Source organism: Duganella violaceipulchra (assembly GCF_019166075.1).
Taxonomy (GTDB): domain Bacteria; phylum Pseudomonadota; class Gammaproteobacteria; order Burkholderiales; family Burkholderiaceae_D; genus Rugamonas; species Rugamonas violaceipulchra.
The window spans coordinates 1-114,068 of the sequence record NZ_JAHTGR010000010.1 but is presented as its reverse complement, the minus strand read 5'-3'; the positions used below and the strand labels follow the sequence as shown (position 1 = coordinate 114,068).

102 protein-coding genes are annotated in these 114,068 nt (G+C 64.0%); 59 read left to right on the top strand and 43 right to left on the bottom strand.

The genetic code is table 11. The annotated features are described in order from the left end of the window. Positions 1-107: 107 nt before the first annotated feature. The gene (locus KVP70_RS19305; RefSeq protein WP_217943789.1) at positions 108-1,043 is read left to right on the top strand and encodes a cupin-like domain-containing protein; all 936 of its coding nucleotides are present in this window, start codon (positions 108-110) and stop codon (positions 1,041-1,043) included. An 8-nt stretch (positions 1,044-1,051) separates the two neighbouring features. Here KVP70_RS19305 and KVP70_RS19300 read toward each other — a convergent pair whose 3' ends face one another. After that, on the bottom strand, positions 1,052-1,942 hold the full coding sequence (locus KVP70_RS19300; RefSeq protein ID WP_217943788.1) for a LysR family transcriptional regulator ArgP: 891 nt from the start codon (positions 1,940-1,942) through the stop codon (positions 1,052-1,054). Between the two features lie 85 nt (positions 1,943-2,027). Between KVP70_RS19300 and KVP70_RS19295 the strand changes: the two genes are divergently transcribed. Then, complete coding sequence (locus KVP70_RS19295) at positions 2,028-2,846, top strand: arginase family protein (RefSeq protein WP_217943787.1); 819 nt, start codon at positions 2,028-2,030, stop codon at positions 2,844-2,846. A 59-nt stretch (positions 2,847-2,905) separates the two neighbouring features. Here KVP70_RS19295 and KVP70_RS19290 read toward each other — a convergent pair whose 3' ends face one another. After that, positions 2,906-3,781: a LysR family transcriptional regulator gene (locus KVP70_RS19290; RefSeq protein WP_217943953.1), complete on the bottom strand. Its 876-nt coding sequence runs from the start codon at positions 3,779-3,781 to the stop codon at positions 2,906-2,908. Between the two features lie 78 nt (positions 3,782-3,859). Here KVP70_RS19290 and KVP70_RS19285 point away from each other — a divergent pair, with 78 nt between their 5' ends. Then, entirely contained in the window at positions 3,860-4,273 is a 414-nt protein-coding gene (locus KVP70_RS19285; RefSeq protein WP_217943786.1) for a DoxX family protein, read from the top strand. Next, the gene (locus tag KVP70_RS19280; protein WP_217943785.1) at positions 4,270-4,929 is read left to right on the top strand and encodes a glutathione S-transferase family protein; all 660 of its coding nucleotides are present in this window, start codon (positions 4,270-4,272) and stop codon (positions 4,927-4,929) included. The genes KVP70_RS19285 and KVP70_RS19280 overlap by 4 nt, the downstream gene beginning before the upstream one ends. Here the strand turns inward: KVP70_RS19280 and selD are convergent, their stop codons facing one another. Both selD and senB read right to left on the bottom strand, forming a co-directional pair. After that, on the bottom strand, positions 4,930-5,991 hold the full coding sequence (gene selD / locus KVP70_RS19275; RefSeq protein WP_217943784.1) for a selenide, water dikinase SelD: 1,062 nt from the start codon (positions 5,989-5,991) through the stop codon (positions 4,930-4,932). Next, positions 5,988-6,980, bottom strand: coding sequence for a selenoneine biosynthesis selenosugar synthase SenB (gene senB / locus KVP70_RS19270; protein ID WP_217943783.1), 993 nt, complete (start codon positions 6,978-6,980; stop codon positions 5,988-5,990). Before senB ends, selD begins: the two co-directional genes overlap by 4 nt. A gap of 34 nt (positions 6,981-7,014) precedes the next feature. On the opposite strand from senB, the gene senA reads away from it, so the two are divergent. From senA to KVP70_RS19245, 5 genes are all read left to right on the top strand, one after another. Beyond that, the gene (senA, locus tag KVP70_RS19265) at positions 7,015-8,217 is read left to right on the top strand and encodes a selenoneine synthase SenA (RefSeq protein WP_304515524.1); all 1,203 of its coding nucleotides are present in this window, start codon (positions 7,015-7,017) and stop codon (positions 8,215-8,217) included. Positions 8,218-8,288: 71 nt separating this feature from the next. Further along, positions 8,289-9,578, top strand: coding sequence for a Xaa-Pro dipeptidase (locus KVP70_RS19260; RefSeq protein WP_217943782.1), 1,290 nt, complete (start codon positions 8,289-8,291; stop codon positions 9,576-9,578). Positions 9,579-9,696: 118 nt separating this feature from the next. Then, positions 9,697-11,019, top strand: coding sequence for a hypothetical protein (locus KVP70_RS19255; protein WP_217943781.1), 1,323 nt, complete (start codon positions 9,697-9,699; stop codon positions 11,017-11,019). A 210-nt stretch (positions 11,020-11,229) separates the two neighbouring features. Beyond that, on the top strand, positions 11,230-11,730 hold the full coding sequence (locus KVP70_RS19250) for a P-loop nucleotide/nucleoside kinase family protein (protein ID WP_217943780.1): 501 nt from the start codon (positions 11,230-11,232) through the stop codon (positions 11,728-11,730). A gap of 185 nt (positions 11,731-11,915) precedes the next feature. Beyond that, positions 11,916-13,124 (top strand): hypothetical protein, encoded by a 1,209-nt coding sequence (locus tag KVP70_RS19245; protein ID WP_229224932.1) that lies wholly within the window; start codon positions 11,916-11,918, stop codon positions 13,122-13,124. A 51-nt stretch (positions 13,125-13,175) separates the two neighbouring features. On the opposite strand, the gene KVP70_RS19240 is transcribed toward KVP70_RS19245, so the two are convergent. The 5 genes from KVP70_RS19240 to KVP70_RS19220 form a co-directional block, all read right to left on the bottom strand. Further along, positions 13,176-14,408: a malic enzyme-like NAD(P)-binding protein gene (locus KVP70_RS19240; protein ID WP_217943779.1), complete on the bottom strand. Its 1,233-nt coding sequence runs from the start codon at positions 14,406-14,408 to the stop codon at positions 13,176-13,178. A gap of 90 nt (positions 14,409-14,498) precedes the next feature. Beyond that, positions 14,499-15,791, bottom strand: a complete 1,293-nt coding sequence (locus KVP70_RS19235; protein WP_217943778.1) for a Glu/Leu/Phe/Val family dehydrogenase — start codon at positions 15,789-15,791, stop codon at positions 14,499-14,501. A 177-nt stretch (positions 15,792-15,968) separates the two neighbouring features. Continuing rightward, positions 15,969-16,931 carry a LysR substrate-binding domain-containing protein gene (locus KVP70_RS19230; RefSeq protein ID WP_217943777.1) on the bottom strand — a complete coding sequence of 321 codons (963 nt, stop codon included), beginning with the start codon at positions 16,929-16,931 and terminating at the stop codon, positions 15,969-15,971. Between the two features lie 12 nt (positions 16,932-16,943). Continuing rightward, complete coding sequence (locus KVP70_RS19225) at positions 16,944-18,299, bottom strand: MFS transporter (RefSeq protein ID WP_217943776.1); 1,356 nt, start codon at positions 18,297-18,299, stop codon at positions 16,944-16,946. 9 nt (positions 18,300-18,308) lie between these two features. After that, positions 18,309-18,779 (bottom strand): MarR family winged helix-turn-helix transcriptional regulator, encoded by a 471-nt coding sequence (locus KVP70_RS19220; RefSeq protein WP_217943775.1) that lies wholly within the window; start codon positions 18,777-18,779, stop codon positions 18,309-18,311. Positions 18,780-18,896: 117 nt separating this feature from the next. On the opposite strand from KVP70_RS19220, the gene KVP70_RS19215 reads away from it, so the two are divergent. Next, entirely contained in the window at positions 18,897-19,145 is a 249-nt protein-coding gene (locus KVP70_RS19215; protein ID WP_026335271.1) for a DUF3297 family protein, read from the top strand. Positions 19,146-19,215: 70 nt separating this feature from the next. On the opposite strand, the gene KVP70_RS19210 is transcribed toward KVP70_RS19215, so the two are convergent. From KVP70_RS19210 to KVP70_RS19170, 9 genes are all read right to left on the bottom strand, one after another. Further along, the gene (locus KVP70_RS19210) at positions 19,216-22,230 is read right to left on the bottom strand and encodes a TonB-dependent receptor (RefSeq protein WP_229224931.1); all 3,015 of its coding nucleotides are present in this window, start codon (positions 22,228-22,230) and stop codon (positions 19,216-19,218) included. Between the two features lie 124 nt (positions 22,231-22,354). Continuing rightward, positions 22,355-24,376, bottom strand: coding sequence for a glucosidase family protein (locus KVP70_RS19205; protein WP_217943774.1), 2,022 nt, complete (start codon positions 24,374-24,376; stop codon positions 22,355-22,357). A 13-nt stretch (positions 24,377-24,389) separates the two neighbouring features. Continuing rightward, positions 24,390-26,354, bottom strand: coding sequence for a glycoside hydrolase family 97 protein (locus KVP70_RS19200; RefSeq protein ID WP_217943773.1), 1,965 nt, complete (start codon positions 26,352-26,354; stop codon positions 24,390-24,392). A gap of 65 nt (positions 26,355-26,419) precedes the next feature. After that, positions 26,420-27,385: a LysR family transcriptional regulator gene (locus KVP70_RS19195; RefSeq protein ID WP_217943772.1), complete on the bottom strand. Its 966-nt coding sequence runs from the start codon at positions 27,383-27,385 to the stop codon at positions 26,420-26,422. 165 nt (positions 27,386-27,550) lie between these two features. After that, entirely contained in the window at positions 27,551-27,742 is a 192-nt protein-coding gene (locus KVP70_RS19190) for a hypothetical protein (protein WP_217943972.1), read from the bottom strand. Positions 27,743-27,855: 113 nt separating this feature from the next. Then, on the bottom strand, positions 27,856-29,103 hold the full coding sequence (locus KVP70_RS19185; protein WP_217943771.1) for an MFS transporter: 1,248 nt from the start codon (positions 29,101-29,103) through the stop codon (positions 27,856-27,858). A gap of 5 nt (positions 29,104-29,108) precedes the next feature. Beyond that, complete coding sequence (locus KVP70_RS19180) at positions 29,109-29,411, bottom strand: hypothetical protein (RefSeq protein ID WP_217943770.1); 303 nt, start codon at positions 29,409-29,411, stop codon at positions 29,109-29,111. A 23-nt stretch (positions 29,412-29,434) separates the two neighbouring features. Further along, a complete protein-coding gene (locus KVP70_RS19175) occupies positions 29,435-29,986 on the bottom strand; it encodes an RNA polymerase sigma factor (RefSeq protein ID WP_217943769.1) in 552 nt (183 codons plus the stop codon). A 56-nt stretch (positions 29,987-30,042) separates the two neighbouring features. Beyond that, positions 30,043-31,623 (bottom strand): pepsin/retropepsin-like aspartic protease family protein, encoded by a 1,581-nt coding sequence (locus tag KVP70_RS19170; protein ID WP_217943768.1) that lies wholly within the window; start codon positions 31,621-31,623, stop codon positions 30,043-30,045. Between the two features lie 200 nt (positions 31,624-31,823). Here KVP70_RS19170 and KVP70_RS19165 point away from each other — a divergent pair, with 200 nt between their 5' ends. Further along, positions 31,824-32,477, top strand: a complete 654-nt coding sequence (locus tag KVP70_RS19165; protein WP_217943767.1) for an FxDxF family PEP-CTERM protein — start codon at positions 31,824-31,826, stop codon at positions 32,475-32,477. On the opposite strand, the gene KVP70_RS19160 is transcribed toward KVP70_RS19165, so the two are convergent. Further along, on the bottom strand, positions 32,472-33,290 hold the full coding sequence (locus KVP70_RS19160; protein WP_217943766.1) for a class I SAM-dependent methyltransferase: 819 nt from the start codon (positions 33,288-33,290) through the stop codon (positions 32,472-32,474). The genes KVP70_RS19165 and KVP70_RS19160 overlap by 6 nt on opposite strands. A gap of 73 nt (positions 33,291-33,363) precedes the next feature. On the opposite strand from KVP70_RS19160, the gene KVP70_RS19155 reads away from it, so the two are divergent. Both KVP70_RS19155 and KVP70_RS19150 read left to right on the top strand, forming a co-directional pair. Then, entirely contained in the window at positions 33,364-33,756 is a 393-nt protein-coding gene (locus KVP70_RS19155) for a helix-turn-helix domain-containing protein (RefSeq protein ID WP_217943765.1), read from the top strand. A gap of 79 nt (positions 33,757-33,835) precedes the next feature. Continuing rightward, entirely contained in the window at positions 33,836-34,087 is a 252-nt protein-coding gene (locus KVP70_RS19150; protein ID WP_217943764.1) for a DUF2442 domain-containing protein, read from the top strand. A 13-nt stretch (positions 34,088-34,100) separates the two neighbouring features. Here the strand turns inward: KVP70_RS19150 and KVP70_RS19145 are convergent, their stop codons facing one another. Then, a complete protein-coding gene (locus KVP70_RS19145; RefSeq protein WP_217943763.1) occupies positions 34,101-35,072 on the bottom strand; it encodes a LysR family transcriptional regulator in 972 nt (323 codons plus the stop codon). A 29-nt stretch (positions 35,073-35,101) separates the two neighbouring features. Between KVP70_RS19145 and KVP70_RS19140 the strand changes: the two genes are divergently transcribed. Next, entirely contained in the window at positions 35,102-36,001 is a 900-nt protein-coding gene (locus tag KVP70_RS19140) for an NmrA family NAD(P)-binding protein (RefSeq protein WP_217943762.1), read from the top strand. Between the two features lie 77 nt (positions 36,002-36,078). Here the strand turns inward: KVP70_RS19140 and KVP70_RS19135 are convergent, their stop codons facing one another. The 3 genes from KVP70_RS19135 to KVP70_RS19125 form a co-directional block, all read right to left on the bottom strand. After that, positions 36,079-37,485, bottom strand: coding sequence for a DEAD/DEAH box helicase (locus tag KVP70_RS19135; protein WP_217943761.1), 1,407 nt, complete (start codon positions 37,483-37,485; stop codon positions 36,079-36,081). 548 nt (positions 37,486-38,033) lie between these two features. Further along, positions 38,034-38,825 (bottom strand): enoyl-ACP reductase FabI, encoded by a 792-nt coding sequence (gene fabI, locus KVP70_RS19130; protein ID WP_020706032.1) that lies wholly within the window; start codon positions 38,823-38,825, stop codon positions 38,034-38,036. 231 nt (positions 38,826-39,056) lie between these two features. After that, positions 39,057-40,442: a transglycosylase SLT domain-containing protein gene (locus KVP70_RS19125; protein WP_217943760.1), complete on the bottom strand. Its 1,386-nt coding sequence runs from the start codon at positions 40,440-40,442 to the stop codon at positions 39,057-39,059. A 226-nt stretch (positions 40,443-40,668) separates the two neighbouring features. Here KVP70_RS19125 and KVP70_RS19120 point away from each other — a divergent pair, with 226 nt between their 5' ends. Continuing rightward, the gene (locus KVP70_RS19120; protein WP_217943759.1) at positions 40,669-41,226 is read left to right on the top strand and encodes a DUF1415 domain-containing protein; all 558 of its coding nucleotides are present in this window, start codon (positions 40,669-40,671) and stop codon (positions 41,224-41,226) included. After that, positions 41,226-41,414, top strand: a complete 189-nt coding sequence (locus KVP70_RS19115) for a DUF1289 domain-containing protein (protein ID WP_217943949.1) — start codon at positions 41,226-41,228, stop codon at positions 41,412-41,414. The genes KVP70_RS19120 and KVP70_RS19115 overlap by 1 nt, the downstream gene beginning before the upstream one ends. A gap of 57 nt (positions 41,415-41,471) precedes the next feature. On the opposite strand, the gene KVP70_RS19110 is transcribed toward KVP70_RS19115, so the two are convergent. Next, positions 41,472-41,981, bottom strand: coding sequence for a DUF1993 domain-containing protein (locus KVP70_RS19110; RefSeq protein WP_020706036.1), 510 nt, complete (start codon positions 41,979-41,981; stop codon positions 41,472-41,474). A 174-nt stretch (positions 41,982-42,155) separates the two neighbouring features. On the opposite strand from KVP70_RS19110, the gene KVP70_RS19105 reads away from it, so the two are divergent. From KVP70_RS19105 to KVP70_RS19075, 7 genes are all read left to right on the top strand, one after another. After that, a complete protein-coding gene (locus tag KVP70_RS19105; RefSeq protein ID WP_217943758.1) occupies positions 42,156-45,278 on the top strand; it encodes an EAL domain-containing protein in 3,123 nt (1,040 codons plus the stop codon). A 61-nt stretch (positions 45,279-45,339) separates the two neighbouring features. Then, entirely contained in the window at positions 45,340-47,565 is a 2,226-nt protein-coding gene (locus tag KVP70_RS19100) for a xanthine dehydrogenase family protein molybdopterin-binding subunit (protein ID WP_217943948.1), read from the top strand. After that, positions 47,562-47,780 (top strand): DUF7661 family protein, encoded by a 219-nt coding sequence (locus tag KVP70_RS19095; RefSeq protein WP_217943757.1) that lies wholly within the window; start codon positions 47,562-47,564, stop codon positions 47,778-47,780. Before KVP70_RS19100 ends, KVP70_RS19095 begins: the two co-directional genes overlap by 4 nt. A 160-nt stretch (positions 47,781-47,940) precedes the next feature. Further along, complete coding sequence (locus tag KVP70_RS19090; RefSeq protein WP_217943756.1) at positions 47,941-48,273, top strand: hypothetical protein; 333 nt, start codon at positions 47,941-47,943, stop codon at positions 48,271-48,273. A gap of 53 nt (positions 48,274-48,326) precedes the next feature. Beyond that, positions 48,327-48,722, top strand: a complete 396-nt coding sequence (locus KVP70_RS19085; RefSeq protein ID WP_217943755.1) for a hypothetical protein — start codon at positions 48,327-48,329, stop codon at positions 48,720-48,722. A gap of 67 nt (positions 48,723-48,789) precedes the next feature. Continuing rightward, positions 48,790-49,065 (top strand): DUF6881 domain-containing protein, encoded by a 276-nt coding sequence (locus KVP70_RS19080; RefSeq protein ID WP_217943754.1) that lies wholly within the window; start codon positions 48,790-48,792, stop codon positions 49,063-49,065. 1,517 nt (positions 49,066-50,582) lie between these two features. Beyond that, a complete protein-coding gene (locus KVP70_RS19075; RefSeq protein ID WP_229224929.1) occupies positions 50,583-51,416 on the top strand; it encodes a TIR domain-containing protein in 834 nt (277 codons plus the stop codon). A gap of 274 nt (positions 51,417-51,690) precedes the next feature. Here KVP70_RS19075 and KVP70_RS19070 read toward each other — a convergent pair whose 3' ends face one another. Next, entirely contained in the window at positions 51,691-52,455 is a 765-nt protein-coding gene (locus KVP70_RS19070) for an SDR family oxidoreductase (RefSeq protein WP_217943753.1), read from the bottom strand. 133 nt (positions 52,456-52,588) lie between these two features. On the opposite strand from KVP70_RS19070, the gene KVP70_RS19065 reads away from it, so the two are divergent. Further along, entirely contained in the window at positions 52,589-53,014 is a 426-nt protein-coding gene (locus KVP70_RS19065; RefSeq protein ID WP_217943752.1) for an energy transducer TonB, read from the top strand. Positions 53,015-53,087: 73 nt separating this feature from the next. Next, the gene (locus KVP70_RS19060; RefSeq protein WP_217943751.1) at positions 53,088-54,152 is read left to right on the top strand and encodes an MBL fold metallo-hydrolase; all 1,065 of its coding nucleotides are present in this window, start codon (positions 53,088-53,090) and stop codon (positions 54,150-54,152) included. Between the two features lie 12 nt (positions 54,153-54,164). On the opposite strand, the gene KVP70_RS19055 is transcribed toward KVP70_RS19060, so the two are convergent. Beyond that, positions 54,165-54,593: a thioredoxin family protein gene (locus KVP70_RS19055; protein WP_217943750.1), complete on the bottom strand. Its 429-nt coding sequence runs from the start codon at positions 54,591-54,593 to the stop codon at positions 54,165-54,167. Positions 54,594-54,690: 97 nt separating this feature from the next. Between KVP70_RS19055 and tsaB the strand changes: the two genes are divergently transcribed. The 4 genes from tsaB to KVP70_RS19035 are packed head-to-tail and all read left to right on the top strand — an operon-like array spanning position 54,691 to position 57,773. Continuing rightward, entirely contained in the window at positions 54,691-55,392 is a 702-nt protein-coding gene (gene tsaB / locus KVP70_RS19050; protein ID WP_217943749.1) for a tRNA (adenosine(37)-N6)-threonylcarbamoyltransferase complex dimerization subunit type 1 TsaB, read from the top strand. Further along, entirely contained in the window at positions 55,389-55,859 is a 471-nt protein-coding gene (rimI, locus tag KVP70_RS19045) for a ribosomal protein S18-alanine N-acetyltransferase (protein ID WP_217943748.1), read from the top strand. Before tsaB ends, rimI begins: the two co-directional genes overlap by 4 nt. Continuing rightward, positions 55,856-56,785, top strand: coding sequence for a uracil-DNA glycosylase (locus tag KVP70_RS19040; RefSeq protein ID WP_217943747.1), 930 nt, complete (start codon positions 55,856-55,858; stop codon positions 56,783-56,785). The genes rimI and KVP70_RS19040 overlap by 4 nt, the downstream gene beginning before the upstream one ends. Beyond that, positions 56,778-57,773 carry a DUF1853 family protein gene (locus KVP70_RS19035; RefSeq protein ID WP_217943746.1) on the top strand — a complete coding sequence of 332 codons (996 nt, stop codon included), beginning with the start codon at positions 56,778-56,780 and terminating at the stop codon, positions 57,771-57,773. The genes KVP70_RS19040 and KVP70_RS19035 overlap by 8 nt, the downstream gene beginning before the upstream one ends. 7 nt (positions 57,774-57,780) lie before the next feature. Here the strand turns inward: KVP70_RS19035 and lplT are convergent, their stop codons facing one another. Next, the gene (gene lplT / locus KVP70_RS19030; RefSeq protein ID WP_217943745.1) at positions 57,781-59,043 is read right to left on the bottom strand and encodes a lysophospholipid transporter LplT; all 1,263 of its coding nucleotides are present in this window, start codon (positions 59,041-59,043) and stop codon (positions 57,781-57,783) included. A gap of 129 nt (positions 59,044-59,172) precedes the next feature. Here lplT and alr point away from each other — a divergent pair, with 129 nt between their 5' ends. From alr to KVP70_RS19015, 3 genes are all read left to right on the top strand, one after another. Then, positions 59,173-60,267 carry an alanine racemase gene (gene alr / locus KVP70_RS19025; RefSeq protein WP_217943744.1) on the top strand — a complete coding sequence of 365 codons (1,095 nt, stop codon included), beginning with the start codon at positions 59,173-59,175 and terminating at the stop codon, positions 60,265-60,267. 4 nt (positions 60,268-60,271) lie between these two features. Next, positions 60,272-61,648, top strand: coding sequence for a DNA repair protein RadA (gene radA, locus KVP70_RS19020; protein ID WP_217943743.1), 1,377 nt, complete (start codon positions 60,272-60,274; stop codon positions 61,646-61,648). A 71-nt stretch (positions 61,649-61,719) separates the two neighbouring features. Beyond that, positions 61,720-62,040, top strand: a complete 321-nt coding sequence (locus KVP70_RS19015; RefSeq protein WP_217943742.1) for a PilZ domain-containing protein — start codon at positions 61,720-61,722, stop codon at positions 62,038-62,040. Here the strand turns inward: KVP70_RS19015 and KVP70_RS19010 are convergent. Beyond that, the gene (locus KVP70_RS19010) at positions 62,021-63,199 is read right to left on the bottom strand and encodes a citrate synthase family protein (protein ID WP_217943741.1); all 1,179 of its coding nucleotides are present in this window, start codon (positions 63,197-63,199) and stop codon (positions 62,021-62,023) included. The two genes, KVP70_RS19015 and KVP70_RS19010, sit on opposite strands and share 20 nt — an antisense overlap. Positions 63,200-63,299: 100 nt before the next feature. Here KVP70_RS19010 and KVP70_RS19005 point away from each other — a divergent pair, with 100 nt between their 5' ends. The 3 genes from KVP70_RS19005 to KVP70_RS18995 all read left to right on the top strand — a co-directional run bounded on the left by KVP70_RS19005 (position 63,300) and on the right by KVP70_RS18995 (position 67,431). After that, positions 63,300-64,652, top strand: coding sequence for a CoA transferase (locus tag KVP70_RS19005; protein WP_217943946.1), 1,353 nt, complete (start codon positions 63,300-63,302; stop codon positions 64,650-64,652). Between the two features lie 194 nt (positions 64,653-64,846). Further along, positions 64,847-66,226: a flagellar filament capping protein FliD gene (gene fliD / locus KVP70_RS19000; RefSeq protein ID WP_217943740.1), complete on the top strand. Its 1,380-nt coding sequence runs from the start codon at positions 64,847-64,849 to the stop codon at positions 66,224-66,226. Positions 66,227-66,318: 92 nt separating this feature from the next. Then, positions 66,319-67,431, top strand: a complete 1,113-nt coding sequence (locus KVP70_RS18995; RefSeq protein WP_217943739.1) for a polyamine ABC transporter substrate-binding protein — start codon at positions 66,319-66,321, stop codon at positions 67,429-67,431. Positions 67,432-67,672: 241 nt separating this feature from the next. On the opposite strand, the gene sixA is transcribed toward KVP70_RS18995, so the two are convergent. Both sixA and ppk1 read right to left on the bottom strand, forming a co-directional pair. After that, the gene (gene sixA, locus KVP70_RS18990; RefSeq protein ID WP_217943738.1) at positions 67,673-68,140 is read right to left on the bottom strand and encodes a phosphohistidine phosphatase SixA; all 468 of its coding nucleotides are present in this window, start codon (positions 68,138-68,140) and stop codon (positions 67,673-67,675) included. Between the two features lie 42 nt (positions 68,141-68,182). Continuing rightward, complete coding sequence (ppk1, locus tag KVP70_RS18985) at positions 68,183-70,279, bottom strand: polyphosphate kinase 1 (RefSeq protein ID WP_217943737.1); 2,097 nt, start codon at positions 70,277-70,279, stop codon at positions 68,183-68,185. Positions 70,280-70,583: 304 nt separating this feature from the next. Here ppk1 and pstS point away from each other — a divergent pair, with 304 nt between their 5' ends. The 7 genes from pstS to phoR all read left to right on the top strand — a co-directional run bounded on the left by pstS (position 70,584) and on the right by phoR (position 77,260). Beyond that, positions 70,584-71,630: a phosphate ABC transporter substrate-binding protein PstS gene (gene pstS / locus KVP70_RS18980; RefSeq protein ID WP_217943736.1), complete on the top strand. Its 1,047-nt coding sequence runs from the start codon at positions 70,584-70,586 to the stop codon at positions 71,628-71,630. 97 nt (positions 71,631-71,727) lie between these two features. Then, complete coding sequence (gene pstC, locus KVP70_RS18975) at positions 71,728-72,783, top strand: phosphate ABC transporter permease subunit PstC (RefSeq protein WP_416053862.1); 1,056 nt, start codon at positions 71,728-71,730, stop codon at positions 72,781-72,783. Next, positions 72,783-73,652 (top strand): phosphate ABC transporter permease PstA, encoded by an 870-nt coding sequence (gene pstA, locus KVP70_RS18970; RefSeq protein ID WP_217943735.1) that lies wholly within the window; start codon positions 72,783-72,785, stop codon positions 73,650-73,652. The genes pstC and pstA overlap by 1 nt, the downstream gene beginning before the upstream one ends. Positions 73,653-73,687: 35 nt before the next feature. Further along, positions 73,688-74,488: a phosphate ABC transporter ATP-binding protein PstB gene (gene pstB, locus KVP70_RS18965; protein ID WP_020706065.1), complete on the top strand. Its 801-nt coding sequence runs from the start codon at positions 73,688-73,690 to the stop codon at positions 74,486-74,488. Positions 74,489-74,525: 37 nt separating this feature from the next. Continuing rightward, positions 74,526-75,239, top strand: coding sequence for a phosphate signaling complex protein PhoU (gene phoU, locus KVP70_RS18960; RefSeq protein WP_020706066.1), 714 nt, complete (start codon positions 74,526-74,528; stop codon positions 75,237-75,239). 18 nt (positions 75,240-75,257) lie between these two features. Beyond that, entirely contained in the window at positions 75,258-75,947 is a 690-nt protein-coding gene (locus KVP70_RS18955; RefSeq protein ID WP_020706067.1) for a response regulator, read from the top strand. Further along, positions 75,947-77,260 carry a phosphate regulon sensor histidine kinase PhoR gene (gene phoR, locus KVP70_RS18950; RefSeq protein ID WP_217943734.1) on the top strand — a complete coding sequence of 438 codons (1,314 nt, stop codon included), beginning with the start codon at positions 75,947-75,949 and terminating at the stop codon, positions 77,258-77,260. Before KVP70_RS18955 ends, phoR begins: the two co-directional genes overlap by 1 nt. Here phoR and KVP70_RS18945 read toward each other — a convergent pair. The 4 genes from KVP70_RS18945 to KVP70_RS18930 form a co-directional block, all read right to left on the bottom strand. Continuing rightward, complete coding sequence (locus KVP70_RS18945; RefSeq protein WP_229224928.1) at positions 77,257-77,865, bottom strand: hypothetical protein; 609 nt, start codon at positions 77,863-77,865, stop codon at positions 77,257-77,259. The genes phoR and KVP70_RS18945 overlap by 4 nt on opposite strands. Positions 77,866-78,034: 169 nt before the next feature. Further along, positions 78,035-78,628 (bottom strand): gamma subclass chorismate mutase AroQ, encoded by a 594-nt coding sequence (gene aroQ / locus KVP70_RS18940; protein ID WP_217943733.1) that lies wholly within the window; start codon positions 78,626-78,628, stop codon positions 78,035-78,037. A 14-nt stretch (positions 78,629-78,642) separates the two neighbouring features. Continuing rightward, positions 78,643-79,389, bottom strand: coding sequence for a CPBP family intramembrane glutamic endopeptidase (locus tag KVP70_RS18935; protein ID WP_229224927.1), 747 nt, complete (start codon positions 79,387-79,389; stop codon positions 78,643-78,645). Positions 79,390-79,555: 166 nt separating this feature from the next. Continuing rightward, positions 79,556-80,368, bottom strand: coding sequence for a MipA/OmpV family protein (locus tag KVP70_RS18930; RefSeq protein WP_217943731.1), 813 nt, complete (start codon positions 80,366-80,368; stop codon positions 79,556-79,558). 177 nt (positions 80,369-80,545) lie between these two features. On the opposite strand from KVP70_RS18930, the gene KVP70_RS18925 reads away from it, so the two are divergent. After that, entirely contained in the window at positions 80,546-81,208 is a 663-nt protein-coding gene (locus KVP70_RS18925) for a glutathione S-transferase family protein (RefSeq protein ID WP_217943730.1), read from the top strand. A 6-nt stretch (positions 81,209-81,214) separates the two neighbouring features. On the opposite strand, the gene KVP70_RS18920 is transcribed toward KVP70_RS18925, so the two are convergent. Continuing rightward, positions 81,215-81,748 carry a phasin family protein gene (locus tag KVP70_RS18920; RefSeq protein ID WP_217943729.1) on the bottom strand — a complete coding sequence of 178 codons (534 nt, stop codon included), beginning with the start codon at positions 81,746-81,748 and terminating at the stop codon, positions 81,215-81,217. A 252-nt stretch (positions 81,749-82,000) separates the two neighbouring features. Here KVP70_RS18920 and KVP70_RS18915 point away from each other — a divergent pair, with 252 nt between their 5' ends. Further along, positions 82,001-83,815: an FAD-dependent oxidoreductase gene (locus tag KVP70_RS18915; RefSeq protein WP_217943728.1), complete on the top strand. Its 1,815-nt coding sequence runs from the start codon at positions 82,001-82,003 to the stop codon at positions 83,813-83,815. Between the two features lie 12 nt (positions 83,816-83,827). Here the strand turns inward: KVP70_RS18915 and KVP70_RS18910 are convergent, their stop codons facing one another. Further along, on the bottom strand, positions 83,828-85,138 hold the full coding sequence (locus KVP70_RS18910) for a M24 family metallopeptidase (RefSeq protein ID WP_229224926.1): 1,311 nt from the start codon (positions 85,136-85,138) through the stop codon (positions 83,828-83,830). Positions 85,139-85,245: 107 nt separating this feature from the next. On the opposite strand from KVP70_RS18910, the gene KVP70_RS18905 reads away from it, so the two are divergent. Beyond that, entirely contained in the window at positions 85,246-86,019 is a 774-nt protein-coding gene (locus KVP70_RS18905; RefSeq protein ID WP_217943727.1) for an alpha/beta fold hydrolase, read from the top strand. Here the strand turns inward: KVP70_RS18905 and KVP70_RS18900 are convergent. Genes KVP70_RS18900 through KVP70_RS18875 form a run of 6 tightly spaced genes read right to left on the bottom strand, consistent with a single transcriptional unit; the run spans position 86,016 to position 93,208 of the window. Beyond that, positions 86,016-87,821 (bottom strand): MFS transporter, encoded by a 1,806-nt coding sequence (locus KVP70_RS18900; RefSeq protein WP_217943726.1) that lies wholly within the window; start codon positions 87,819-87,821, stop codon positions 86,016-86,018. The genes KVP70_RS18905 and KVP70_RS18900 overlap by 4 nt on opposite strands. Positions 87,822-87,832: 11 nt before the next feature. Beyond that, positions 87,833-88,936 (bottom strand): N-acetylglucosamine-6-phosphate deacetylase, encoded by a 1,104-nt coding sequence (nagA, locus tag KVP70_RS18895; RefSeq protein ID WP_217943725.1) that lies wholly within the window; start codon positions 88,934-88,936, stop codon positions 87,833-87,835. 3 nt (positions 88,937-88,939) lie between these two features. Further along, a complete protein-coding gene (locus KVP70_RS18890; RefSeq protein ID WP_026335293.1) occupies positions 88,940-89,707 on the bottom strand; it encodes a DeoR family transcriptional regulator in 768 nt (255 codons plus the stop codon). 33 nt (positions 89,708-89,740) lie between these two features. Continuing rightward, positions 89,741-91,114, bottom strand: a complete 1,374-nt coding sequence (locus KVP70_RS18885; protein WP_217943724.1) for a D-tagatose-bisphosphate aldolase, class II, non-catalytic subunit — start codon at positions 91,112-91,114, stop codon at positions 89,741-89,743. Then, the gene (locus KVP70_RS18880) at positions 91,111-92,073 is read right to left on the bottom strand and encodes an ROK family protein (protein ID WP_217943723.1); all 963 of its coding nucleotides are present in this window, start codon (positions 92,071-92,073) and stop codon (positions 91,111-91,113) included. Before KVP70_RS18880 ends, KVP70_RS18885 begins: the two co-directional genes overlap by 4 nt. Continuing rightward, positions 92,060-93,208, bottom strand: a complete 1,149-nt coding sequence (locus KVP70_RS18875) for an AgaS family sugar isomerase (protein ID WP_217943722.1) — start codon at positions 93,206-93,208, stop codon at positions 92,060-92,062. The genes KVP70_RS18880 and KVP70_RS18875 overlap by 14 nt, the downstream gene beginning before the upstream one ends. Positions 93,209-93,478: 270 nt before the next feature. Between KVP70_RS18875 and KVP70_RS18870 the strand changes: the two genes are divergently transcribed. The 12 genes from KVP70_RS18870 to KVP70_RS18815 all read left to right on the top strand — a co-directional run bounded on the left by KVP70_RS18870 (position 93,479) and on the right by KVP70_RS18815 (position 110,510). Next, positions 93,479-96,772, top strand: a complete 3,294-nt coding sequence (locus KVP70_RS18870; protein WP_217943721.1) for a TIM-barrel domain-containing protein — start codon at positions 93,479-93,481, stop codon at positions 96,770-96,772. A 94-nt stretch (positions 96,773-96,866) separates the two neighbouring features. Continuing rightward, positions 96,867-99,845 carry a TonB-dependent receptor plug domain-containing protein gene (locus KVP70_RS18865; RefSeq protein WP_217943720.1) on the top strand — a complete coding sequence of 993 codons (2,979 nt, stop codon included), beginning with the start codon at positions 96,867-96,869 and terminating at the stop codon, positions 99,843-99,845. A gap of 20 nt (positions 99,846-99,865) precedes the next feature. Beyond that, positions 99,866-101,179, top strand: coding sequence for a DUF3472 domain-containing protein (locus KVP70_RS18860; protein WP_217943719.1), 1,314 nt, complete (start codon positions 99,866-99,868; stop codon positions 101,177-101,179). Positions 101,180-101,193: 14 nt separating this feature from the next. Beyond that, a complete protein-coding gene (locus tag KVP70_RS18855; RefSeq protein WP_217943718.1) occupies positions 101,194-102,543 on the top strand; it encodes a Gfo/Idh/MocA family protein in 1,350 nt (449 codons plus the stop codon). A 49-nt stretch (positions 102,544-102,592) separates the two neighbouring features. Beyond that, positions 102,593-103,516: a patatin-like phospholipase family protein gene (locus KVP70_RS18850; protein ID WP_217943717.1), complete on the top strand. Its 924-nt coding sequence runs from the start codon at positions 102,593-102,595 to the stop codon at positions 103,514-103,516. A gap of 36 nt (positions 103,517-103,552) precedes the next feature. After that, complete coding sequence (locus KVP70_RS18845; protein ID WP_020706088.1) at positions 103,553-103,963, top strand: heme-binding protein; 411 nt, start codon at positions 103,553-103,555, stop codon at positions 103,961-103,963. A gap of 136 nt (positions 103,964-104,099) precedes the next feature. Continuing rightward, positions 104,100-104,396, top strand: a complete 297-nt coding sequence (locus KVP70_RS18840) for a hypothetical protein (RefSeq protein WP_217943716.1) — start codon at positions 104,100-104,102, stop codon at positions 104,394-104,396. Next, positions 104,389-104,817, top strand: coding sequence for a toxin-antitoxin system HicB family antitoxin (locus KVP70_RS18835; RefSeq protein WP_217943715.1), 429 nt, complete (start codon positions 104,389-104,391; stop codon positions 104,815-104,817). The genes KVP70_RS18840 and KVP70_RS18835 overlap by 8 nt, the downstream gene beginning before the upstream one ends. 225 nt (positions 104,818-105,042) lie before the next feature. After that, entirely contained in the window at positions 105,043-106,206 is a 1,164-nt protein-coding gene (carA, locus tag KVP70_RS18830) for a glutamine-hydrolyzing carbamoyl-phosphate synthase small subunit (RefSeq protein ID WP_217943714.1), read from the top strand. A gap of 1 nt (position 106,207) precedes the next feature. Continuing rightward, positions 106,208-109,438, top strand: coding sequence for a carbamoyl-phosphate synthase large subunit (gene carB / locus KVP70_RS18825; RefSeq protein WP_217943713.1), 3,231 nt, complete (start codon positions 106,208-106,210; stop codon positions 109,436-109,438). A gap of 113 nt (positions 109,439-109,551) precedes the next feature. Next, entirely contained in the window at positions 109,552-110,028 is a 477-nt protein-coding gene (gene greA, locus KVP70_RS18820; RefSeq protein WP_026335301.1) for a transcription elongation factor GreA, read from the top strand. Continuing rightward, positions 110,028-110,510 (top strand): DUF4149 domain-containing protein, encoded by a 483-nt coding sequence (locus KVP70_RS18815; protein WP_217943712.1) that lies wholly within the window; start codon positions 110,028-110,030, stop codon positions 110,508-110,510. Before greA ends, KVP70_RS18815 begins: the two co-directional genes overlap by 1 nt. 82 nt (positions 110,511-110,592) lie before the next feature. Here KVP70_RS18815 and KVP70_RS18810 read toward each other — a convergent pair whose 3' ends face one another. After that, on the bottom strand, positions 110,593-111,063 hold the full coding sequence (locus KVP70_RS18810) for a YhbY family RNA-binding protein (protein ID WP_217943711.1): 471 nt from the start codon (positions 111,061-111,063) through the stop codon (positions 110,593-110,595). 43 nt (positions 111,064-111,106) lie between these two features. On the opposite strand from KVP70_RS18810, the gene KVP70_RS18805 reads away from it, so the two are divergent. Then, positions 111,107-111,808, top strand: a complete 702-nt coding sequence (locus tag KVP70_RS18805) for an RlmE family RNA methyltransferase (RefSeq protein ID WP_217943710.1) — start codon at positions 111,107-111,109, stop codon at positions 111,806-111,808. A 202-nt stretch (positions 111,809-112,010) separates the two neighbouring features. Then, positions 112,011-113,894, top strand: a complete 1,884-nt coding sequence (ftsH, locus tag KVP70_RS18800) for an ATP-dependent zinc metalloprotease FtsH (protein WP_217943709.1) — start codon at positions 112,011-112,013, stop codon at positions 113,892-113,894. The last annotated feature ends 174 nt before the right edge of the window (positions 113,895-114,068 follow it).

Here is a 114,068-nt window from a genome sequence, read left to right as displayed (position 1 = left end):
TTTGGCCTTATGGCGATGATTGCATGGCATCGTGTCATTTTTGACATCTGAACCGCCTTGTGGCGAGCAGTTATACTGTCGCCCTGCGAAAAATTTAAGTTCGGTATATGTCAACAGAGAAGAAATCGGCGGAGGCGCTGCGGGTTCCACGCTTGCCGCCCACCAGGCAGGAATCGGAGTCCGCGTGGGCCGCAGACCCTGCGGCTCAAAAACAGGCGCGCGAACGCAAGGACGCGCAGGTTCGCGGCGTCACCTCGATCCAGGCGATGCGCGAGGCGATCAAGCGCGTCGCCCGCACGCTGCCGGCGATATCCGAGGTGCCGCGCCTGCGGGCGCTCGATGCCGCCGCCTTCCGCAAGCGCGCCGCGCAAGGCTTGCCGTTCCTGATGACCGGCATGGTCGACCGTTGGCCGCTCTCCGCGCTGACGCCGCAGACGCTGCGCGATCACTACAGCCACCTGCCGGTGCGCGCGCGCGTGGGCGACTATATCAACACCGCTTTCGCGCCCGACCGGGCGATGCAGGACATGTCGATGCTGGAGTACCTGGAGCTGTCCGCCTCCGGCGCGCACGACCTGCCGCCTTACCTGGGCAACCTCGAGCTGCGCGAGTTGAATCGCCTGTGCCACTGGCCCACGTACTTCGACAAAATGGGGCCGCCGCGCTTCTGGCTCGGCCCCGCCGGCACGGTGACGCCGCTGCACTGCGACTACGACGACAATGTCTTCGCGCAGATCTGGGGCACCAAGCGTATCTTCCTGGCGCCGCCGCATCACGACGAATTCCTGTATCCGAACGAGGCCAACGCCATCCTGTTTGGATCACCTTTCGATCCCGAGGCGCCGGATTTTGAGAAATTCCCGCTGGCGCGCCAGGCCGCGACGGTCGAAGTCATCGTCAATCCGGGCGATATGCTGTACGTGCCGGCCGGCTGGTATCACCAGGTGCGGGCGTTGACGTTTTCGCTGTCTTCCAACCGCTGGTCGCGGTCTATGCCGTTTGCGCTGAATGGCGATCCGTCCTTGCGGCGGCCGGCGGACTAGCTGCGGGCTTATTGGGGAAGCCGGGTACGCGCCTGCGCAATCATATGGTCGATAAAGCGGCCGATGCGCGGGCTTTGCAGCTCCCAGGCGTGCCAGTGCAGCTGGACTGCCGGCCGGTCCGCCGGCATCAGGTCGACCAGCGCGCCGGCCGCCAGCATTTCTTCCCATTGCAGTTCGGGGCAGATGCCGTAGCCCAGGCCTCCCTGTATGCAGTGCAGCAGGCTATGCACCGAGGGCACGGTCATCGACGGGAACTCGCCGGCCGCCACCGCGAACCGGCTGGCGAGGAAGTTGGTGTGCAGCGTATCTGAACTGCCGAAGGTGATGGCCGGCGCGCGCAGCAGCGCCTCGCGGTCCAAGCCGCGCGGGAAGTAGCGCGCAGCGAAGGCCGGCGTGGCGATGCAGCGGTAGCGCATCTCGCCCAGGCGCGTGCTGGTGCAGCCGCTGGCGGGATGTTCGACGCTGGTCACGCAACCCAGCACATCGCCGTTCTTCAGCATGCCCAGCGTGTGCGCCTCGTCCTCCACCTTTAGCTGCAGCAGCAGGCGTTCCGTTATCAGGATCTCGGTCACCGCCGGGATGAACCAGGTGTGGAGCGAGTCGTTGTTGATGGCGATCGGTAGTTCGACCAGCCGTTCGCGGTCGTCGCCCTGCAAATCGTCCTGCAATTCCTGTTCGAGCAGCGCGACCTGGCGCGCGTGGCGCAGCAGGCGCATGCCGGTCGTGGTGGCGATGGCCGGCGTGCTGCGCACCACCAGTGTCTGGCCCATGCGCTCTTCCAGCTGGCGTATCCGCTGGGAGACGGCCGACGGCGTGATGAACAGCTTTCCCGCAGCGCGTTCAAAGCTGCCCGTGTCGATCACGGCGGTGAGGGCGGCGAACAGTTTGTAGTCTTGCATAAGAAATTCTTATCATTCCTGAAATTGATTAATTTTACTGCATGCGTCGGGGCGGCTACAGTCTCTATTTTCAAGGAGACAGTCAATGAGCGAAGTGGCGATTACCCTGTTCCAGGGCCGCGTGGCGGACCACAACAACCTGGCGATACCGGGCGCGAAGTCGGTGGCGCGCATGCTGGCCGAGCAGCTGGGCGTTGGCATCGCAGTTGTCGGTGTGCCGGCGCCGGCGCTCAGCGCGGGATGGCAACTCGAATTGAACCAGGCCATGCCGGGGCTGCATGCGCTGGCCGCGCGGTTGGTCGAGGTGTTCGCCCGCAGCGCCAAGCCCCTGAGCGCCACCAGCCGCTGCGCCGCCTCGCTGGCGACCTTGCCGGTGGTGGCGCGCTATCGCCCGGATGCTTGCGTGGTCTGGTTCGATGCGCATGCCGACCTGAATACGCCATCCACCACCGGCAGCGGTTATCTGGGCGGCATGGCGCTGTCCGGGCCTGCCGGCTTGTGGGATTCCGGCTTGGGCGCGGGCCTGGCGCTGTCGAATGTGGTGCTGGTGGGACAGCGCTCGCTCGATCCATCGGAGGTAAGTCTGATCGCTTCGGGCGCGGTGACGCATGTGGCGCCCGGACCGGCGCTGGCCGACCGGTTGCGCGCGGCGGTCGGCGGGCGCGCCGTCTACATGCACCTTGATTGCGATGTGCTCAACCCAGGCATTGTACCCACCGATTATGTGCATGAAGACGGACTGTCACTGGAGGACCTGCGCACCGCCTGCGCGGTGCTGGCGGAATCCGAGGTGATCGGCCTGGAAATCGCGGAATTCCAGGATGCGTGGGAGGAGGGCGGCGAACCGGTGTCGCCGGCCCAACTGATCGCCGCCCTGGCGCCTGCATTGAAGGCGCTGCGTTGAAGATCGTGCGCAGCCCTGCCATCAGCTTACCCGCCAGGCCGCGGCTGCGCACGACGCCCTCAGTCCAATATCAGACTACGGGACAGATGGCCGAACACTGTCGACACGCGTCGCAGGTGGCGCGATTCGGCGTGGGTGAGCAGCCAAAGTTCGGTTTGCGCTTCGTCCAGCACGCCGCCCAGTTGCGCCAGGTCGTTGCGCTGGCGCGCCAGGAACTGCGGCAGTATGCCGACGCCCAATCCCAGCGCCACCATCTCGGCCACGCTAAGGATGCTGTCGACGCGGAATTGCGGGGTGACCTTGGGATGATTTTTTTTGCGCCAGATGACTGATGGATGCTCGGGGAGCGCGTCATCCGGAGCGATCCACGGCGCCTTTCCGGCATTGGCTTTCTTCCATTTTCCGCCGCGCGCGGCGAACAGCGCCACACGAATCGGTCCGACGTGTTTTCCGACCAGATGAGCCGGCGGCCGGTTGGTGGCGCGCACCGCGATGTCGGCCTCGTGGCGGCTCAGGTTCGCCAGCTCGTTGCCGGTATCCAGCTCGTAGGACAGCAGCGGATGACTGGCTTGCAGATCGCGCAGCGCCGGCGCGACCAGTGCATGCAGTACCGTATCGGTGCTGGTGATGCGCACCGTGCCCGCCACCTGTTCGGGGCTGAGCAGCGCCGCCGAACGCGCCGCGTCCAGTTGCGCCTCCACCAGTTCACCATGCCGCGCCAGCGATTGCGCCAGTTCCGATGGCTGATAACCCATGCGCGAACGCTCGAACAGGCGAGTGCCCAGACCTTTTTCCATCCGCTGCACCGAACGGAAGACGGTGGAAGGGTCTATCGCCAGCCGCTCGCCGGCACCGGCCAGGGTGCCGCCGCGCACCAGCGCGAGGATGATCTCCAGGTCCTGGGAACTTAGTCTGTATTGCGTTTTTGCATGAATCATCTGCCTGATCGCCTATTTTAATTGCGTGTTTGAAATCATATATTAACTCCATCGACTTTCTTGGAGGAGTAAAAAATGGATAGCAATCTGAATGGGGCCGACTATGGCGCAACGCTGCTGCGGGCTAGCCTGGGCGTGATGTGGATCGCGCATGCGATGCTCAAATGGCTGGTCTTTACATTGCCCGGCACGGCGCAGTTCTTTGCCAGCGTGGGTTTTCCAGGTGTGCTCGCGTACCCGGTGTTTGCGTTCGAATTGCTGGGCGGGGTCGCGCTGGTGCTGGGCATCTATGCCCGCCAGGTGTCGCTGATGTTGACGCCAGTGATGGCTGGTGCGGCCTGGGTCCACTTTTCGAACGGCTGGGTACACACCAGCGCCGGCGGCGGCTGGGAGTACCCGGTGTTCCTGGTGGCGGCCTCGCTGGTGTTGTGGTTGACGGGCGACGGCGCGTTCGCCTTGCGTCGTAGCCGTTTCCTGGTGCCGGCATGACGCCGGTGCTGGTCAGCCATCCGCTGTGCCCTTATGTGCAGCGGGCGGCGATAGTATTGGCCGAGAAGGGCGTGCCGTACGAGCGGCGTGATATCGATCTGGCGGCCAAGCCGGATTGGTTCCTGGCGGTTTCGCCACTCGGGAAGACGCCGGTGCTGCTGGCCGGCGGCGCGGCGTTGTTTGAATCGGCCGTGATCTGCGAGTATCTGGACGAGACCCACGCGCCGCGCCTGCACCCGTCGGATGCCTTGCTGCGCGCGCAGCAGCGTTCGTGGATGGAGTTCGGTTCGGCGCTGTTGAATTTGATCGGCGGGTTTTATAACGCTGCCGATGAGCGTGCGTTGGCCGCCAAAGCCGCCGAAATCCATGCCCGCTTTGGGCAGGTGGAAGCCGCGCTGGGCGAGGGGCCTTACTTCATGGGCGAGCAATTTGGCATGGTCGACGCGGTCTTTGGGCCGGTGTTCCGCTATTTCGACGTGTTCGATACGATAGCGGAATTCGGCATGCTGGCCGGGCTGCCGCGATCGGCCGCATGGCGCGCCGCGCTTGCCGCGCGGCCGTCGGTGCGGCAGGCCGCACCGGCCAACTATCCGGACCTGCTGCGCGCCTTTCTGCTGAAGCGCGGCGCGGCGTTGTCGGTCCGGATGGTGAGGTGATCAGGCCACCGTTACGCGCGCCGCACCTTCGGCCATGCGGCCGATGACGGCGGCGTCGCCGAAGCCTTCGCGGCGGAACAGCTCCAGCACTTGGTCGACGCTGGCGGCGTCGCACGACACCAGCAGACCGCCCGAGGTTTGCGGATCGGTCAGCAGCATGTGCTGCGCCTGCGATACCGACGGCGACAGGTCGACATCCTTGCCGTAGGCGTCCCAGTTACGGCCCGACGCGCCGGTGAAGTAGCCGTCGTGCGCCAGCTGCTCCACGCCAGGCAGCAGCGGGATCTTGGCCATTTCCAGGTGCGCGGTCAGCTTGGCGCCGCGCGCCAGTTCCAGCAGGTGGCCCAGCAGGCCGAAGCCGGTGACGTCGGTCAGCGCATGCACGCCGGCCATGTCCGACAGCGCCCTGCCAGGCTTATTGAGCTTGGTGGTGTTGGCGATCATGGCCTGGTAGCCGGCGGCGTCCAGCTTGTCCTTCTTGAGCGCGGCCGACAGTACGCCCACGCCCAGCGGTTTGCCCAGCACCAGCACGTCGCCGGCCTTGGCGTCGGCGTTGCGCTTGACTTTGGACGGATGGATCAGGCCCAGTACCACCAGGCCGTAGATCGGTTCGACCGAGTCGATGGTGTGGCCACCGGCGATCGGGATGCCGGCTTCGGCGCAGATCGATTCGCCGCCCTTGATGATCTGGCCGATGGTCTCGAGTGGCAGTTTGTTGATCGGCATGCCGACCAGGGCCAGCGCCATGATCGGCGTGCCACCCATGGCGTAGACGTCGGAGATGGCGTTGGTGGCGGCGATGCGGCCGAAGTCGAACGCGTCGTCGACGATGGGCATGAAGAAGTCGGTGGTGGCGATCAGCGCCTGCTCGTCATTGAGCTTGTAGACGGCGGCGTCGTCGGCGGTCTCGATGCCGACCATCAGCTCCTTCGGCACCGGGAAGCCGGTCGAATTCTTCAGGATCTCGGACAGCACACCGGGCGCGATCTTGCAGCCGCAGCCGCCGCCGTGGGAGAAGGAGGTCAGTTTGATGGTTTCAGGGGTGCTAGCTTCGTTGTTCATTTTGTCATTCCTTGTTGGGCCTTGTGCAGCAGATTATCCACCAACTCCAGCAAAGTTGCCTGCTCGGCCGCCGGTGAGAATAAGGGAAGCCGCGCGTCGCACTGGGCGCGCAACCGTTCGTAGAAGTCCGGTTCGGCCAGCGCGCGGTCGATCAGCCGCGCCAGCGCGGCGGCGTCGCCGGCCGGGAAGTAGCCGGCGTAGTCGTCGCCCAGCATGCCGCGATTGCCGCTGATGTCGCTGGCCAGCACCGGCACGCCGCTGCACACCGCTTCGATGATGACGTTGGCGCCGCCCTCCATGTGCGAGGCGATCGCCATCAGGTGGCTGCGCTTGAGGCGCTGCCGCGTGGCCGCGTGGGGCAGGGCGCCCAGCCAGCGGTAGCGCGCATGGGCCGCCGCCGTCGCCAGCGCCGCCTGTTCCAGCGCCGGCTCCAGCGCGCCGCCGATGTGGATCAGGCGCGCCCTGGGCGCGGTGACCAGCGCGGCCGCGCGCATGAAGGTCAGCGGATCTTTTTCGGAGCGCAGGTGGCCGACCATGACGATGTCCAGATGGCGCCTGTTGGCGCGCGCCGCCGGCTTGAGCGTGGCGGCCGACTGGAAGATCACGCTGGCCTTGGCGCGCAGCGGCGCGGGCAGGACGTCCATACCGGCCGGCTGCAGCAACACCAGCGCGCTGGCCTGGCGCAGCGCCTGCTGGGCGCTGGCATCGGTCTGGATGTCGCGATACAGGTCGGTCCCGGTCAGCAGCAAAATCGACGGCCGCTGCGGACAGGCCTGCGCGTAGGCGTCAAGCGAGGGCGCGGAGCGGCGCGCGTGCAGCGCGATCAGCAGGTCGGGCGGGGACTGTTCGCCAGATTCCGGCCACTGTTGTGAAATCGATACCCGGTAGCGCGTGCGCAGGAAACGCGCCCAGCGGCTTGCGCTCTGCCAGTTGCCATTGTTGGCGCGTGCGGAGGCGGGGCTGACGATCCAGATATGGGGTGCGCTCACTGGTATTTTGGCTAAAATTCGTTACAATCGGCTCATGATATCAAGCCCAACTTCGTTCAGGAACGCCACGCCACAGCAGATGGCGCTGGCGCTGCGGCATGCGCGGGATTATACGCTGTCGCTGTTCGATTGCTTCGCCGCCGCCGGCATGGACATGTCGACACGCGTGCCGCAACTGCGCATCGTCAATCCGCCCTTGTGGGAGCTGGGCCACATCGCCTGGTTCGCCGAATGGTTCATCCTGCGCGAGGCCGTCTCCAGCCATCCGGCCGACGCCCACGGCAACTGCCTGCTGAGCAAAGGCGACGACTGGTTCGATTCGGCGACGGTGCCGCACCGCGCCCGCTGGACGCTGGACCTGCCCAGCACCGGCGCGCTGAAGACCTACTGCCGCGAAGTGCTGGACCGTGTGCTCGACAAACTGTCGCGCGAACCGAACGACGATGCGGCGCTGTATCCCTACCGCCTGGCGCTGGCGCACGAGGACATGCACGGCGAAGCGCTGCTCTACACCTTGCAGACCCTGGGCCTGGCCGCGCCGGCGCAGGCTGTGCACAATGAGCAGCCGCTGTTCGCGCCGTCGGAGATCGGCTTCCCCGGCGGGACCATCCAGCTGGGCGTCGCCGAGGGCCATGGCTTTGTGTTCGACAACGAGCGCGAGGCGCACAGCTTCCGGGTGGCGGCGTTCACCATCGACAGCACCCTGGTGACCAATGCCCAGTATGCCGATTTCGTCGCCGACGGCGGTTACGACAACCGCCAGTTCTGGAGCAGCGCCGGCGCCGACTGGCTGATGCGCCAGGAGCGCTCGGCGCCGCGCTATTGGCAGCGCGACGGCGCCCAATGGCGCACCGTGCGCTTCGGGCAGCCGACCACGCTGGCCGGCGCCGAGCCGGTGCGCCATGTGAACCTGTATGAAGCGCAGGCTTACTGCGCCTGGGCTGGTCGCCGCCTGCCGACCGAGGCGGAATGGGAATATGCCGCCTTGTCCGGCCATCCGGCGTTCCGCTGGGGGCAGCTGTGGGAATGGACGGCGTCGCCGTTCGAGCCTTACCCCGGTTTCAAGGCCGACCGTTATCGTGAATATTCCGAGCCGTGGTTCAACACCCACCAGACCTTGCGCGGCGCCTCGTTCGCGACGCCGCTGCGTTTCGATTCGGCCAAATTCCGTAATTTCTTCCTGCCCGAGCGCGACGACTTCTATGCAGGATTCCGCACCTGCGCCTGGCCGGGATAGTTCAACAATAAGAACGCTTTTTTGCGTGCGCTCTGCTATTCTTTTCCTTTCAAAGAAAAAGGCGCACCCAAATGAAACTCAAGCATCTCCTGATTTCCGCCGCCGTTCTTGGCGCCCTGGGCGCGGCCGCGCCGTCGTTCGCCGACGGCGCCAAAGTGGTGGCGATACGCGCAGGTAAGCTGGTCGACGTGGTCGGCGGCACGGTGCTCAAGGACCAGACCATCGTCATCACCGGCGAGCGTATCACCTCGGTCGGCCCGAGCGCCTCGGCCAAGGTGCCGGCCGGCGCGCAGCTGATCGACCTGTCGTCGCAGACGGTGCTGCCAGGCCTGATCGACATGCACACCCATTTGACGGGCGACCCTTACCTGGGCGGCTACAACGCGCTGGGCGTGTCCGACACCCGCGCCGCGCTGTACGGCGTGCGCGCCGCGCGCAAGACGCTGGAGGCGGGCTTCACCACGGTGCGCAACGTCGGCGCCAGCGGCTTCGGCGACGTGGCGCTGCGCGACGCCATCAACGATGGCGATTTCATCGGCCCGCGCATGCGCACCGCCGGCTACGCCATCGGCATCCAGGGCGGCCATTGCGACGAGAACCTGCTGCCGGCCGAGATGAAGTTCACCAGCCGCGGCGTGGCCGACGGCCCGTGGGAGGCGCGCGCCAAGGTGCGCGAGATGGCCAAGTACGGCGCCGACGTGATCAAGATCTGCGCATCGGGCGGCGTGCTGTCCAAGGGCGACGAGCCGGGCGCGCAGCAGTACACGCTGGAGGAAATGCAGGCCATTGTCGGCGAGGCGCATAAGCTGGGCCGCAAGGTGGCGGCGCACGCGCACGGCACCAGCAGCATCCGCGATGCGATCCTGGCCGGCGTCGATTCGATCGAGCACGCGAGCCTGATCGACGACGAAGGCATCAAGCTGGCGCGCGAAAAGGGCACCTACCTGGTGATGGACATCTACAACGACGACTTCATCCTGCAGGAGGGCGAGAAGGCGGGCATGCTGCCGGAATCGATCGCCAAGGAAAAGGTGATCGGCCAGCTCCAGCGCGACAACTTCCGCAAGGCCTTCAACGGCGGCGCCAAGATGGCCTTCGGTTCCGACTCCGGCGTTTATCCGCACGGCGACAACGCCAGGCAGTTCGCCTACATGATCAAGTACGGCATGACGTCGATGCAGGCGATCCAGGCGGCCACCATCAACGCGGCCGACCTGCTGGGCTGGAAGGACCGCGTAGGCTCGCTCACGGCCGGCAAGTTCGCCGACATCATCGCCGTCAAGGGCGATCCGGCGGAAAACGCGACGGAACTGACCAAGGTGACCTTTGTCATGAAGGGTGGAGAAGTCATCCGAAAATAAAGGCCTGCCGGGTCATCCCGCTGGCTCGCGGGGCCATGTCGTTGTGGTGCGGATGGTATAGGGGGAGGATTGTTTTTCTATATACTTTTCGCTTTCAAACCGTGCACTGCGAGCCAGTATGAGTTTTCAAGCCTTCCCCCGCCATCTGGCCTTGCTGGCGCTGGCCGCCGCGTTGAACGCTTGCGGCGGCGGCAGTTCCGCTTCTTCCGTTCCCACCACCGGCACCACCGCCGCCACCACTATCACCGGCACCGAGCCGGACACCACCGGCGTCATCGTCATTGGCGCGACGGCGCAGGCGATCAAATTGCCAGGTGGCGCTGCGCTGGCCGGCATGGGCGATGCGATGGTCGTCGGGGATCACATCGTGGTGCGTTCCTTCTCCGATTCCAGCATTACCGTCAGTGGCAACAAGGTACATCCGCGCACGCGATTGAGTGTGCTGGACCAGGACGGCACGCTGGTTTCCAGCACCGACTATGGCTTTACTTTGGCCGCCGGCTACACCGGCGAGTGGCAGATGCTGCCGTCGCCGGACGGCTTCGTGATGGTGCAATCGGGGCCCGGCGCCAGGCTGCTGCATTTTGACGCGCAGGCGAAGCTGGTCGGCGAGCCGCTGGAACTGTATCCGGCCGTCGCCGCCACCTCCACCACCGAGCTGGCGGCGGCGGAAAGCAGCGCGGCAGTGGACGGCAACGGCTTTTGGCTGGTCACCACCTTCTCGCTGCTGCCGGTCACCGAAAAGACGCAGTACCTGCTCAAGCTATGCAAGTTCGATTTCAACGGCCGGCAGTTGACGCCTCCGTTCCAGATTTCGACATCGGCCCTGCATCCGCACATCGCGGCGTCGGGCGGCGCGGTGCTGGCGGCGTGGCTGGAGGGCGGCGGCGCGATGCTGGCCATGTGGCCGAAAGGACTGGGCGCGCCTATTCTGCATTCGCTGGGCACCGGCGGCGCGCAGCCTTATCCGATCGTACTTGATACCAACGGCAAACTGGGCATGCTTTGGAATGGCAAGGCTACGCTGACTAGTCCGGGCGGCGTGATGGGCGTGGCGATCGACAAGAATGGCGTCGCAGTGCTGCCAGCCGATCGCACCGACCTTACGAAAGAGACGCTATCTGGCCACTGGCCGGGCACCGGGCGGATGGCCGAAGTGGATGCGCGCGTGTACAAGGGCAGCCTGCTGCTGGCCGATGTGGCGGTCGGCGCCTACGCCCCCGGCGATCCGGTGGGCGACGTGATGGTGCTGGCCGATTACGGCGTCGGCACAGCGGCCCTGTCGTCGCAGAAGGAGCTGATCTTCCGCATCAAGATGACCGGCACGGGCTCGGTATTGGGCAGCTATCCGGTCATGCGGCAAATGCTGTTTGCGGATCACGCCACGCTGCTGTTCGGCGACGAGAACCACCTGGAGGCGGTGCGCGTCACCCGCAATTGAGGAGCGCGCCGTTTGTTGACACAATCGTCAGGCTATGTAATGCTCAACGCATGATGCTGACCACACGCCAATTCTCGAAGCTTGCGATTATTGCCGCCATTATTCCGATGGCGGGTTAGCTCTTTTTATTGTCGAAGAAGCCCGCCCTGGAGGCGGGTTTCTTTTCTTGGGAACGTCGCTTTTGGGGTTTTTTGAACCAAGGAGAGTTCCATGAAAACAGAAGTTCCAGTTCCTGCTGTCGCGACCTTGCATCTCGTATGCGGGAAAATCGCGGCTGGAAAATCCACGTTGACGAGCGAGCTGGCGAGAGCGCCGAACACGGTACTGATCAGCGAGGACAAGCTGCTGGCGATGCTCTATCCCGGAGAAATCGTATCGCTGGCCGATTACGTTCGCTGCACGTCAAAATTGCGAAACGCCATGCAAGGCTTGATCAGGGACGTCCTGGCAGCAGGAAGTTCGGCGGTGTTGGACTTCCCGGCGAATACGATCGCGACGCGGAGCTGGATGAAGACGCTGATCGCGGATACATCGGCCGCCCACTGCCTGCATTACCTGGACGTCAGCGACGAGGAGTGCAAGCGGCGGCTGAAGCGCCGCAACGACGAAGCCGTTCACCAGTTCAGTACCAGCGAGGCGGAATTCGATCTGATTACACAATTCTTCGTGCCGCCGATGGATGCGGAAGGCTTCAACGTCAAAATTCCTTGAAGGGTTGGCATATGAAAGTCGATGCGGCGGTGTTCGGAACCTGTTGTGCCTCTTGGTTGAAAAGGGCAAGCGCCGATGGTCTTGTTGCAACCATTTGACACACGTTGGACAACAGGGCCTTCGTGCTTGCTAAAGCCGTCGCTGCAAAGTACCTTGAACTGACGGCACCAATCCAAGGGGAAATCATGTATCTGAATTTGATCAGGGGTACTTGGGGCGGTGCGCTGTGCGCGGCGGCGCTGGTTTGCAGCGCCGCGCGTGCGGGGGAAACGGCCCCGTCGCCCTTCAGCATCGGCGGCGCGATACGATTTAACTACGTCTACAAGAATTGGCAGCCCGACCATCCACACGGCTTCTTCGGGCTGGACACTGCGCGCCTGGACGTCAACTACGATGATGGCAAGTGGATCGGTTCCGGCCAATATCGCTACAACGACTTCCCGCTGGGGCAGGGCGACTACACCGAGCATTTCCTGCATCATGGCTGGATAGGCATGCGCTTTGCCGACAAGAGCAGCGTGCATGTCGGGCTGGATAAAATCCCGTTTGGCCTGCAGCCGTTTGCCTCCAATAATTTCTACGAGTCGATCGCGTTTTACACCGGCTTGGAAGACGTGCATGACCTGGGCGTGACCTACGCCAGCAAGCCCGGTCCGCTGGAATGGCAGCTCGGTTTCTATCCGCGCGATGGCGGATCGTATGGCGGCAGTTCCAATACGGCCGGGGCGTCGAATCGCTATTCGTTCAATATCGTCCCGGACGACAACGCGCATGGTTACGGCTCTGGCCAAAAGGATAGCGAACGCAATACGCTGGTGGCGCGCGCCGCATGGCACTTTGGCCCCGGCGAAAAACAGGAGCTTGGCCTGTCCGGCCTGACCGGCGAGATACGCAACGGCGCCGGCGACAACTCCCGCCGCAATGCGGTCGCCGTCCACTACCAGGGTGCTTTCGGTCCGGTGGGCGTGATGCTGGAAGCGCTGCGCTACAGCTTCCATACCCGGCACGCGCCGACCCAGACCTACGGTGGCCTGGACCCGAACAGCTTTGTGATGCTGGGCGCATTCGGTTATCCGTATCCGGTGGCGGCCAAGGGCGATATCCTGGTCGCCAACATCAGCTATGACCTGCCATGGACGATCGGTCCGTTCACCGGATTTAAGATATACAATGACTTCAGCATGCTGACCAAGCGCGTCGGCAATTACAAGGACGCGCAACAGAACGTGACGGGGCTGAGCTTCGCCGCCGGAAAATGGTACTTCTACGCCGACTTCATGGCGGGCAGGCACCAGCCGTTTATGGGGCCGGATTTTGGCGGCCTCGGGTCGACCTCGACCAAGTATGATGGCGTCACCCATCGTGTCAATCTGCAGGCCGGGTACTATTTCTAGTGAGCGCGGTTGAGCGCGTCGCCGCAGGCGGCACGCTCAACCGCGCTGTGCCTAGATCAGCGATTCCGCCAGGTCGCGCAGGTCGTCCGCGTATTCCAGTTCATTGAGTTCCTTGCGGGCGACGCCGCTGCGCCAGGCCGCGGTGGCGATCTTCGGCGTGACGCCGCTCAGCAAACGCGGGTCCAGCAGGCCAGGCACCACATAGTCCTTGCCGAAGCGGGCGTCGCTGCGCGCCATGTCGGCCAGCGCCACCACGCAGGCGCGCTTCATTTCCTGGTTGATGGTCGAGGCGCCGCAGTCGAGCGCCGCGCGGAACAGGTAAGGGAAGCACAGCGCGTTGTTGATCTGGTTCGGATAGTCCGAACGGCCGGTGGCGATGATGGCGTCCGGCGCCACTTCGCGCACCAGTTCCGGACGCAGCTCCGGCTCCGGATTGGCCAGCGTGAAGACGATGGGCTGCGGCTTCATGCGCTCGATGTCCAGCGGCGACAGCACGCCGGGACCGGACACGCCGAGGAACACATCCGCGCCGTCCATCACGTCGGACAGCTTGCTGGCGCTGGTGTCCTGCGCCCAGGCGGCTTTTTCGCCATCGAGCTTGCGCGCGGTGGTCAGCACGCCCTTGCTGTCGCAGACGAAGATATTGCGACGTTCCGCGCCCAGGTCCACCAGCAGTTCCAGGCAGGCGATGGCGGCGGCGCCGGCGCCGGAGCAGACGATCTTCACGGTGGCGATATCGCGGCCGGTCATTTCGATCGCGTTCAGCATGCCGGCGCCGACCACGATGGCGGTGCCGTGCTGGTCGTCATGGAACACCGGGATCGACAGGCGCTCGCGCAGCTTGCGCTCGATGTAGAAGCACTCCGGCGCCTTGATGTCCTCCAGGTTGATGCCGCCGAAGGTCGGGTGCAGCGCGGTGACGATCTCGATCAGTTTATCGGGATCGGTTTCGTCGATCTCGATGTCGAAGGCGTCGATGCCGGCGAATTTTTTGAACAGCACCACTTTGCCTTCCATTACAGGCTTGCCGGCCAGCGCGCCGATGTTGCCGAGGCCGAGCACCGCCGTGCCGTTGGTGATCACGCCGACCAGGTTGCCCTTGGCCGTGTACTCGTAGGCCTTGGCCGGATCGCGCTGGATTTCCACGCACGGCGCGGCCACGCCAGGCGAATACGCCAGCGCCAGGTCTTCCTGGGTGGCGACGCTCTTGGTCACTTCGATGGCGATCTTGCCGGCGCTGCCGGCACGGTGGTAGGCCAGCGCTTTTTGTTCGATGGTGCTCATGGTGTCCTCGTTATTTTATTGGCTCTGAATGCGAAAAACGCCCGCACGGGCCGAAGCCGGTGCAGGCGCAAACTGCTGGGGATTAATGGATCATGGATACAGGCCGCGTACTTCGCGGGCTTGCAGCACGCGGGTGCACGCCAGGATGAAGGTGGCGGTGCGCAGCGTGACCTTCTTGTCCTGCGACACCGACCATACGGCGTTGAAGGCGTCCTGCATGATGCGGGTCAGGCGGGCGTTGATCTCGTCCTCGCTCCAGAAGAAGCTGGAGAAATCCTGCACCCACTCAAAGTACGACACGGTCACGCCGCCGGCGTTGGCAAGCACGTCCGGCACGATCAGCACGTCCTTGTCGGTCAGGATGTCGTCCGCTTCCGGCGTGGTCGGGCCATTGGCGCCTTCCAGGATGATCTTGGTGCGGATGGTCGGCGCGTTGGCGGCGGTGATCTGCTGTTCCAGCGCGGCCGGAATCAGGATGTCCGACTCGATGCCCCAGAACGCGTCGCGGTCCAGGAAGGCTTCGGCGCCGGGGAAACCGGTGACGCTGCCGCATTCGGCGACGTGCAGGTGCAGACGTGCCACATCCAGGCCGCCCTGGTTGACGACGGTGCCGGTGTGATCCTGCACGGCGATGATCTTGGAGCCGGCTTCCGCAAACATGGTCGCTGCCACGCCGCCGACGTTACCGAAACCCTGGATCGCCACACGGGCGCCTTCGATCGCCACACCGCGCTTGGCGGCGGCTTCGCGGCCCACCACGAACACGCCACGGCCGGTCGCTTCGCGGCGGCCCAGCGAGCCGCCCAGCGAGATAGGCTTGCCGGTGACGACGCCGGTCGACAGGTTACCTTCGATCATGGCGTAGGAGTCCATCATCCATGCCATCACCTGTTCGTTGGTGTTGACGTCCGGCGCCGGGATGTCCTTGTTTGGTCCGATGATCAGCGAGATTTCGCTGGTGTAGCGGCGGGTCAGGCGCTGCAGTTCGTTGCGGGACAGGGTCTTGGGATCGACACGGATGCCGCCTTTGGCGCCGCCGTATGGCACGTTCACCGCCGCGTTTTTCACGGTCATCCATGCCGACAGGGCCATTACTTCGGACAGCGTCACGTCCTGGTGGAAGCGCACGCCGCCCTTACCTGGGCCACGCGACATATTGTGCTGGACGCGATAGCCTTCGTAGTGGGCGATGGAGCCGTCATCGCGCTCGATCGGCACGTCGACGGTCAGGATGCGCTTCGGGCGCTTCAGGGTTTCGACCCAGCGCGACAGGCTGCCCAGGTGCGGGGTGACGCGGTCGATCTGCTGCAGGTAGACGCCCCAAGGGCCCAGGTCTTCTGGGTTGAGGTAGGAAGGCAGTGCGTGTGCTTGTACAGTGGTCATGCTCAAGTCTCCGTTTGAATTCGTGGCTGAAGGCCGCTCGTGGCGCTCTTCAAGTGGAGCGAATCATAGGACGGGAGACTGAAAACGGGCCAATGCTGTATGCGCATTCGGCTATGCAAAAAATGCATAGTTATGCAAGTGGCGTTAATCGGGGCGCTAATTCGCCGCTAACTGGCCTTATCTTTCCGAGACCGAGACGCGGCGTTTGCGGCCACTATCTTTTTGCTGCTGTTCGAGGAACTCCCACAGCCGTTCGACGATGGCCTTGCCGCGCCGGTGCGCCGACGGGCGCTCGCGGTACAGGCGGATTTCCATTTCGATTTCCCACTCGGAGGCGCCGCCGTCGGCGCGCGCCAGCTGCTTTTGCTTGAGCTCCCGCGTGACCGCCGATTCGGGCAGGAAGGCCACGCCGCGGCCTTCCAGCGCCATCATCTTCAGGCCTTCGGCCATGTCGGTTTCGTAGTGCGGGTCCAGGTGCAGCGGGGTCTTGGCGTCGGCCAGGATCAGCTCCACCATGCGGCCCAGGTAGGCGTTGTTGGTGTACGATAAAAACGGCAGCGGCTCTTTTTTGGTGCCGGGCAGCGTGAATTCCGGCGCTTTGTTCTTGTCGCAGCGGGCGTAGGCGCACAGCGATTCGCGGCCCATCACCAGCATGTCGTAGCGGCCCGGATCGAGCTGCACCGGCTGGCGCGGATGGTGGTAGCACAGCAGCAGGTCGCAGCCGCCTTCGACCAGCTGCATCACGGCGTCGTGCACGTTGAGCGCCATCAGGCGGCTGCTGATCGGCGCGAAGTCCTGCTCCAAGGCGGTCAGCCATTTCGGCACGAAGGTCAGCGACAGCGTGTGCGGCACCGCCAGGTCGATGCTGGTCTGCGCGGCGGCCCGCTTGGAACGCAGCATGTCGCGCGCGCCGTTGATCTGCGCCAGCATCTCCAGCGCCTGCTCGTAGAACACGATGCCGGCCGGCGTCAGGCGCGTGGGATACGAGGTGCGGTCGATCAGGTCCGTGCCCAGCCAGTTTTCCAGCGACTGGATGCGGCGGGAGAAGGCGGGCTGCGTCACGTGCCGCAGCGCCGCCGAGCGGCTGAAATTATTGGTCTCGACCAGCGAGATGAAGTCTTCCAGCCATTTGGTTTCCATGCGCGTTTCCTTTTACTGCGGTTGCGGGGTGTTCGAGCTGATGCTGCGGATAGGCGTGAGCAGATATGCCAGTGTCGCGAACACCACCAGTATGATGCCACCGCCGAGGAACAATTGCGACAGCGAGATCATCGTCAGCACCCAGCCGGTGACGGCGGCCGACAACGGCGCCAGTCCCATGAAGATGAACATGAAGATGCTCATGGCGCGGCCCATCATGTGCGGCGGCACGCGGCGCTGAATCCAGGTGAAGACGTTGATCTGCATGTAGCCGGACAGCAGTCCAAGCGTCAGCATCAGCGCGCACGCCTGCCACGGGGCTTGCACGGCGCCCAGCGGCATCACCAGGAAGCCGGCGATGGCGTCCGCCACCAGCAGCACGGTGCCGAAGCTGGCCAAGCGCAGGCGCGCGCCCAGCATCGCGGCGCCGGCCATCCCGAACAGCATGCCGGCGCCGTTGGCTCCCATCAGGATGCCGAGGGCGGAGGCGCCGTGCAGCTTCTCGCTGGCCAGCACCGGAATCGCCACCTGCATCGAACCGCCGATGAACAGCGATACCGTGCCCCAGTAGATGAAGCACAGGCGCAGCGGCACGTCGTTCCAGACCATCATCAGGCCGGCGCCGACGGAGCGAAGCACCGATTGCGGCGCTTCCGCCTGCGCCGGTGCGGTCAATGGGCCGACTTTGGACAGGGTCCATGCCGAGACCAGGAAGCTGAAGCAGTCGAAGCCAAACGCAAACGCCAGGCCGCGCGCATCGGCCACCACGCCGCCGCTATCGCCGCTGTTGCCGGATATGGCGAGCAGGCCGGCCGCCATCAGTGGGCCGATCAGCATCGACACCTGGCGCAATCCCATCAACACCCCATTGGCCGCTTGCAGATGCTCGGCGGCGATCGCCTGCGGCATGATCGAGGTGCCGGAGGGGATGCCGAACGCCTGCGCCAGGCCGATGCCGAAGGCCAGCACGTAGATGATCATCAGCGTCAGGTGCGCGTTGAGGTCGATGGTCAGCGACAGCGATTCGCTCAGCGAGAACGTCAGCGTCGGCTGGTTGTGCAGCACCAGCAAGGTTAGTAGGCCAAGCAGCACGGCGTTGGCGTACTTGCTCAGCATGAGGACGCGCTTGGGCGAGTAGCGGTCCACCACGGCGCCGCCGATCAGGATGAAGACCGCGCGCGGAATGCTCATCAGCGCGATGACGAAGCCCAATGCCAAGGTGTCGCCGGTGAGCTTGAGCACCAGCCAGGGCAGGGCGATCATGGTCAGCTGGTCGCCCAGCATGGAGATCACGCCGCCGCGCAGCAGCCATTTGAAGTTCGGGTCGCGCTTCAATGCCGCGCGTTGCAGTTTTTTTGGATCGTCCATGGTGGGCTCTCAGGAATTGGTGGCGTTCATGCCGGCGATCAGGCCGAGCGCGGTGCTCAGTTCATCGAAATGCGCGGTGGGACAGTTGCGCAGCAGGTCCTTGCTGATCTGCTCCGCCACCACCACGGCGTTGTTCAGCAGTTCGCGGCCGGTGTCGGTGATGGCGGCGTAGGCCACGCGGGCGTCGCGCGGGTCCTGCTGGCGTTCGACCAGGCCGATTTTTTCCAGCGGCAGCAGGGTGCGGGTGACGCCGGACGCGGTCAGGCCCTGGCGCTCGGCCAGGTCGACCCGGCGCAGGCGGCCGCCGGGGGCGCGGTTCAGGTAGTGCAGCAACATGAAGTCGCCGAAGCTGATGCCGTGGTAGCCGCCCAGCACCTGGTCGAGCCGGCGCACCAGAGTGGCCTGGGCGCGCGCCAGCCGCAGCGCAAATTCCAGGCTGGGACTGATGGCGGCGGGGGTGTCGTCAATAATCTCGTTCATGCTGTGCTCCGTTGTCAATTAATTCTTGATTAATGCTTGAGTAAACAAGTATATATCAACTAATCGCGGAAGCAAGCCTTTTTTTGGGTCCTGAAAATCAACTGATATAATTGCGGGATGAACGATACTACCCAACTCCCTCCATTGCCGGATCGTCTGTCGATCGACCCGCGCAGCAAATTCCACGTTGCCGCCGTGTTTGAACACGACGTGGGCATCCGTTTTAACGATAAAGAACGCCTGGACGTTGATGAGTACTGCATCAGCGAAGGCTGGATCAAGGTCCCGGCCGGTAAGAGCCTGGATCGCTTCGGTAACCCGATGCTGATCAAGCTGAAGGGCAAAGTCGAAGCCTTCTATCGTTAATCCTTCCGATGCAATAAAAGAACCACCTGCCTGAACGCGTTCAGTACAGGTGGTTTTTTTTATGGGCCGATCAGAACCGGTGGTTGTATTCCGCCGTGAAGCGCACCTGGCGTTCCGGCGCGCGGCCCAGCACCTGGTTGTAGTACGCGCTGACCGTACCAGGACCCGAGTTGTAGCCCGGCTGCGTGGCCAGGTCGGTCTGCTGGTTCAACAGGTTGAACACGTCCGCCTTCAAGCTCAGGCCCTTGAGCCAGCGCGGCATGTAGGTCGCGTTCAGCGCCAGCCGCACGTCGGTCGGCAGCGTGCCGGCGGAGCCGCGCGGCGCCAGCTTCTCGTCGCAATAGAAGGTGGCGGAGCCGTACCAGCCGGCCGGGTTGTTGTTGACGTCGAGCGCCTTGGGCAGGTTGCCGATGCAGGACTTCGGCGCGCCGGTGGCGATATTGAGGTTGCCGCCCACGCGCCATTCCGGCGTCAGCTCGTAGTAGCCATACGCCTTCAGCACCTGCGTGTGGTTGTTGGGCAGCAGGCCGTTGGCGCCGGTCATCAACTCCGGATAGTCGTAGGCGGTGGTGGCGGCCAGGTCGGCCTGGCCGATGTCGGACGCCACCTGGCCTTCCATATTGCCCCGGCTGCGCGACAGCGTGTAATTGACCTTGCCGTACCAGCCGTCGCGCAGCGGATGCTCAAGGAAGAAGTCCAGCGCCGTGTAGATGCGCTGCACTTTCGGCAGGCCCATGTCGTCGGCCGTCAGCGGCACGGTCACCAGCTTGCCGTCGCGGCGCAGGTCCAGCACCAGCGTGTTGTCGCGGCCTGGATTGATCAGCAGGCAGGGCATGTTGTACTTGCTGGCGTCGACGTTGTTGCGCTTGGCCCAGGCGTCCACCGGACGCTGGTCGCACCAGTCCTCGATGGTGTTGCGCAGCGTGCGGTAGGTGAACTTGGCGCCGGCGGTGTAGGCCGGCGTCAGCGCCGCCTCGATGCCCAGCGCCAGTTCATCCTGGTAGGTGGCGCCCAGGCTGCTGGCCGCCACCTGGTGCGGGTCCTTGGCCTGGCCCCACTCGTTGCCGCCCGAGACAGGCGGGCTGATTTCATTCAGGCCGGTCGGCACGCCGGTCTTGGGATCGACGCCGGTGTAGGTGAAGTAGTGGTCGATGTGGATCGGATTGCCGGCCAGGCGCAGCGCCACGCTGGTCGGAATCTGCAGGTGGTAGCGGCCGGCGTTGGCGAACAGCTTCATGCTGCTGTCGCCGCGCGCGTCCCACGATGCGCCCAGGCGCGGCGCCAGCATGTGGCGCTGCTCGGCGTACGGCACGCCGAAGCTGTTCTTGTTGGTGAACTGCTCGTTGCGCAGGCCCAGGTCCAGCAGCAGCGTGTTGGTGATCTGCCAGCGGTCCTGCACATACTGCGCGCTCTGGTCGGTGTGCGGCGAGGCCGAATCGCTCTGGTGGTATTCGTTCACATAGTAGCCCTGGGCGCCGTAGCCGCCGCCGGAGGCCGGCGAACGGCCGCCCGGCACCGTCGAATTCGGATTGGACGCGCGGGAGTAAATCCAGCTGCCGCCACCGGCCAGCGAGGAACCGTTGATCGACGAAACGTTGTTGTGGTCGACGCCGGCGCGCAGCGCGTGATCACCCAGCTTGTATTCGACGTCCAGGCGCAGTGTCGATTGCTTGTCTTCCGCGTTGGCCACCTGGATGGTGCCGCCTATCGTCTGCGGGTTGTTGTAGCTCAGTCCCGGCACCTGCGCGTTCACCGGGGCGCTGACCTGATACACGCCCGGCACGTAGCCTTCGGTGCTCTGCGGATAGGTTGATTTGAAGCGGCCGGCCAGCGCGGTCACGGTCAGGCGGTCACCCAGGTAGCCGGTGTATTTCAGGATCGAGTCGTTGGTGATGGCGGCGTCGCCCGTCACGCCGCCGGCGCGGGTGTTGTTGCGCTGGAGCGTGGCGTAGCTGAAGCCGTAGTTCTGCTGGGCTTTCTTGTACTCGTCGTGGATCTGGGTGAATTCAAGACGGTGGTCGTCGCTGATGTTGTAGTCCAGCTTGAGCAGGTAGCGCGGCGTGCGGGTTTCGCGCTCGGTCCAGCCGTTGGTCTTGTTGGTCGCATCGGAATCCTTGCTGATGTAACCCGTGGTGAAGCGGTCCTGTTCCAGGTTGGCGAACATGAACAGCTTGTCCTTGATTAGCGGCCCGCCGACATACACGCTGCCGAAGACGTCGGTGGCGTTGTTGGCGCCGCGGTAGGTCAGCAGCTTGCCGTCGGTGGCGGGGTTGGCGCCGGTCTGCGGATAGTAGGTGTCTTCCGGCTTGGCGCGCAGCCAGTTGGGCGTGTACTGCAACACCGCGCCGGCGTCCCAGTGGTTGGTGCCGCTCTTGGTGGTGATGTTGACCACGCCGCCGGTGGAGCGGCCGAATTCTGCGCTGTAGCCGCCTTGCAGGATCTGCGCCTGCGCGATGGCGAAGAAGGGCAGCGTGGTCGAGCCGATCTGCTTGTACACATTGGTGACCGGGAAGCCGTTGATGTAGTACGAGTTCTCCGACACGCCGGCGCCACCGAAGCTGTCGCCGCCGATGCGCGGATTGCCGCGCGAGGTGCCGGGCGCCAGCTGGATGATGCCCGACAGGCTTTGCGCCACCGGCAGCGCCGCCAGTTCGCGCGCGGTGAACACGGCGCCGTTGTTGGTGTTGCTGACGTCGATGCTGCGGCGACGGCTCGACACGGTGACCGCCTGGATGGCGTCGAACGAGGCTTCGACGCCCTGGCCGATCAAGGCTTCCACTTCCAGCGTACGTTCAACTTGATCGCCGCGCATCAGCATGACCTTGTAAATGCCGGGCTGCATGGAGGTGGCCTGATAGCGCCCGCTGGCGTCAGGATGGACGATGCGGCGCGCGCCGGTGGCCGTGTTCTCCAGCACCACGCTGGCTCCCTTTGGATTGGCTATCTGGCCGAAGATGGTGCCGGTGGCGTTTGATTGGGCGTAGGCTGGTGCGACCAAGCCGCCTGACAAAAGGGCGCCGCCGAATGCCAGTGCGAGGGCGTGGGCGACGAGTGTCATCCGGGCGCGGTGGGTGGATTTCTTCATGATGTCTCCTGATCGTTATTATGATGATCGGCCGCCGCAGGCGGCCGATGGAGACATACTAGGCAAGGCGGGGATTGCAATCTAATGAATGTTTAGCCACCACCATTGCTGAAAACGATATACATCAATTGGGCAGAGTGACCTGCAACGGCGCCTTGCCGTTCCAGGCCTGATCCAGCACGGTCTTGCCGTTCAGGCGCACCAGCACGCGTTGCTCCGGCCGGCCTGGCCGCAGGCGCGTGGTGACCAGGTCGAGACCTTCGCCCTGGTCGCCAGCGCCGAACGCGCGTATGCGCCGCAAGGCCATGCGCGGCCAGCCCTTGGGCAGGCGCGGCGCGAAACTGAAACTGCGCAAACCGGTCGGCTCGATGCCGAACAGGCCTTCCGTCATCACCCGCGCATACAGGCCGCTTTCCGCCGACAGGTGGCGCTGCTGGCCTTCCGGCCACGCCTCCACCGCATACGGCACGTGCTCGCCCAGCAGGCGGCGGCCGGAGTAGTAGCGCAGGTAGGGCATGGTGCGTTCCAGCTCGCCCGCCTTCAACAGGCCGCGCAGCGTGTACAGCGTGGCGCGGTCCCAGAAGGTCTTGTCGCCGGCTTCGGTCAGCACGCCGTTCTCGGACCACAGCTGCGGCGACAGCAGCGCGTCGATGGTGCCGTGCTGGCGTTCCGTGATGCCGAACGCCAGCGGCAGCGCGATCCACGCGCGCAGCTTGTCGTTGCCGGCGTAGTAGCGGTAGGTGTCGTAGCCGCTCATGCTGGCGCCGAAGTAGCGTTCGAGGGCGGCACGCTGGTCCTGCGCCTCCTGTTGCAGCGCGGCGGCGCGCGGCTGGTCGCCCAGCGCCGCGTTCAGGCGCGCGGCGCCGGTCAGGCCGCCGTAGGCCAGCACGTTGGTCGACAGGTTGGCTTTACCGGCCGGGAAGCGGCCTTCCAGTTCATCGCTGTCGGAATGGACGATGCCTTCGCCGTCGCGTTGGCGGCGGGTGAATTCCAGGCACCAGTCGATCAAGGGAAGCAGCTGGCGCGCGGTGCCGGCGTCGCCCTGCGCCAGCGCGAACTGGCTGGCGCCGTAGGAAATCATGGCGCAGTCGCCACGGTCGCCGGCGCCGTTCCAGTAGCCGCGTCCCTCGGCGATGATGGAGGAGGGCAGCGCCTTGTATTCCGGATTCATGTAGCGCGCGAACAGGCCGAAACTGGTGACCGCGCTTTGCACGGCGGCGCGGTCGCCCAGGTAGGGGAAGAAGGGATTGACGTATTCCGCCTGGTCGTTGGCCCAGACGGCGGCGTAGTAGCGGGTGCCGCCCGGTGCGTGCAGCAGGCCGCCGCGCGTGGCGAACACGCTTTCGGCGGCGCGCACTTTGGAGAAGGCGAACATGGTGTCGAGCACCGGGTCCGGCGTTTCGAGCACCAGGTCGCCGCGCCACTGCGCCACCTTGCGGGCGCGCGCCTGCAAGGCTTCTTCGCCGTCCACGTACACCATTTCGTTTTGCAGGCGGCCGCTGACGATCACGTCCACGTGCACGCGCGCGCCCGGCACCAGCGTGCCTACACGCGCCGCCGACTGCACGGCGATCACGTAGGCGCCATGCGTGCCGCGGTCGGCGGGCGTGGTTTCGCTGTTGTCCAGCGCGGCGAAGCTGTAGCGGCGCGCGGTATTGCCGTGGTTGACCAGCTCCAGCCGCTCCACCAGCGCCGGCTCGTCCGGCGATGGCGTCAGTGTGCGGGTCAGCAGCAGGCCAGGCGCCAGCTGGGATTGCAGGCTGAGACGGCCGTCGAAGCGCACCTGTTGCAGATGCTCGGGGGCGGCGGGGGCGCCGTCGATGGTGATGGCGGGTGTGGCCTCGGGGCCGAACTTGCGTATCAGGCTGGCATGCGTGTCGTCCGGGATGGTGCGCAGCATCGGCCAGACCACGGTGCGTGTCAGCAGCAGTGTGCCGTCGGGCTGGCTGCCGTAGTCGATCACCGCCGATACCTGGCGGCCGCTCATCTCCAGCTGGTCGCGGTGGGTGTCGCCGACCTGCCAGCGGATCGCGTTGCCGTCGATCTGCCAGCGCGGCGTGAAGGCGGGAGGCGCGGCTTGCGCCAGGCTGGCCGCCAACAGTGCTGCGGCCAAGGCGGTGCGGCGCGTGCGTAAAAATTTTTGCATGCTGGGGTTCTCCTTATTTCGCAGGCGTGCCTGGGCGGATGATGGCGGCCCAGCCGCCGCCTGGCGCCAGGCGCATGGTGAGGCGGCTGGCGCGGCTCACGCTGGCGCTGCCGGCCTGCACGTCGGTGGCGAAGATCGCCGCGTTCGGGCCGTCCTCCATGCTGCTCATCTGGTAGCTGCCTTCGCCCAGGAAGGACAGGTCGAGCGCCAGTTCGCGGCCGTCGGCCCCGGTCATGGCGCCCACGTACCAGGTATCGCCGTGGCGACGCGCCATGGCCACGTAGCGGCCCAGTTCCGCGTGCAGCACGCGGCTCTCGTCCCACTCCACCGGCACCTGGCGGATGAAGGCCAGCGACGAGGGATAGGCGCGGTATTGCGACGGGCTGTCGGCCAGCATCTGCAAGGGGCTTTCATAGATCACGTACATCGCCAACTGGTGCGCGCGCGTGCCCTGGCTCATGGGGCGGTCGAAGCTGGCCACGAAGTCCTTGCGGTGCGCGTTGCTCATGGCGCCGGGGGTGTAGTCCATCGGCCCGGCGAACATGCGGATGAAGGGCACGGTGACGTCGTGCTCCGGGGTCTGCTTGTCGGTCCACTTGTCGTTTTCCAGACCCTTCACGCCTTCGAAGGTGAGCACGTTCGGCCAGGTGCGTTGCAGGCCGCTGGGCTTGAAGCTGCCGTGGAAGTCCACCAGCAGCTTGCGCGACGCCGCTTCACGCGCCACGCGCTCGTAGTAGTTGACCATCCACTGGTCGGCGCGCTGCATGAAGTCGACCTTGATGCCGGCCGCGCCCCAGCGCGCGAACTGGTCCAGCGCCGCCGTCATCTGGGTGTCCAGCGTTTTCCACGACACCCACAGGATGATGCCGACGCCGCGCTCCTTGGCATGCGCCATCAGCGCCGGCATGTCGATGGCCGGCTTGACCGCCAGCAGGTCGCCCAGCTCATACCAGCCTTCGTCCATGATGATGTATTCGAGGCCGTTCTCCGCCGCGAAGTCGATGTAGTGGCGATAGGTGCGGGTGTCGACGCCGGACTTGAACGGCACGTTGTACAGGTGGTTGCCGTTGTACCAGTCCCACGCCACCTTGCCCGGCTTGATCCAGTCGGTTTGCTTGAGCTCCTGGGCGTCGGCCAGCAGGTAGGGCATCTGGTTCAGCAGCAGGCCGCCGGCGTCGGCGGCGATGCCCATGATGCGCCATGGGTAGGCGCGGGTGCCGGCGGTGCGCGCGATGTAGGGCGCTTCCTGCGTCACCGGCACGTTGCGGTCGTCGCGCGCGGTGTCGGCCAGCGCCACTTTCGGGAACACGGCGCGCAGGCCGTCCGCCTCGCCGTGCAGGTACATGCCGGGATAGTCGCGCAGGCCGGATTCGGTCAACACCAGGTGCGAGCCGCCGCTGCGCACCAGCGCCGGCACGCCCACCAGTTTGCCCACCGCTTCGCTGACGGCCAGCGGCTGATAATAGTGCTCGTTGTGCGACTGCATGGACTTCTCCTGCGGCCAGTACAGCGTGTCCTGCGGCCGCACGTGGACGCCGGCCAGTTCGTCCTCCACCGTCACCTGGCCGGGCAGCTCGGTGCGGAAGCGGTAGGCGATGCCTTCGTCGTAGGCGCGCACTTCCAGCGTGTAGCCGCCGGCGAAGTCCAGCTGCAGGGCGTTGTAGTGGTCGCGTACCTGGCGCGATTTCTGCGCCACCACGGGGCGCACCGTGGTGTCGATGCTGGTGCGCTGCTGCTTGGTCAGGCGCGGATGGTCGCCCAGCGTGCCGATGCCGCTCAGTTTCAGGCCGATGGCGGAGGGCAGCACCAGCTGGGCGTCGCGATGGCTGACCGCCAGCGTCAGCTGCTCGCCGGTGTCGATGGTGACGCGCAGCTGGCGGTCGGGCGAATTCAGTTCCAGCAGGTTGGCGGCCTGGCTGGCCAGCGGCGCGATCAGGAACAGCGCGCCGAGGCGGCGCGCAAAGGACAGGTGTTTCAAGGCGGTCTCCCTATAGGTGTTTTTGGCATGCTATGCGCGCGGGGGCATAGCAGTCCATTCACCTTTTATGCGTCTGCCATATCGAATACGGCAAGGCTGGTCGAGGCCTGGCGGCGTATCGCTTGCAGCAGCAGCTCGGCGCCCGGCGACAGCAGGCGGTCGCGCCGGCGGATGATGCCGTAGGGGTCCATCTGGCAGGCCAGTTCGATCGGCAGCACCGCCAGCAGGCCCAGTTCCTGATAGTGCAGCGCGATGTCGGCCGACATCACGTTCAGCGCGTCGCTCATTTGCAGCATGCTGGTGATAAGCACGATTTCGCTGGTATCGACCACGTCGCCCGGCGGCTCCAGGCCGGCGTTGTGGAACTGCTGGTCGAAGCGCTGGCGCAGGATGCTGCCGGGCGGCGGCATGATCCACGGTGCGCCCGCCAGTTCGTGCAGCGAGAGCCGCGCGCGTCCGGCCAGCGGGTGGCCGACGCGCGCCACCACCACCACCGGTTCGGCCGCCAGTTCCTCGTATTGCAGGTCGGCGTTGTCGGATAGGCCGGTCATGCGCGCCAGCAGAAAATCGAAGTTGCCGCGTTGTAGACGTTCGAGCAGCACCATGCTCGATTCGACCTGCACGCCGATGCGCAGCAGCGGCGCCAGCTTTTTGACGCGGGTGATGGCGCAGGGTAGCAGCCGCATGGCCGGCGTCATGATGCTGCCGACGTCGACCTGGCCGGCCAGGCCGGCCCTGAGCGCGACGATGTCCTCGTGCGCGCGCGCCAGGCTGGTGAGCGCCATGCGGGCGTGGCGTATCATGCTTTCGCCGTAGATGGTCGGTTCCATGCCGCGCGGCAGGCGCTCGAACAGGGCGATGCCGAGCATGTCCTCGAGCTCCTTGAGCTGCTTGGAGGCGGCCGGCTGGGTCATGCACAGGACTTCGGCCGCGCGCATCAGTGTACCTTCATCGTCCAGCGCGATCAGCAACAGCAGCTGGCGGGTTTTCAGGCGCGCGCGCAGGAACCAGTTTGGATTTGGCGCGTTCATGGCGTCTCCCTTGTAATTATGAAAAAATTATACGGGGCGGAGCCATAGCCGTTCAATGATGTTATCGAGGCCGTTGATATCGAAATCGGCATAGTGCCGGCTTGCTGAATGCGAAACGGCCCGGCCGAAATTCGACCGGGCCGTCCGTGACCGGGTTGTTGCTCGTTACTGCGCCGGCGGTTCGCCGCGCAATTTGTCCAGCATCTGCAAGGTCGTCGGCAGCAGGTTCATGATGCCGTGATAGGCACAGTATTCACAAAATGCTTCTTCCGGACTCATGGCGGTGATGCTGGCGTCCGAGTGTCCGCGACGGCGCAGTGCGCGTAAGCAGGCTGCGTCCATATTCCTTGCGTTCATGCGCTGATTCCCTTTCGAATGGTTCCAGGTTGGTTGGGATGGTGTCTCAGCGCAATTATATGCTCAAAATAATGCTGTGTGGCAACTATATTGAGTTAATTTAAGATTTGGGGCTATTTTGTCATGGCGGCGGCCGGCGGCATGGCCGCCGCCGTGTTGCGGTTCAAGCGCCACAGCAAGGCCAGGCCGACCAGCGAGGTGCCGACCACGACGAAGCCCACCCGGTCGAAATGCTGCAGCTGGCCGGACACGCCCTGGGTGACGATATGGCCGGCCAGCACCGAGGCCACGCCGCCCGACAGCTGCTGGATCGAGGCGCTGATGGCGTTGAACGAGCCGCGCTGGGTCTGCGCCGGCACGCCCGCCATCATGGCCTGGAACGGGATCATGCGTGAGAAGATGCCGATGAACAGCACGGTGTTGATGACGATGAACACCGGCAGCGCGGTCACGCCCAGATGGGTGTAGACCAGCACCATGGTGATGGTCAGCGTGGTGCCGAAGGTGAACACGCGGAACTTGCCGACCGCGTCCGCCAGCTTGCCGATCAGCGGGCCGATGAAGATGGTGCACAGACCGGTGACCAGGTAGACCGTCGGCAGGTGGAACAGGTCGATGCCGAGGTTGTTGACGATGTAGGCGCTGCTGAACGGCATCAGCATGAAGCCGCCCGTGGTCAGCAAGGCGGTGGTGGCGAAGGCCAGCAGGTAGCGCCGCTCGGTGACGGTGTGGAACAGGTGCATCCAGGCGCTGTGCTCCTGCGGCTTGCCGAGGTGGGCGTTGACCGGCTGCAGCTTCCACGCCACCAGCAGGCCGCCGCTCAGGCCGAAGGCGGCCATGGCGACGAAGGGGATGTGCCAGTTCCAGTGGCTCGACAAATAGATGCCGGCCGGGATGCCCAGCACCTGGCTGGCGGCGAACGCGGTCTGGATGAAGCCCATGACACGGCCGCGCTGTTGCGGCAGGAACAGGTCGCTGGCGATGGCCAGCACGATGGAGCCGATCACGCCGCCGAACAGGCCGGTGACGATGCGCGCGGCCAGCAGCGATTCATAGCTTTGCGCCATGCCGCACCACAGCGTGCCGAGGATGAAGCCGGTGTAAAAGAACAGCAGCAGCCGCTTGCGGTCGAAGCGGTCGGCGAAGCCGGCCGTCAGCAGGCCGGACGCGCCGGCGCTGAAGGCATAGGCCGACACCACCAGGCCGAACTGCTTGGGGCTGATGCTCAGCGCCGGCATGATGACCGCGCCGAGCGGCGACATCAGCATGAAATCGAGGATGACGGCGAACTGCAGGAAGGCCAGCATCGCCACCACGGTTTTTTGATAGCCGGTGAACGGCGTCGGTACAGGTTTGATCATGTGTCTTATTCTTTGTTGGGGCGGCAGTAGGCGCCCCGGTCTTTGTGGAATTGGGCGCGCTCTTCGGGCGTCATCGCCTGCCAGCGCTGCCAGCGTTCGCGGCCGTAGTGGCCGCCGCCGTGGCGACCGCGGAAGCCGCCGAACAGAATCCGGCATAGTACCAGCAAGCCGAGCGCGCGCCAGTAGTCGATTTGCATGCTGCCGGCGAACACGCCGGGCATGACCCAGTTCCATAACATCATCACCACCCAGGCCAGCGCGGCCACCCCCACGAGGATCAGCGGCAGGAACAGCAGTTTCCTTTTCATTTCAGTCACTCCTTTCTTTCATTTCATTCGTTGTCGTACAGGGTTTGCAAGCGCGTGCGCAGGTACAGGACGGCGTAGCGCTTGCGGGCCAACAGGGTGTTGATGGACAAGCCGCTTTGCGCGGCCATTTCTTTGAAGCTGGCGCCGTCCAGTTCGTGCGCGATGAACACCTCGCGCTGGTTGGCCGGCAATTCCTCCAGCGCCGTTTGCAGTTCGGCCAGCAGCGTCGACCGTGCGTAGGCGTCTTCCGGGCTGCCGTCGGGCGAGGGCAGCAGCAGGTCGAGGCGGCAGTCCTCGCCGTCGTCGCCGGCCATGTCGTCGAGCCGCACTTCCTTCTTCTTGCGGAAGCGGTCGATGATGCGGTTGCGCGCCACCCGGAACAGCCAGGCGCTGACTTGCTCGATCGGCTCCGGCAGCCGATAGGCCTGGACGAATTCGTAGAACACATCCTGCAGGATGTCGTCCGCATCGGTGGGATCGCTGACGCGGCGCCGGATAAAATTCCCGAGACGAGACCGCTCCCGCAGTACGGTGGCAGCGATGTCCTGTTCGGTGGTCGAATTCGGTGGTGTCATGGCTATGTAGACGGCTCACGACCGGGCATATTGTGGCAATTTGCAACTTTTTATGATTAATCGACCAGTTGATTCGGCGTCATGTAGACCGTGCCGCGCTGGTAGTCGAACAGCACGCTGAATTGTTGCAGGATGCCGTTGCTGATGTTGCCGGCCAGGTCGGCGCCCAGCGCGCCCTGCGGCTGGCGCGACAGCTCCAGCGCCGGGTTGGCGATGCGCACGCCGCCGATCTCGAACAGCGTGCCGCGCGTGGCCAGCGTGCGCGCGAGGCCGCCGACGCCGCGGCTGACGCGCAATGCGCCGCCGGCCTGGTATTTCTCGACCAGGCCGTTGCGGTCGACGAAGGCTTGGGCCAGGGTGAGGGTGTCGTCGCTGCCGGTGTCGATGGTGAAGCGGCCGGGCAGGCCGTCGAGCACGCCTTCGATCTGCGGCGTCTTGTCGCGGAAGGAGAAGGGAATGGCGCTGCCGGCGCCCTGGTAGACGAAGGTGGCCGGGTCGTAAAAGGTCAGCTGCCGGTGGGCGTAGTCGATCAGGGTGGGCGTGCTCCACAGCCATTCGTAGCCGATGGCGCCGTCGATCGGCAGCTCGTCCAGCGTGGGGCTGGTGAAGAAGGGCTGCTGCGCCAGCGTCAGGCCGCCCAGGGCGATTTGCCGCACCGTGGTCAGTGCGCCGCGCTCGGCATGCTCGCCCACGCCGGACAGGGTGCCGCGGCCTTCGGCCGGCAGTTGCAACAGTTTGTAGAGCTTGTCGCTCATGACGTTGCGGGCGCCGGTGTCGAGCACGAAGCGGAACGGGCCTTGTCCGTTCAGGCTGAGCATGATGCAGATGTGGCCGTGGCAGTGCTCGAACGGCACCGTCACCGCCGGCCTGGCGGCGGAAAAGCCCTGCATGGCGGCCGGCGGCGGCAGCGAGAAATCCATCTGCGCGGCGGGGCGGTTGAGTTCGATGGCGGCGATGCGCAGCACTTCCAGGTCCTTGCTGTCGTCGGCGTCGCGCTCGCGTTCTTCGTAGGGCAGGGTGACGCCGCCGACGCGGCGGAAGTCGCGGTAGTCGACGGTGCGCGACTTGCCGTCGACCAGCTCCTGGCGGCGCTCGACGCGATGCGTGGCCGGATTGATCCAGTAGTCGAAGGCGCTGCCGTCCGCCAGCATGACGTGGACCACGTCGTAGTCGACGCCGTTGTGGCGGCGCGGCGTCAGCAGCTGCAACCGCTGCTCCTTGCCGCGCGCGAACCAGTAAGCGTAGGACTGGCGGCCCAGGTGCTGGGCCGGATCGGCGGCGGCGCCTTCCAGCTTTTCCAGCCGGCCCAGGCGCTGGCGCCAGAAATTGCTGCCGTCGGAGCGCGACATCAGGCGGGCGATGGCGGAGGACGGGATGCGCTGCGCGTAGCGGCCGCTGGCGTAGTCGATGTCGCTGCTGCCGGCTTCGTCGTGGTCGGCGTAGCTGCGCACGAAGTCCATGTGCTGGGTGCGTACCTGCCGCCAGGCGTCGCCGCCGACGGCGTCGCGGGCCTGGGCGAGCAGGGAGGCGGCCGACTCCGACGCCGCGCAGCAGCAGGCCAGCAGGGGCAGGCCGAGACCTGCGGCGAGCCGGCGCAGCCAGGGACGTAGCAGGACGGCCGTTCCCGGTGCAGCCATGAGGTGTAGGCGATCAGTATTCCGCACGACGTTTTCCCTGGATGGGTTCAAATGACAGAGCTTAGCATTATGCCCGGCGGCCCAAGTCACGCTGCTGGAAATACAAATAGCTTTTCTTTATTGTTCTTATTATAATTAAAAATCTAACAATGGTTTCATTCCGGGCTGTCCAAGCCTTCACACAACTAAGCGGATAAACAATGAAAACAATGAAAAGTAGTCGCTACGCCAAATGCATGGTTGCCGGTCTCCTGGTTTGCGGATTGTTTGCGGGCAGTGCTATCGCCGCCTCGCTGCCGCCTAGCCAAGTGGCAAACATTGCTGTCAACAACGATAGCGCCGGCGATTTCCTGACACTGAACTGGAGTACTGGCGAGCAGAATATCGGATTGCTGCAGTTTGATTTGTCGGCTTATGCCGGCAAGACGGTTGGCAATGCGACATTAAATTTGTACCACCAGTATAACGGCACACCGGGCGCTGAATTCGACCTGTTCCAGAACACCTCCGGTTGGAGTTCCACGATCAGCGCCTGGAGCAGCGCGCCGAACTACAATTCGAGCTCCGCTGTGGCGCTGAACATTGCAGACAGCCAGGCCGGTATATGGCGTTCCGTCGATGTGACCTCAGCAATCAATGCATGGACCAGCGGTAGCCAGGCAAATTATGGATGGACATTTAAACGCGTCGATCAAAGCAGTCCGATCGCCTACTTTTCGGCGACCACCAATATTTATGGCGGATTTGCTCCGACACTTTCCATTACAGCCGTACCTGAGCCGGAGACCTACGCCATGCTGCTGGCCGGTTTGGGCCTGTTGGGCTGCGTGGCCCGTCGCCGCAAGACGTCATAAATTTGCCGGCCCGGTTGCCTTGATGTCCCAGCAGGCCGCCGTGAAGCGGACTTCGTCGCCGTGCACGTAGGGCTCGAAGCCGGAGCGCACCGCTTGCGCCACTTGCTGGCGGATGTGCTCGTCCGCCGTTTGCAGCGCGCGGCCTACCGGGCCGAGTTGGGTCAGGTATTGGTATAAACGGTTTTCCGGGAAGCTGCAGGCCACGTCCAGCGGCGCGATGTCGATGTCGCGCCAGCCGCTTTGTTCGAGGATGGCTTGCAGGCGCTGGCGGTTGGCCAGGCCGAACTGGCCGGGCTCGTCGGGACGGCGGACCGGCAGGCCGGGCAGCAAATCGGCCGCGCTGCGCTCGGCTGCGGTCATGAAGGGATTTTCCTCGGGGCTGCGCCAGACGACGGCGTGCAAGGTCGCGCGCTCGCGCGCCGCCTGCCGCAGGTTGCCAAAGGCGGCCACCGGATCGTCGAAGAACATCAGGCCGAAGCGGGAGACGATGGCGTCGAAGCTGGCGGCTTCGAAGACGTGCTGTTGCGCGTCGTCGAGTATGTAGCTGATGTTGGACGGCTGGCCCCGGGCTGCGGCGGCGGCCAGCATCGGCGCGGAGACGTCGATGCCGGTGCAGTGGCCGTCCGGGCCGAGCCGGCGCGCGATGGCGTGCGCGATGCTGCCGGTGCCGCAGCCGACGTCCAGTACCCGGCGCGCCTCTGCCGGGATGGTCTGGACGATCAAGTCTTCGATGGGCTGGTACATCCGGTCGAGCATGTCTTGCGCGGCGACCCAGGTGTTACCGGCTGCGCCGTTCCACAGTGATGCGTCCATGATCTGTCCTCTTGCTTGTCTTCAGAAAGTGAAAGTGCTACTGTGCCACTTCAAGTCAACTTGAGGTCAAGCGATGGCGAGTCTGGATATAGCCGAAGTGGCGCGGATATCGGGCATGCCGCCATCCACGCTGCGATTTTACGAGGAAAAGGGCTTGATCGCCCCGATCGGCAGGCGCGGTTTGCGCCGGCTGTACGATGCGGGCGTGGTCGAGCGCCTGGCATTGATCGCGCTGGGTCGCGCTTCCGGGTTTACTCTCGACGAGATCGCCGGCATGTTCGGCGCCGACGGCGACCTGCGCATCGACCGCCACCTGCTGAGCGCCAAGGCGGACGACCTGGACCGCGCCATCAAGAAACTCACCACCATGCGCGATGGGCTGCGGCACGCGGCCGTGTGCAAGGCAGCCAGCCACATGGAATGCCCCACCTTTCGGCGGATCTTGCGGATCGCGGCCAGAAAGTAAGCGAGCTTTTACTATACTGATTTTGAGTTCATACGTCGGAGCGGTGAGCTATGCCAATTTCACCATTGGAGTAGCAGGTATGGAATGGGATGTCGTCGATTTGAAACTACAGGATGAGCATACTCTCTGGGTGCGGTTTCAGGACGGCGTTGAGGGTGTCGTCAAATTTAACCCATCGGCGTTTCGAGGAGTTTTTGCTCATCTGCGTGACCAGTCGCTTTTTGGTCAAGTGGCCGTAGTAAATGGTGTGGTTACATGGCCTGGGGAGCTTGACTTGGCGCCGGCAATGCATGACGAAATCCAGCGAAAAGGCTGCTGGATTTTATCCTGACGGTATCTTGCATTTAAGCGACTGTGTTGAGCGCAGCGACAACATCGACCAGCTGTTGCCTTACCCAAGCATGGGCAGGGTCGCGATGAAAGCGCTCGTGCCAGATCATGGCTGGCGACAAGGGCGCGACCTGTAGAGGCAGATCCAACAGCGCCAGCGGCAGCCTTTGCGCCAGCAGGCGCGCCAAGCGGCCAGGCAGCGTCAGTATCATGTCGCTGTCCGCCACCAGCATCGCAGCAGCGAGAAAATGGGGAACCCGCAGCGCGACCTGGCGCGTGAGCCCCAGCGCCGAGAGGGCCACGTCGACCGCGCTTTCTCCCACGCCGGAAATGGTCACGGCAATGTGACGCAAGCCCATATATCGTTCCAGACTGAGGCCATCCGCCAGGCAGGGGTGACCGGACCGAGTCACGCACACCAGGCTGTCGGCGTACAGCCCGCGCCTATGGAAGCTGCCGGGCAGCGCCTTGAAAATCCCCAGCGCCAGATCCGCGCCCCCTTGCTCGATCAGCCGCACGTTGTCGCCAACAGGTTGCGCGATGTGGAGACTGAGCGCAGGCGCATGGCGCTCGAAGCGGGCCATCAAACCAGCCAGGACCATCAGGCTCAGGTGGTCGTGCGCGGCGATCGAGATGCGGCCCGTTGCCGAGGCGGGATCGAAGATGGCGGGCGAGATGATGCCACGGGCATCGTCCAGCAGCTTGGCCACCGGACCCGCCAGCGCTTCGCCGCGCGGCGTCAGTTCCAGGCCGAGCTTGCCGCGCACCACCAGGCGGTCGCCCAGCATCGTGCGCAGTCGCGCCAGCGCGCGACTGGCGGCCGGCTGGCTCAGGCCCAGCCGTAGGCCAGCCTGGGTGACGCTACGCTCCCGAACGAGGGCTTCGAACAGTTTTAACAGGTTGAGGTCGAGCGTCGATAAATCCACTTGGTGCATATTGGCTATGACTTCTATGTCATTGGTGAATGTCGTGCCATCATGCACCATTCGGATTCAACTGAACAGGAGATTTCCGTATGACTGCTTGCTTCCCCCATCCTTACGTAGTGTTCGGCGTAACCGGCCGCACCGGCGCCGCCGCCGCCGATGCGCTGTTGCGCTCCGGCCTGCCGGTGCGTGTCGTCGTGCGCGACCTCGCCCAAGGCCGACCGTGGGCCGAACGCGGCGCAGAAGTCGCCGTGGCCGACCTGACTGACCTGGCCTCGATGGTCGCGGCGCTCAGTCAGGCCCAGGGCGCTTATGTCGTTTGCCCGCAGCATTATCAACGTGAAGACCTGTTCGTGCGTGCGGACTTGATTGCCACCATCACGGCGCGCGCTGCGGTTGCGGCAGAGGTGCCCAGGCTGGTGGCGCTTTCCTCGGTGGGCGCCGACCGTGAAAACGGAACGGGATGGATAGGGATGAACCGCATGTTCGAGCAGCGTTTGGGCGCAACCGGCGTGCCCACCACGTTCCTGCGCGCGGCGTATTTCATGGAGAACTGGATGCCGATGGTCGGGCATGCGATACATAGCGGCGTACTGCCGACGTTTCTGACGCCAGCGGAGCGGACTATTCCCATGGTGGCGACCGTCGATGTCGGCAGCGCCGCAGCTGCTTTGCTGCAGGAGGCAAGGAAGGGGAGCGGCGTCGTCACGCTCTCGGGACCCAGGGACTACGCCCCGAATGACGTCGCCGCTCTTATGTCAGCCGCGCTCGGGACGCTTGTCGAGGTGGCGGAGCTGCCGGAAGCGGCGTGGCCCAACGCGCTGGCGGATGCCGGGTTCTCGCCAGCCGCCCTGGCTGGGTTCACCGAAATGAGCCGTGGCCTCATTGGCTCGCATATCGACATCAAGAGCGACCATGCTGCGATCGAATGGGCGGGAACGACGATGCTTGAACATGTCATTATCGAACTGGTGCGGCGCCAACGTTAAGCCCCATGCAAAAAAGCCCCCGTTGGCACTGATCGCGATCAGGCCAACGGGGGCTTTTTAATTCAGCGGACTACCGATTAACGGTCGCCGTAGCTGCGGCGTGCACCGTCGGTGCTGCGTGGGTTGCTGCCCTTGTAGCCGCCGCCGGTGGTGCTGCCTTCTTTGCGCGGTGCGCCTGGCTTGCTGAACGTGCGCTGGCCGGATGGCTTGGCGCCGCCACGGTTGTCGCCTGGTTTCCAGCCGCCTGGACGTGGGGACGAACGCGATGCCGACGCGGTCTTCTTAGGCTCGTAGCCTTCGATGACGTTGACCGGAATCAGCTGCTTGGTGAAGCGTTCGATGCGCTTGACGTTCATGCCTTCAGCGTGGTTCACCAGCGAGATCGCCAGGCCATTGCGGCCGGCACGGCCGGTACGGCCGATGCGGTGCACGTAGTCTTCCGGGAACTTCGGCAGGTCGTAGTTGAACACGTGGGTGATGGTCGGCACGTCGATACCGCGGGCGGCAACGTCGGTGGCGATCAGGATCTTCACTTGGCCGCGGCGCAGGCTGTCCAGCGTGCGGTTACGGGCGCCCTGGTGCATGTCGCCATGCAGTGCGGCGGCCGAGAAACCGGCGATGTTCAGACGGTCGGCGATGGTGTCGGCGTCACGCTTGGTGGCGGTGAAGACCACGGCCTGGTCCAGCGAGTCGTCGCGCAGCAGGTGGTCCAGCAGGCGATTCTTGTGCGACAGGTCGTCGACGAAGTGAACGCGCTGGGTGATGTTCTCGTGCTTGTTGGCGGCGCTCATGATCTGGATCACTTGCGGATCTTTGGTGATGCGGCGCGCCATGTTGCCGACGACGCCGTCGAGCGTGGCCGAGAACAGCATGGTCTGGCGGGTCGATGGGGTAGCGTCGACGATTTTTTCGATGTCGTCGATGAAGCCCATGTCCAGCATGCGGTCGGCTTCGTCCAGCACCAGGATTTCCAGTTGCGAGAAGTCGATCTTGCCCGATTCCATGTGGTCGATCAGACGGCCTGGGGTTGCCACCAGAATCTCAGGATTCTTGGCCAGCAGTTGCATCTGTTTTGGGTAAGGCATACCGCCCAGGATCGACACTGCCTTCAGACGACGCAGGTTGACGCTGTACTTGTCGGTATTGGAGGTTACTTGCAGAGCCAGTTCGCGGGTTGGGGTCAACACCAGCATTTTTGGCTGTGCAGCTTTAAAACGTGGGCGCTCGCCACGGGCACGGGCGGCTTGCATTTCTTGATTCGGAGTCTTGCCGGCAGCTGCCGGGTCGATCTCGGACAAACGGTGCAGCGACGGCAGCATGAACGCTGCAGTCTTGCCGGAACCGGTTTGCGAGGAAACCAACAAGTCCTTGCCTGCGATAGCGGCAGGGATGGCCTGCTGCTGTACCGGGGTCGGCGCGGTGTAGCCGGCGTCGGTCAGGGCTTTAATGAGGGACGTGTTGAGACCAAGTGCTTCAAATGTCATGCTGTTCTTTCGTAAAAAACCGGCGTTCGTGCAAAAGCCGAACGCGAAATAGCTACGCCTACCAAAACGAAATGACTCAATCAAAATCGAAAGAAATTTCGGCACAAAAGCTTTGCGCCGGGACGGTGTCAGGTGCGACACCAAAGGCGGGAGGGCTTTAATAGCGACATCAGGGGGATGCGCTAAGGCTTGCGAAGCTGCTAGTAATACCTGGCTGATCAATCGGCGCTGCGTTTGTTGCAGCGCGCTCATTGCAGCGCACAGGCGACACTATACAGCAGTTAGGCAGGTCTGTATAGGTCCATCCCCCTCTATTGTGCAGTGCCGCAGTTACTTGGGTATCAACTTTGTGTATTTTGCTGTGTTGCGTGATGCAATTTCAACGGGCTGGGAGGTTGATGGATGGTGGGGGTCAAGTCTGACATTCGGACACGAGCTCTGCCGTAGCGGCCGCTACGGCAGAGCTCGTGTCCGAATGTCAGACTTGACCCCCGCATGAAAAACGCCCTGCATGCAGGGCGTTTTGCTTGGGCGAGGCGGCGGCCTGCTTAGGTGTAGTCTTCCGCGTTCAGACCCATGACGTGCGAGAAGCCGCCGTCGACGTAGGTGATCTCGCCGGTGATGCCGGAGGCCAGGTCGGACAGCATGAAGGCGGCGGTGTTGCCCACTTCTTCAATCGTCACGTTGCGGCGCAGCGGCGCGTGCGACGAGGCAAAGCCCAGCAGCTTGCCGAAGTCCTTGATGCCGGACGCGGCCAGGGTCTTGATCGGACCGGCCGAGATGCCGTTGGCGCGGATGCCCAGCTTGCCCAGGTTTTCCGCCAGGTAGCGTACCGACGCTTCCAGCGATGCCTTGGCCAGGCCCATGGTGTTGTAGTAAGGGATGGCGCGCACCGCACCCAGGTACGACAGGGTCAGCAGCGACGAGCCATCTTTGAGCAGCGGCAGCGCGGCCTTGGCCATCGCCGGGAAGCTGTAGGCCGAGATGTCGTGGGCGATGCGGAAGTTCTCGCGGGTCAGGCCGTCCAGGAACTCGCCGGCGATCGCTTCGCGCGGCGCGAAGCCGATCGCGTGCACCAGGCCGTCCAGCTGCGACCAGCTCTGGCCCAGGTCGGCGAACAGCGCGGCGATCTGCTCGTCGCTGCCGACGTCGCAGTCATAGACCAGCTTGCTGTCGAATTCGGCGGCGAATTCGGTGATGCGGTCCTTGAAGCGTTCGCCGACGTAGGTGAATGCCAGTTCGGCGCCTTCGCGATGGCAGGCCTTGGCGATACCGTACGCGATGGAACGGTTCGACAGCAAACCAGTGATGAGGATTTTTTTGCCTTGCAAGAACGCCATAGTGACTCCGATTGCAACTGCGCGCCGTGGCTTGCCCTGGTGGGCTGGCTGGCGACGTCAGTGGGGTTGTGTGTGTGTGAGAGGCGCGTTGCCGGCCGCTGCAAGACCAAGATTGTAGGGCGAGTGGGCCGCGACTGCAACCTTTGATCGCCTGAAACCCGCACTGCGGCGTAGGGGGCTGACCCCGGACGGGGTCAGACCCCAGGCTGGCGGGGTGGCTGCCGGGCTCAATTAGTCGTGGTTTTTGCGGTGTTTGCCCTTGACGGCGTCGCGCGAGACGCGCGCCTTGACCAGCGCCACCGGGCTGGACTTGGCGGCCTTGCCGCCCTTGGCCAGTTTGTAGCCGGCCTTGCTGGTGGTGCGCTCGCGCTCGGCCTCGAAGGCGACGGTGGCGTTGCGTTCCACTTCAGGCGAGATGTCGATGCTGGCCGAGGTCGAAATCTTCGGCACCAGGATGGTGGAGCCGGCTTTCAACATGGTCTTCTGCGGGATGTTGTTGGCTTGGCGTATCACTTCCGGCGTGGTGTGGAAGCGCGAGGCCAGCGTGCCGATGCTTTCGCGGGCGGTGGTGATCTTGTGCGTGGTCCAGGTCGACAGGTCCTTGCCCCATTGCGCCAGGTTCAGGTGGAACTTGGCGGCGTTTTCCTTGGGCAGCAGGATCTTGGTCTGCTCGTCGCCGGTGATGACCGGGCGCTTGAACTGCGGGTTCAGCGCCTTGAACTCGTCGACCGACAGTTCGGCCAGGTGGGCGGCGATGGTCAGGTCGATGTCGCTGGTCTTGTCGACGGCGGTGAAGTAGGGCGTGTTGTCGATGGCCGGCAGGTTCAGGCCGTACTGGGCCGGATTGGCGATGATGTTCTTCACCGCCTGCAGCTTGGGCACGTAGTTGCGGGTTTCGGCCGGCATCAGCTCGGCCAGGCTTTCGAAGTCGGTCGGCTTGCCGGCGGCCTGGTTGCGCTTGATGGCCTTCTGCACCGAGCCTTCGCCCCAGTTGTAGGCGGCCAGCGCCAGTTGCCAGTCGCCGAACATGTCGTACAGGCGCTGCAGGTAGCTCAGCGCGGCGTCGGTCGAGGCCAGCACGCCGCGGCGCTCGTCCTTGAAGGCGTCCTGCTTGAGGTTGTAGTCGCGGCCGGTGCCCGGCACGAACTGCCACATGCCGGCGGCGTTGGCGCTCGACAGCGCTTGCGGGTTGAACGCGGATTCGATGAAGGGCAGCAGCGCCAGTTCGGTCGGCATGCCGCGCTTTTCCAGCTCGGTGACGACGTGGAACAGGTAGCGCGAGGCGCGCGCGGTGGTGCGGCTGATGTACTCGGGACGGGCGGCGTACCAGTTGACGTGCTTGGCCACCAGCTCGTTGCTGATGTCCGGAATGGCGTAGCCGCTGCGAATGCGGCCCCACACGTCTTTTTCGCGGAAAGCATCATCCTCGGCTGTTTTGGCCGGTTTGTTGACTTTCAGGGAGGAGACATCGAGGGCGGGGGATTTAGGCAGGGCGGACAGCGGCAGGGACGCCGCCGGCGGCAGGCCCGGTGCTTCATCGTAGGCCTGGCTGATCGCTGGCGCCATCAGGGCCAGCAGGGTCGCCAAGGCGGCGGATTTAGAAATACGTGCTTGCATAGTTTTCCATTGTTATCGACGAGCAACATCGAGCGGACTATGAATAAACGTGGAGTGTACGAAGGTCGGGTTAGCGAGTCAAGAAATATGTCAGGTGGATGACTAATTCTTTTACGCAATAATTCTATGTAAATAAGGCGGAGATCGCTGCAAAATGGCTGAAGTATGAGTTCGCGCAAAGAGTGCGTACAATTCTGCTTTTGAGCAGTCACCAAGGAATTGAACTATGAGTAAGCCCGTCATCGATCACGACGCCGTCATCGCCGAGACCGTCAACTGGGTGGAGAAGGCCGTCATCGGCCTGAACCTGTGTCCGTTTGCCAAGGCCGTGCATGTGAAGAAGCAGATCCGCTACGTGGTCTGCGAGGCCGCCACGCCCGAGGAATTGCTGGAAAAGCTGATCGAAGAGCTGGAATACCTGGCCGAGACCTCGCCGGAAAAGGTCGACACGACGATGATCATCCATCCGAACGTGCTGGCCGACTTCGAGGACTACAACGAGTTCCTCGACGTGGCCGACGCCGCGCTGGAAGACCTGGAGCTGGACGGCATTTTGCAGGTGGCCAGCTTCCATCCGGACTACCAGTTCGCCGACACCCACAAGAACGATATCGAAAACTACACCAACCGCGCGCCTTACCCGACGCTGCACCTGCTGCGCGAGGAGAGCGTGGAGCGTGCGGTGGAAGCTTTCCCGGAAGCGGGCGACATCTTTGAAAAGAACATCGAGACGCTGCGCGCCCTGGGCCATGACGGCTGGGACAAGCTGATGCAGGTGAAATGATGGCCGATGCGCCGGTGCGGCCGGATACGCCCTGCGTGGCGGTGTGCTCCACCACCTTCGACGAGATCTGCCGCGGTTGCGGCAGGTCGGTGGTCGAGGTGGCGCACTGGGTGTCGATGAACGACGAGCAGAAGGAGCTGGTGTGGCAGCGCATCCTGGCGCAGGGCTACCCGCGCCGGAATACCTGAACCCCGCAAGCTTGGGGTCAGACCCCGAACGGGGTCTGACCCCGGTGTGGCTGGGGGTTAATACGTGCCGATGAAGTTCTTCTTGCCGATGTCCAGGCCGTTGTGGCGCAGGATGTCGTAAGCGGTGGTGGCGTGGAAGAAGAAGTGCGGCAGCGCGTAGTGGAACAGATAGCTCTGGCCGGTGAAGTGCTTGGTCTTCTCGCCGCTGCCGGTGGTGATCTCGCGGGTTTCGCTGCCTTCGATGGCGCTGGCCGGCACGCTGTCGATGTAGGCCAGGGTCTTGACGATGCGCTCTTTCAGCTCGGCGAAGCTGGTTTCGGTGTCTTCGTACGACGGCACTTCCAGGCCGCCCAGGCGGGCTGCGGCGCCTTTCGAGAAGTCGCAGGCGATCTGGATCTGGCGGGTGAAGGGCAGCATGTCCGGGAACAGGCGGAACTGCAGCAGCGCGTTAGGCTCGATCTTTTTCTCGGCGGCGTGGGTTTCAGCCTTGTCGAGGATGACCAGCAGGCTGTTCAGAATTTGCTTGAACACGGGAATGGAGGCGGAATACATGGAGAAAGTGGTCATGGCAAGGCCCTCTGTTGAATTGAGCCGCGATGATAGCCTGCCTGTGGGTTTTTTGCTTGCACGATGACTTTTCGATGTATTTCCGTGCATAATTCCAGTTAGTAATCTTCAAGTTTGCGCGACTAACCAATTTTAAACAGATGATGCAAACTTATCACTACCACGTACCGGTGCATGATTAGCGCCTTCTACCAGCGGATGCGTACCCGGCTCAGCGCCCTGTACGGCCTATCGATCTATGGTGCGCTGTTATTGGTGGTGTTTGGCGGCCTGGTGATCCCGGCCATCATCGGCAGCTACCTGTTGATCGGCGTGCACGAGCAGCAGTCGGCGCGCGCCACGCTGAAGGAGTCGCTGCAGCGCAATGCCGACATCCTGGCGCTGGGCATGCAGGAATCCCTGTGGAATATGAATGCCGAGTCGGCCCATTCGCTGGTCGAATCGGTGATGCGCGACCAGTCGGTGCTGCAGGTGGAGGTGGTCGGCCAGGCCGACACCCAGTTCATGAGCGTGCATTCGCCGCGCCAGGCGGCTGGCAATGTGTTCCGCGCCGAGCGCGAGATCCTGGTGCGCGGCGAGCGCATCGGCCGCATCACGGTCGAGATGGACGACGCGCGCAGCCAGCAGGAGCTGCGCGAGAAGCAGCTGTCCTATGTGTTCGTGCTGGCCGGGCAGCTGATGGTGTCGCTGCTGCTGATCGTATTGTTCCTCAATTCCCGCCTGATCAAACCATTGCGCAAGCTGATGCGCTTCTCCGACCGCCTGTCGCACGGCGATTTCGAGACCCGGCTGGACCTGGTCGGCAACGACGAGTTGGGCCGCCTGGCCAGCCAGCTGGAGCAGATGCGGGTGGCGATCAAGCGCCTGTTCGAAGACATCGGCCAGCGCGAAGAGCGCTTCCGCACCATCGTCACGCAGGTGCCGGGCGCGGTGTTCCGCTTCCGTCCCGACGGCCCGATCGATTTCGTCTCCGACGCCATCGAGGAGATCTCCGGCTACTCGGCCGCGCAGTTCATGCGCAGCACCACCCATTCGTGGACCAACCTGATCGCGCCGGAAGACCGCAAGAAGCAGCGCCGCGCGGTGTCGGACGCGATCCGCGGCGCCCAGCCCTACGAGGTCGAATACCGCATCCTGGACGCCGCCGGCACCGAGCGTTGGGTGGCCGAGAACGGCCAGCCGCAGCCGCACGACGGCGCCGGCAACGCGCCGTGGGTGGACGGCATCATCTCCGACATCAGCCAGCGCAAGCACAACGAGATGCGCATCGAGGCGCTGCTGGCCGAGCAGAGCGCGATCCTGGACAACGTGATGTTCGGCGTGATGTTCGTGCGTAACCGCCAGATCGTCTCGGTCAACCGCCGCTGCGAGGAACTGTTCGGCTACGAGCCGGGCGCCATGACCGGCGCCTCGACCGCCATCGTGTTCCCCAACTCCTTCGATTTCGAATCGGCCGGCGCGCGCCAGTATCCGTCGCTGTCGGAAGGCGACTACTTCAACGAAGAGCGCCACTACCGCCGCAAGGACGGCAGCCTGTTCTGGTGCATGGTCAGCGGCTACGCGCTGGACAACAAGCGCGCCAACGAAGGCAGCATCTGGGTGTACGCCGACATCACCGCGCGCAAGGAGGCGGAAGAAAAGCTGCGTCTGTCCGCCACCGTGATCGAACACATCGCCGACGGCGTGGTGGTGCTCGACGCCCACGGCATCATCGTCGCCGTCAATCCGGCCTTCACGCAGATCACCGGCTACACCGAGCAGGAGGCGCTGGGCCACGACCACACGCTGACGCGCTCCGGCCGCCATGACCCCGACTTCTACGCCGACATGTGGACCGAGCAGGTGGAAACCGGTTTCTGGCGCGGCGAGATCTGGAACCGCCGCAAGAACGGCGAGCTGTATCTGGAATGGCTGACGGTGAGCGCGGTGCGCGACACCCGCGGCCAGACCACGCATTACGTCGGCGTGTTCAGCGACATCACCAAGGCCAAGGAATCGCAGGAAAAGCTGGACCACCTGGCGCACCACGATCCGCTGACCGCGCTGCCGAACCGCCTGCTGTTCCACGACCGCCTGCAGCACGCCTTGCTGCGCGCCGCGCGCGACGGCGAGCAGCTGGCGCTGTTGTTCATCGACCTGGATCGCTTCAAGAACGTCAACGACACGCTGGGCCACCACATCGGCGACGAGCTGCTCAAGCAGGTCGCCAAGGCCCTGCTCGAGCGCCTGCGCGAGGGCGACACGCTGGCGCGCCTGGGCGGCGACGAATTCATCGTACTGCTGGAGAATATCGAGAACCAGTTCGGCGCTAGCCAGGTCGCCGAGAAGCTGGTGCAGATGTTCGAGCAGCCGTTCATGGTGGCCGGCCACGAGCTGTTCGTCACCTGCAGCGTCGGCATCAGCGTGTTCCCGGAAGACGCGATCGACCTGAATATGCTGATACGGAATGCCGACGTGGCGATGTACCAGGCCAAGGCGCGCGGCCGCAACGGCTACAGCTTCTACACGCCGTCGATGACGGGCGAGGGCGTCGAGCGCCTGCGGCTGGAGACCTTCCTGCGCCGCTCGATCGAGAAGGACGAGATCTTCCTCAACTATCAGCCGCAGGTGGAAATCGATACCGGCCGCCTGATCGGCGTGGAGGCGCTGGTGCGCTGGAACCACCCCGAACTGGGCCTGATCCCGCCGATCCGCTTCATCCCGCTGGCCGAGGATACGGGCTTCATCAACCAGCTGGGCAAGTGGGTGCTGGAAGAAGCCTGCCGCCAGATGGTGCGCTGGCAGCAGGCCGGCCTGCACGTGCCGAAGATGGCGGTCAACCTGTCGGCCAAGCAGTTCGAGCGCGGCAGCATCGTCAACATGGTGGCCGACATCCTGCGCGAGACGGGGCTGGAGCCGGACCGCCTGCAACTGGAGGTGACGGAGTCGGTGATCATGAACACCGGCGACGCCATGGTCTTCATCAACGATTTGCACTCGATCGGCGTGGGCCTGGCGATCGACGATTTCGGCACCGGCTACTCGTCGCTGGCCTACCTGAAGCAGCTGCCGGTGCAGACCTTGAAGATCGACCGTTCCTTCATCAAGGACATCTCGACCGACGTCAACGACGAGGCGATCGCCATCGCCATCATCCAGCTGGGCAAGAGCATGAACCTGTCCGTGATCGCGGAGGGCGTGGAGACCGAAGAGCAGGCGGCCTTCCTGCTGCGCCACGGTTGCCGTCTGGCGCAGGGTTACTTCTACAGCAAGCCGGTGGCAGCGCAAGACTTGCTGACCCGCTGGCATCAACCATAAACGATCGGAGACCCCAGTGCAGCCATCTAAGAGTTCGCGCAGGCGCTTTATTTTCGGCGGCGTGGCCGCGCTCGGCGCGCTGGTGGTGGGCTGGGGCGCGCTGCCGCCGAGGCAGCGCCTGCATGCTTCGCATCCGATGCTGCTGGGCGGCGCTTCGATCGCGCTCAATGGCTGGGTCGCGGTGGCGCCCGACGGCACCGTGAGCGTGGCCATGGCGCGCAGCGAGATGGGGCAGGGCGTGCACACCGCCTTGCCGATGCTGGTGGCCGAAGAGATGGACGTGCCGCTGTCGGCGGTGCGGCTGGTGCAGGCGCCGGCCGATAAAATCTACGGCAATATCGCGATGCTCAAGGACGGCCTGCCGTTCCATCCGGACGACAACGGCAACCTGAAAGCGGTGGTCAGCTGGACCGTCGGCAAGGTGGCGCGCGAACTGGGCTTGGTCATCACCGGCGGTTCGTCCAGCGTCAAGGATGCGTGGCAGCCGATGCGCGAAGCCGGCGCCGCCGCGCGCGCGATGCTGGTCGCCGCCGCCGCCAAACAGTGGAACGCGCGCGTGGAAGACTGCCGCACCGAAGACGGTTCCGTCATCCACGCCGACTGCCGGCGCCTGGCCTACGGCGCGCTGGCGATTGCCGCCGCCACCGCGTCGCCGGGCGAGATTCGCCTGAAGTCGCCCAAGGATTTCAAGCTGATCGGCCGTGCGCAGCCGCGCCGCGACACGCCGTCCAAGGTGAACGGCACGGCGGTGTTTGGCCTCGACGTGCGTCCCGAGGGCATGGTCTATGCGGCGGTGCGCATGTCGCCGGTGATCGGCGGCACGGTCGCCAGCATCGACAAGGATGCGGTGCTCAAGATGCCGGGCGTGATGCGGGTGGTCGATTTTTCCAGCGCGCTGGCTGCCAGGACCGGCGCCGGCGCCGGCGTGGCGGTGGTGGCCAAGACCTGGTGGCAGGCCAAACAGGCCGCGCTGGCCTTGCCGGTGCAGTGGTCGACCGACGAACGGGCCAAGTTGTCGAGCGCCGCCATCTACGCGGAATTCGCGGCCAAACTGGATGCGGAATCGGGCCATGCCTACTACAAGGAAGGCGACATGGACGCGGTGGAGGGCAAGGTCGCCGGCGTCGCCAAAACCCTGACGGCGGAATATCGCGCGCCCTATCTGGCGCATGCGGCGATGGAGCCGATCAACTGCACGGCGCAGGTCAAGGACGGTTATGTGTACCTGTGGGCGCCGACGCAGTCGCCCGGTTTTGCGGTGGAGACGGCGGCGAAGGTGGCCGGCGTCCCGGCGGACAAGGTGGTGCTGGCGGTGACGCTGCTGGGCGGCGGCTTCGGACGGCGGCTGGATGTGGACATGGTGGCGCAGGTGGTGGCGCTGGCAAAAGAGACACGCGGCCTGCCAGTGCAGATGATCTGGGCGCGCGAGGACGACACCACGCACGACGTGTACCGCCCGGCGGCGCTGGCGCGCTTCAGCGCCAGCCTGGATGCGGCGGGCAATGTGCTGGGCTACGATAACAAGTCGGCCAGCGGTTCGGTGTCGCACCAGTTTTTCAAGCGCAACCTGGGCTTGCCGCCCGGTGGGCCGGACAAGACCACGGTCGAAGGCGAGTTCGATATGCAGTATGAATTCGCCAACCAGCGCATCCGCCATGTGATCGTCGACAGTCCGGTGCCGTTGGGGTATTGGCGTTCGGTCGGGCATTCGCACAACGCGTTTTTCAAAGAGAGCTTCATCGACGAGCTGGCGCATGCTGCGGGCAAGGACGGCGTGGCGTTCCGGCGCGGCCTGCTGAAGCGGCACCCGCGCCATCTGGCGGTGCTGGACGCGGCGGTGGCCAGGGCCGGCGTTGCGCCGGCGGGGCGCGCGCATGGCGTGGCGCTGCACCAGTCGTTCGGCACCATCGTCGCGCAGGTGGCGGAGGTGTCGGTCGAGGGCTCGGAGATCCGCGTGCACCGGGTGGTGTGCGCGGTCGATTGCGGCATCGCCGTCAATCCCAACATCATTGCGCAGCAGGTGGAATCGGCGGTGGTGTTCGGGCTGTCGGCTGCCTTGTTCGGCGCGGTGACGATCAAGGACGGCAAGGTCGAGCAGACCAACTTCCATGACTATCCGGTGGTGCGCATGAACCAGGCGCCCGAGGTGGAGACCATCATCATGCCGAGCGCCGAGCATCCCGAGGGCATGGGCGAGCCGGCCACGCCGCCGATCGCGCCGGCGGTGGCCAACGCGGTGTTCAAGCTGACCGGCAAGCGCCTGCGCAGCCTGCCGCTGACGCTGTGAGCGAGTTGCGCTTCAATGTGTTCGGGCGGCTGATCGCCATCAGCGGCGGGCAGGGCGCGTGGCGGGCGTTCTACTTCGGAGCGGAGGGTAAGCGCCGGCCTGCGGATTTCGTCGTGCCAGGCGAGCTTGCGGAGCATGAGCTATGCGAATACCTGGCCGATCTGTTCCATGAAGATGCCACCCCGCGCAATCACTCAGCGGTACAACTATCCTAGCTGGCAATCAGGTCGCCGCTGAAACGCGGGGATCAGATTTGAATTGGTACATCATCCCAGGTGCCGGGCAGCAATCGGCCAGGAGCCGCCGTTCGTAGCAGCCGTGTTGGATGCTATTGATCGCTGTACCTTGTGTGTAAGGCTTTACTGTAGGAACTTGATGAAGAACTGCGAGGACTTCATGTCTTGGTTGAAGTATCTTGATGTTGAGTACATCGACGATACAAAGTGGGAAAGCTTAACCAAGCTGGACATAAATGATCCTAAACACTGGAGTCGAATCATAGATTTGGCGATGCGCGAGGATGTGGCAAAATTGAATGCGATATCTAACCTCGCAATGAAGGCAGTACTTGATGATCTCGAAGATTTTCCGAAACGGGAGGTCAAGAAGCTGATGGATAGAATTTGCATGCCATTTGAAGCACCAATAAACGATCACATTGCGTTTTTTCGAATCGTACGCCAAGAGCTTTTTGGTTCGAAGGAATGACGCTCATCTGCTTCCGGCCAAGAGCTGACCTATTCACGCGAACAAGGAATTGAATGAATAGTTATGTGTTTGCCGTGTCCAATAACCCAATCACGGCTGTATACGCCTCACTTGAGGCCATGAACCAGAATTGTGAAGAATACTTTCAGGTCGTTCTCGAAAATAATGACGAGCTAAGGACATTGATGGACCTGTTAGGAGTCGAACGATTGCCGATGACTATGTTGTCATCAAATGTCGACTTTGCTTCTGTGTTCGATTACTCGGCATATCTGTTGCCACAGCTATCCAAGGATAACTTTGACGCATTCTACGATGAATGGCTGCGCAGAACAGGACGTGAAACAAGTATGGACGAATATGGGCAACTCATTTTTCTTCAAGGGCGTGGGGATTTATGGAATAAGATGAAATATCGTTTCGTGCTCTGTGAAACATATACGTACTGACGGCATGCGCGTTACGTTACTATGCCGCTGACGGCCAGAAACTGCCGGTAAGAAGAGGAAGTCAACAGTGAGATACATAGAAGTGAAGTGGTTGCACCAGAACCCGGAATACCCAATCCGCCTAGTATCTGAAATCGATTCGGATGGATATGAGATACGGAAGCTGGAATTTTTCGAGGATGGTCGTGCGGGATTTGCGTGTGCTGCCACATCTCAACTGGGCGTTGAACTAGGCACTGTTTCCGTACCTTCGATTGTTGAAATAAACGCGATGGAAGAGTTTGAGGGTAAGGAAATATCCCAGGCTGATTTTGATGCATTATGGGCAGCCGTTGCAGGGTAGTCGATTTGTACCGCGCCAGCCCGTCAGGAGCAGCCAAGCGCTTCGGCTACCGGCCAAAAACGGACCTCTGAAATTTGACTAGGGTACTGATTACTTTTATGGGCACAGATATTGCGGCTGAAATGGGCTCTAGCTACACAATTTATCTAAGAAGTCCGGGACCTCGTCCTGTCTTTCACTTGGTTGCAGATAGCTTATGGGGTAAAGGATGTGACACCGACTCCGACGGAAATAGCTACAATGCTTTTGACACGGAATGGACTGAACTTTCACTGTCTCTTCGTGGTGGAACTGAACTAGATCAAGTTCACATCGATCCCGTATCTGGGAACCCGTTGGTATTGGTCGTAAGGTCACCTTCGCAAGTGCTCTGCGAGAGAACGGCAAAATATCTTCAGTCCACGTCGGGAGGGACGATTGAATATCTCGCATAACGATTTAGCCGAGCGTACAAACTACGGCGTCCGCTCAACAACAGTTTGATGCCGCCCGTGGAATCCGGCCAAAAGCGGGCATTGAAGCATCGCCCCCAAAACGGCTCGAGCAGTCGATCCGAGAACTGATTGACCAACCGATGACCTGGCGTGAGAACAAGTCTAGAACCACAACGAGCCACTCCCTGACCTGGTCCAAAAGCCGGACCGAGGTCAGGGGAGGCTTGCAACTTTTGCCAGTTTTGTTAATACTGTGCATGCACACAGCACACTTCCAATGAGCTCAATAGGCAGGCGGGCTCCTGGTCGTCAGATAGTGGGGTTTATATCGAAACTGCCCATGTTATATTACTGTTTTGCAATATATAACACGTTAGAAGGTACGCGCACACTGTAATTTTCAAACCACAATGGAAAGAATTCATGGCACTTAAACCAGGACCAAAGCCGATAGCAAAATCAACAGGGAAGCCGGACCAGCGCCGCCGTGATAACAAAACCACACCCGGGAATACACCGTCCCTCAAACCTAGCAAATCTAGCAATCCCCCAAAAAATAAATGACAGGAGCCTCGTCAATTTGCCCTTCTAACCCGGCAGTCGAGCTGACCTGCGCGAAATGCCGCGCAGGCCGCTCACTTCTACGTTGGCCTTATGATCAGAATTCTCTTAAAATCGTTACCGAGGTCGTTCATGATGATGCTGCCCTTAATTGAGGCCAGCGTCATTGCATACGTCCTGCGTGGTATCTGTCCCGCCCATGGTTGTTCTTGATCTCAAGTTCTTTCGCCGTTTATCTTGTTCTTGGCTTCCTTGCGTTTTGTGAGCTTTCTGGTGTCGGGATTACTAGCTCACCTTCGAATGAACTGACCTCGAATGGTGTGGTTGGCGTTGCTGAAGGCGTAGCGTACTTAGTTCTTACGGCCGCAGCAATTTTGGGAGTTGGTTTTCTTTTCAGGCGCACGGTATGAAGCTCGTATTGCCCAACTATGCGATCAACAGGACTGCTTACGCGCTGTGCGCTCCAGCATCCTGTTACTTTGAACGTTAGCCCATAAATTTTCCAGCGAAGGAAATTCATAAATGTATTACCAGGTACTCATCGAAACTTCTGAGAAAGTTGGCAAGGCTGGGAGAAACAAGCAGTACTTCGAATTAGACAAAACCGACCTGACGGATATTGAAGAGCGAATTGTCTTTCCATTTATCAGGAAAGAGGACTTTCAGTTTGATGGCTATTTTCTCAAGTTCGGAGAAATCAAGCGCATTTCGATCAAAGAAACACAAAAAACCACACAAGAGCTTTCGAAATACGAAAATGACCATATGCCAGCTGGCGTGATTATGTATGTATCACCAAGTGACATCGTTGGATATAAAAAACACACGAAAGACATCACAAACACCGTTTTCGACAAAGCGAAATCCTCTTTGCCGGCCAAGAGCTCTACGAAAAATAATTCAACCGCGCTTGATCTGACCAAGGTATTTATTGTTCATGGTCGAGACGATCTTGCTAAAATTGAGGCGGCGCGTTTTATTGAGAAGCTTGGTTTTTCTGCGATCATTCTTCATGAGCAGGCAAGTTCTGGAAAAACCATTATCGAGAAAATCGAGGTACATACAAACGTTGGATTCGCCATCGTCTTGTACACACCTTGTGACATTGGCGGCCTTGCTGGAGAGAAAACGCAAAAATCACGCGCTAGGCAAAACGTCGTATTTGAGCATGGTTACTTAATTGGCAAGCTTGGGCGTCACAATGTTTGCGCCTTGGTCAAGGGGGACGTAGAAATTCCAAATGACATTAGTGGGGTAGTTTATGTGCCACTGGACAATCATGGCGCATGGCATCTTTCAGTTGCAAAAGAGCTGCGAAATGCTGGTTACTCAGTCGATATGAATAAAATAATTTAGGCTCACCCATCATTCCAGCTGACCGTTAAAAAGCCGCGCTTTTCGCCGACCGCTGAATTCAAACGTTGAACGACCGCCATGTAGAATCGCAATGGTCCGCAACGGGGCGGTAGCGGTCTAAGGAAAAATCTAACTTATCGGCGATCCACCGTCAGTTCGAGTTCGAGCTATGGCACTCTACCCAATTTTCCTAATGTTTCGCTCCAGACGTACCGCCCAGTCCGCGCTTATCCCGCCCGCGTGAAGACACCACGCAATCACCCGGCGGTGCAACTCACGTCCGGTTGACCGAGTTGCCGCCATCCACTATCAGGTTCGATCCCGTGGTGAAGCTTGATGCGTCGGAGGCCAGATAGAGCGCCGAGCGGGCGATTTCCTCCGGCAGTGCCAAGCGCTTGAGTGCGTGTAGGCCTTCGACGAAGGCACGGGCTTCGGGCGTGTTGGCGCTGGCCCGGCCCATCGGCGTGTCGGTGCCGCCGGGTAGCAGCGCGTTGGCTCTTATCCCGTGGGTGCCATACTCGACGGCGATGACCTGCATCAGGCCGATCAAGCCTGCCTTGCTGGCGGCATAGGCGCCCATGCCAGGAAATCCGACCGTGCTGCCAACGATGGTCGAGGTAAAGATGAGGGAGCCGCCGCCGCGTTTGATCATGGCCGGCAGTTGATATTTCGCGCCGAGGAAGGCGCTGGTCAGGTTGGTGTCGACGATGGCCTGCCAGGTGTCGATGCAAATGTCGCACACCGGTGTGGCTTCGCCCGTCATGCCGGCGTTGTTGAAGGCGATATCGAGCCCGCCGAAGCGGCCCACCGCCGTCTCCACCAGTGCCCGCGCGAGTTGCTCGTCGCGGACGTCGCCGGCGACGGCGACCGCCTCGCCGCCGTCACGTTCGATGTCCGCGACCAGCGCATTGAGTTCGCTCTGGCGGCGCGCCGTCACGACCACCTTTGCACCTTCACGCGCGAATAGCCTGGCCGTCTCGTAGCCGATACCCGAACTTGCGCCGGTGACGATCGCCACTTTTCCTGTTAGCTGATGCATGGATTTTTCCTTCTGCTGGAGTGATAGGGAGGCTCCAGCATAGGGAGGCGGCGGATGATGGGCTACCCGTTTCTTGCTACGCAATTGCGCCAGCGCCGGCGTGACAATTCGCGCACATTTTCAAGCATGCCAGATGCTATCCTCCCGCATCCTGCCGCATTGGATCGGCAGTTTAAAAAGGAAACCATCGATGCGTCGAGTTTTAATGGCGGCTCTTATCGCTTGCTGTGCGCTGGCGAGGGCGCAAACTCCGGATAGCTCCTTTGGCTCAGACCCTGACAAGGCGCCAACGCTCGAAAAGACCGAGCAGTGCGCTCATGAAATTGAGCGCTCCGCGATGCCGACCTGGCCCAAAGAAGCGCTGCGCTCGGGCGCGGTCGGTTGGGTTGTGGTCCGATTCGACCTGGATGGCAACGGCCACGGCCAGAATATCGGCGTAGAGGCATCTGCGCCAGCCAAGGTCTTCGACGCTGTCGCGATCAGCGCTGTTAAACGCACCGCATTCAAACCTGAAGCCGTCAGGCAAGGCTGCAAGCTGGTGTTTGTCTATTCCCGGTGAGAGGCGCCACTTGCACAGGACCGGGCAGGCAGACTAAGCTTAGGGTTGTTTGATATTTCAGAATGCCGCCATCATGATTTTTCGTCAGCTTTTCGATCCAACATCCTCCACCTACACCTATCTGCTGGGTGACAGCGGCGAGGCGCTGCTGATCGACCCGGTGTACGAGCAGGCGCCGCGCGACCTGGCGTTGCTGAAGGAGTTGGGCTTGCGCCTGCTGGCCACGCTGGACACCCACGTCCACGCGGACCATGTGACGGCCGCCTGGCGCCTGCACCAAAGCTGCGGCAGCCGCATCGCGCTGGCGCAGGCGGCGGGCGCCGAACTGGCCGACCGTCCGCTGCGGCATGGCGATCGTATCGATTTCGGTAGCCGCCATCTGACGGTGCGCGCCACGCCCGGCCACACCAACGGCTGCCTGACCTTTGTGCTGGATGACGAAAGCATGGCCTTCACCGGCGACAGCCTGCTGATACGCGGCTGCGGCCGCACCGATTTCCAGCAGGGCAGTCCGCAGCAGTTGTTTGCTTCGGTGCGCGAGCAGATCCTGTCGCTGCCCGAGACCTGCCTGCTCTATCCCGCACACGACTACCGCGGCATCACCGTGACCAGCGTGGCGGAGGAACGCCGCTTCAATCCGCGCCTGGGCGGCGATGTGGACGAGGGCGACTTTGCCGGGCATATGAACAATCTGCACCTGCCGCATCCGAAGCTGATCGCGATCGCGGTGCCGGCCAATATGCGCTGCGGCCAGCCGGAAGGCAACCTGCCCGCGCCCGATGCGCCGACCTGGGCGCCGCTGACCTTGCGCTTCAGCGGCGTGTGGGAGATCGAGCCGATGGTGTTGCTGGAGCATCTGGCCGAGGCGCAGATCGTCGACGTGCGCGAGGTGCCGGAGTTCATCGACCAACTGGGCCATCTGGAAGGCGCGCGGCTGGTGCCGCTGTCGCAGCTGATGGATCGCGTGGGAGAGCTGGACCGCGCGCGGCCGGTGGTGGCGGTGTGCCGCTCGGGCGTGCGCTCGGCCCAGGCCAGCGTGCTGCTGACCAAGGCCGGCTTCAGCCAGGTCGCCAATCTGGCCGGCGGCATGCTGCGCTGGAAGGCCGAGGCGCTGCCGGTGGCTTGCGACGGCGTTTGATGACGCCGGCGTTCAGGCCTGCGCGTTGCGCATCAAGGTGCGCAGGTTGCAGTCGGCTTGCCATTGGCGGCGTTCTTCGCTGCTGACGGCCAGTTCGGCCAGTTCGGCGTCGCTGAGCGCGGACTTGGCTTGTATCAGGCGGTGCGCCAGCGCGGCGTCCGGCAGCATGGTGCCGAAAAAGGCCACCAGTTCGTGGTGCTGCAGCAGCAGGGTTGGGAAGTTGTCCACGTCCAGGTCGCCGACCACGTCGGCATGGTCTTCGATGTCGATCCAGACGAACAACTTGTCCGGGTGGCGCGCGGCCAGTTCCTCGAACGTGGCGCGGTAGGTGGCGCAGGTGCCGCACCAGGCCGCGCACAGGCAGGCCACGATCCAGCGCTCGCCGGCCAGGGCGGCGGCGATCTCTGCGCGATTCTCGGAATTCAGGGTCACACTGTGCATGGTATTCGTGGGCTAACGGCGGCCTCTGTGCCTAAGGGGCGTATTCTACATCCCCTCGCGGGGTCGCGCCTGCCAGCGCGGCAGGTTAAAATACGGCATGCCTATTATTCTTGCCATTGAAACCTCCTCCGAACTGGCCTCGGTCGCGCTGCTGCGCGGCGGGGCCGTCATCAGCCGCGTGTCCTCGGGCGTGCGCACCCATTCGCAATCGGTGCTGCCGATGATACAGGAGCTGCTGGCCGAAGCCGCTATCGCCTTGAAAGACTGCGACGCCATCGCCTTCGGCTCCGGCCCCGGTTCGTTTACCGGCGTGCGCACCGCTTGCGGGATCGCCCAGGGCCTGGCCTTCGGCGGCAACCTGCCGGTGGTGCCGGTGGTGACGCTGGAGGCGATGGCGCTGGCCTGCCATCAGCGCCATGGCGCCGGCGACGTGCTGGCGGTGCTCGATGCGCGCATGGGCGAGGTGTACTGGGCCCAGTACCGCTTTGCGGACGGCGCGGCGCCGGAGGCGGTGCTGCCGCCCGCGCTGTCGGCGCCCGAGGGCGTGCAGCCGCAGGGCGCGCCCGTCGCTTGCGGCAACGGCCTGGCGGCCTATGCCGGGGCGTTTGCCGGCGGCGGCTTTGCCGAGGTGATGCCGCATGCCGAGCAGGTTGCGCAGCTGGCGGCGATCGCCTTTGCCGCCGGCACGACCGTGACGGCGGCCGAGGCGCAGCCGCTGTATTTGCGTAACAAGATCGCCTACACCCAGGCCGAACGGCGCGACATGGCGGCCGCCAAAGCCGCTGAAGGTGGCGCATGAAGCAGATGTGGGACCTGGCGCGGCTGAACTATGAGCCGATGCGGCAAACCGATTTGCTCGATGTGGTGGCGCTGGAGGAGAGCGTTTATCCGCATCCCTGGAGCATGGCTAATTTCGTCGATTCCCTCAACAGCAATTATGAGGCGTGGGTGCTGCGCGACCAGCGTGGCGATTTGTTGGGTTATTTCCTGCTGATGACTATCGTCGACGAGGCGCATCTGCTGAATGTGGCGGTGTCGGCGGAGCGGCAGGGGCAGGGCCTGGGACGGTTCCTGCTGAACCAGGCCGTGGCTTGCGCGCGCGGGCTGGGCATGGAGTCGGTGCTGCTGGAAGTGCGGCCATCGAACACGCGGGCGCTGGAGATTTATGAGCGCTACGGATTTCAACACATCGGTCGGCGCAAGGGCTATTACCCGGCCGCCAATCAGCAACGCGAGGACGCAATCGTTATGCGGTTCAGTGTATGAGTCAGACGATAGCCCGCAGCACCGTGTTCCTCGACGAAATGGGCGTGGGGGTGCAGTGGAAGTTGCGCAATCCGCCAGTCGGCGAAGAGGCGGCCGTTGAGTATGACGTGGCCGAGGAGCCGGTAGCGGTGGTGGCTGAAGCGCCGCCGGCGCCCGTTCCTGCGCCAGTGCCAGTCGCCGTTTCGGCGCCAACGCCGGCACCTGCACCAGCCCCCGTGGTGGCGCCTGTGCCAACGCCTGCGCCATCGTTCAACCCCGAGCCGCCAGCCGAAGAGGTAGAGTTCGCGGCGGCCGACGAAGACTCGACCGCCTGGTTCGACGAGGCGCCCGTGCCGGCACGCGCCGAACCGGTCGGCGATGCCGCCATCGCCGCGATGGATTGGCCGGCGTTGAAGACCGCCGTCTCCACCTGCACCCGCTGCGCGCTGTGCGATACGCGCCGCAACGCCGTCAACGGCCGTGGCGCCGCCGACGCCAGCTGGTTCGCCATCGCCGCCGCGCCGTCGCGCCTGGACGAGAAGGAAAACCAGGTCATCGCCGGCGAGGCGGGACAGTTGCTGGACAATATGTTGAAAGCCATCTCCCTGAAACCGGAGGCGGACGTGTACGTGACCAGCCTGGTCAAATGCCGCCCGTCCGGCCCCGATGGCGCCGACCGCGCGCCGAGCGGCGAGGAGTTGCTGGCCTGCCGTCCATTCCTGGAGCGCGAACTGGCGCTGACCGGAGCGACCATGGCCATGACCTTCGGCCAGCACGCCGCCAAGGGTCTGATGATGGGCCCGGCCACACGCGGCCAGGTGATGCGCTACGGCGCCGCCCAGCTGCCGGTGGTGGCCACCTATCACCCGGACGACTTGTTGCGCAAGCCGGAAGACAAGGCCAAGGCCTGGGGCGACCTGTGTCTCGCCAAGGCTGCCCGTGACTAGCCTGCCGCTCGCCGCGCCGTTGAACACGTCTACGCCGGCGGACAGCTATCAAGCACGCTTCGAACAGCGCTGGGGGCACCTGACCCGTCCACACGTGCGCGCGCTGGCCTGGCTGCTGGACGCCCCCGATCTGCTGGACCCGGTCTCGCCGCACTGGCACGGCCGCATCGCCACGCTGGGTGCCGTGTCGCCGGAAACGGCCGACTGGCTGGCCGCGCTGGAGCAGGACCCGATTCCGCTCGATGCTGCGCTGGGCAGCCGCCACTATTCGCGCCTCGGCCTGTACGCGGAAAAGCTGATGGCCTTCTATTTCGCCGAGCACGGCAAGCTGGTCGCGCATGGCCTGCAAGTGCGCGCCAGCCGCAACGACACCGTCGGCGAGTTCGATTTCCTGCTGCGCGACGGCGACGACCTGGTCCACCTGGAATTCGCCACCAAGTTCTATCTGCTCGACGCCAGCGAGGCCGGCGCCGACTTCAACGGCCTGATCGGCCCCAACCTGGCCGACACGCTGGGCGCCAAGATGCGCAAGATCTTCGACAAGCAGTTGTCGCTGGCCAGCCATCCGGCCGCCCAGCCCTTGCTGCCACAGCCGGTGGCGCGTGCGCAGGCGCTGGTCAAGGGTTGGCTGTTCTATCCAGGCGGCGAAGGCGCGGCGCCGATGGCGGGCATCTCCCAGCCGCATTGCAAGGGCTTCTGGATCACGCTGCAGCAGGCCGCTGCATTGCAAGGCGAGCGCTACGCCATCATGCCGCGCCTGCACTGGCTGGCGCCGTTGAAGATGCCGCTGGAGTCGACCGCGATGAGCAGGGATGAACTGCTGGCAGCGCTGCACGAGCACATGACGCAGGTGGCCGCGCCGGTGATGGTGGCGGAGCTGGAGCAGCGGGGGGAGTGGCTGGTGGAGCGGTGTCGCGGCTTCGTGGTGCCGGACGACTGGCGCGCGCAGGCCGCGCAGCGCCGCCAGGACGGTGCGCTGCCGGCTTAATCGACGATTAGTGTTTCAGCTCGCCGATCAGCGCGACCGAATCGAACTCGCGCTGGTTGGCCGCATGCTTGCGCATGATGAAGTACATGGTGCCAGCCAGGAACAGGCCAAACAGCACGATGATGACGTCCAGGTTCAGGTGGCCGCGCAGCATCAGCGAGTACACCGCCAGCATGGTCAGGATGGACAGGTTTTCATTGAAGTTCTGTACCGCGATCGAGTGGCCGGCGCTCATCAGCACGTGGCCGCGGTGTTGCAGCAGCGCGTTCATCGGCACCAGGAAGAAGCCGCCCAGCAGGCCGACCAGGATCAGCAGCGGATAGGCCAGCGCCACCGATTTGACCATGGTCATGCTCATGACGATGACGCCCATGGCGATGCCCATCGGGATCACGTTCAGCGATTTGCGCAGCGAGATGAAGCGCGCCGACAGCACAGCGCCCAGCGCGACGCCGACGGCGACCACGCCGACCAGGCTGGTCGATTGTTCGTAACTCAGTTTGAGGGTGCGGTTGGCCCATTCCAGCACGATGAATTGCAAGGTCTGCGCGGCGCCCCAGAACAGCGTGGTGACCGCCAGCGAGATCTGGCCCAGCTTGTCTTTCCACAGCAGGCCGTAGCAGTTGGCGAAGTCGGTGATCAACTTGATCGGGTTGCGTTCCTGGTGGCCGTAGACGCAGCCGGTGTCCGGGATGCGGGTGTTGAACAGCGCCGCCAGCATGTAGATGGCCACCACCACGCATAGCGCCGCCTCGGGCGCGGTGTCGATGCCGGTGTCGACCATCGGGAAGTCGAAGCCCAGCAGGAAGGAAGACATCTGGTTGCCGACCAGTTTGCCGCCCAGGACGGTGCCGAAAATAATCGACATCACGGTCAAGCCTTCGACCCAGCCATTGGCGGCCACGAGTTTTTCTGCGGGAAGCAATTCGGTGAGGATGCCGTATTTGGCCGGCGAATAGACCGCGGCGCCAAAACCGACCAGCGCATAGGCCAATAGCGGATGGACGTGGGCGAATATCAGCAGGCAACCCCCAACCTTGATCAGGTTGGAGATGAACATGACCTTGCCCTTGGGCATCGAATCGGCGAAAGCGCCGACAAATGCGGCCAACAGCACGTAAAAGAGCGTAAATGAGAGCTTCAGCAGCGGTGTGATCCACGCCGGGGACTTCATCGTTACCAGCAGGTCGATCGCAACAAAGAGCAGCGCATTATCCGCCAGGGACGAAAAAAATTGCGCTGCCATAATGGTATAGAAACCACGATTCATTCTGGGGTGCCTGAAAACTTATCTGGCTTGCTTTATACCATGCTTTGATCGTATCCCCAAGAATTGAGCCGTCCAGTCAGGCGGCTACACGGTAAAATACGGCCTTCCCATATTCCGCTCACATTGCATATGCCTAGGCCGATCCTCGCAACCATCCACGTTGAATCCATGAAGCATAACCTGGCCCGCGCCAGGGCCAATGCGCCCGGCGCCAAGGCCTGGGGGGTGGTCAAGGCGAATGGCTACGGCCACGGCCTGGAGCGGGCGATGCGTGGTTTCGCCGAGGCCGACGGGCTGGCGCTGGTGGAGGTCGACTACGCCGTGCGCCTGCGCGAGCTGGGCTGGAAAAAGCCCATCCTGTTATTGGAGGGTTTCTTCGATCCGGCCGATCTGCACACCATGGCCGGCTACAACCTGCAGGCCGCCGTGCATTGCGTCGAGCAGCTGGCGTGGCTGGAGGCGGCGCAGGCGGCGCTGACGACGCGCGGCATCAAATTTGATCTGCATCTGAAAATGAACAGCGGCATGAACCGGCTCGGCTTCATGCCGGACGCCTACGCCGCCGCGCATGCGCGCCTGAGCGCGATTTCCTGCGTCGGCAGCATCACCATGATCACCCACTTCGCCAACGCCGACGACGCCGAGCATCCGCTGCTGCCGATCGCCGAGCAGGTGCGCCGCTTCGAGCTGGGCACGGCCGGGCTGGCGGGCGCGCGCAGCCTGTCCAATTCGGCGGGGGTGCTGCTGCACCAGAAAACCTTGCGCAACGACTGGATACGTCCCGGCATCATGCTGTACGGCGGCTCGCCGGGCGGCGCCACGGCGGCATCGTTCGGCCTGGAGCCGACCATGACCTTGAGCAGCGAGATCATCGGCGTGCAGGACATCGTCGCCGGCGACGTGGTCGGCTACGGCAGCCGCTACCAGGCCGAGGGCCCGATGCGCATCGGCGTGGTGGCCTGCGGCTATGCGGACGGCTATCCGCGCAGCGCGCCGATGGGCACGCCCGTGTTGGTGGACGGTGCGCCGACCACGCTGGTGGGCCGGGTGTCGATGGATATGCTGACCGTGGACCTGACGGGCTTGCCGTCGGCTGGCGTCGGCAGCGAGGTCACGCTGTGGGGACGCGGCATGCCGATCGACGCCGTGGCGACGGCGGCCGGCACCATCGGCTATGAGTTGATGTGTGCGCTGGCGCAGCGCGTGCCGGTTGTGGAAGGCTGAGCGGATGGCCAAGGTAAAGACCAACTACACCTGTAGCGACTGCGGCGGCACGGCCACCAAATGGACCGGCCAGTGCCCATCCTGCCAGCAGTGGAACACGATGGTGGAGACCGTCGTCGAGGCGGGCGGCAACAACCGTTACTCGCAACCGCAGCACATGTCGCTGGCGCAGACCGCGCCGGTGCTGTCGCTGGCCGATATCGACGCCATCGACGTGCCGCGCTTCGGCACCGGCATCGAGGAGTTCGACCGCGTGCTGGGCGGCGGCCTGGTGGCCGGCGGCGTGGTGCTGATCGGCGGCGATCCGGGCATCGGCAAGTCGACCTTGCTGTTGCAGGCGCTGGCCAATGTGTCGCATCTGAAAAAAGTCTTGTATGTCAGCGGCGAGGAGTCCGGCGCCCAGATCGCGCTGCGCGCCAAGCGGCTCAACATCGACGCCCGCGATCTGAAACTGCAGGCGGAGATACAGCTGGAGAAAATCCTCGGCACCTTGGCCGACCTGAAGCCGGAAGTGGCGGTCATCGATTCGATCCAGACCGTGTATTCGGACGCGCTCAGTTCGGCGCCGGGTTCGGTGGCGCAGGTGCGCGAGTGCGCGGCGCAGCTGACCCGCGTGGCCAAGCAGACCGGCATCACCATCATCCTGGTCGGCCACGTGACCAAGGAAGGCGCGCTGGCCGGGCCGCGCGTGCTGGAGCACATCGTCGATACGGTGCTGTATTTCGAGGGCGACAACCATTCCAGCTTCCGCCTGGTGCGCGCGATCAAGAACCGTTTCGGCGCGGTCAACGAGCTGGGCGTGTTCGCGATGACGGAGAAGGGCTTGAAGGGCGTGTCCAATCCGTCGGCGCTGTTCCTGTCCCAGCATGACAACCAGGTGCCCGGCTCCTGCGTGATGGTGACGCAGGAGGGCACGCGTCCCTTGCTGGTGGAGATCCAGGCGTTGGTTGACGCCAGCCACTTGCCTAATGCGCGCCGCCTGTCGGTGGGTTTGGAGCAGAATAGGCTGGCGATGCTGCTGGCTGTGCTGCACCGCCATGCGGGCATCGCGGCCTTCGACCAGGACGTGTTCATCAACGCGGTGGGCGGGGTCAAGATCACCGAGCCGGCGGCCGATTTGGCGGTGCTGCTGGCGATTAATTCATCGATGCGCAGCAAGCCGCTGCCGCGTGGCTTCGTGGTGTTCGGCGAGGTGGGGCTGGCCGGCGAGATCCGGCCGGCGCCGCGCGGGCAGGAGCGCTTGCGCGAAGCGGCCAAGCTGGGCTTCTCAATGGCGATGATCCCGACCGCCAATGCGCCCAAGCAACCGATCGAGGGCATGACCATCATCGCGGTCGATCGCATCGACGATGCCTTCAATAAGCTGCGCGAAATCCAATAACGTTGTATTGTTACGTGTTGTAATCATTAATACTGAATAATTGGTAACGCAAACGTACAAGAGGATAGATAGTGTTAGTTGATCAGAGGTCAGTCGCGCGCAAGATCCTGCGCTCCAAGGTCGTGGCGGTGATGGACGGCATGCCGCCACAGCCGGGACGCACGCTCGATATCAGCGCCAGCGGTTTGTCGATAACGTTCGAGCACAAGTTGGCCGTCGGCCATATGGGGAATGTGACGTTCGAGCTGTTCCTCGATGGTAAGCCACAGATATTGACCTGCCGTTCCAAGGTGACTTATTGCATTTTCAGCGGCGACCATTTCAAGATCGGTTACCAGTTCCTCAATCTGGACACCGCCAACGCCAGCGCCATCAACAAGTTCCTGCGCTAGGGCCGACGTAGCGGGCCCTGGGGCGGATCGGGCGGCGCGCCTGCACTTGTTCGAGTGCATGCGCCAGCCAGCCGACGCAGCGGCCCAGCGCAAACAGGATGAACGGCGCGTCATCCGGCAGCCCGTGGGCGGCGGCCAGCAAGGTCAGCGCAAAATCAATGTTCGGCAATTCCCCCGCCTGCGCTTCGGCCGCGGCGGCGAGGTCTGTGTGCGGCTGCAATTCCGGTAATAATTTCATCAGGGCGCGGGCGCGCGGGTCGCCTTGCGCGTACAGCCTGTGGCCGAAGCCTGGGAGCGCGCGGCCGCTGGCGCGCCAGCTGGCGACGGCTGCCTCGGCGCCTTGTCGCTTGGCGGCGGCGATCAGTTGGGCGAATTCGGCCGAGGCGCCGCCGTGCAGCGGGCCGGTCAGCGTGGTGAAGCCGGCCAGCACCCCGGCCGCCAGCGAGGCGCCGGTCGAGATGGCGACGCGGGTGGCGAAGGTGGAGGCGTTCAGTTCGTGGTCGGCCATCAGCACCAGTGCGCGGCGCAGCAGGTCTTCGGACGCGGGGCGTTGCCAGGCGAGCGCCAGGCGGCGGCTGATGGTGGTGGTTGGATCGCCTGTGGGGCCGATCATCGCCTGCGTGAGCGTGGCCAGGACGGCGGCGGCTTCGGCGCGCAGCTCGGCGGCGGGGCGGTCCATCGACGGCGCGTCGCTGGCGCTGCGCAGCGCCAGGGCCAGCAGGCCGGCGCCCAGCGCGCTGGCCGGTGCCGGGAGGGCGGCTGGTGCGTGCGCGGCCGATGCGGCGGCGGCCGGCGCCGCCAGCGGTTGGCCGGGTTCGGCCTGCCACAATAAATCGGCGATTTCTTCCAGCGTGGCGGTGTCGGACAGCGTGACGGCGTCGTGGCCGCGGTACAGCAGGCGGCCGTCGGCGGCGGTGGAGATGGCGGACGGCAGCACCGGGTCGCCCCATTGCATCGCCTGCGCGGAGACCGCCTCGATCTTGCGGCGGCCGTTGCTGCGCCGGGCCATGCGCAGGACGTCGTCGCGATGGTAGAGGCTGCGGCGCGGATCGGCCTCGTCGGATTTGGCGCGTATCTTGCCCCGGCTGACGTTGGCGTACAGCGTTTGCGGGCGGACATTCAGTACCTTCAGCGCTTCTGCCGCTGTCATCCAGACCATCTTGGATTCCTATGTTGACACTTCAAGTCAAGATTGACGCCCTCTGTGGGCGGTCCTAAGCTGGGACAGCATATCAATTCCTGGAGCGCTCATGTCTAAAATGTTGGAGGCTATTTCGTCCGCGTTGTCGTTGTCGGCGCGGGAGTGTGTGACGTTCAGCGGCGAGGGCGAACTGCCGTCCTGCTATGCGGTGACGGAGCTGGCGGCGGCGTCGGTGGGCGCGGCGGCGCTGGCGGTGCGGCAGCTGATCGCGGCGCAGGGCGGGCGTCCGGCGCAGGTGACGGTGGACCGCCGGTTGGCGTCGCTGTGGTTCGGTTGGTCGCTGCATCCGGTGGGCTGGAAGTTGCCGCCGCTGTGGGATCCGGTGGCCGGCGATTACCCGACCGCCGACGGCTGGATACGTCTGCACACCAACGCGCCGCATCATCGCGACGCGGCGCTGGCGGTGTTGAAGGCGCCGGTCGAACGCGAGGCCGTGGCGCGGGCGGTGGCCGGCTGGCGCGGCGCCGAGCTCGAAGCGGCGGTGGTGGCGCAGGGCGGCTGCGCGGCGCTGATGCGCTCCGGCGCGGAATGGGCGGCGCACGAGCAGGGGCGGGCGGTGGCGGCCGAGCCCTTGATCGCCTTGTCGACGCGGGCCGGCAGTTTTAATGCGGGCTGGTCGCCGACACCGTCGCGGCCGCTGGCGGGGCTGAGGGTGCTGGACCTGACGCGGGTGCTGGCCGGGCCGGTGGCGACGCGCTTCCTGGCCGGCTACGGCGCGGACGTGCTGCGCATCGATCCGCCGGGCTGGAACGAGCCCGGCGTGATACCCGAGGTCACCTTGGGCAAGCGCTGCGCGCGGCTGGATCTGCGGCTGGCGGCGGACCGCGCGGTGTTCGAGCGATTGCTGGCCGGGGCGGATGTGCTGGTGCATGGCTATCGTTCGGACGCGCTGGAGAAGCTGGGATATGGCGAGCAAGCGTGTCGGCAGTTGAATCCGGGGCTGGTCGATGTGGCGCTGGATGCGTATGGTTGGACCGGGCCGTTGAGCTGGCGGCGCGGCTTCGACAGCCTGGTGCAGATGAGCGTGGGCATCGCCCAGCGCGGCATGCAGTGGCGGGGCGCGGACAAGCCGGTGCCCTTGCCGGTGCAGGCGCTCGATCACGCGACCGGCTATCTGGTCGCGGCGGCGGTGGTGCGTGGGCTGATAAACCGGCTGGCAGAGGGAAGTGCGACGCAGGCGCGCCTGTCGCTGGCGCGCACCGCCTTGCTGCTGACGGAGCTGTCACCGCAGGATAGGGGCGCGGACGCCCAGCCGCTGGCGGCGGCAAGCGACGCAGACCTGGCGCCGGCGCTGGAGCAGACCGCGTGGGGAGCGGCCCGCCGCTACCGGCCGCCGGTGGCCATCGATGGCGCGCCGATGGCATGGACGCGGCCCGCCAGCGAACTGGGCTCGTCACCGCCAAGTTGGTAAAAAAAACCGGGGTCAAGTCTGACATTCGGACACGGGCTCAACCATAGCAACCTCGTTATGGTTGAGCCCGTGTCCGAATGTCAGACTTGACCCCGGATGTGACCCCGGATGTGGTGGGGAAAAAGCCGTCTGTTCGGCGCTTTGATTTTTTGTTGATGTTGCATACTATGTAACCAAATCAGGCGGGACGTATCATGGCCACTTCCAGCATCAACTCCAGCGGCACTTCCGCTAGTTCGACGGTGTCGAACGATATCTACAATCGCGTCCAGCAAACGATGGCGTCGCAGAACAGCGCCGCCACCAAGCTGAATACGACGCTGAAGAACGACCAGACCAAGCTGTCGGCGCTCGGCCAGCTGCAAAGCGCGCTGGCGAATTTCCAGTCGATCGCCGCCGGCCTGACCGGCAGCGGCTTGAGCACCAGCGCCGCGACGTCGGTCAAGAATGTGTTGACGGCCGCTTCCTCCGGCACCGCCAAGGCCGGCACTTACGCGGTCGAGGTCAAGCAGCTGGCGCGCGGCCAGTTCCTCACCAGCGATGCGTTTGCCGCGTCGGACGCCAAGATCGGCTCGGGCGCCGCCACCACCGTCAAGATCGACTTCGGCACCGCCGGCGGCGACCAGGGCTTTGCCGTCAACGGCAAGGCGGCCAGCAAGTCGATCACCATCGACGGCAGCAACAATACGCTGGACGGCATCGCCGCCGCGTTCAAGGCGGCCGGCGTGGACGTCAAGGTGGTCAAGGGCGACGACGGCAAGTTCTCGCTGGCGATCGCCGGCCAGAGCGGCGCGGCTAACAGCCTGCGCATCAGCGTCAGCGGCGACGCGGCGCTGAAAAACCTGCTCGCCTTCGATCCCGACGGCAGCCAGAAACTCAAGCAGGCCAGCGCCGGCATGGACGCCATCCTGAGCGTCGACGGCAAGGATGTCACCAGTGCCAGCAACACGGTCGACAAGGCCATCGCCGGCGCCACCCTGACCCTGACCTCGGCCGGCAAGACCGACGTCACCATCACCCAGGACGCCAGCCAGATCGGCGCCAACCTGAAATCCTTCGTCAGCGCCTACAACGACTTGAACAAGAAGTTGCAGGCGCTGCAAAAGGGGGACCTGAAGTCCGATACCGCGATGGGACAGGTCAGCAGCCAGTTGAACCTGCTGCTGAAGACGGGCGGCGGCAGCGTCTCGATGTCGGCGCTCAACACGGCCGGCGTCAGCCAGGACGCCAGCGGCCAGTTGGTGGTCGACGACAAGAAGCTCAAGGCCGCGCTGGCCGGCGATTCGGCCGGCGTCGGCAAGCTGTTCACCAACAACGGCAAGGGCATCGCCGACCTGCTGTCGGCCAAGGCCACGGCGCTGACTTCGGATGGCAGCGTGATCAGCAAGGAAGCGGGCATGCTGGGCCGCGAGATCAGCAGCATCAACGGCCGCCGCACGATGCTGACCAAGGCGCTGACGGCGCAGGCGACGGCGTTGGTGGCGCTGTACACGGCGCAGGCCCAGACCGCCGCCGGCAGCGCCGTCAACGGCACGGCCGGCAAGTCCGGCACGCTGTTCGACATGCTGGGTTGATAGTTCAGATTGATATTTCTAACGAATTCCTTGCGTCGGAACTGGCTATGCCCGATCATCACGGCTTGTGATTGATTCCACTCGGAGGGGCTATGGCAGGGAAGTTCGTTGGTGCGGCGTTGGTGGCGGCTGGCTTGATGGCGGGCGCGGGGCAGGTGGCGGCCCAGGCGCAAGAGGAAAAAGTCCTCAACATCTATAACTGGTCGGACTATATCGCCGACGATACCGTCAAAAACTTTGAAAAAGAAACCGGTATCAAGGTCCGCTATGACCTGTTTGATAACAACGAAATCCTCAATTCCAAGCTGGCCGCCGGCAAGTCGGGCTACGACATCGTGGTGCCGACCGCGCAATGGGCGCGCCTGCAAATCGACGGCAAGCTGCTGCGCAAGCTCGATAAATCCAAGCTGGGCAACCTGAAGAACCTCGATCCGGCGATCCAGGCCAAGCTGGCCGGCATCGATCCGAACAATGAATACCTGGTCGACTGGCTGTGGGGCTACACCACGGTCGGCATCAACGTCAACAAGGTCAAGGCCGCGCTGGGCGGCATGCCGATGCCGGACAACGCCTGGGACCTGATCTTCAATCCGAAATACGCGGCCAAGCTGAAGTCGTGCGGCGTGTCCTTCCTCGATTCGCCGTCCGAGGTGTTGCCGGCCGCGCTGCTGTACCTGGGCAAGCCGGCCTACTCGAAGAACGCCGCCGACTACGCCGAGGCGGGCAAGCTGCTGCAGGCGATCCGTCCGAATGTGACGCTGTTCAGCTCGTCGGGCTATATCAACGACATGGCCAACGGCGCGGTGTGCGTGGCGCTGGGCTGGTCGGGCGACATCAACATCGCCCGCCAGCGCGCCATCGACGCCAAGAACGGCAATGTGATCGAGGTGCTGGTGCCGAAGACCTCGGCCGCGCTGGTGTTCGACACCATGGCCATCCCGGCCGACGCGCCGCATCCGAACAACGCCCACCTGTGGATCAACTACATCATGCGTCCCGAGGTGCATGCCAGCCTGACCAACAAGGTGTTCTACGCCAATCCGAATGCGGCCAGCCTGAAGTTCGTGCGCAAGGATATCGCCGACAACAAGACGGTGTTCCTGTCGGATGCCGACAAGCAGCGCATGGCCGCGCCGGAAGCGGTGCCGGCGGATATCCGCCGCAACATCACCCGCCTCTACACCAAGTTCAAGACCGGCCTGTAAACGGACCATTCCCGCTTGCGCGGGAATGCCGTGGTGCTTCAATGAAGCGTATGCTATTCGTGATAGCGGTCGACCAGTTTGTGTTTGCTGCCGCGTGTTTCCTCGATGAGCTCGTAAACTACCAAGGCGATCATCCCTCCGAAGATCCCCATCGTGAGTAAGGTGAACATGGTAACCCTCCCTCAAGTTGTTACGATTAAACTTTAGCAGATGGTTGCCGCTTTACAAGCTCCACGCCCATTTATTTCACCACCAGGTCGGCCGCCATCACCGCTTTCAGGTAGACGCTCATGGCGTTGCCGGGGTCGCGCTGGGAGAACCACCAGGCGCTGGCCTTGCGGATATCCCACTCCATGTCGTCGCCCGTCATCAGCAGCGAGGCCAGCTGGCCCAGGGTCGGCTGGTGGCCGACCACCAGCACCGCATCCTTGTTGCCCGGCCAGTTGGCGGCCTTGATGATGTCGGTGGCGTCGGCGCCGGGCGCGAGGTCGGTGTGGATCTTGAACTTGCGCCCCAGCGCCTCGGCCGTCTGCAGGGTGCGCACGGCCGGGCTGCACAGGATGCGGCAGCTGTCGGGCAGCTGCGAATCGAGCCACTGCCCCATGCGGCGCGCCTGCTTCAGACCTTTGACGGTCAGCTCGCGCTCCAGATCGGACATGCCGGGTTCCGCGTCCTCGGCCTCGGCATGCCGCCACAATATGAGATCCATGTTTTTCTCCTGAACGACATGTGAAAAAAGATCCCGCTCCGCTTAGTCTCCCAGATGGGCGCCGGGCATGCCCAGCGTTTCCATCAGGTGCTGCTGGGCGCTGTGGGGCAGCTGCTTGCCGCGCGCCTTGCGGCGCTGGTAGTGGCCGTCCGCTTCCAGCTCCCAGGCGTTTATATTATCCTTTAAATATGGGTTCAGGCCTTCGTTCAATACGCGGCGCTTGAGCGCCTTGTCGAGGACGGGGAAGGCCACCTCGATGCGGCGGAACAGGTTGCGGCTCATCCAGTCGGCGCTGGCCAGCATGACGTCGTGCGCCAGGTCGTTGCGGAAGTAGTAGATGCGGCTGTGTTCGAGGAAGCGGCCGATGATCGAGCGCACCTTGATGTTTTCCGACAGCCCCGGCACGCCCGGCTTGAGCATGCAGGCGCCGCGCACGATCAGGTCGATCTTGACGCCGTCCTTGGAGGCCGCGTACAGCGCGCGTATCACCGATTCGTCCACCAGCGCGTTGATCTTGACGATGATGCGCCCCGGCCGCCCGGCGCGGGCGATGCGCGCCTCGTTGCGGATGGCCTTGATGATCTCGTTGTGCAGCGCGAACGGCGCCAGCCACAGGTGCACCAGCCGGTGCGGCTTGGTCAGGCTGGTCAGGTGGATGAACACCTCGTTCACTTCCTGGCTGATGCCCGGATGGCAGGTCAGCAGGCCGAAGTCGGTGTAGAACTTGGTGGTGGTCGGGTGGTAGTTGCCGGTGCCCAGGTGGGCGTAGAAGCGCAGCTTGCGGTCTTCGCGGCGTATCACCAGCGCCACCTTGGCGTGGGTCTTGAGGCCGACCACGCCGTACACCACCTGGGCGCCGGCCTGTTCCAGCTTGTCGGCCCAGTTGATGTTGGCTTCTTCGTCGAAGCGCGCCTTGAGCTCGACGATCACGGTCACCTCCTTGCCCGAGCGCGCGGCCAGGATCAGCGATTCCATCAGGTCCGAGTTCATGCCGGTGCGGTAGATGGTCTGCTTGATCGCCACCACCGCCGGGTCGAGCGCGGCGCTGCGGATGAAGTCGATCACCGTCTGGAACGACTGGTAGGGGTGGTGCAGCAGGATGTCGCCCTCGCGCAGCGCGGCGAAGATGTCCGGGCTGCCCGGCTTTTGCGCGATGCCCGGGTAGAACGGCGGGAAGCGCAGCGCCGGGTTGTCGACGTGGTCCATGATCTCGGTCAGGCGCACCAGGTTGACCGGGCCGTTGACGGCGTACAGCCGGCTCTGGTGCAGGCCGAACTGGTCGAGCAGGAATTGCGACAGCTCCGGCGGGCAGTTCTTGGCCACCTCCAGCCGCACCGAGGTGCCGAACTGGCGGCCCTGCAATTCGCCCTTAAGCGCCTGGCGCAGGTTCTTGACCTCGTCCTCGTCGACCCACAGGTCGGAGTCGCGGGTGACGCGGAACTGCGAATAGGCGATCACTTCGCGGCCGGCGAACAGGTCGGAGATGTGGGCGTGGATAATGGACGAGAGCAGGCAGAACGAGACGCCGCCGCTCTTCGACAGGTGGTCGGGCAGGCGGATCACGCGCGGCAGCACGCGCGGCGCCTTGACGATGGCGATCGCCGTGCCGCGGCCGAAGGCGTCCTTGCCGGACAGCGAGACGATGAAGTTGAGGCTTTTGTTGACGACCTGCGGGAAGGGGTGGGCCGGGTCCAGGCCGATCGGCGTCAGCAGCGGGCGCACTTCGGTGTCGAAGTATTCCTTGACCCAGGCGCGCTGCGCCTCGTTGCGTTCGTTGTGGCGCACCAGATGCACGCCGTTGGCGGCCAGCTGGGGCAGCACTTCCTGGTTGAGGATTTCATACTGGTGGGTCACCAGCGCGTGGCACTCGCTGCTGATGCGCGACAGCGTGGCCACCAGCGCCGGGTGGTTCGACAGCGAACCTTCGACGCTGCCGGCCGCCAGCAGGCTGGCCACGCGCACTTCGAAGAACTCGTCGAGGTTGCTGCTGGCGATGCACAGGTAGCGCAGCCGCTCTAATAAAGGGATGCTCTTGTCCTCCGCTTGCGCCAGCACGCGCCGGTTGAACATCAGTTGCGACAGTTCCCGGTCCAGAAACGCGGAGTTCTTGTTCACTTCAGCATGCAAGTCAGGCTTCATGTCTTTTTGTTCACTTTGCAAGTAGTCTCATTCTATCCTGTATCGCGGAAGAATGATGCAACAGTGTAAATAAGAAATATGACAACTGCGTGACATCGCATGTCATAAATGACTTTGATGACGCGCCAATTATGACAGGATGGGCGTAATATATGCCGGCACCATGGCCTGTTCTCAGAGGGGAGAGGGCGCAAATCCGGGCGGAAATAACTATTTTTGACATATTTCGGTCATGTCATAAACCTGTCATATTGCCCCGGTAGACTGCGCAGCATCCTAACCTGTCATAACAAAAGGACTTGATATGCGACTGAAACAACTGTTCTCTTCCCTGGTAGTAGGCGTCACGGCCGTCATGGCCTTCTCGTCCGCCGCCCACGCCGCCGATATGACCGGCGCCGGCGCCACCTTCCCTTATCCGATCTACGCCAAGTGGGCCGAGTCGTACAAAGCCGCCACCGGCAACGGCCTGAACTACCAGTCCGTCGGTTCGGGCGCCGGTATCAAGCAGATCAAGGCCAAGACCGTCGATTTCGGCGCGTCCGACATGCCGCTCAAAGCTGAAGAGCTCGACGCGGAAGGCCTGATGCAGTTCCCGGCCATCATGGGCGGCGTGGTCACCGTGGTCAACCTGGAAGGCGTCACCCCTGGCCAGCTGAAGCTGACCGGCCCGGTCGTGGCCGACATCTACCTGGGCAAGATCACCAACTGGAACGACGCCGCCATCGCCGCGCTGAACCCGGGCGTGAAGATCCCTGCCGGTGAAATCACCGTGGTGCACCGCGCCGACGGTTCGGGCACCTCCTTCCTGTTCACCGACTACCTGTCGAAAACCAGCCCGACCTTCAAGACCCAGATCGGTTCCGGCACCGCCGTGAAATGGATCGTCGGCGTCGGCGGCAAGGGCAACGAAGGCGTCGCCGCCAACGTGCAGCGCATCAAGGGTTCGATCGGCTACGTCGAGTGGGCCTTCGCCAAGAAGAACAAGATGTCGCACACCCAGCTGAAAAACAAGGACGGCAACTTCCTGCAGCCTGACGACGACTTCTTCAAGGCCGCCGCCGCCAACGCCGAGTGGACCAAGACCCCGGGCTTCGGCGTGGTGCTGACCGACCAGGCCGGCAAGAACTCGTGGCCGATCACCGGCGTGTCCTTCATCCTGATGCACAAGGCACAGGCTGACGCCAACAAAGGCAAGGAAGTCATCAAGTTCTTCGACTGGGCCTTCAAGAACGGCGGCGCATCGGCTACCGAACTGGACTACGTTCCACTGCCAGCATCGGTCGTGAAACTGGTGCAGGATGCCTGGAAAGCCAACCTGAAAGACGCAGCGGGCAAGGCCATCTACTAATCCGGACTTCCCTTCGCCACGCAGCATGTGGCGAGGGGGTTAGCCTGCGCCTCCCGACCGGGAGCCGCAGGCTAGCTACCATCCACGAGACAACAATATGAGCGCTGATATCACTTCCACGCCACTGAACAAACCGGAGCCGGCCATGCAGACCGCCACCGCCGCCGCTGCCGGCGTTACCGCAGCCGAGCAGGCCGCCAACCAGGCCATGCACCGCACCATGCGCAACCAGCGCATCCAGGATTTCATCTTCCACAAGACCACCATGTTGTTCGCGCTGTCCGTGCTGGCGGTGCTGATGGGTATCATCATCTCGCTGATGGTGGGCGCCTGGCCGGCCTTCAAGGAATTCGGCCCGGCCTTCATCACCACCGTCGAGTGGGACCCGGTCAACGACAAGTACGGCGCGCTGATCGCCATTGTCGGCACCCTGGCCACCTCCGGCATCGCGCTGCTGATCGCCTTCCCGGTCAGCTTCGGCATCGCGCTGTTCCTGACCGAGATCTGCCCGGCCGGCCTGCGCCGTCCGCTGGGCACGGCGGTCGAGCTGCTGGCCGGCGTGCCGTCCATCATCTACGGCATGTGGGGCCTGTTCGTGTTCGCGCCGCTGTTCGGCGACTATGTGCAGCCGCTGCTGAAAAACACCGTTGGCCACCTGCCCATCATCGGCCAGTTCTTCAGCGGCCCGACCATGGGCATCGGCATCCTGACCGCCGCGCTGATCCTGGCGGTGATGATCATCCCCTTCATCTCCTCGGTGATGCGCGACGTGTTCGAGATCGTGCCGGCGGTGTTGAAGGAATCGGCCTACGGCCTCGGCTGCACGCGCTGGGAAGTGGTGCGCAAGATCGTGCTGCCTTACACCAAGACCGGCGTGGTCGGCGGCGTCATGCTGGGCCTGGGCCGGGCGCTGGGCGAGACCATGGCCGTGACCTTCGTCATCGGCAACGCCAACAAGCTGTCGTGGTCGCTGTTCGCGGCCGGCAACTCGATCGCCTCGACCCTGGCCAATGAATTCGCCGAAGCCGACACCCCGTTGCATGTGTCCTCGCTGTTCGCGCTGGCACTGATCCTGTTCGTGATCACCTTTATCGTTCTGTCCGCCGCCAAGCTGATGTTGGCCGGCATGTCCCGCAAGGAAGGCGTCAAATAATGAAGCACGCATCTACTCAAGCCATCAATCCGGTCTATCGCAAACGCTTGCTGACGCACCGCATCGGCATCGCGCTGTCGGTGGCGGCGATGTCGGTCGGCCTGCTGGTGCTGGCGTGGATACTGGTCACGCTGGCCATCAAGGGCTTCGGCGCGCTGAGCATGAACCTGTTCACCCAGACCACGCCGGCGCCGGGCAGCGAGGGCGGTGGCCTGATCAACGCCATCGTCGGTTCGCTGATGATCGTCGGCCTGGCCACGGCGATCAGCACGCCGATCGGCATCCTGGCCGGCATCTACCTGGCCGAGTACGGCGAAGAAAACAAGGTGGCGGCGGTGACCCGCTTCGTCACCGACATCATGCTGTCGGCGCCGTCGATCGTGATCGGCATGTTCGTCTGGGCCATGTACGTGGCCACCGCCAAGCACTATTCCGGCTACGCCGGTTCGGTGGCGCTGGCGCTGATCGCGGTGCCGGTGGTGGTGCGCACCACCGACAACATGCTGCGCCTGGTGCCCAACAGCCTGCTGGAAGCGGCCTTCGCGCTCGGCGCGCCGCGCTGGAAAGTGGCGATGATGGTGCGCCTGCGCGCGGTCAAGGCCGGCGTGATCACCGGCGTGCTGCTGGCCGTGGCCCGCATCTCCGGCGAGACCGCGCCGCTGCTGTTCACCGCGCTCAACAACCAGTTCTTCAGCGCCGACATGAACGCGCCGATGGCCAACCTGCCGGTGGTGATCTACAGCTACGCCATGAGCCCATACGACAACTGGCGCGAGCTGGCCTGGGGCGGCGCGCTGCTGGTGACCTTCAGCGTGCTGGCGCTGAATATCATCTCGCGCACCCTGTTCAGCCAAAAAGTCCCGAATTAAACCTGACTATCAAAATCTGATAAAAGCGATCCATAATGAATACGCAACTGAGCCAAGAGAATGTGGTAGCCGCCAACGGCAAACGTAAAACCATCGAGATTTCGGGCCTGAATTTTTTCTACGGTAAAACCCAGAGCCTGACCAACGTCAACCTGGACGTGCACGAGAAGCAGGTGACGGCCTTCATCGGTCCTTCCGGCTGCGGCAAGTCGACCCTGCTGCGCACGCTCAACCGCATGTACGACCTGTACCCTGGCCAGCGCGCCGAAGGCTCGATCATGTACCGCGGCCGCAACATCCTGGAAGAGGGCCAGGACGTCAACATGCTGCGCGCCAAGGTCGGCATGGTGTTCCAGAAGCCGACCCCGTTCCCGATGTCGATCTACGACAACATCGCCTTCGGCGTGCGCCTGTATGAAGACCTGTCCAAGGGCGAGATGGACGAGCGCGTCGAATGGGCGCTGAAGAAGGCCGCGCTGTGGGGCGAGGTCAAGGACAAGCTGAGCAAGTCCGGCCTGTCGCTGTCGGGCGGCCAGCAGCAGCGCCTGTGCATCGCGCGCGGCGTCGCCGTGAAGCCGGACGTGCTGCTGCTGGACGAACCGACCTCGGCGCTGGACCCGATCTCGACCTCGAAGGTGGAGGAGCTGATCAGCGAGCTGAAGCAGGACTACACCATCGCCATCGTCACCCACAATATGCAGCAGGCGGCGCGCTGCTCGGACTACACCGCCTATATGTACCTGGGCGAGCTGGTGGAGTTCGGCGAGACCGACCAGATCTTCATGAATCCGGCGCGCAAAGAGACGCAGGACTACATCACCGGTCGCTTCGGCTGATCGAACTTATAATAGCAAAACGACTACGGAGCTCAGCATGATCGGTGAACACTCATCCAAGCAGTACGACAACGAATTGGAAGCCATCCGCAGCAAGGTGCTGCTGATGGGCGGCATCGTCGAGACCCAGTTCCTCGACGCCATGACCTGCTTCCGCATCGGCAATCCCGAGCGCGCCGACCGCGTGATGCGCGAGGACGACGCCGTCAACCAGCTGGAAGTGTCGCTGGACGACGCCTGCAGCCACCTGATCGTGCGCCGCCAGCCGGCCGCCAACGACCTGCGCACCATCATGGCGACCATCAAGGTGATCACCGACCTCGAGCGCATCGGCGACGAGGCGACCAAGATCGCCCGCACCGCCAAGGCGCTCCACGCGCGCGGCGCGGTGACCGTCAACCACTACGAGATGGTGCGCGGCATCGCCAACAACACCAGCGACATGCTGCACGACGCGCTCGACGCGTTCGCCCGCAACGACGGCAAGCAGGCCTTGCAGCTGATCGCCCAGGACGCCGTGATCGACCACGAGTTCCGTTCGATCATGCGCAACCTGATCACCTTCATGATGGAAGATCCGCGTACAATCTCGGCCGCGCTGGACACGCTGTGGGTCGCCAAGGCGATCGAGCGCATCGGCGATCACGCCAAGAACATCGCCGAATACGTCATCTACGTCGTCGAAGGCAAGGACATCCGCCACACCAAGACCGCACCGATACCGGACGACGTGCCTGAGCAGGCGCAGTAAGAAACACAAAAGAGAAAAATGGCATCCGATAAAACTACCGTACTGATCGTCGAAGACGAGCCAGCCATTGTCGAGCTGGTGACGTTTTCGCTGCGCGAGGCAGGCTGGAACTGCTGCGCCGTGCAAAGCTGTTCCGAGGCCTGGGACTTCATCCAGACCAAGACCCCGCAACTGATCCTGCTGGACTGGATGCTGCCCGACCAGACCGGCCTGCGCCTGCTGGCGCGCATTCGTTCCGACCGCCAGTTCAATGAGATCCCGGTCATCATGCTGACCGCCAAGAGCATGGAAGAAGACAAGCTGGCGGGCCTCAACAGCGGCGCCGACGACTATGTCACCAAGCCGTTCTCGCCGCGCGAGCTGCTGGCGCGCGCCAAGGCGCTGTTGCGCCGCAAGAGCCCGGAGCATGCGCAGGCCACCATGCGCGCGGCCAACGTGATGCTGGACCCGGTCAGCTGCACGGTGTTGATGGACGAGCAGAAGATCGATATCGGCCATGCCGAGTACAAGCTGCTGAAGTTCCTGCTGGCGCATCCGGAACGGGTGTTCTCGCGCAGCCAGCTGCTCGACAAGGTGTGGGGCGACCATGTGGTGATCGAGGAACGCACCGTCGACGTCCACGTGCTGCGCCTGCGCAAGGCCTTGAAAGAGGCCGAGCATCTGATCAAGACGGTGCGTAGCGTGGGCTACATGCTGTCGGAGAAATAATGAATCCAAGACTGGTGTTCTGGGTGCCGGCCGCGCTGCGCACCGCCATCATCCTGGCGGGCTGCGCGACGCTGGGCTGGATGTTCGGCTGGGTCCAAGGCCTGGTGCTGGCGCTGCTGGCCATGATGGTGATGGTGTTCGTGCAGCTGTCGTATTTGTACCAGTTGAGCAACTGGATGGACGATCCGCAGAGCGCCAAGCTGCCCGACGGCTGGGGCGCCTGGACCAATATCTTCTCGCGCCTGTACCGCATGCGGCGCGACGACGAGAAGAACCAGGCCGAGCTGACCGAATGGCTGGCGCGCTTCCGCCAGGCCATGCATCTGCTGCCGGATGGCGTGGTCATCATGGACGACGTGCTGTTCCTGGAGTGGTGCAATCCGGCCGCCGAGAAACACCTGGGCCTGACGCACGAGCGCGACAAGGGCATGCGCGTGACCAACCTGGTGCGCAGTCCGGATTTCATGGACTACATCATCCTCGGCCGCTACGAGCAGCCGCTGACGATCAGCTTCCGCGAGCGCAAGCTGATCGTGCATATCATTCCGTTTGAAAACCGCCGCCAGATCCTGGTGACGCACGACGCCACCGAGAGCGAGCGCATCGAAGAGATGCGGCGCGACTTCATCGCCAACGCTTCGCACGAGCTGCGCACGCCGTTGACGGTGATCGTCGGCTTCCTGGAGATCGCTGCGTCCGAGGGGCTCGATGCGGCCACCCGTTCGGCGCACCTGAAGCTGATGACGGAGCAGGGCCACCGCATGCAGCATCTGATCGAGGACATGCTGACGCTGTCGCGGCTGGAGTCGGTCGATTATCCGATGCGGCCGGAGCGGGTCGATGTGGCCCAGCTGATGGAGCAGGTGCTGCGCGATGCGCGGGCGTTGTCGGCCGGCAAGCACGAGATCACCATGGCCGTGAATGGTCCGGACATCATGGGCAGTTATGAAGAGCTGCACAGTGCTTTCGGCAACCTGGCTTCGAACGCGGTGCGCTACACGCCGGCCGGCGGCAAGATCCAGCTGGTGTGGAAAGAGTATGAAGGCGGCGTCAAGTTCATGGTGGAAGATACCGGCATCGGCATCAGCCCGGAGCACATCTCGCGCCTGACCGAGCGCTTCTACCGCGTCGACAAGAGCCGTTCGCGCGAGACCCAGGGTACCGGGCTGGGGCTGGCGATCGTCAAGCACGTGCTGCTGCGCCATGGCTCGACCTTGCAGATCAAGTCGGAGGCGGGCAAGGGCAGTTCCTTCCTCGTCTGCCTGCCGAAGACGGCCATCGTGCAGAAGCAGCCGGAGTTGTTGCTGAACTAGTAGGCGACGTCTTCCAGCCGGTAGCGGAACTTTCTGCGCTCCGGCAAATCCCAGCCAGGTTCGCGGTCGGTGTTTCTTGGCACTGCTGCCACGGGTGGCACCAAGACGGGGGGCACGTCCCCTTGGGCGGCGGCGTCCTTTATCGGTGCCGGCCTCTGGGTTTCCGCCGCAGCCGACTTCTCCGCCGCAGCTAATTCTGCGCGAAGCCTGTTGGCTAGCTTGAAGGTCTTATCGCCCGGTCGGCGGACGTATAAATCGTGCCATGCACTGCGCGTCGAGCGCGCGAACGATTGTGCGAACTGGTTCGGCGAGACCGCGCGGCCATTGTGAATGATCTGGTCGCCCTCAACGCATGCGTAATTGTTCTCGCCGTAGCTCCATGATTTCAACACGGTGCCTTCGGGAAGAAACAGTGATTTCCATTGGTAGCCGTGCAGGCCTGCGGGATCGGCACCGGGCGCGAATGCGGCCGGGTCGGCGAGCCAGCGTCCGACGGCCAGCGTCATCGCTTCCGAGATATCCTGCGAGCCGCCACAGCGGCGCAGCTTTTCGATCAGTTTGAGCAGGGTATCGGTGGGCACCTGCACGGTCATTGTGGTATTCATTCGATTTTTCCCCCTATTTTTTTCGACTTTCCCATATTTAGACCGGCATATTCGAAAACAGTTCAATGCTTGAAAAAATCGGGGAAAATTGAAAAGTAAATCGGGGTTTTTCTACAAGGAGCCGGGCGGCGTACCCCATGCGCGTATTCCTATGAGCCGGTCATGCGGCTCAATGCAGCGCCACAAAGGGCGCCAGCGCTTGCTCGACAGCGGACGGACTGAGCGCCGTCGCTTCAAGCGGGCGCAAGGCGCGCGCCACATCGGCCTTGCGCGCATCGGCTTGCAGCACGGCCTGATGGTCGGCCATGCAGTGCAACAGTTGCGCGGTGATCCGGTCGAGTTCTGGACGCACGGTCTTCGCCAAGTCGGGCGCGTCGTCAAACTTGCCGGCCTGTTGTGTCCGCCATTTGGCATACAGTTCGCGTTGCACGATTTTCGATGCCTCGATCTGCGCGCGGAACACCGCTTCGACCCAAGCATCGGCAAGACCGAGCGCGGCGCCTTGCTTGACCGCCGCCTGGATCACCTGCGCCTCGCGCGGCAGGTCGTCGATCGGCGCCTGCACATTCCACTTGGCGCGCGCCACGGCCTGCGCCAACAGCAGGCGTTGGTCGATGGCCAGCCGCAACGGTGCCAGGTCCCTCTGCAAGTCGGGCACGCTGCGCGCAATCATTTCGTCCGGTTGGACGCTGGCGGTCTGGGTCGATGCAAGCGCGCCGGCCAACGGCAGGCAAAGCAGGATGAGTCGTATCACTGCGCGCATGAACTTTCCTCTTATCAGGGGTAGGTGAAGAAAATGAAGTGCACGGCATTGAGCGCGATGTGCACGAGGATGGGCGCTTCGATGCGCTGCGTGGCGTGGTAGGCGTAGGCATAGCCCAGGCCAGCGATGGCGGCAAGTGCTGCATACAGCGGGCCTCCCGCCAGATGGGCGGCGCCGAACAACAGCGCGGAGCAGAGCAGCGCCACCCACGCGCCATGACGCAAGCCGGACAGCGCCGACGCCAGTCGCGCCTGGATGTAGCCACGGAAGAAAGCCTCTTCGGCGACCACCGTGAAGAACAGGTTGACCGCCAGGAATTGCAGCGTGACCTCCGGCAGCTTGAAGGCCGGCTGTACGAAGCCGACGCCGGTGGCAAAGGCCATCACGGCCGCCACGGTGAGCACGAGCACCGGCAAGGTCTTCTTCAGCACGCCGCCAAATTCGGCCAGCGACGCCGTCCGATGGCAAATGAAGGCCAACAAAATCAGGCCGACCGCGCCCTTGTCGAAATTCGCATACTGTGTGAACGGCTTGGCGCCGGCCGAGAACACCGCGCCGGCGATCACGACCGGATTGCTAAACCCCGGTAGCTTGTGGATCGCCAGCGCAAACGCCAGCACCAGCGTGACGACGCCAAACAGTATCCGCAGAGTTTTTTTTGACGCCGTATCCGTCAGCCAGGCGGCGCCGCCGAACAAGGCCAGCGCGACGAAGGCCGGCGCGTGCAGCACGCCCGACAGCGCGCCACACAGCAGCGCCAAGGCAAACCAGATTTGCCAGGGCGCGAGCGGGACGCGGGGAGAGCGTGGGAGCCAGACGGCCCCCACGGACAGGGCGAGGGCGATAAAGGTCAGCAGCGTGAGTGTCGGCATTATTGAGGGAAACGGTAGATGAGTTTCCCTCAATAGTATCACCCAGCTAAGCGGCTTAGAACTTGTAGGCAATGCCCGTCATCAGCAACGGCGTGGTCTTGTGCTTGGTCAGCGGGCTGTCGGCGGCGTCGGAGGCCAACTGCGTGATGCCGAGTACCGTGTGCACCGACCAGTTCTTGTCGAGCACGTGGTTCCAGCTGACGCTGGTCGTGACGTTGGCGATGCCGCCCCTGGCGGTGTAAGCCTTGTAGCCGGAGGTGGCGCTTTGCGCGGCGGTCACGCCGAAGTAGGTTTGCATGTGCTTCTTGTCGGCGTACTCGGTCGACAGGCTCAGGCCGACCTGGTCGCTGGCGGTGGTGTACAGCTGCGTCGCCGCGCCCAGCGTGTAGGTGGCGCCGTGTTCGCGGTGCGCCAGGTTCTGCGTGGTGCTCACGCTCAGGCCGACGGTGCCCACCTGATAGCTGGCGCCCAACACGGCCTGGGCCGCGCCCTGGATGTCGCCCATGCCCTTGAGCGCGTCGGAGCCGTCGAACATATTGCGCTTGTGGTCGGCGCGCGCGCCGCCGTAGCTCAGCGCCGCGCTCAGGCCGACGCCGCTCACGCTGGTCTGGAAGCCCACGCCGCGCATGGTGCTGAGGAAGACGCCGTTGTCGAAGGTGCGCTCGATGTAGGGCAGCGGCACCACGCGGTTTTTCTTGCTGCCGGCGTATTCCGGAACGTAGGCGATGCCGCCGCCCACGGTCAGGCTGTCGCCGGCGGCGGGCGCGGTTTGCGGTCCCGACGACGACGGCAGGTCGAGGGCGTCGGCGTGGCTGTTGCCGCTAAAGGCGCAGAGGGAGGCGAGGGCAAGGCTGATGGCAAGGCGCATGGAAGGTCCTGTGAGGTGGTGGTTCGGTGGTCCGCCGGCGCTTGTTGGAGGTGGCCCGGCGTATGACGGAGCGAAGTGTCGCAACATTTCCCGTCCGCCGCTACCGGCTTGTCTGAAGTATCATCTGCTGAATTGATTGGTACCGCGTGGCGGTGCCCGACCCTCGGAGAGCCGACCATGTCCCTGACGCTGTACTACCATCCACTGGCCTCGTTCTGCCACAAAGTGCTGATCGCGCTGTACGAGAACGCCACGCCCTTCGACAAGCGCTTGATCAACCTGGGCGAGGAGGGCGACCGCGCCGAGCTGGAGGCGATCTGGCCCTTGTGCAAATTCCCGGTGCTGCGCGACCACGAGCGCGGGCGCGACGTGCCGGAGACCTCGGTCATCATCGAATACCTGGACCGTTACTTCCCCGGCCCGCAGGACCTGATCCCGGCCGACTGGGAGGCGGCGCTCGACGTGCGCCTGTGGGACCGCTTCTTCGACAACTATGTGCAGGAGCCGGTGCAGACCATCGTGCTCGGCCACCTGAGCGGCATGCAGTGCGACCAGACCAAGGAGCGCACCAAGCTCAAGACGGCCTACAAGATGATCGAGAAGCGCATGGCCACGCGCAGCTGGATGTGCGGCGACGCCTTCAGCATGGCCGATTGCGCGGCGGCGCCGGCGCTGTTCTACGCCGCCACGCTGTTGCCGTTCCCCGAGGAATATGCGCAGCTCAACGCCTACTTCGAGCGGCTGATCGGCCGGCCGTCCGTCAAGCAGGTGCTGGACGAGGCCAAGCCGTATTTCTCGCTGTATCCGTTCGTCGACGATATCCCGGAACGCTTTCTGTAACAGCCTCTAGTTCTTATTGCCCTGGTCCTCGGCGCTCTGCATCGAGGCCGGCTGCGCCATGGAGCCGTTCTGCGCCGCCAGCTGGGCGAAGTGGTGGGCCTGGTCGATGATTTCCTTGCCTGCAGCCTTGCTCTGGCGCAGCTGCTGGTCGACCTGGGCGGCGGCCTTGTGCGTGACCGCCTCGGCCAGCTCGGTCGCGGTGCGCGCCGCCTGCGGCGCATGCTGCTGCACCACCTGGTTGATGCTGGCCTGGAACTCGCTGGCGACCTGGTTCAGCTGCTGCTGCCACGCCTGCAGCTTGTGCGCCGCCTGCTCGGTCGACGGCATGTCGGCCGGCGTGCGTTCGGCCAGCGGGGTCAGCATGGCTGAGCGCAGCGCTTCGGTGGAATCCTGAAGCCAGTCGCGGCTGAATTGCAGATTCACCTCCGACAGCTTGCGCACCGATTGCAGGGTGGCTTGGGTCAGGTCGCTGAAATAGTCGATGCGGGCGAGCACGTGATTTTTTGCTGCTGGCGAAATGGTTTCCACAAACGAATTCATGTACTTCTCCTGGATGGTGTGGGGCCGAAGAGAGCGTGCTGGAACAGGCGCTTTGGCCGGACGCCTGCAGCACTATCTTCGCAGGTGCAGCATTTTTTTGCCACCCTGGATCTTGCAGGCATCATTCGTTATTCCTGGTCAATAATTTATCCGCTTCGCCACGCCCTTGTCCGTCTCGCCACATAGCGATGGACCGGCGGCGGACGGCTGCGCTAAGGTAGCGCTGTCCCTATCACACATGAAAGCCGCTCCATGAAAAGAAGAAGCTTGCTCAAGTCGGTAGCGGCCTTGCCGCTGATGTCGCTTACCTCGCTGCGCGCCGCCGCCGCCACGGCGCGCCGCCGTCTGCGCCCCGGCGACGCCGCCTGGCCATCGGCCACGGCCTGGCAGCAATTGAAGGAGCGGGTCGATGGCCGCCTGCTCAAGCTGGACGCGCCGTTCGCCGCCTGTGCCGCCAGCGTTGGTGGCGCCAGCGCCCCGGCCTGCACGGCCGCGCTGGACGCGCTGAAAAACACCTACGCCATCGGCGACCAGCCGGCGCTGACGCAGACCAGCGGCTGGCAGGACGCCTGGTCCTCGCAGCCGAGCGCCTACGCGGTGGTGGCGCGCGGCACGGCCGATGTGGTGGCGGCGGTCAACTTCGCGCGCGAGCACAATCTGCGGCTGGTGGTCAAAGGCGGCGGCCATAGTTACCAGGGCACGTCCGACGCGCCCGATTCGCTGCTGGTCTGGACCCGCCAGATGAACGACGCCACGCTGCAGCCGGCGTTCGTCGCGCAGGGCTGCAGCGACGCGCCGCAGGCGGCCGTCACGCTGGGCGCGGGCGCGATGTGGACCGACGCCTACGACGCCGTCACCACGCGCGGCGGCCGCTACGTGCAGGGCGGCGGCTGCACCACGGTCGGCGTCGCGGGGCTGGTGCAGAGCGGCGGCTTCGGCAGCTTCTCCAAGAACTACGGCACCGCCGCCGCCGGCCTACTGGAGGCCGAGGTGGTGACCGCCGATGGCCAGGTGCGCATCGCCAACGCCTGCACCAATCCTGAATTGTTCTGGGCCTTGAAGGGCGGTGGCGGCGGCAGTGTCGGCGTGGTCACGCGCCTGACCCTGCGCACGCGCGAGCTGCCTGAGACCTTCGGCGCGGTGTTCTTCACCATCAAGGCCGCCAGCGACGACGCCTACCGCGCGCTGATCGCGCAGGTACTGGCGTTCTACGCCGGCGCGCTGTTCAACGCCAACTGGGGCGAGCAGATCGGCTTCAACACCGGGAATACGGTGGACGTGTCCATGGTGTTCCAGGGATTGAACCAGCAGCAGGCGGAGGCGGTGTGGGCGCCGTTCCTGGCCTGGCTGGGCGAGCGGCCCGAGTACACGCTGGAGAAGCCGTTCCGCGTGGTGGCGCTGCCGGCGCGGCAGTTCTGGAACCTGGCCTTCTTCAAGAAATACGCGCCCGGCTTCATGCTGGCCGACGAGCGTCCCGGCGCCCCGGCGCACCACGGCGTGTGGAAGGGCGACGCCGACGACGCGGGCTGGTTCATCCACGGTTACCAGTCGGCCTGGCTGCCCGCCACGCTGCTGGCCGCCGAACAGCAGGCGCAGTTGGCTGACGCGCTGTTCCGCAGCACGCGGCACTGGCGCGTGGGCCTGCACTTCAACAAGGGCCTGGCCGGCGCCTCGGCCGCCGACCTGGCCGCCGCGCGCGACACGGCGATGAATCCCGACGTGCTGGGCGCGTTCGCGCTGGCCATCATCGCCGGCGGCGACGGCCCGCGCTATCCCGGCATGCCGGACGCGAACGAGGAGGCGGAGAAGGGCGCGCAGCGTGGCCGCGAACGGGCCGCTTCGATCGGCCGGGCGATGGCGGAATTGCGCAAGGCCGCGCCCAAGGCAGGTTCCTATGTGTCGGAGAGCGACTACTTCCTCAAGGATTGGCAGGGCGCGTTCTGGGGCGCCAACTACGAGCGGCTGGCGCGCGCCAAGCGCCAGTACGATCCGCACGGCCTGTTCTTCGTGCGCCACGGCGTCGGCAGCGAGGACTGGAGCGACGACGGCTTCACGCGCAAAGGGTGACGCCAGTGCGGATCAGGGTTCGAGGTGGGGCGCGCGGCGCGGCACCAGCAGCAGCTCCTTCTGCCGTCCACCGATGTAGCGGATGCCGGCCTGGTCGAAGTAGGCGTCTTCCTCCAGCATGATGCGCACCGGCTCCGCGTAGCCCGGCAGCGCGGTGGCCGCATTGAGTTCGATCGAGTAGGCGGTGCGGTAGCGCAGCGCCTCCTCGCCGCTGCCCGGTACGCCGTCCTGCATGTCCCACATGCCGATGGCGGGACCGGCGGCATGGCCGTGGTAGCCGATCGGATGGGTGTAGATGGTCGGGGTGAGGTTCTCGGCGCGCGCCAGCGCCAGCGCGGACGCCAGCATCTGGTTGCCGGTGCGGCCCTGCCGGAACTGCGCGGTCAGGATGTCCTGCAGGCGGTTGGCGCGGGCGAAGGCCTGCACCAGCGCGGCCGGCGCCGCGCTTTCGCCGGGCTTGAGCACATAGGCGTGCTGCTGCACGTCGGTGTTCAGGCGCAGGTAGGTGATGCCGATGTCCACGTGCAGCAGGTCGCCGGGGATGATGATGTCGGCGTCGGCCAGTCCCTTGCCCTGGCGCTGGATCTCCACCGATGGATGGAACCACGTGTCGTAGCCCAGGTCGCGGATCTTCTGGCGGAACCACCACACCACGTCCTCGCTGGTGGTGATGCCGGGCGTGATCACGCGTTCGGAAAAACCTTCGGCGATGATCTTGTGGGTGGCGTCGACCAGTTGCGGGTAGATCTGCATCTCGCGTTCGGTGCGGGTCTCGAGCCAGCGCACCGCCAGCGGCTCGGCCGACACCACTTTCGACCGGTACTCGGGCGGCAGCGCTTGTAGCAGTTCGGTGTAGTCGGTGTGGTCCATGCCGTCGGCGTGGCCGAAGTGACGCGAGGTGTCGAGCGCGATCCGGTTCGGCTTGCGCTGCTTGACCAGCGCCACCAGCGCATCCCACTGGTTGGGGAATTTCTGCATGTCCCACGCCGCCGCGATGCTCTTGCCGACGTTGTAGCGCGCCACCGCCAGCTTGTCGACGCGGCCGCTGGCCGGGTCGCGGTAGAACAGCAGCACCGTGCGCCGCCGCGCGTTGAGCCACTCGGCCGGCAGCATGGTCTTGAGCACCGGGTCTTCGTTGTATTCGCGCGAGACCACGATCCACATATCGATGCCGGTCTGCGCCATCATGTCCGGCAGCAGCGTGTCGAAGCGTTCGGCCAGCAGCTGGTTGATCACGTTTGCCTGTTCGCGCACGGGCAGCACCTGGGCCGGCGCATGGGCGGCCGCCAGCAGCAGGGACATCGCGAGGAGATATTTTTTCATGCGCCCATTTGACCACAGCGTCCGGCGAAGTCAATCAACTAGCTGCATACTTGTTAAAAAAGCACTCCTGCGTTACGCTGGCGTCAGTCCACTTTCGAGGAGCAATGATGGCATCGATTTTCTACCTGCACGGCGGCCCGGGCCTGAGCGTCGCCATCGAACGCACGCGCTTCCCGCAGGCCGACGACGTGGAGTGGTGGCAGCAGCCGCCTGCCGCGCCGTGCGCGCCGCGCCCTTGTCTGGATTTGCTGGAGGCCACGCTGGCCGGGTTCCGCCGCAGCGCTCAGGCGCACGGCGCGCCGCTGACCGTGATGGCCAGCTCCTTCGGCGCGCACCTGGCGGCCCACGTCGCCAACCATGCGCCGGAACTGGTGGCGCGCGTCGTGCTGCTGGCGCCGACCTACAATCCGGAGCAGGCCGCGCTGCGGCTGGCGCGGCGCGCCTTGTCCGTCAACGCCGCCCATGCCGACGCCCCCAAGGTCGTGGCGGCGCTGGCGGCCTACGAGGCGGCGCCGGGGCGGGCGCGCTTCTGGGACGTGTTCGGCGTGCTGCAACTGCTGCCGGATGTGCCGTCGCTGTATTTCGGTCCGCATGCCGGCGATGCGCCGCGCCATTTCCTCGAGGTGCTGCAGCAGCCGGGCGCCTTTGACGGCCCGACGTCGGTCGCCGTGTCGGACGACTTTGCGGCCAGCTTCCAGCCGCCGGGGCGCAGCGCCTTCAATGGTCCGGTGTCGGTGCTGTTCGGCCGCTACGATCCGATGATCGATGCGGAGCAAGATGGCGCCATCTGGCGCGCCATCTTCCCGCAAGCGAATGTGCGCCTGGTCGACAGCGGCCACTTCCCGCTGCTCGAATCGTCGCTCGAAGCCTGCCTCGCTTAGGGCGCGACTTTGCGCGAGAAGTGGGCGTCGATTTCTTCCAGCGTCTTGCCCTTGGTTTCGGGCAGCAGGAAGGTGGCGGTCAGGAAGTACAGCAGCGCACAGCCGGCGCCGTAGAAGAACAGTGTGGCATAGCCATACTGGCCCACGGTCGGCAGGAACACCGCCGCGATCACGGTGGACACGAACTGGTTGATCAGCAGCGCCACGCTCATGCCGTTGGAGCGGATGCGGTTGGGCATCAGCTCCGACAACGCCAGCCACACACACACGCCGGGGCCGACCGCGAAGCTGGCGACGAACAGGCAAATCGCCAGCGCCACCTGCCAGCCATGCGTGGAAGGCGGCACCGCCGACAGGTGCGCCTGCTCGATGCGCAGGGGCGCGCCGACCGCTTCGGCCGGATCGGCGAACGGATTCAAATGCAGGCGACGGAAGAAGGCGCCGATCACGCTGTCCGCCTGCACCGTGTCTTCACGGGCGACGCGCAGCAGCGGCAGCGCCGGATCGTCGCTGCGGCGGCTTTGCACATTGGTGAACGGGCCGTAGGAATAGGCGATCGACAGCTGCATCGCCGCGCCGTCGGCCGGCGAGCCGCCCAGCGCCTGCAAGGTGGCTGGGTCCAGGCGCAATTCCAGGCCGTTGGCTTGGGTACGCGTTTGCAGCATGGCGCTGATGTCGCGCTGTTCGCCTTCAACGCTGCGGAACAGCAGGCCGGCCGTTACCAGCGCCAGCACGATGCCGCCGGTGCCCAGCATCATCAGGAACTTGCGGCCCTTGCGATCGACCAGCGCCACCGCCACCACCGTCATCACCGCGTTGAGCACCTTGAGCGCGACGTCGGCCATGTTGGCGGTGGCGCCGGGCAGGCCGGCCTGGTTCAGGATGGTGACCACGTAGGCCAGGATGGAATTGATGCCGGTCGCCTGCGTCAGCGCCAGTACCAGGCAAGCCAGCAGGAAGGGCAGCACATAGCGGCGGCTGAGCAGGCGGTCGTTTTCCACCGCGCCGCCGGATGAGGTGACCGGCGACAGCGCCAGTTCGATGTCGCGCAGTTCCGCCTCCGCCTCGGCGGCGGGACGGGTGCGCAGCAGCGCGGCGCGGGCTTGCGCGATGCGGCCCTTGCGCGCCAGCCAGCGCGGCGACTCCGACAGCAGCAGGCCGCCCAGCGTGAACACCAGGCCAGGCGCCAGGCACACCCAGAAGATGCTGCGCCATGCGTGATCCTTGGCCGCGAACACCGCGTCGGCGCGCGCCGCCTCCGCCAGATGCTGCGCCGCCGCCGTGGCGGTTTCCACCGTCTGCGCCTGGAACAATCCAATCAGCGCCGCCGCCACCAGGCCGATGGTCAGCAACAGCTGGAACAGCGCCGCGCCGCGCCCGCGATGGCGCGCGTGCAGGCATTCGGCCAGGTACAGCGGCACCACCACGCCGATCAAGCCGCCGCTGATGCCTTGCAGCAGACGGCCCAGCATCAGCGGCAGGTAGCCGTCGGCCAGCGCGATCAGCGGTATGCTCAAGGTGAACAGGGCGCCGGCCAGCACCATCGCCGCGCGCCGCCCCACCAGGTCGGCCAGCGCGCCGGCGAACAGCGACGACAGCACGGACCCCAGCAGCACCGCCGCGACGATAAAGCCCAGCTGCTGCGCGCTCAGCTTCCACGCCACCGACGCCGTCGATTCCAGATAGGGCAGGGCGCCGGCGATGATGCCGACGTCTATCCCGTAAAGCAGCCCTCCCATACCGGCGATAAACAGCAGAAAGCCCATGGCGCGGGCGGGTGCGGTTGGCAGGGTGGCTTGCATCGAAACTCCGGCTAGTGTGAAGAAAGATCGATGGCTTCGCCTTCTACGAAGACGGCCACCGGCTGCAAATCGGCATTCAGGACCACCAGGTCGGCCCAGGCGCCGGGCGCCAGGCGGCCGCGCTCCGTCTCGCCGAGGTAGTCGGCGGGGTAGAGCGAGAGGCGGTTGGAGGCGTCGGCCAGGTCCAGCCCGAGGCCGACAAAGTTGCGCAGCGCCTGGTCCATCGTCAGCACCGAGCCGGCCAGCGAGCCGGTGGCCAGCCGCACGCAGCCCAGGCACTTGTAGACGCGCTGGCTGCCCAGGCCATACTCGCCGTCCGGCATGCCGGTGGCCGAGGTGGCGTCGGTCACGCCGTACAGGCGCGGGATGGCGCGCAGCGCGGCGCGGATCGCGCCTTCGTGCACGTGCTGCAAATCCGGGATGATCTCGGCGTATTCGGCATGCGCCAGCGCGGCGCCGGCGATGCCGGGGTGGCGGTGGTTGAGCGCCGTCATGCCGTTGAACAGATGGGTGAAGCCGGCCGCGCCGGCGTTCAGCGCGGCCACGCCGTCCTCGTAGCTGCCGTTGCTGTGGCCCAGCTGCACGCGGATGCCCATCTGCTTGAGCATCGGGATCAGGTCCAAGTGGCCGTCCACTTCGGTGGCGATGGTCAGCGCCCGGATAGTCGCCAGTTCGTGATAGCTGCGCACCAGTTCCAGGCTGGCCACGGCCACCGAATCGGCCGGCTGCGCGCCGAGGCGGTGGATGCTGAGGAACGGGCCTTCCAGGTGCACGCCCAGCATGCGCGCGGCGCCGGCCGGGCGCTCGGCGATCACGCCGGCCAGGCCCTTGAGCGCGCGCCGGATCGAATTGTCGGTGGCCGTCATGGTGGTGCCCAGCATCGCCGTGGTGCCGTGGCGCGCGTGGCTGCGCGCCACGCTGGCGCCGGCGTCGCCGCCTTGCATGATGTCGACGCCGGCGGCGCCATGCACGTGCAGGTCGATGAAGCCGGGCAGGATGGTCAAGCCGCTGTCGTTGCCGGCCTGCGCGTCCGCCTGGATGGTTTGAATGCGCTGGTCAAAGGCGATGCTGCCCGTGACCCAGCCTTGTGGTGTGAGGATTCTGCCGCTTAACACTGTTTATTCCGCTATCAGGAGTTCGATGCCGGCTTCCAGCAGGCCATCGCGGTATTCCGCGCTGATGCTGGCGTCGGTAATGACGGTATGGACGCGGTCCAGCTGCACGATGCGGTGCAGGCTGACGCGCCCGAATTTGGAGGCATCGGCGAGGACGATGATTTTCTTGGCCCGCTCCACCATCTTGTGGTTCAGGCTAGCCTCCGCCTCGTGGTGGGTGGTGACGCCGAACTGCAGGTCGAAGCCGTCGACGCCGAGGAACAGCTTGTCGAAGCTATAGGCCTGCAGGCAGGCCTCGGCCTGCGTGCCCTGGATCGACAGCGACTGCTTGCGCAGCAGGCCGCCCGTCAGGATCAAATCGACGCCGGGGGCGTCCGCCAGTTCCCAGGCGATGTTCAGGCCATTGGTCATCACCGTCACGTTCTGCGCCTCGCGCAGGTGGCGCGCCAGCGAGATGGTGGTGGTGCCCGAATCGATGATGATGTTGTCGCCCGGTTGCACCATGCGCGCGGCCCAGGCGCCGATGCGCTCCTTCTGCTCGTGGTTCAACGCGTCCTTCTGCGGAATGGTCTGCTCGGGCGGCGGGGTGCGGGTCAGCGTGGCGCCGCCGTGGCTGCGCGTGGCCAGGCCCTGCGATTCGAGCGCACTGAGGTCGCTGCGGATGGTGACGGCGGAGACGCCCAGCTGGTCCACCAGCGCGGCCACCTGGACCGAGCCGTGTTGGGTAAGCGCCTGCAAGATGGAGGCGCGGCGTTGGCTGGTATTTCGCATTATTGTGCAGTCGATTTTACAAAAACGTCGAGCTTAACAGATCGCAGCCGTGCTGCCAGCCGCCGTGGCCACATCGGCCGTCGCATTTAGCGTGTTGAGCGCGGCTGCGGCGGCGTTGCGGTTGCAGGCGCGCGCATATTGCGCCAGCACGCGGCCTATTTTGTGCTCCATCAGCGCGTCGGCCTTGGTGTCTAGCCGGCCTTGCAGCACTTCCAGGAATTGTTCCGGCAGGTGTTGACTCAGCAGCGACAGCGGAATCGACAGCGCATCGAGGTTGGTGCACAGCTGGTCGACGGCGGCCACCACGGCCGGCTCGCCCCAGTAGTAGCGGCACCGGTCGCTCAGGCCATAGCGGCGCAGCAGGCGCTGTTCGGCGCCGCTGCCGGGGTAGTGCTTGGCCCAGTGTTTGGGCTGCGCCAGCATGGTTTCGTCCAGCACCTGCATCAGGCGCGAAGCGCGGCCGGCCGGCACCAGTTCTTCCTCGATGCGGCACAGCGCCTGCAAGGCTTCGCGCAGCGCGAAGGTGGCGGCCGGGCCGACCTTGAGGATGGCGAAGTGGTCGCGCACCATGTCGTGCAGCGCCGATTCGCGCTGGTAGTCGGTGGAGTGGGCCTCGAACACCAGGCCGGGCTGGCCGGCGACGAAGGCCGACAGCGCGGTGGCCTGGTCCGCGTCGTAGTGCTGGATCTGGCTGTGGTCGAAATCCACACCCGGCTGCACCACCATCGCGATCACGCGGCGCCAGGCGCTGTGCAGTTCCATCGCGAAGAAGGCCAGGCGGTGCACGTCGAGCGTGCGCGCGGCGGCCTTGGGCGAGGTGACCGCGCCGGCCTGCGCCAGGTTGGCTTCACCGCCGGGGATGGGGACTTCGGTGCCGATCACGTACACCGGCGGCGGCAGGCCGGCCTGCTCGGCGGCTTTCTCCGCGACCGCGCACAGGCGCGCCGAGCGGGCGGCGATGGTTTCATCGCTCAGCAGCTGCGGATCGTCGGCGCAGCGCATGCTGCAATCGAGGTGGATCTTGTGGAAGCCGGCGGCGGCGTAGGCGGCGATCAGCGTCTCCGCGTGCTGCATGGCGGTGGTCGCGTCCAGCCCCTGCCAGGCGTTGGGGCCGAGGTGGTCGCCACCCAGCACCAGGCGCTCCAGCGGGAAGCCCTGGCCGCGCGCCAGGTTGTGCACGTAGTCGCGGAAGGCGGACGGCGTCATGCCCGTGTAGCCGCCGAACTGGTCGACCTGGTTCGAGGTCGCCTCCACCAGCAGCACGGTGTCGTAGTCGGCCGCCACGCGCATCGCCGCGCGCAGCACGCTCGGATGGCTGCAGCACACGCTGTACAGGCCTACGGCTTCGCCACGACGGTGGGCGGCGATGATCTGCTGGACGGGGGACAGGGATTCGGTGGTTTTCATGAGTGGTCCGTGAGTTGCTGACGGGCGAGCAGGGCGGCGCCGCGCGCGCCACCGGCGTCGCCGAATTTCGGCGGCAGGATGGGCGGCACGCGCACGCCGGGGAACAGGTGGCGGCGCATCGCGGCCGGCAGCTGGTCGTACAGGTGGGCCAGCTGCGACAGGCCGCCGCCCAGCACGATGGCGTGCGGGTCCAGCGTCAGCACCAGCGTGGCCAGCGCGTGGCCCAGCAGGTCGGCGTGCAGTGCCATGGTCTTGACGGCGATGGCCGAACCGGCGCGCGCCTGCGCGACGATGGCCGCTGGCGTTTCGTCGCCGCCGCCGAGGTGCTGGTGCAGCCGGTTCATGCCGGGACCGGAGACATAGCGCTCCAGGCAACCACGCCGGCCGCAAGGGCACTCGAGGACGGGCAGCGGGGCAGGCGCAAACTGCGACACCAGCTGCGCGGCCGGCAGCGGCCAGTGGCCCCATTCGCCGGCCACGCCGTTGGCGCCGCGCAGCAGGCGGCCGTCGACGCAATAGCCGCCGCCGGCGCCGGTGCCGATGATGGCGCCGAACATGGTCGGCTGGCCGTGCGCCGCGCCGCCTTGCGCCTCCGACAGCGCGAAGCACTGGCAGTCGTTGCCGATGGCGACCGGGCGCTCCAGCGCATCCTTGAGCGCATGGGCCACGGCGCGGCCGTTCAACGCCGGCACGTTGGAGCTGAGCTGCCGTCCGGTGGCGCTGTCGATCACGCCCGGCAGGCCGATGCCGACCGGCGCGCGCAAGCCCAGCGCCTTGTCGGCGCGGCCCACCAGGCCCTGGATCGCCAGCAGGAACTCGGCGAAATCGGTGCCCGGCGTGGCGATGCGCTCGCGGTGGACTTCCTTCAGCTCATGGCCTTCCTCGGCGAACGCCACCAGCTCGATCTTGGTACCGCCGATGTCGATGCCGTGATAGCCGCGTGGTTCAGAATTCGTCATGACGGTAGATGGTGACGCCCTGCACGACACGGTTGACGGTGCCGCCGGCAAAAGGATTATCGGGACGCAGTTGCAGCAGCGCCGACTGGTGCAGCGCGTACTGCTGCGCCATCAGCAGCCACAAAGGAGCCAGCCAGGCGTCCGGCCAGGCCGGCGCGTCGATGCCGATGTCGGCGCCGGCGCCCACGGTCAGGCAGCGGCCGGCGACCTGGTCGCGCTGCAGCTCCAGCAGCAAATCGTGTTCATAGCGGCGCGACAGCGGATCGGAGCTGCGGAACAGCACCACCAGCGTCTCCTTGTTCAACGCCGCCTTGGGGCCGTGGCGGAAACCGAGCGCGCTGTTGGCCATCGCCAGCACGCTGCCGGCGGTCAGTTCGAGGATCTTCAGCGCCGCTTCCTTGGCCAGCGCTTCCAGCGGACCGCTGCCCAGGTAGACCACGCGCGAGACGCGCTGCGAAGCCAGTTCCGCCACCGGCGCCGACCACGCGGCCAGCGCCTGCTCGCCCAGTTGCGCCAGCGTGTCCAGGCGCTCCGGCTGGAAGTCGGGATCGAGCACGCACAACGCCGCCAGCAGCATGCAGGTGAAGCTGCTGGTCATGGCGAAGCCGCGGTCGCAGCTGGCGGCCGGCATCATCAGGTTCAGGGTCTGCTGGTCGGCTGAACCTTCGCCGGCGCCTTGCAGGGCCAGCGCGCCGTCGGCGTTGCAGGTGATGTTGAGGAAGCGCGCGGTCGGCACCATGTCGCGCACCAGCTGCACCGCCGCCGTGCTTTCCGGGCTGTTGCCGCTGCGGGCGAAGGACACCACCAGCGTTGGCGCCGTGCGTTCCAGGTACAGCGCAGGATGGGTCAGCAGGCTGGTGGTCGACAGCGCGCGCACCTGGCACGGCCAGGCGGCGTTGATTTCGTCGGCGATGATCTCGCCCACATAGGCCGAGCTGCCGGCGCCGGTCAGGATCACGCGCTGCTGCGGATTGCTGAGGGTGTCGCCCAGGAAGGCGGCGATGCGGCTTTTTTCCGTGGCGAGGTGCGTCGCCAGTTCGCGCCAGAGGGCTGGCTGATGGACGATTTCTTCGGCGGTATCGAGGCCGCCGATATCGCGCCAGGCTTGTGGGGCACGTTGGAGTAAGTTGGTCATCGAAAGAATTAGTCTGGTTAAGTCAGGGAAAGAATAAGGTTTTATTTTCGGAATGTCAAATTCGAAAGTGAAAAGAAAGTTGGTTCGCAACGCCATAGCGCAGGGCTGTACCAGTTTTGCCACGGAAACGAAAGTATGTTATTCGATCAACTATCAATACGAAAGATTTAGTCGGTTCTTTTTAAATATTTTCTTTCTTTTTGTTGACCGGGCTTATTTTTATTCCTAGAGTAATTGCATCGCAACGCATTTTCTTTCGAGAAGCAGACTATGAAACAGATTTCAGCCATTGCCGCCTTGCTAGCCAGCGCACCTTTATTGGCCTTGGCCGCTCCGATCGGCAATCTACGCAGCGTCACCACTGGCGCCGGCCAGCAGTGGGATCTGGTCACCGACACCGGCGCCCATATACAGCTTAGTCTTCCGCGCGCCGATGTGCTGCATATTTGGGCCGGCCCCAAATCCGGCCTGACCGGCGCCGGCGACAAGGCCGCGCCCATCGTCGTCGCCACGCCTTCCGCCACGGTGGAGCACAGCGTCAGCGAGCAGGCCGACCATATCCTGATCCGCACGGCCGCCCTGAGCCTGCGTATCGACCGCAAGCCGCTGCGTTTCAGCCTGTTCCGCGCCGGCGACGCGCAGCCGCTGTGGCGCGAGATCCAGCCGCTGGAGCTGGGCGACAAGCAAAGCGTGCAGACGCTGTCGAGCGACAAGGCCGAGCGCTTCTTCGGCGGCGGCCAGCAGAACGGCCGCTATGAATTCAAGGGCAAGCAGTTGCAGGTGTCGTACTCCGGCGGCTGGGAAGAGGGCGACCGCCCCAGCCCCGCGCCGTTTTTGATGAGCTCACGCGGCTGGGGCATGCTGCGCAACACCTGGTCCGACGGCAGCTACGATCTGCGCCAGAACGACCAGATCTCGCTGGAGCACAACGAGGCGCGCTTCGACGCCTACTACTTCGTCGGCAAGGACCTGCGCGACGTGCTGGCCCGCTACACCGAATGGACCGGCCGCGCGCGCATGCTGCCGCGCTGGGCGCTGGAATACGGCGACGCCGATTGCTACAACGACGGCGACAACGTCAAGAAGCCGGGCACCGTGCCGAAAGGCTGGACCGACGGACCGACCGGCAAGACGCCGGACGTGATCGAAACCGTGGCGCGCAAATACCGCGAGCACGACATGCCGGGCGGCTGGATACTGCCGAACGACGGCTACGGCTGCGGCTATTCGGCGCTACCGGAGACGGTGCAGGGCCTGGCCAAGTACGGCTTCCGCACCGGCCTGTGGACCGAGAACGGCGTCGAGAAGATGGCATGGGAAGTCGGCACCGCCGGCACCCGCGTGCAGAAGCTGGACGTGGCGTGGACCGGCAAGGGCTATCAGTTCTCGCTGGATGCCAACAAGTCGGCCTACGACGGCATCCTGAATAATTCCGACGGCCGTCCGTTCATCTGGACCGTGATGGGCTGGGCCGGCACTCAGCGCTACGCCGTCACCTGGACCGGCGACCAGAGCGCCAGCTGGGACTACATCCGCTGGCACGTGCCGACCTTGATCGGCTCCGGCCTGTCCGGTCAGGCCTACGCCACCGGCGACGTCGACGCGATCTTCGGCGGCAGCCCGGAGACCTTCACCCGCGATCTGCAGTGGAAGAGCTTTACCCCGGTGCTGATGGGGATGTCCGGCTGGGCGGCGGCGGAGCGCAAGCATCCGTGGTGGTTCGCCGAGCCGTATGTCAGCATCAACCGCCGCTACCTGAAGCTGAAGATGCGTCTGACGCCCTATATGTACACGCTGATGCGCGAGACGGAGCAGAGCGGCGCGCCGCTGGTGCGCGGCCTGATGTGGGACAACCCGGAAGATCCGGCGGCCTACACGGAAGCCTACAAATACCAGTACCTGCTGGGCCGCGACCTGCTGGTGGCGCCGGTGTACCGCAGCCAGGCGGTCAGCCAGGGCTGGCGCCGCGGCATCCACCTGCCGCAGGGCCAGTGGTTCGATTACTGGGACGGCCGCCAGGCCACCGCGGGCAAGGGCGGACGCGATATCGACCTCGCCGTCACGCTGGACAAGCTGCCGGTGTTCGTTCGCGCCGGCGCCATCCTGCCGATGTACCCGGAAATGCTGTACGACGGCGAGAAGCCGAAGGACGTGCTGACGCTGGACCTGTATCCGCACGGCGCATCCGAATTCACGCTGTACGAGGATGACGGCAACAGCCGCAAGTACCAGGACGGCGCTTTCAGCGAGCAGCTGATCCGCATGAACGCCGCCGCCGATGGCGTCAAGGTCGATGTCGAACCGGTGGTGGGCAGCTATGCCGGCCAGCCCGATCGCCGCGCCTATGCGCTGCGCCTGCTGACCCGCCAGCGTCCGGCCGCAGTGAGTACCGGCAGCGCCGTGCTGCCGCCACTGGCCGACCGCGCCGCCTTCGACGCGGCCGCCGCAGGCTGGTACTTCGACGCCGCCGACCGACTGGGCACGCTGCACGTCAAGGCCGCAAGCCAGGACATCCGCCAGCCGCTGCGCTTCACCGTGCAGACCGGCGCCGCGACCGTGGTGGTCGACGACGCCTTTCCTGCCGCACCGGTGCTGGGCCGCGCTATTCCGGCCGACGCCATGATGGTGATGAACCGTCCGGCCGAGGAAACCGGCCACCCGCTGGAAAACGCCTTCGACAACAACCCGGCCACCTGGTTCCGCACCGCGCGCAGCCCGGCGGTGCAGGGCGGTCCGCACGAATGGGTGATCGGCTTCACCGAGCGGCGCCTGGTCGACGGCATCGAGCTGGCGCCGCGCACCGACCAGCACTGGCAGCACGGCCAGATCCGCGACTACGAGATCTACATGGGCGACAACAACGGCGACTGGGGCCAGCCGGTCAAGCGCGGCCAGTTGAAGCTGGAGCAGGGCACGCAGACGATCAGCTTCCCGCCGGCCGCCGGCCGCCTGCTGCGCTTCCGTGTCATGAGCACCCAGAACCCCGAGGGCGATGGCGCATCCGCCACCGATCCGATGGTGACCGCCGTCGCCACGCCTGCCGCCCGCGCCTACAACGCCGCCGTGCCGAGCGAGGTGCAACCGATCACGCTGTCCGAGTTCCACGTGATGGCCTACCAGCCGAAGGAAGGCCCGGAAGTACAGCAGTTCCTGTCCGACCTGGCCTTGCCGAAGAACGTCAGCCGCGACAAGCCGGCGCACGGAACCGAGATGCGCATGAACGGCCTGTGGTTCCGCAAGGGCCTGGGCGTGGGCGCCACCAGCCGCGTCGACCTGCAACTGGCCGGCAACTGGAACCTGCTGCGCGCCGACTTGGGGATGGACGACAGCTGCCGCAGCGCCGGCGGCATGCAGTTCCAGGTCTGGAGCGGCGAACGGATGTTGTACGACAGTGGCCTGATCGCGGCGCCGGCCGTGGTCAAGCCGGAAATCGATGTGCGCGGACTGAGTCAACTCAGCCTGCGCACCCTGGGCGCGCGCGGCAGCAAGCCGGCCCAGGTCTGCGGCAACTGGGCCAACGCGGTCCTGATAGGCACAGAGGGCAGCACAGTCCGCCCGCGCTGACCTAAACCCTTAGTTTCACAAGAAAGAGCCCCTCCACGGACCGGGGAGGGGCCGTTGCAGCCTGAAATAAACCACTAATAACAGGGAGACAAAGATGCATATGAAAAAACTGGCGGCCGCGATGGTAGCGGTGGGTCTGGCTTCCACGGCGCTGGCCGCCGACGAGCTGGATGAGCAAGCGCAGAAGAGCGCGAATGAGCAGAAGCTCACGCGGGTCGAAATCACCGGCTCCAGCCTGAAACGCATCAACGCCGAAACCGCGTCGCCGGTGCAGGTGATCGACGCCAAGCAGATCGAAAACATGGGCGCCCGCACGCTGCTGCAAGTGCTGGACAATCTGCCGGCCGCGCGTCCGGCGCAGCAGGACTTCCGCTCGATGTTCACCGGTTCCGACGGCGCCTCGCAGGCCAACCTGCGCGGCCTGGGCGCGCAGGGCACGCTGGTGCTGCTGAACGGCCGCCGCCTGTCGTTCTACGGCGCGCCGGCCGGCTTCCAGACCATGTTCGTCAACATCGACGCGATTCCCGCCGCCGCCATCGAGCGCATGGAGGTGCTGACCGACGGCGCCTCGGCCGTCTACGGTTCGGACGCGGTGGCCGGCGTGATCAACGTCATCACCAAGAAGAACTACCAGGGACTGGAAGTCCGCGCCAGCAACGACTCCACCCCTAGCGTCAAATCCTACGGCGAACGCCAGGCCAGTGTGATCTACGGTCTGGGCGACCTGAATGCCGATGGCTACAATGTCTATGGCGCGATCAACGTCTACCAGCGCGACCGCGTCGCGTTTGCCGACACCTACCTGAAGCGCCCCGACTACTTCTACGTCAACAATCCGACCTTTGTCTCGGGCCTGCGCGTCGGCGTCGGCAGCGAACCTGGCGTGGTCAATCCCGGCACCTTCTTCGTCTTCGACAAGGCCAAGAACAACGCCCGGACCCAGAGCGCCGTCAATGGCTGCACCACGTCCATCACCGAGGCCGCCGGCAGCCGCTGCGTGTGGAATTCGCTGCCCTACCAGCTGGACACCGGCCCGACCTCCGACCGCGCCACCGGCTTCCTCAGCGGCCGCCTGAAGATCAGCGAGAACCTGGAAGGCTACGCCGAAGCGACCTACACCCACATCAAGCTGCGCGGCGAGAACGGCCCGCGCAGCTTCAACAGCGGCAGCACCAGCAACTGGTTCGCGCGCAATACCGGCACCACGCTCAACACCTTCGTCACGCCTTACCTTGGACCGAACAACGCCTACCTGAAAGGCAAGCTGAATGCCGACATGGCGGCCAAGATGGGCGGCGCGGCGGGGCTGAACTACCTCATGCTCGACGCGCCCGGCCACTTCGGCCAGACCAATGAGGACAACAACTACCGTGCGGTGGCCGGCCTGCGCGGCAGCATCGGCGGCGGCTGGGACTTCGAGACCGCGCTGAGCGTGGCGGGCAGCCATTCGACGCTGTTCCAGACGGTCAACATCAACACCCAGGGCTTCGCCAAGGCCTTCGGCCCGTTCACTACCGACGCCACGACCGGCCGCACCTATATCGCCGACAATCCGGCCTACAAGTTCGGCGAGATCAGCGACGCCAACGGCGCGCTGCTGCGCGCCGCCTATCCGACCTTCGACATCCAGTCCTGGACCAAGCTGATTACCTGGGATGGCAAGCTCGAAGGCACCATCGCCAAGCTGGGTGAACGCGAAGTGCGCATGGCCGTCGGCGCGAGCCTGATGCGCGAGAGCTTCTACACGCCGGGCAACCAGGATGCGGCCAACGGCTACATCACGCAGCAGGGCGGCTCCTGGTTCGACGGCCAGCGCAACGTCGCGGCGCTGTTCAGCGAAGTGGTGATACCGGTGACCGACAAGCTGGAAGTGAACGCCGCCGCGCGCCTCGACAAATACCCGAACTTCCCGGCCAACCTGGCGCCGAAGATCGGCGTGCTGTGGCGCGCGCGTCCCGAGGTGATGGTGCGCGGCACCTACTCCGAAGGCTTCCGCGCGCCCAACCTGGCCGAATCGGGCAGCGGCGGCGTGTTCGCGCAGGTGGGCGGCATCCGCGACACCGTGCGCTGCGACGAAACCAATGCGATGGCCAAGGTGCTGATGAAGTCCGTCTCGCCGGCCGAGGCGGAACTGGGCAAGAACCTGCTCAATTCGAACTGCTCGACCACGGTCGGCGGCCTGACGCCGCCCAACCCGTCGCTGCGTCCGGAGAAGGCCAAGATCTCGACCGCCGGCCTGGTGCTGCAGCCGGTCAAGGATGTCAGCATCTCGGTGGACTACTGGTTCGTCTACCGCCGCAACGAGATCGTGCGCCAGGACTTCAATGAGCTGTTCACGCAGCTGGTGGATAAATACGGACCGGCGCTGGCCGGCACCAGCGCCGCCATCCGCAATCCGATCACCGATGCGGACCGTGGCAACATGGCGGCTGTCGCCGCCATGTGCAACAACCCGGCCAACGCGGCGGCTTGCTCCGGCGGCGCGCCGAAGTACTCGGTGGGTAACCTGGGCGGCTTGATCAACTCGTATTCGAACCGTGGCCGCACGCTGGTCGACGGCGTCGACATCGATGCGCGCACCCGCTTCTCCCTGGGCGAGTACGGCAAGTTGAACACCGGCGTATCGGCCACCATCCGCCGCCGCGAGCTGTATAACTCGGAGGACGGCACCGGCTTCTCGGGCAACTACGTCGGCTTCTACGATTCGCCGCGCGTGCGCGCCACCTTCAACGCCGACTGGGCGTATCAGAAGTTCGTCACCAGCCTGTTCGTCAACTACACCGGCAAGACCAAGTGGGCATACGCTCCATGGGATACCGACAACACGCCGGAGAATTGCACGGCCGCTTCGGTCGCCTTGCCGCAGAACCTGTGCGGCGGCGCGCCGTCGTACTACACGGTCAACCTGGCGCTGAACTGGAAGCCGATGAAGAACCTGGAGCTCGGCATGAACATCAAGAACCTGTTGAACAAGCAGCCTACTTACGATCCGAATGGCTGGGAAGGCTACAACCATAGCCAGAACCTGTTCGGCCGCATGTATTCGTTCTCGGCCAACTACAAATTCTTCTGACCCGTCCCAAGGAGAGCACAATGACAAAACAACTTTTGAAGCCAAGACGATTGTTCCTGTATTCCGCGGCGTTGATGTTGAGCGCCTGTGGTGGCGCAAGCACCGGCGGCCAGACGGATAAGACGGCCGCGCAGGTGGTGATGGGCGCGGCCAGCTCGAAGACGGTGGCGCTGGCCGGCAATGCCTTCATCACCAGCGCGCCCGCCGGCGCACAGGAAGAGATCAACAGCAGCGGCCTGGCCAACTGGAGCAACTCCGGCACCGTCACCAGTGCTTACTTCCGCATGGCGTCCGCAGGGGCGGTCACTCTGGGCCTGAACGCCCGGCTGGCCGGCAGCAACAACAGCACCATACGCGTCACCGTCAACGGCACGCCGTTCCTGGTCAAGCTGTCCGTCAACGGCAGCGGGAGCTACCAGGTCGGCACCGTCAACGTTGCCGCGCCGGGCTATGTGAAGGTCGACCTGCAGGGCGTCAGCAAGGACGGCGGCTACTTCGGCGACGTCTCGGCGCTGCAGGTGAGCACCACCTCCGCCATCAACTACGCCGACGATGCTGCCAACTACTACTGGTCGCGGCGCGGGCCGTCGGTGCACATGGGCTACACCACGCCGGCCAACACCGAGTACTTCTACAACGAGGTGACGGTGCCGGCGGGGCAGGACCCGGAAGGTTCCTACTACATGGCCAACGGCTTCGGCCAGGGCTACTTCGGCATCCAGGTGAAATCGCCCAGCGAGCGCTGGGTGCTGTTCTCGGTGTGGGATGCGGACGGCGGCGGCAAGACCACGCTGGTGCGCAAGGGGGCGGGCGTGGTGGACAACGGCTTCGGCGGCGAGGGCACGGGCGGCCAGTCCTACCTGAGCTACAACTGGATCAGCGGGAACACCTATCGCTTCATCACCCGCGCGCGGCCGGACGGCGCCGGCGCCACCGACTACTCGGCGTGGTTCTACGCGCCGGAGCTGGGCGTGTGGCGCTTTATCGCGACCTGGAAGCGTCCCGCCACCACCACTTATCTGACGGGAGCCTACTCCTTCCTGGAGAACTTCATCGATACCAAGGGCTATACTGGCCGGCGTGTATCGTTCGGCAACCAGTGGGCACGCAACGTGTCGGGCGCATGGTCCGAGGTGACGACGGCGCGCTTCACCGGCGACGCCACCGTGACCAGCGCCCAGCGGATGGACTACGCCGGCGGCCTGGATAACGGCCAGTTCTATCTGCGTAACGGCGGCTTCTTCGCCGGCTATGTGCCGGTGAACCAGACCTTCACCCGCGCCGCCACCGGCCGGCAACCGGCTGTGGATGTGACCACGCTGCCGCAGCAATAATTGAAAGGAGCACCATGAAATCAGTTTTTAATCGACGCGACTTCCTGACCGCCGGCGCAGCGTTGGCGGGTAGCCTGATGCTGCCGACGGCCTTTGGCGCCACCCGCGAGCGGGTGCGCATCGGCATGATAGGCACCGGCATGCGCGGCCAGGTGCTGTTGCAGGAACTGCTGCGCCGCGACGACGTGGAAGTCGTCGCGCTGTGCGACATCGATCCGGCCATGTTGGCCCGCGCGCTCAAGCAGGTGGACAAATCCGGCAAGGCCAAGCCGAAGACTTTCGGCGAGGACCGCGACCCGCAAGCCTACAAGCGCATGCTGGACGCCGGCACGCTCGATGGCGTGATCGTCGCCACCCCATGGGAGTGGCATGCACCGATGGCCATCGCCGCCATGCAGGCCAAGGTGCCCGTCGGTTGCGAGGTGGTCGCCGGTATCACACTGCAGGACCACTGGGATGTGCTGAACACCCAGCTCCAGACCAACACGCCGTATATGCTGCTGGAGAACGTCTGCTTCCGCCGCGATGTGATGGCGGTGCTGCAGATGGTGCGCTCCGGTTTGTTCGGCGAACTGATACACCTGCAGGGCGGCTACCAGCACGACCTGCGCGCCGTGAAGTTCACCAACGGCGATCCGGCCAAGCCATATGGTGGCGTGGAGTTCGGCGCCAAGGGCTGGTCGGAGGCCAAATGGCGCACCGAGCACTCGGTGCAGCGCAATGGCGAACTGTATCCCAGTCATGGCATCGGCCCGTGCGCGATGTACGCCAACATCAACCGCGGCAACCGCTTCACGCGCATCAACAGCTTCGCCACCAAGGCGCGCGGCCTGCATGACTACATCGTCAAGCAGCCGGGCGGCGCGACCAGCCCTAGCGCGAAGACGCAGTTCAAGCTGGGCGACGTGGTCACCACCACGTTGTCGTGCGAGAACGGCGAGACCATCCTGCTGCAACACGATACCTCGCTGCCGCGCCCTTATTCATTGGGCTTTCGCGTGCAGGGCACCGACGGCCTGTGGATGGACGTGAACAATTCCGTCCACATCGAGGGCAAGAGCAAACCGCACCAGTGGGAGGACTTCCAGCCCTACCAGGACAAGTACGACCATCCGCTGTGGCGCAAGCATGCCAAGGACGCGGAGGGCGCCGGCCATGGCGGCATGGACTTCTTCGTCATTCAGTCCTTCATCGAAGCGCTGAAGGCGAGGGCGCCGATGCCGATCGATATCTACGATGCGGTGACGTGGAGCGCCATCACACCGTTGTCGGAGCAGTCGATCGCGCAGAACTTCCAGACGCTGGACTTCCCCGACTTCACCGCCGGGGCATGGAAGACGCGCAAGCCGATCTTCGCGCTGTAAGGTGGGGTACAATCTGCTGCGCCTAAACCCCAGCAGATTGAACCCCTACATGCCATCACGCCGTCTTTCCCTTGTCGCTTTAACCATCTTCGCCGCAGCCGCCGTTGTCGGCTGCAAAACCAATCCGGTGATTGAGACGCCGTCGGCGCCACCGCTGGCGGCGCCGGAGCCGCTGCCTCCCAAGAAGATCAAGATCGGCCTGGCGCTGGGCGGCGGCGCGGCGCGCGGCTTCGCGCACATTGGCGTGATCAAGGCGCTGGAGGCGCAGGGGATTTACGCGGACATCGTGGTCGGAACCAGCGCCGGCTCGGTGGTCGGCGCGCTGTACGCCGCCGGTAACACGGGCTTCCAGTTGCAGAAGGTGGCGATGGACATGGACGAAGCGGCGATCTCCGACTGGGCGGTGCCGCTGTTCGGCAAGAGCTCCGGCGTGCTGAAAGGCGAGGCGCTGCAAACCTACGTCAACAAGGCGGTCAACAACCAGCCGATCGAGAAGTTGAAGATACCGTTCGGCGCCGTGGCGTCGGATTTGAAGACCGGCCAGCCGATCCTGTTCCAGCGCGGGAACACGGGCATGGCGGTGCGGGCGTCGTCGTCGGTGCCGGGCGTGTTCCAGCCGGTGGTGATCAACGGCCGCTCGTATGTGGACGGCGGCCTGGTGGCGCCGGTGCCGGTGCGCTTTGCGCGCGACATGGGCGCGGACTTCGTCATCGCCGTCAATATCTCGACCCAGGCCGACGTGCAGGCCACCGTCAGTTCTCTGGACGTGATCATGCAGACCTTCAGCATCATGGGGCAGCGCATCAACCAGTACGAATTGAAGGACGCGGACGTGGTCATCGCGCCTAGCCTGGGCAAAATGGCGGGTAACGATTTCGCCGGCCGCAACCAGGCGATCCTGGCGGGCGAGCAGGCCGCCGCGCTGGTGATGGCGCAGATCAAGCAGAAACTGGAAGCCAAGCGCAGACCGTAGCAGTACAATATCCGGTCCAATAATAAGGAAGAGCACATGCAAACCAAACCATACCTGTCGCTTGCCGACATCAAGAAGATCGCTGCCGGCGCCGAAGCCGAGGCGACCGCCCATAACTGGCCAGTCGTGATCGCCATTGTCGACGACGGCGGCCACCTGCTGTGGCTGCAACGCCAGGACGGCGCCGCGCCGCTGTCGTCGCACATCGCCCCCGCCAAGGCGCGCGTATCGGCGCTGGGCCGCCGCGAATCGAAGATCTACGAAGACATGATCAACAACGGCCGCACCGCCTTCCTGAGCGCCCCGGCGCCGATGGCGGACGGCCTGCTGGAAGGCGGCGTGCCCATCATCGTTGACGGCCACGTGGTCGGCGCCGTCGGCGTCTCGGGCGTCAAGTCGGCTGAAGATGTGCAGGTCGCCAAGGCCGGTATCGCCGCGCTGAACTAAGTTTTCGCCGCAAGAGACCGTAGCACCGGAATGCCGCCTGGCGCAAAACCAGGCGGCATTTTCTATTGGAGAATCGTCGCAGCATGCAAACGGCATGTCTATAATGTGATATCGCCAGCGATATCGCTGCGATGCCATGACTCCGAAACACTTGGCCAAGATTAAGAAGACATTGCTGGCGATGCAGCGTAGTCCGCGCGGCCACAAATCGGTTGAGTTCGAGGGGTTGGCAAGGGCATTGGGGAGGCAACCGGACAATCGAGGTAAGGAGCCTACCTATATGCGACGTAAAGATCCTGAATTGGCGCGGCCGCTGAGTATTCCTGCGCACAGTGTGGATGTAAGGGTGGGAACTGCCGCCAGTATTATTGACGCGCTGCTTGATGATGTCGTTCAGTGGGAAGCGTATTTGCGAGGAGACGGTGATGGCTGAAAAAAATGAGAGCAAGGTCCGGGCGATTCTTGCTCGCCCTTATGTTCGCAGACTTTTGCCGGACGAGGCGGGTGGTTATACCGCTTATATCCATGAGTTTCCGGGGTGTGTTGCCGAAGGTGAAACTGCCGGCGAGGCGTTAATCAATTTGGATAGTGCGGCTGCTTCTTGGCTTGCGGTCTCGCTTGCGCACGGGCAGCCGATTGCCGAGCCGATACGGCCATTTGATTTCAGCGGGAAAGTGGCTTTGCGGATTCCACGGAGCCTGCATAGGGACGTAGCGGAGTTGGCTCAATTGCAAGGGTGCAGCATTAACCAATTGTTGTCTGTCGCGATCTCAGATTATGTGGGGCGGCAGGGCTTGCCGCAACTCTCAGCGGAGTCGACACAAAGGCCTGCTTCCAATATTGCGACTAAATAAAACCACCCTGTCAGTAGGAAATTATTGCCGGTATTTCGCCGACGGTCCATTGCCAAGTCCGGAGGATTTGGTTATAATTCAAAGGTTTAGCCAATCTCACCTCTACCGTAGCCGACTACCACTCACTCCATATTCAATCTGACCTTCCACCCGGCCTGCGACGGCGGGGACACACGACGGTCGTCTGACGTGGCGCAGCTACGGTAACTTTATCAGGAGTTGCCCTTGCCGCCATTTTTATCTGGCCCTGCCGTTCCAGCCATACTGGCCCTCGCTGACGGTACCATTTTCAAAGGTTTTTCGATCGGCGCCGCCGGTCATACAACTGGCGAAGTGGTCTTCAATACGTCCATGACCGGCTATCAGGAAATCCTGACCGATCCTTCCTATAGCCGCCAGATCGTCACGCTGACGTATCCGCATATCGGCAATACCGGCGTCAATCCGGAAGACGTCGAATCCTCCAAGGTCCACACAGCTGGCCTGATCATTCGTGACCTGCCGCTGATGGCGTCGAATTTCCGCTCCACCCAGTCGCTGTCCGACTACCTGAAGGCCGAGAACATCGTCGGCATCGCCGGTATTGACACCCGCAAGCTGACCCGCATCCTGCGCGAGAAGGGCGCCCAGTCCGGCGCCATCCTGGTCGGCACGCAAGGCAACGAGCCGTCGGCCGCGCAAGCGCTGGACCTGGCCCGCTCCTTCCCCGGCATCGCCGGCATGGACCTGGCCAAGGTGGTCACCGTCAAGGCGGCCTACGACTTCACCGAAACCGAATGGACGCTGGGCGAAGGCTACGGCAAGCTCGCCGATCCTAAGTTCCACGTGGTCGCCTACGACTTCGGCGTCAAGCGCAACATCCTGCGCATGCTGACCGCGCGCGGCTGCAAGGTCACCGTGGTGCCGGCGCAAACCAGCGCCGACGAAGTGCTGGCGCTGAACCCGGACGGCGTGTTCCTGTCGAACGGCCCGGGCGACCCTGAGCCATGCGACTACGCGATCGCCGCCGCCAAGGTCTTCATGGCCAAGAAGCTGCCGCTGTTCGGCATCTGCCTCGGCCACCAGATCATGGGCCTGGCCTCGGGCGCGAAAACCCTGAAGATGAAGTTCGGCCACCACGGCGCCAACCACCCGGTGCAGGACCTGGACAGCAAACAGGTGCTGATCACGTCCCAGAACCACGGCTTCGCAGTCGACCCGGACACCCTGCCGGCCAACTGCCGCGTGACCCATAAATCGCTGTTCGACGGTTCGCTGCAGGGCTTCGCCCGCACCGACACGCCGGCCTTCTGCTTCCAGGGCCACCCTGAAGCATCGCCCGGCCCGACTGACGTCGCTTACCTGTTTGACCGCTTCATCGGCATGATGGAAGCAACGGAGAAAAAATAAGATGCCTAAACGTACAGACATTAAAAGTATTCTGATCATTGGCGCTGGCCCGATCATCATCGGCCAGGCTTGCGAGTTCGATTATTCCGGCGCGCAGGCCTGCAAGGCCCTGCGCGAAGAAGGCTACAAAGTCATCCTGGTCAACAGCAACCCTGCGACCATCATGACCGACCCGGAAATGGCCGACGTCACCTACATCGAACCGATCACGTGGCAAGTGGTGGAACGCATCATCGCCAAGGAAAAGCCGGACGCGATCCTGCCGACCATGGGCGGCCAGACCGCGCTGAACTGCGCGCTGGACCTGCATCGCCACGGCATCCTGGACAAGTACAAGGTTGAACTGATCGGCGCCACCCCGGAAGCCATCGACAAGGCCGAGGACCGCTCCAAGTTCAAGGACGCGATGACCAAGATCGGCCTCGGTTCGGCCAAGTCGGGCGTCGCTCACACCATGGATGAATCGTGGGCCGTGCAGCGCACGCTGGGCTTCCCGGTCATCATCCGTCCGTCGTTCACGATGGGCGGTACCGGCGGCGGCATCGCCTACAACGAAGAAGAATTCGAGACCATCTGCAAACGCGGCCTGGAAGCTTCGCCGACCTCCGAACTGCTGATCGAAGAATCGCTGATCGGCTGGAAAGAGTACGAGATGGAAGTGGTACGCGACAAGGCGGACAACTGCATCATCATCTGCTCGATCGAAAACCTGGACCCGATGGGCGTGCACACCGGCGACTCGATCACCGTGGCGCCGGCACAAACGCTGACCGACAAGGAATACCAGATCATGCGCAACGCCTCGCTGGCGGTGCTGCGTGAAATCGGCGTCGACACCGGCGGCTCCAACGTGCAGTTCTCGATCAACCCGGAAGATGGCCGCATGATCGTCATCGAGATGAATCCGCGCGTGTCGCGTTCGTCGGCGCTGGCGTCGAAAGCCACCGGCTTCCCGATCGCGAAAGTGGCGGCCAAGCTGGCCGTGGGCTTCACGCTGGACGAACTGCGCAACGAGATCACCGGCGGCGCGACCCCGGCCTCGTTCGAACCGTCGATCGACTACGTCGTCACCAAGATCCCGCGCTTCACGTTCGAGAAATTCCCGACCGCCGACCACCACCTGACCACGCAAATGAAATCGGTCGGCGAAGTGATGGCGATCGGCCGCACCTTCCAGGAATCGTTCCAGAAAGCGCTGCGCGGCCTGGAAGTCGGCGTCGACGGCCTGAACGAAAAAACCAAGGACCGCGAGAAGATCGAAGAGGAACTGGGCGAGCCAGGTCCTGAGCGCATCTGGTACGTGGGCGACGCCTTCGCCCAGGGCTTCACCATGGAAGAAGTGCACAACCTGACCAAGATCGATCCGTGGTTCCTGATCCAGATTAAAGAGATCGTGGACCTGGAACTGTGGATGGACACGCAGAAGCTGGACCAGATCGACAAGCCTACGCTGTACAAGCTGAAGCAAAAAGGCTTCTCGGATCGCCGCCTGGCCTTCCTGCTGCAGACCGATGCCAAGACCGTGCGCGCCAAGCGCCATGAACTGAACATCCGTCCGGTGTACAAGCGCGTCGACACCTGCGCCGCGGAGTTCTCGACCAACACCGCCTACATGTACTCGACCTACGATGAAGAGTGCGAGTCCGCGCCGACCGACAAGAAAAAGATCATGGTGCTGGGCGGTGGCCCGAACCGTATCGGCCAGGGTATCGAATTCGATTACTGCTGCGTCCACGCGGCGCTGGCGATGCGCGAAGACGGCTACGAGACCATCATGGTCAACTGCAATCCGGAGACCGTGTCGACCGACTACGATACCTCGGATCGCCTGTACTTCGAGTCGCTGACGCTGGAAGACGTGCTGGAAATCGTCGACCTGGAAAAACCGGTCGGCGTGATCGTTCAATACGGCGGCCAGACGCCTTTGAAACTGGCACTGGACCTGGAAGCGAACGGCGTGCCTATCGTCGGCACCTCGCCGGACATGATCGACGCCGCCGAAGACCGCGAACGTTTCCAACAGCTGCTGCACACGCTGGGCCTGCGCCAGCCGCCTAACCGCACCGCCCGCACTGAAGCCGACGCTTTGGCTCTGGCACAGGAAATCGGCTACCCGCTGGTGGTCCGTCCTTCCTACGTGCTGGGTGGCCGCGCGATGGAAATCGTCCACGAGCAGCGCGACCTGGAACGCTACATGCGCGAAGCGGTCAAGGTATCGCACGATTCGCCGGTGCTGCTGGACCGCTTCCTGAACGACGCCATCGAGTGCGACGTCGATTGCATCTCCGACGGCGAAACCACCTTCATCGGCGGCGTGATGGAACACATCGAGCAAGCCGGCGTGCACTCGGGCGATTCGGCCTGCTCGCTGCCGCCTTATTCGCTGGCGCAAGAGACCATCGATGAACTGAAGCGCCAGACCTCGCTGATGGCCAAGGGCCTGAACGTGGTCGGCCTGATGAACGTGCAGTTCGCGATCCAGAAGCAGGAACGCGACGGCGAACTGCGCGACGTGGTCTACGTGCTGGAAGTGAACCCACGCGCATCGCGCACCGTGCCGTTCGTGTCCAAGGCCACCGGCCTGCAGCTGGCGAAGATCGCCGCGCGCTGCATGGTTGGCCAGACCCTGGCGCAGCAGGGCATCACCAAGGAAGTCGTCCCGCCTTACTTCAGCGTCAAGGAAGCCGTGTTCCCGTTCGTGAAATTCCCTGGCGTCGACACCATCCTCGGACCTGAGATGAAATCGACCGGTGAAGTCATGGGCGTCGGCAAGACCTTCGGCGAAGCCTTCGTCAAGTCGCAGCTGGGCGCGGGCATCAAGCTGCCGAAATCGGGCAAGGTGTTCCTGTCGGTGAAATCGTCTGACAAGCCGCGCGCCGTCAAGGTGGCGCGCGACCTGGTGGAGATCGGCTTCACGCTGGTGGCGACCAAGGGCACGGCTGCCGTCATCGCGGCGGCCGGCATTCCGGTCACCCCGGTGAACAAGGTGGTCGAAGGCCGTCCGCACGTGGTCGACATGATCAAGAACCACGAGATCGTCCTGGTGATCAACACGGTGGAAGAGAAACGCAGCGCCATCACCGACTCGCGTGCCATCCGCACCTCGTCGCTGGCGTCGCGCGTGACGACCTACACCACCATCGCCGGCGCGGAAGCGGCGGTCGAAGGCATCCGTCATTTGGACGAGTTGCAAGTGTACGATTTACAAGGGCTGCATAAAACCTTACACTAAGGTTCTTTCGTCGCCCCGGTGACGGGAAACAGTACCTTTTAACCACAGAGCTCGCGCTGCAGGTTGGCGTGGCCTCTGTGGTTTTCCATTGTAACAACAGAGTAAATATAAACATGACTTCAGTTCCACTTACCAAGTACGGCGCAGAACTCCTGAAAGAAGAGTTGCACCAGTTGAAGACCAAAGAACGCCGTATCGTGATCGACGCGATTGCTGAAGCACGTTCGCATGGCGATCTGTCGGAAAACGCCGAGTACGATGCCGCCAAGGAGCGCCAGGCCTTCGTCGAAGGCCGCATCGCCGAACTGGAAGGTAAGCTGAGCGCCGCGCAAATCATCGACCCGACTACCCTCGACGCCGACGGCCGCGTGGTGTTCGCCTCGACCGTGGACCTGGAAGACCTGGATTCGGGTTCGAAAGTGACCTACCAGATCGTCGGCCTGGACGAAGCGGACCTGAAACTGAGCAAGGTATCGGTGACCTCGCCGATCGCCCGCGCGCTGATCGGCAAGTCGGCCGGCGACGTGGTGGAAGTGCAGGCGCCGTCCGGCCCGCGCGAATATGAAATCCTGGAAGTGCGATACATCTGATGCTGCTCGCGCGTACACGTTTGCTGGTCGCAACGCTGTGGGCGGGCAGTCTGTGGGCAGTCGGCTATCTGGCCGCGCCGACGCTGTTCGCCACGCTGAGCGACCGGGTGCTGGCCGGCACCATCGCCGCCAGCCTGTTCAAGAACCAGGCCTGGCTGTCGATCGCCTGCGCACTGGTGATGCTGGCGCTGCTGTGGGTCAGCAAGGGCGCGGAGACGGGCGGCATCTTCGCCGGTTCGGCCGCCAATTCGGCCGCCAAGACGCGCCGCATGCTGCTGGTGGTCGTCATCACGATGCTGGCGTGCACGCTGGTGTCGCACTTCGGCCTACAACCGATGATGGCCGCTCTGCGTGCCGCGGCGGGGCCGGGCGGAGTGATGGAAGGCGCCGCTCAGAACGAGTTCGGCATGTTGCACGGCATTTCCAGCAGCATCTACCTGGTGCAGAGCTTGCTGGCCGCGTGGCTGGTGGTGAAACAATAACCCTAACCGAAGGGGCCTGACCCCGGACGGGGTCAGGCCCCCGGCACTGGTGTGCGGGGTATGACGGTGCCGTCAAGGGCCGTTATTTCGAGCCCAGTGCGCTCTTCTTGGTCGACTTCTGCTGTGGCTTGGCGCGTTTGATATTGCCGCCTTGCGTCACGCGTTCATTCCCCTTGAGCAATACCTTGGTCACAGACGGACGTTTGGTGCCGCTTGGGCTAGGCTTGACGATGGTGACTTCGCGCAGGCCCTTGCCGGAGGTCGAACGGGCTTTTTCCGTTTCGATCTTCGGACGGTACAGCACCAGCAGTTTGCCGATGTGTTGTACCGGCGACGCGTCGAGCTGTTCGCAGATGGTGTCGTACATGGCGGCGCGGGCTTCACGGTCGTCGCCGAACACGCGGACCTTGATCAGGCCGTGGGAGTCCAGACCCAGCGCAATTTCCTTGAGGACGTTGGCTGTCAGGCCTGCCTCGCCGATCATGACGATAGGCTTGAGGCCATGCGCTTCGGCGCGCAGAGCGCTGCGCTCAACAGGTGTAAGTTTTTGCATAATATATTTTTAGTGGTTCCCTTAAAGGCAGTATTCTACGCGAATGAAGAAGAAGAAATTAAACAAAAACTGGTTACACGACCACATTAACGACCCTTATGTGAAATTAGCGCAAAAAGAGGGCTACCGCGCCCGCGCCGCTTTCAAGCTCAAGGAGATCGATGAGGACGAGAACCTGATCAAGCCCGGCCAGGTCATCGTCGACCTCGGCTGCACTCCCGGCAGCTGGGGGCAATACGTGCGCCGCAAGCTGTCCGGCAAGGAGGGCGGGGGCATCAACGGCACGCTGATCGGCCTCGATCTGCTGCCGATGGAGCCGATCGCCGACTTCCACTTCATCCAGGGCGATTTCCGCGAGCCCGAGGTGTTGCAATTATTGGAAGATCATGTCAAAGGTCAAAAAATTGATGTGGTGTTATCGGACATGGCGCCCAACCTGTCGGGCATTGCCTCGGCTGACGCCGCGCGCATGGAACATCTGATCGATTTGGCAATTGAATTCTCCCAGGCCCATTTAAAACCGAACGGCTCGCTGCTGGTGAAATGTTTTAAAGACATGGGTTTTAACGATATCGTGCTCAAATTCCGCCGCGAATTCAAAACCGTGGTGCAGAAAAAGCCGAAAGCCAGCCGCGACAAGTCGTCCGAGATTTTCCTGCTGGGGCGCGGCCTGAAAAACCCGACCGACGGCATGAGCTCGGCACTACCGCTGGAAACTGACGATTTCCCTCTCGGGCGCCCTTGATATTTGGCGCTTGGGCCGCACATCGACACGGTGAGGATCAGTTTTGACTTGATCGCACCGGTATTTTGGTCAAATAATGTGTTTTACGGCTGGAATTTTGGCCGCACGCGCAGGCGGGCTTCTGGCACCGCCTGCTTATTGCGAGTAAAATCGGGTTTCTAGCTATCGGTTAAAAGATGCGCCCTGCATCCAAGGAGTTTTCGTGAATAACATGTTTTCCAAATCAGCCATCTGGGTAGTCGTGGTACTGCTGCTGCTGATGCTGTACAAGCAGTTTGACAGTCACGGCGTGACCGCTGGCGCCAAACCCATCGCTTATTCCGATTTGCTGGATGAGGTCAAGGCCAAGCGTATCAAGGATGTGGTGATCGAAGGCGTCAACATCACGGCCACCCGTAGCGACGACACCAAGGTGCGCGCCACCGCCACCGGCCTCGATCGCGGCCTGGTCGGCGACCTGCGCGACAACGGCGTGCACTTCGACGTGCGTCCGCCTGAGGAGCAGTCGTTCCTGCAACAAATCTTCGTTTCCTGGTTCCCGATGCTGTTGCTGATCGGCGTGTGGATCTTCTTCATGCGTCAGATGCAGGGCGGCGGCAAGGGCGGTGCTTTCTCCTTCGGCAAGTCGAAGGCGCGCATGATGGACGAAACCAATAACACCGTCACCTTCGCCGACGTCGCCGGTTGCGACGAAGCGAAGGAAGAAGTCAACGAAATCGTCGACTTCCTCAAGGACCCGAGCAAATTCCAGAAACTGGGCGGCCGCATTCCACGCGGCGTGCTGATGGTTGGTCCTCCGGGCACGGGTAAAACCCTGCTGGCGCGCGCCATCGCCGGCGAAGCCAAGGTGCCGTTCTTCTCGATCTCCGGTTCGGACTTCGTTGAAATGTTTGTCGGCGTGGGTGCTTCCCGTGTCCGCGACATGTTCGAGAACGCCAAGAAGCATTCGCCGTGCATCATCTTCATCGACGAGATCGACGCGGTCGGCCGCCATCGCGGCGCCGGCATGGGCGGCGGCAACGACGAGCGCGAACAGACGCTGAACCAGCTGCTGGTGGAAATGGACGGCTTCGAAGCGTCGTCCGGCGTGATCGTGGTGGCTGCCACCAACCGCGCCGACGTGCTGGACAAGGCGCTGCTGCGTCCGGGCCGTTTCGACCGCCAGGTCTCGGTCGGCCTGCCGGACATCCGCGGCCGCGAACAGATCCTGAACGTGCACATGCGCAAAGTGCCTATCGGCACCGACGTCAAGGCCGACATCCTGGCCCGCGGCACGCCTGGCTTCTCGGGCGCCGACCTGGCCAACCTGGTCAACGAGGCCGCCCTGTTCGCCGCGCGCCGCAGCAAGCGCCTGGTCGACATGATCGACTTCGAAGATGCGAAGGACAAGATCTTCATGGGCCCGGAACGCAAGTCGATGGTCATCCGCGAGGAAGAGCGCCGCAACACCGCGTATCACGAGTCCGGCCACGCCGTGGTCGCCAAGCTGCTGCCGAAGGCCGATCCGGTCCACAAAGTGACCATCATGCCGCGCGGCTGGGCCCTGGGCCTGACCTGGCAGCTGCCTGAGCACGACAATATTTCGGGCTACAAGGACAAGATGCTGGAAGAAATTTCCATCCTGTTCGGCGGCCGCATCGCCGAAGAGATCTTCGTCGGCCAGATGTCGACCGGCGCCTCGAACGACTTCTCGCGCGCCACCAAGCTGGCCCGCTCGATGGTGACCCGCTTCGGCATGTCCGACGCGATGGGTGTGATGGTCTACGAAGACAGCCAGAACGACGGCTTCTTCGGCGGCGCGTCGAAGACGATTTCCGAAGCGACCCAGCAGATGGTCGACGCCGAGATCCGCAGCATCCTCGACACGCAGTACAAGCTGGCGCGCAAGCTGCTGGAAGAGAACCGCGAAAAAGTCGAAGTGATGACCAAGGCGCTGATGGAGTGGGAGACGATCGATGCCGACCAGATCAACGACATCATGGCCGGCCTGGAGCCACGCGCGCCGAAAGCCGGCGTGACCATCCGCAAGCATCCGCCCAGCGACGGCGGCTCGGGCGTCTCGCCCAGCGTGACCGCTCCAGCCTGATTCTTGGCTGAGTAGCAAGACAGAGGGGTGGGGAGCGATCCTCGCCCTTTTTTTATGTGCGCCCGGCAGGGCGCACTCACTTGGAGGTGAAAGTCCTCTACTCGCCCGGCGAGGGGAAGAGTTAGCTGAACGGCAAGGGTGTCGCGGGCGACCGCGAATCTGGAGGAAGCCGAA

What these genes read in the sequence shown, in the direction of transcription:
- KVP70_RS18915 (WP_217943728.1), top strand. Translation starts at nt 82,001, where the DNA reads ATGAAAAGAAGAAGCTTGCTCAAGTCGGTAGCGGCCTTGCCGCTGATG.
- KVP70_RS18930 (WP_217943731.1), bottom strand. Translation starts at nt 80,368, where the DNA reads ATGCGCCTTGCCATCAGCCTTGCCCTCGCCTCCCTCTGCGCCTTTAGC.
- radA (WP_217943743.1), top strand. Translation starts at nt 60,272, where the DNA reads ATGGCCAAGGTAAAGACCAACTACACCTGTAGCGACTGCGGCGGCACG.
- KVP70_RS18840 (WP_217943716.1), top strand. Translation starts at nt 104,100, where the DNA reads ATGACTCCGAAACACTTGGCCAAGATTAAGAAGACATTGCTGGCGATG.
- KVP70_RS19225 (WP_217943776.1), bottom strand. Translation starts at nt 18,299, where the DNA reads ATGGACGATCCAAAAAAACTGCAACGCGCGGCATTGAAGCGCGACCCG.
- fliD (WP_217943740.1), top strand. Translation starts at nt 64,847, where the DNA reads ATGGCCACTTCCAGCATCAACTCCAGCGGCACTTCCGCTAGTTCGACG.
- KVP70_RS19210 (WP_229224931.1), bottom strand. Translation starts at nt 22,230, where the DNA reads ATGAAGAAATCCACCCACCGCGCCCGGATGACACTCGTCGCCCACGCC.
- KVP70_RS19155 (WP_217943765.1), top strand. Translation starts at nt 33,364, where the DNA reads ATGGCGAGTCTGGATATAGCCGAAGTGGCGCGGATATCGGGCATGCCG.
- ppk1 (WP_217943737.1), bottom strand. Translation starts at nt 70,279, where the DNA reads ATGAAGCCTGACTTGCATGCTGAAGTGAACAAGAACTCCGCGTTTCTG.
- KVP70_RS19145 (WP_217943763.1), bottom strand. Translation starts at nt 35,072, where the DNA reads ATGGTGCATGATGGCACGACATTCACCAATGACATAGAAGTCATAGCC.
- KVP70_RS19010 (WP_217943741.1), bottom strand. Translation starts at nt 63,199, where the DNA reads ATGGTCTGGATGACAGCGGCAGAAGCGCTGAAGGTACTGAATGTCCGC.
- KVP70_RS19070 (WP_217943753.1), bottom strand. Translation starts at nt 52,455, where the DNA reads ATGCATCAGCTAACAGGAAAAGTGGCGATCGTCACCGGCGCAAGTTCG.
- KVP70_RS19205 (WP_217943774.1), bottom strand. Translation starts at nt 24,376, where the DNA reads ATGCAAAAATTTTTACGCACGCGCCGCACCGCCTTGGCCGCAGCACTG.
- KVP70_RS18810 (WP_217943711.1), bottom strand. Translation starts at nt 111,063, where the DNA reads ATGCAAAAACTTACACCTGTTGAGCGCAGCGCTCTGCGCGCCGAAGCG.
- KVP70_RS19165 (WP_217943767.1), top strand. Translation starts at nt 31,824, where the DNA reads ATGAAAACAATGAAAAGTAGTCGCTACGCCAAATGCATGGTTGCCGGT.
- aroQ (WP_217943733.1), bottom strand. Translation starts at nt 78,628, where the DNA reads ATGCGCGCAGTGATACGACTCATCCTGCTTTGCCTGCCGTTGGCCGGC.
- KVP70_RS19115 (WP_217943949.1), top strand. Translation starts at nt 41,226, where the DNA reads ATGGCCGATGCGCCGGTGCGGCCGGATACGCCCTGCGTGGCGGTGTGC.
- KVP70_RS18860 (WP_217943719.1), top strand. Translation starts at nt 99,866, where the DNA reads ATGACAAAACAACTTTTGAAGCCAAGACGATTGTTCCTGTATTCCGCG.
- KVP70_RS19125 (WP_217943760.1), bottom strand. Translation starts at nt 40,442, where the DNA reads ATGCAAGCACGTATTTCTAAATCCGCCGCCTTGGCGACCCTGCTGGCC.
- senA (WP_304515524.1), top strand. Translation starts at nt 7,015, where the DNA reads ATGATATCAAGCCCAACTTCGTTCAGGAACGCCACGCCACAGCAGATG.
- KVP70_RS18815 (WP_217943712.1), top strand. Translation starts at nt 110,028, where the DNA reads ATGCTGCTCGCGCGTACACGTTTGCTGGTCGCAACGCTGTGGGCGGGC.
- tsaB (WP_217943749.1), top strand. Translation starts at nt 54,691, where the DNA reads ATGCCTATTATTCTTGCCATTGAAACCTCCTCCGAACTGGCCTCGGTC.
- KVP70_RS19110 (WP_020706036.1), bottom strand. Translation starts at nt 41,981, where the DNA reads ATGACCACTTTCTCCATGTATTCCGCCTCCATTCCCGTGTTCAAGCAA.
- pstA (WP_217943735.1), top strand. Translation starts at nt 72,783, where the DNA reads ATGAAGCACGCATCTACTCAAGCCATCAATCCGGTCTATCGCAAACGC.
- KVP70_RS19055 (WP_217943750.1), bottom strand. Translation starts at nt 54,593, where the DNA reads ATGCACAGTGTGACCCTGAATTCCGAGAATCGCGCAGAGATCGCCGCC.
- KVP70_RS18925 (WP_217943730.1), top strand. Translation starts at nt 80,546, where the DNA reads ATGTCCCTGACGCTGTACTACCATCCACTGGCCTCGTTCTGCCACAAA.
- KVP70_RS18865 (WP_217943720.1), top strand. Translation starts at nt 96,867, where the DNA reads ATGCATATGAAAAAACTGGCGGCCGCGATGGTAGCGGTGGGTCTGGCT.
- KVP70_RS18835 (WP_217943715.1), top strand. Translation starts at nt 104,389, where the DNA reads ATGGCTGAAAAAAATGAGAGCAAGGTCCGGGCGATTCTTGCTCGCCCT.
- KVP70_RS19245 (WP_229224932.1), top strand. Translation starts at nt 11,916, where the DNA reads ATGTATCTGAATTTGATCAGGGGTACTTGGGGCGGTGCGCTGTGCGCG.
- KVP70_RS19220 (WP_217943775.1), bottom strand. Translation starts at nt 18,779, where the DNA reads ATGAACGAGATTATTGACGACACCCCCGCCGCCATCAGTCCCAGCCTG.
- KVP70_RS19120 (WP_217943759.1), top strand. Translation starts at nt 40,669, where the DNA reads ATGAGTAAGCCCGTCATCGATCACGACGCCGTCATCGCCGAGACCGTC.
- phoU (WP_020706066.1), top strand. Translation starts at nt 74,526, where the DNA reads ATGATCGGTGAACACTCATCCAAGCAGTACGACAACGAATTGGAAGCC.
- pstC (WP_416053862.1), top strand. Translation starts at nt 71,728, where the DNA reads ATGAGCGCTGATATCACTTCCACGCCACTGAACAAACCGGAGCCGGCC.
- KVP70_RS19175 (WP_217943769.1), bottom strand. Translation starts at nt 29,986, where the DNA reads ATGACACCACCGAATTCGACCACCGAACAGGACATCGCTGCCACCGTA.
- KVP70_RS19005 (WP_217943946.1), top strand. Translation starts at nt 63,300, where the DNA reads ATGTTGGAGGCTATTTCGTCCGCGTTGTCGTTGTCGGCGCGGGAGTGT.
- KVP70_RS18805 (WP_217943710.1), top strand. Translation starts at nt 111,107, where the DNA reads ATGAAGAAGAAGAAATTAAACAAAAACTGGTTACACGACCACATTAAC.
- KVP70_RS19235 (WP_217943778.1), bottom strand. Translation starts at nt 15,791, where the DNA reads ATGACCACTGTACAAGCACACGCACTGCCTTCCTACCTCAACCCAGAA.
- KVP70_RS19215 (WP_026335271.1), top strand. Translation starts at nt 18,897, where the DNA reads ATGAACGATACTACCCAACTCCCTCCATTGCCGGATCGTCTGTCGATC.
- sixA (WP_217943738.1), bottom strand. Translation starts at nt 68,140, where the DNA reads ATGGATCTCATATTGTGGCGGCATGCCGAGGCCGAGGACGCGGAACCC.
- KVP70_RS19075 (WP_229224929.1), top strand. Translation starts at nt 50,583, where the DNA reads ATGTATTACCAGGTACTCATCGAAACTTCTGAGAAAGTTGGCAAGGCT.
- KVP70_RS18885 (WP_217943724.1), bottom strand. Translation starts at nt 91,114, where the DNA reads ATGAAAACCACCGAATCCCTGTCCCCCGTCCAGCAGATCATCGCCGCC.
- KVP70_RS19280 (WP_217943785.1), top strand. Translation starts at nt 4,270, where the DNA reads ATGACGCCGGTGCTGGTCAGCCATCCGCTGTGCCCTTATGTGCAGCGG.
- greA (WP_026335301.1), top strand. Translation starts at nt 109,552, where the DNA reads ATGACTTCAGTTCCACTTACCAAGTACGGCGCAGAACTCCTGAAAGAA.
- pstB (WP_020706065.1), top strand. Translation starts at nt 73,688, where the DNA reads ATGAATACGCAACTGAGCCAAGAGAATGTGGTAGCCGCCAACGGCAAA.
- rimI (WP_217943748.1), top strand. Translation starts at nt 55,389, where the DNA reads ATGAAGCAGATGTGGGACCTGGCGCGGCTGAACTATGAGCCGATGCGG.
- KVP70_RS19140 (WP_217943762.1), top strand. Translation starts at nt 35,102, where the DNA reads ATGACTGCTTGCTTCCCCCATCCTTACGTAGTGTTCGGCGTAACCGGC.
- KVP70_RS18995 (WP_217943739.1), top strand. Translation starts at nt 66,319, where the DNA reads ATGGCAGGGAAGTTCGTTGGTGCGGCGTTGGTGGCGGCTGGCTTGATG.
- phoR (WP_217943734.1), top strand. Translation starts at nt 75,947, where the DNA reads ATGAATCCAAGACTGGTGTTCTGGGTGCCGGCCGCGCTGCGCACCGCC.
- KVP70_RS19240 (WP_217943779.1), bottom strand. Translation starts at nt 14,408, where the DNA reads ATGAGCACCATCGAACAAAAAGCGCTGGCCTACCACCGTGCCGGCAGC.
- KVP70_RS19135 (WP_217943761.1), bottom strand. Translation starts at nt 37,485, where the DNA reads ATGACATTTGAAGCACTTGGTCTCAACACGTCCCTCATTAAAGCCCTG.
- KVP70_RS18850 (WP_217943717.1), top strand. Translation starts at nt 102,593, where the DNA reads ATGCCATCACGCCGTCTTTCCCTTGTCGCTTTAACCATCTTCGCCGCA.
- KVP70_RS18880 (WP_217943723.1), bottom strand. Translation starts at nt 92,073, where the DNA reads ATGACGAATTCTGAACCACGCGGCTATCACGGCATCGACATCGGCGGT.
- KVP70_RS19160 (WP_217943766.1), bottom strand. Translation starts at nt 33,290, where the DNA reads ATGGACGCATCACTGTGGAACGGCGCAGCCGGTAACACCTGGGTCGCC.
- KVP70_RS18900 (WP_217943726.1), bottom strand. Translation starts at nt 87,821, where the DNA reads ATGCAAGCCACCCTGCCAACCGCACCCGCCCGCGCCATGGGCTTTCTG.
- KVP70_RS18920 (WP_217943729.1), bottom strand. Translation starts at nt 81,748, where the DNA reads ATGAATTCGTTTGTGGAAACCATTTCGCCAGCAGCAAAAAATCACGTG.
- KVP70_RS19230 (WP_217943777.1), bottom strand. Translation starts at nt 16,931, where the DNA reads ATGGAAACCAAATGGCTGGAAGACTTCATCTCGCTGGTCGAGACCAAT.
- KVP70_RS19195 (WP_217943772.1), bottom strand. Translation starts at nt 27,385, where the DNA reads ATGAACGCGCCAAATCCAAACTGGTTCCTGCGCGCGCGCCTGAAAACC.
- KVP70_RS19170 (WP_217943768.1), bottom strand. Translation starts at nt 31,623, where the DNA reads ATGGCTGCACCGGGAACGGCCGTCCTGCTACGTCCCTGGCTGCGCCGG.
- KVP70_RS19295 (WP_217943787.1), top strand. Translation starts at nt 2,028, where the DNA reads ATGAGCGAAGTGGCGATTACCCTGTTCCAGGGCCGCGTGGCGGACCAC.
- pstS (WP_217943736.1), top strand. Translation starts at nt 70,584, where the DNA reads ATGCGACTGAAACAACTGTTCTCTTCCCTGGTAGTAGGCGTCACGGCC.
- KVP70_RS18955 (WP_020706067.1), top strand. Translation starts at nt 75,258, where the DNA reads ATGGCATCCGATAAAACTACCGTACTGATCGTCGAAGACGAGCCAGCC.
- KVP70_RS19300 (WP_217943788.1), bottom strand. Translation starts at nt 1,942, where the DNA reads ATGCAAGACTACAAACTGTTCGCCGCCCTCACCGCCGTGATCGACACG.
- KVP70_RS18845 (WP_020706088.1), top strand. Translation starts at nt 103,553, where the DNA reads ATGCAAACCAAACCATACCTGTCGCTTGCCGACATCAAGAAGATCGCT.
- KVP70_RS19040 (WP_217943747.1), top strand. Translation starts at nt 55,856, where the DNA reads ATGAGTCAGACGATAGCCCGCAGCACCGTGTTCCTCGACGAAATGGGC.
- KVP70_RS19180 (WP_217943770.1), bottom strand. Translation starts at nt 29,411, where the DNA reads ATGAAAAGGAAACTGCTGTTCCTGCCGCTGATCCTCGTGGGGGTGGCC.
- KVP70_RS19250 (WP_217943780.1), top strand. Translation starts at nt 11,230, where the DNA reads ATGAAAACAGAAGTTCCAGTTCCTGCTGTCGCGACCTTGCATCTCGTA.
- fabI (WP_020706032.1), bottom strand. Translation starts at nt 38,825, where the DNA reads ATGGCGTTCTTGCAAGGCAAAAAAATCCTCATCACTGGTTTGCTGTCG.
- KVP70_RS18875 (WP_217943722.1), bottom strand. Translation starts at nt 93,208, where the DNA reads ATGACCAACTTACTCCAACGTGCCCCACAAGCCTGGCGCGATATCGGC.
- KVP70_RS19285 (WP_217943786.1), top strand. Translation starts at nt 3,860, where the DNA reads ATGGATAGCAATCTGAATGGGGCCGACTATGGCGCAACGCTGCTGCGG.
- KVP70_RS19190 (WP_217943972.1), bottom strand. Translation starts at nt 27,742, where the DNA reads ATGAACGCAAGGAATATGGACGCAGCCTGCTTACGCGCACTGCGCCGT.
- KVP70_RS18945 (WP_229224928.1), bottom strand. Translation starts at nt 77,865, where the DNA reads ATGAATACCACAATGACCGTGCAGGTGCCCACCGATACCCTGCTCAAA.
- KVP70_RS18870 (WP_217943721.1), top strand. Translation starts at nt 93,479, where the DNA reads ATGAAACAGATTTCAGCCATTGCCGCCTTGCTAGCCAGCGCACCTTTA.
- selD (WP_217943784.1), bottom strand. Translation starts at nt 5,991, where the DNA reads ATGAACAACGAAGCTAGCACCCCTGAAACCATCAAACTGACCTCCTTC.
- KVP70_RS19090 (WP_217943756.1), top strand. Translation starts at nt 47,941, where the DNA reads ATGAAGAACTGCGAGGACTTCATGTCTTGGTTGAAGTATCTTGATGTT.
- KVP70_RS18910 (WP_229224926.1), bottom strand. Translation starts at nt 85,138, where the DNA reads ATGAAAAAATATCTCCTCGCGATGTCCCTGCTGCTGGCGGCCGCCCAT.
- KVP70_RS18855 (WP_217943718.1), top strand. Translation starts at nt 101,194, where the DNA reads ATGAAATCAGTTTTTAATCGACGCGACTTCCTGACCGCCGGCGCAGCG.
- lplT (WP_217943745.1), bottom strand. Translation starts at nt 59,043, where the DNA reads ATGAATCGTGGTTTCTATACCATTATGGCAGCGCAATTTTTTTCGTCC.
- carB (WP_217943713.1), top strand. Translation starts at nt 106,208, where the DNA reads ATGCCTAAACGTACAGACATTAAAAGTATTCTGATCATTGGCGCTGGC.
- KVP70_RS19065 (WP_217943752.1), top strand. Translation starts at nt 52,589, where the DNA reads ATGCTATCCTCCCGCATCCTGCCGCATTGGATCGGCAGTTTAAAAAGG.
- KVP70_RS19105 (WP_217943758.1), top strand. Translation starts at nt 42,156, where the DNA reads ATGATTAGCGCCTTCTACCAGCGGATGCGTACCCGGCTCAGCGCCCTG.
- KVP70_RS19150 (WP_217943764.1), top strand. Translation starts at nt 33,836, where the DNA reads ATGGAATGGGATGTCGTCGATTTGAAACTACAGGATGAGCATACTCTC.
- alr (WP_217943744.1), top strand. Translation starts at nt 59,173, where the DNA reads ATGCCTAGGCCGATCCTCGCAACCATCCACGTTGAATCCATGAAGCAT.
- KVP70_RS19085 (WP_217943755.1), top strand. Translation starts at nt 48,327, where the DNA reads ATGAATAGTTATGTGTTTGCCGTGTCCAATAACCCAATCACGGCTGTA.
- KVP70_RS18890 (WP_026335293.1), bottom strand. Translation starts at nt 89,707, where the DNA reads ATGCGAAATACCAGCCAACGCCGCGCCTCCATCTTGCAGGCGCTTACC.
- KVP70_RS19060 (WP_217943751.1), top strand. Translation starts at nt 53,088, where the DNA reads ATGATTTTTCGTCAGCTTTTCGATCCAACATCCTCCACCTACACCTAT.
- KVP70_RS18905 (WP_217943727.1), top strand. Translation starts at nt 85,246, where the DNA reads ATGGCATCGATTTTCTACCTGCACGGCGGCCCGGGCCTGAGCGTCGCC.
- KVP70_RS19305 (WP_217943789.1), top strand. Translation starts at nt 108, where the DNA reads ATGTCAACAGAGAAGAAATCGGCGGAGGCGCTGCGGGTTCCACGCTTG.
- KVP70_RS19260 (WP_217943782.1), top strand. Translation starts at nt 8,289, where the DNA reads ATGAAACTCAAGCATCTCCTGATTTCCGCCGCCGTTCTTGGCGCCCTG.
- KVP70_RS19185 (WP_217943771.1), bottom strand. Translation starts at nt 29,103, where the DNA reads ATGATCAAACCTGTACCGACGCCGTTCACCGGCTATCAAAAAACCGTG.
- KVP70_RS19255 (WP_217943781.1), top strand. Translation starts at nt 9,697, where the DNA reads ATGAGTTTTCAAGCCTTCCCCCGCCATCTGGCCTTGCTGGCGCTGGCC.